Annotated in this window: 108 protein-coding genes (1 of these 108 running past the window's edge); 52 read left to right on the forward strand and 56 right to left on the reverse strand. The window is 63.1% G+C overall.

Features of this window, described 5'->3' with window-relative positions:
* Both HNQ71_RS24975 and HNQ71_RS24980 read right to left on the reverse strand, forming a co-directional pair.
* Positions 1 to 1,236, reverse strand: the 5' portion of a protein-coding gene (locus HNQ71_RS24975; protein WP_343068235.1) for an MATE family efflux transporter. It extends 78 nt beyond the left edge of the window; 1,236 of the gene's 1,314 nt are visible here — the first part of the coding sequence; its start codon is at positions 1,234 to 1,236; the stop codon falls past the left edge of the window.
* Entirely contained in the window at positions 1,233 to 2,402 is a 1,170-nt protein-coding gene (locus tag HNQ71_RS24980) for a glycosyltransferase family 4 protein (protein WP_184875384.1), read from the reverse strand. Before HNQ71_RS24980 ends, HNQ71_RS24975 begins: the two co-directional genes overlap by 4 nt.
* A gap of 315 nt (positions 2,403 to 2,717) precedes the next feature.
* On the opposite strand from HNQ71_RS24980, the gene HNQ71_RS24985 reads away from it, so the two are divergent.
* From HNQ71_RS24985 to HNQ71_RS24995, 3 genes are all read left to right on the forward strand, one after another.
* Positions 2,718 to 3,887: a DUF1972 domain-containing protein gene (locus HNQ71_RS24985; protein ID WP_184875386.1), complete on the forward strand. Its 1,170-nt coding sequence runs from the start codon at positions 2,718 to 2,720 to the stop codon at positions 3,885 to 3,887.
* Positions 3,884 to 5,140: a glycoside hydrolase family 5 protein gene (locus tag HNQ71_RS24990; RefSeq protein ID WP_184875388.1), complete on the forward strand. Its 1,257-nt coding sequence runs from the start codon at positions 3,884 to 3,886 to the stop codon at positions 5,138 to 5,140. Before HNQ71_RS24985 ends, HNQ71_RS24990 begins: the two co-directional genes overlap by 4 nt.
* A 195-nt stretch (positions 5,141 to 5,335) precedes the next feature.
* Positions 5,336 to 7,525 carry an adenylate/guanylate cyclase domain-containing protein gene (locus HNQ71_RS24995; RefSeq protein ID WP_184875389.1) on the forward strand — a complete coding sequence of 730 codons (2,190 nt, stop codon included), beginning with the start codon at positions 5,336 to 5,338 and terminating at the stop codon, positions 7,523 to 7,525.
* A 115-nt stretch (positions 7,526 to 7,640) separates the two neighbouring features.
* Here the strand turns inward: HNQ71_RS24995 and HNQ71_RS25000 are convergent, their stop codons facing one another.
* Positions 7,641 to 9,236, reverse strand: coding sequence for an ABC transporter substrate-binding protein (locus tag HNQ71_RS25000; RefSeq protein ID WP_184875391.1), 1,596 nt, complete (start codon positions 9,234 to 9,236; stop codon positions 7,641 to 7,643).
* Between the two features lie 485 nt (positions 9,237 to 9,721).
* On the reverse strand, positions 9,722 to 10,060 hold the full coding sequence (locus HNQ71_RS25005) for a hypothetical protein (protein ID WP_246462005.1): 339 nt from the start codon (positions 10,058 to 10,060) through the stop codon (positions 9,722 to 9,724).
* Between the two features lie 117 nt (positions 10,061 to 10,177).
* Between HNQ71_RS25005 and HNQ71_RS25010 the strand changes: the two genes are divergently transcribed.
* A complete protein-coding gene (locus HNQ71_RS25010; RefSeq protein ID WP_184875393.1) occupies positions 10,178 to 10,411 on the forward strand; it encodes a hypothetical protein in 234 nt (77 codons plus the stop codon).
* 167 nt (positions 10,412 to 10,578) lie between these two features.
* The gene (gloA2, locus tag HNQ71_RS25015; RefSeq protein WP_184875395.1) at positions 10,579 to 10,962 is read left to right on the forward strand and encodes an SMU1112c/YaeR family gloxylase I-like metalloprotein; all 384 of its coding nucleotides are present in this window, start codon (positions 10,579 to 10,581) and stop codon (positions 10,960 to 10,962) included.
* Positions 10,963 to 11,320: 358 nt separating this feature from the next.
* On the opposite strand, the gene HNQ71_RS25020 is transcribed toward gloA2, so the two are convergent.
* Together HNQ71_RS25020 and HNQ71_RS25025 are read right to left on the reverse strand one after the other, a co-directional pair.
* A complete protein-coding gene (locus HNQ71_RS25020) occupies positions 11,321 to 14,431 on the reverse strand; it encodes an efflux RND transporter permease subunit (RefSeq protein WP_184875397.1) in 3,111 nt (1,036 codons plus the stop codon).
* Positions 14,431 to 15,495 (reverse strand): efflux RND transporter periplasmic adaptor subunit, encoded by a 1,065-nt coding sequence (locus tag HNQ71_RS25025; protein WP_184875607.1) that lies wholly within the window; start codon positions 15,493 to 15,495, stop codon positions 14,431 to 14,433. The genes HNQ71_RS25020 and HNQ71_RS25025 overlap by 1 nt, the downstream gene beginning before the upstream one ends.
* Before the next feature lie 129 nt (positions 15,496 to 15,624).
* On the opposite strand from HNQ71_RS25025, the gene HNQ71_RS25030 reads away from it, so the two are divergent.
* From HNQ71_RS25030 to HNQ71_RS25040, 3 genes are all read left to right on the forward strand, one after another.
* Positions 15,625 to 16,203, forward strand: a complete 579-nt coding sequence (locus HNQ71_RS25030) for a TetR/AcrR family transcriptional regulator (RefSeq protein ID WP_184875399.1) — start codon at positions 15,625 to 15,627, stop codon at positions 16,201 to 16,203.
* 47 nt (positions 16,204 to 16,250) lie between these two features.
* Positions 16,251 to 17,552: a beta-ketoacyl-ACP synthase II gene (gene fabF, locus HNQ71_RS25035; protein WP_184875401.1), complete on the forward strand. Its 1,302-nt coding sequence runs from the start codon at positions 16,251 to 16,253 to the stop codon at positions 17,550 to 17,552.
* A gap of 68 nt (positions 17,553 to 17,620) precedes the next feature.
* Entirely contained in the window at positions 17,621 to 18,436 is an 816-nt protein-coding gene (locus HNQ71_RS25040) for an oxidoreductase (RefSeq protein ID WP_184875403.1), read from the forward strand.
* Positions 18,437 to 18,820: 384 nt separating this feature from the next.
* Here the strand turns inward: HNQ71_RS25040 and HNQ71_RS25045 are convergent, their stop codons facing one another.
* Positions 18,821 to 20,167 carry a VpsF family polysaccharide biosynthesis protein gene (locus HNQ71_RS25045; protein WP_184875405.1) on the reverse strand — a complete coding sequence of 449 codons (1,347 nt, stop codon included), beginning with the start codon at positions 20,165 to 20,167 and terminating at the stop codon, positions 18,821 to 18,823.
* A 1-nt stretch (position 20,168) separates the two neighbouring features.
* Positions 20,169 to 22,277, reverse strand: coding sequence for a GumC family protein (locus HNQ71_RS25050; protein ID WP_184875407.1), 2,109 nt, complete (start codon positions 22,275 to 22,277; stop codon positions 20,169 to 20,171).
* Positions 22,278 to 22,538: 261 nt separating this feature from the next.
* Here HNQ71_RS25050 and HNQ71_RS25055 point away from each other — a divergent pair, with 261 nt between their 5' ends.
* The 3 genes from HNQ71_RS25055 to HNQ71_RS25065 all read left to right on the forward strand — a co-directional run bounded on the left by HNQ71_RS25055 (position 22,539) and on the right by HNQ71_RS25065 (position 25,819).
* Positions 22,539 to 24,059, forward strand: coding sequence for a glucosamine inositolphosphorylceramide transferase family protein (locus HNQ71_RS25055; RefSeq protein WP_184875409.1), 1,521 nt, complete (start codon positions 22,539 to 22,541; stop codon positions 24,057 to 24,059).
* A 94-nt stretch (positions 24,060 to 24,153) separates the two neighbouring features.
* A complete protein-coding gene (locus HNQ71_RS25060) occupies positions 24,154 to 25,374 on the forward strand; it encodes an FAD-dependent oxidoreductase (RefSeq protein WP_184875411.1) in 1,221 nt (406 codons plus the stop codon).
* Between the two features lie 214 nt (positions 25,375 to 25,588).
* Entirely contained in the window at positions 25,589 to 25,819 is a 231-nt protein-coding gene (locus HNQ71_RS25065; protein WP_246462007.1) for a hypothetical protein, read from the forward strand.
* Between the two features lie 19 nt (positions 25,820 to 25,838).
* Here HNQ71_RS25065 and HNQ71_RS25070 read toward each other — a convergent pair whose 3' ends face one another.
* Positions 25,839 to 26,918: a LacI family DNA-binding transcriptional regulator gene (locus tag HNQ71_RS25070; protein WP_184875413.1), complete on the reverse strand. Its 1,080-nt coding sequence runs from the start codon at positions 26,916 to 26,918 to the stop codon at positions 25,839 to 25,841.
* 191 nt (positions 26,919 to 27,109) lie between these two features.
* Between HNQ71_RS25070 and HNQ71_RS25075 the strand changes: the two genes are divergently transcribed.
* Positions 27,110 to 28,141: a hydroxyacid dehydrogenase gene (locus HNQ71_RS25075; RefSeq protein WP_184875414.1), complete on the forward strand. Its 1,032-nt coding sequence runs from the start codon at positions 27,110 to 27,112 to the stop codon at positions 28,139 to 28,141.
* 307 nt (positions 28,142 to 28,448) lie between these two features.
* On the opposite strand, the gene HNQ71_RS25080 is transcribed toward HNQ71_RS25075, so the two are convergent.
* Positions 28,449 to 28,742, reverse strand: coding sequence for a hypothetical protein (locus HNQ71_RS25080; RefSeq protein ID WP_184875416.1), 294 nt, complete (start codon positions 28,740 to 28,742; stop codon positions 28,449 to 28,451).
* Positions 28,743 to 29,011: 269 nt separating this feature from the next.
* On the opposite strand from HNQ71_RS25080, the gene HNQ71_RS25085 reads away from it, so the two are divergent.
* The gene (locus HNQ71_RS25085) at positions 29,012 to 29,263 is read left to right on the forward strand and encodes a hypothetical protein (RefSeq protein WP_184875418.1); all 252 of its coding nucleotides are present in this window, start codon (positions 29,012 to 29,014) and stop codon (positions 29,261 to 29,263) included.
* Positions 29,264 to 29,374: 111 nt separating this feature from the next.
* Here HNQ71_RS25085 and HNQ71_RS25090 read toward each other — a convergent pair whose 3' ends face one another.
* Positions 29,375 to 29,557 carry a hypothetical protein gene (locus HNQ71_RS25090; RefSeq protein ID WP_184875420.1) on the reverse strand — a complete coding sequence of 61 codons (183 nt, stop codon included), beginning with the start codon at positions 29,555 to 29,557 and terminating at the stop codon, positions 29,375 to 29,377.
* A 485-nt stretch (positions 29,558 to 30,042) separates the two neighbouring features.
* Here HNQ71_RS25090 and HNQ71_RS25095 point away from each other — a divergent pair, with 485 nt between their 5' ends.
* A complete protein-coding gene (locus tag HNQ71_RS25095) occupies positions 30,043 to 30,768 on the forward strand; it encodes a Crp/Fnr family transcriptional regulator (protein WP_184875421.1) in 726 nt (241 codons plus the stop codon).
* Here the strand turns inward: HNQ71_RS25095 and HNQ71_RS25100 are convergent, their stop codons facing one another.
* Complete coding sequence (locus HNQ71_RS25100; protein WP_184875423.1) at positions 30,769 to 31,095, reverse strand: hypothetical protein; 327 nt, start codon at positions 31,093 to 31,095, stop codon at positions 30,769 to 30,771.
* A 219-nt stretch (positions 31,096 to 31,314) separates the two neighbouring features.
* Between HNQ71_RS25100 and HNQ71_RS25105 the strand changes: the two genes are divergently transcribed.
* Both HNQ71_RS25105 and HNQ71_RS25110 read left to right on the forward strand, forming a co-directional pair.
* Positions 31,315 to 32,055, forward strand: coding sequence for a helix-turn-helix transcriptional regulator (locus HNQ71_RS25105; protein WP_184875425.1), 741 nt, complete (start codon positions 31,315 to 31,317; stop codon positions 32,053 to 32,055).
* Positions 32,056 to 32,225: 170 nt separating this feature from the next.
* Positions 32,226 to 34,265, forward strand: coding sequence for an SGNH hydrolase domain-containing protein (locus HNQ71_RS25110; RefSeq protein WP_184875427.1), 2,040 nt, complete (start codon positions 32,226 to 32,228; stop codon positions 34,263 to 34,265).
* Between the two features lie 19 nt (positions 34,266 to 34,284).
* Here the strand turns inward: HNQ71_RS25110 and HNQ71_RS25115 are convergent, their stop codons facing one another.
* The gene (locus HNQ71_RS25115; RefSeq protein ID WP_184875429.1) at positions 34,285 to 35,034 is read right to left on the reverse strand and encodes an SDR family NAD(P)-dependent oxidoreductase; all 750 of its coding nucleotides are present in this window, start codon (positions 35,032 to 35,034) and stop codon (positions 34,285 to 34,287) included.
* A gap of 134 nt (positions 35,035 to 35,168) precedes the next feature.
* Between HNQ71_RS25115 and HNQ71_RS25120 the strand changes: the two genes are divergently transcribed.
* Positions 35,169 to 36,062 (forward strand): LysR family transcriptional regulator, encoded by an 894-nt coding sequence (locus HNQ71_RS25120; protein WP_184875431.1) that lies wholly within the window; start codon positions 35,169 to 35,171, stop codon positions 36,060 to 36,062.
* A 161-nt stretch (positions 36,063 to 36,223) separates the two neighbouring features.
* Positions 36,224 to 36,535, forward strand: a complete 312-nt coding sequence (locus HNQ71_RS25125) for a hypothetical protein (RefSeq protein ID WP_184875433.1) — start codon at positions 36,224 to 36,226, stop codon at positions 36,533 to 36,535.
* 54 nt (positions 36,536 to 36,589) lie between these two features.
* Here HNQ71_RS25125 and HNQ71_RS25130 read toward each other — a convergent pair whose 3' ends face one another.
* Positions 36,590 to 37,189, reverse strand: a complete 600-nt coding sequence (locus HNQ71_RS25130; protein ID WP_184875435.1) for a DUF6456 domain-containing protein — start codon at positions 37,187 to 37,189, stop codon at positions 36,590 to 36,592.
* 255 nt (positions 37,190 to 37,444) lie between these two features.
* On the opposite strand from HNQ71_RS25130, the gene HNQ71_RS25135 reads away from it, so the two are divergent.
* Positions 37,445 to 37,714 carry a DUF982 domain-containing protein gene (locus tag HNQ71_RS25135; RefSeq protein ID WP_246462017.1) on the forward strand — a complete coding sequence of 90 codons (270 nt, stop codon included), beginning with the start codon at positions 37,445 to 37,447 and terminating at the stop codon, positions 37,712 to 37,714.
* A 120-nt stretch (positions 37,715 to 37,834) separates the two neighbouring features.
* A complete protein-coding gene (locus tag HNQ71_RS25140) occupies positions 37,835 to 38,143 on the forward strand; it encodes a DUF982 domain-containing protein (protein WP_184875611.1) in 309 nt (102 codons plus the stop codon).
* 129 nt (positions 38,144 to 38,272) lie between these two features.
* Here the strand turns inward: HNQ71_RS25140 and HNQ71_RS25145 are convergent, their stop codons facing one another.
* A complete protein-coding gene (locus tag HNQ71_RS25145) occupies positions 38,273 to 38,959 on the reverse strand; it encodes a GcrA family cell cycle regulator (protein WP_184875438.1) in 687 nt (228 codons plus the stop codon).
* A gap of 586 nt (positions 38,960 to 39,545) precedes the next feature.
* Between HNQ71_RS25145 and HNQ71_RS25150 the strand changes: the two genes are divergently transcribed.
* The gene (locus tag HNQ71_RS25150) at positions 39,546 to 40,250 is read left to right on the forward strand and encodes an XRE family transcriptional regulator (protein ID WP_184875439.1); all 705 of its coding nucleotides are present in this window, start codon (positions 39,546 to 39,548) and stop codon (positions 40,248 to 40,250) included.
* A 28-nt stretch (positions 40,251 to 40,278) separates the two neighbouring features.
* On the opposite strand, the gene HNQ71_RS25155 is transcribed toward HNQ71_RS25150, so the two are convergent.
* The gene (locus HNQ71_RS25155; RefSeq protein ID WP_184875442.1) at positions 40,279 to 40,581 is read right to left on the reverse strand and encodes a hypothetical protein; all 303 of its coding nucleotides are present in this window, start codon (positions 40,579 to 40,581) and stop codon (positions 40,279 to 40,281) included.
* Between the two features lie 187 nt (positions 40,582 to 40,768).
* On the opposite strand from HNQ71_RS25155, the gene HNQ71_RS25160 reads away from it, so the two are divergent.
* The 8 genes from HNQ71_RS25160 to HNQ71_RS25195 all read left to right on the forward strand — a co-directional run bounded on the left by HNQ71_RS25160 (position 40,769) and on the right by HNQ71_RS25195 (position 46,253).
* A complete protein-coding gene (locus HNQ71_RS25160; RefSeq protein WP_184875444.1) occupies positions 40,769 to 41,137 on the forward strand; it encodes a hypothetical protein in 369 nt (122 codons plus the stop codon).
* Positions 41,138 to 41,209: 72 nt separating this feature from the next.
* Entirely contained in the window at positions 41,210 to 41,545 is a 336-nt protein-coding gene (locus HNQ71_RS25165; RefSeq protein ID WP_184875446.1) for an ArsR/SmtB family transcription factor, read from the forward strand.
* Entirely contained in the window at positions 41,542 to 42,036 is a 495-nt protein-coding gene (locus HNQ71_RS25170) for an SRPBCC family protein (protein WP_184875448.1), read from the forward strand. Before HNQ71_RS25165 ends, HNQ71_RS25170 begins: the two co-directional genes overlap by 4 nt.
* Entirely contained in the window at positions 42,026 to 42,850 is an 825-nt protein-coding gene (locus HNQ71_RS25175; RefSeq protein ID WP_184875450.1) for an alpha/beta fold hydrolase, read from the forward strand. Before HNQ71_RS25170 ends, HNQ71_RS25175 begins: the two co-directional genes overlap by 11 nt.
* A gap of 139 nt (positions 42,851 to 42,989) precedes the next feature.
* A complete protein-coding gene (locus HNQ71_RS25180; RefSeq protein ID WP_184875452.1) occupies positions 42,990 to 43,790 on the forward strand; it encodes a pseudouridine synthase in 801 nt (266 codons plus the stop codon).
* Between the two features lie 136 nt (positions 43,791 to 43,926).
* Positions 43,927 to 44,673, forward strand: a complete 747-nt coding sequence (locus tag HNQ71_RS25185) for an SDR family NAD(P)-dependent oxidoreductase (protein WP_184875454.1) — start codon at positions 43,927 to 43,929, stop codon at positions 44,671 to 44,673.
* A gap of 42 nt (positions 44,674 to 44,715) precedes the next feature.
* Entirely contained in the window at positions 44,716 to 45,762 is a 1,047-nt protein-coding gene (locus tag HNQ71_RS25190) for an RNA polymerase subunit sigma-70 (protein WP_184875456.1), read from the forward strand.
* A gap of 77 nt (positions 45,763 to 45,839) precedes the next feature.
* A complete protein-coding gene (locus HNQ71_RS25195) occupies positions 45,840 to 46,253 on the forward strand; it encodes a VOC family protein (RefSeq protein WP_184875457.1) in 414 nt (137 codons plus the stop codon).
* A gap of 1 nt (position 46,254) precedes the next feature.
* On the opposite strand, the gene HNQ71_RS25200 is transcribed toward HNQ71_RS25195, so the two are convergent.
* Positions 46,255 to 46,836: a histidine phosphatase family protein gene (locus tag HNQ71_RS25200; RefSeq protein WP_184875459.1), complete on the reverse strand. Its 582-nt coding sequence runs from the start codon at positions 46,834 to 46,836 to the stop codon at positions 46,255 to 46,257.
* 205 nt (positions 46,837 to 47,041) lie between these two features.
* Between HNQ71_RS25200 and HNQ71_RS25205 the strand changes: the two genes are divergently transcribed.
* Together HNQ71_RS25205 and HNQ71_RS25210 are read left to right on the forward strand one after the other, a co-directional pair.
* Entirely contained in the window at positions 47,042 to 47,491 is a 450-nt protein-coding gene (locus tag HNQ71_RS25205) for a universal stress protein (protein WP_184875461.1), read from the forward strand.
* 107 nt (positions 47,492 to 47,598) lie between these two features.
* Complete coding sequence (locus HNQ71_RS25210) at positions 47,599 to 47,889, forward strand: type II toxin-antitoxin system TacA family antitoxin (protein ID WP_184875463.1); 291 nt, start codon at positions 47,599 to 47,601, stop codon at positions 47,887 to 47,889.
* Between the two features lie 95 nt (positions 47,890 to 47,984).
* Here the strand turns inward: HNQ71_RS25210 and HNQ71_RS35025 are convergent, their stop codons facing one another.
* Positions 47,985 to 48,503: a hypothetical protein gene (locus tag HNQ71_RS35025; RefSeq protein ID WP_246462019.1), complete on the reverse strand. Its 519-nt coding sequence runs from the start codon at positions 48,501 to 48,503 to the stop codon at positions 47,985 to 47,987.
* A gap of 329 nt (positions 48,504 to 48,832) precedes the next feature.
* Here HNQ71_RS35025 and HNQ71_RS25220 point away from each other — a divergent pair, with 329 nt between their 5' ends.
* From HNQ71_RS25220 to HNQ71_RS25245, 6 genes are all read left to right on the forward strand, one after another.
* Positions 48,833 to 49,339, forward strand: a complete 507-nt coding sequence (locus HNQ71_RS25220) for an Lrp/AsnC family transcriptional regulator (RefSeq protein WP_184875465.1) — start codon at positions 48,833 to 48,835, stop codon at positions 49,337 to 49,339.
* Complete coding sequence (locus HNQ71_RS25225) at positions 49,336 to 50,496, forward strand: saccharopine dehydrogenase family protein (RefSeq protein ID WP_184875467.1); 1,161 nt, start codon at positions 49,336 to 49,338, stop codon at positions 50,494 to 50,496. Before HNQ71_RS25220 ends, HNQ71_RS25225 begins: the two co-directional genes overlap by 4 nt.
* A gap of 106 nt (positions 50,497 to 50,602) precedes the next feature.
* A complete protein-coding gene (locus tag HNQ71_RS25230; protein WP_111543261.1) occupies positions 50,603 to 51,391 on the forward strand; it encodes an ABC transporter substrate-binding protein in 789 nt (262 codons plus the stop codon).
* Positions 51,392 to 51,483: 92 nt separating this feature from the next.
* Complete coding sequence (locus HNQ71_RS25235; RefSeq protein WP_184875469.1) at positions 51,484 to 52,155, forward strand: amino acid ABC transporter permease; 672 nt, start codon at positions 51,484 to 51,486, stop codon at positions 52,153 to 52,155.
* Positions 52,152 to 52,826 (forward strand): amino acid ABC transporter permease, encoded by a 675-nt coding sequence (locus HNQ71_RS25240; protein ID WP_184875471.1) that lies wholly within the window; start codon positions 52,152 to 52,154, stop codon positions 52,824 to 52,826. The genes HNQ71_RS25235 and HNQ71_RS25240 overlap by 4 nt, the downstream gene beginning before the upstream one ends.
* Before the next feature lie 26 nt (positions 52,827 to 52,852).
* The gene (locus tag HNQ71_RS25245; RefSeq protein WP_425492266.1) at positions 52,853 to 53,596 is read left to right on the forward strand and encodes an amino acid ABC transporter ATP-binding protein; all 744 of its coding nucleotides are present in this window, start codon (positions 52,853 to 52,855) and stop codon (positions 53,594 to 53,596) included.
* A gap of 9 nt (positions 53,597 to 53,605) precedes the next feature.
* On the opposite strand, the gene arsK is transcribed toward HNQ71_RS25245, so the two are convergent.
* The 12 genes from arsK to HNQ71_RS25305 form a co-directional block, all read right to left on the reverse strand.
* Positions 53,606 to 54,847: an arsenite efflux MFS transporter ArsK gene (gene arsK / locus HNQ71_RS25250; protein WP_184875473.1), complete on the reverse strand. Its 1,242-nt coding sequence runs from the start codon at positions 54,845 to 54,847 to the stop codon at positions 53,606 to 53,608.
* Entirely contained in the window at positions 54,840 to 56,264 is a 1,425-nt protein-coding gene (locus HNQ71_RS25255) for an NAD(P)-binding domain-containing protein (protein ID WP_184875475.1), read from the reverse strand. The genes arsK and HNQ71_RS25255 overlap by 8 nt, the downstream gene beginning before the upstream one ends.
* 44 nt (positions 56,265 to 56,308) lie before the next feature.
* Complete coding sequence (locus HNQ71_RS25260; RefSeq protein WP_184875477.1) at positions 56,309 to 56,629, reverse strand: ArsR/SmtB family transcription factor; 321 nt, start codon at positions 56,627 to 56,629, stop codon at positions 56,309 to 56,311.
* A 63-nt stretch (positions 56,630 to 56,692) separates the two neighbouring features.
* Positions 56,693 to 57,115: an arsenate reductase (glutaredoxin) gene (gene arsC, locus HNQ71_RS25265; RefSeq protein ID WP_184875479.1), complete on the reverse strand. Its 423-nt coding sequence runs from the start codon at positions 57,113 to 57,115 to the stop codon at positions 56,693 to 56,695.
* Complete coding sequence (locus HNQ71_RS25270) at positions 57,112 to 57,858, reverse strand: aquaporin (RefSeq protein ID WP_184875481.1); 747 nt, start codon at positions 57,856 to 57,858, stop codon at positions 57,112 to 57,114. Before HNQ71_RS25270 ends, arsC begins: the two co-directional genes overlap by 4 nt.
* 10 nt (positions 57,859 to 57,868) lie before the next feature.
* Positions 57,869 to 58,201 (reverse strand): ArsR/SmtB family transcription factor, encoded by a 333-nt coding sequence (locus tag HNQ71_RS25275; protein WP_184875483.1) that lies wholly within the window; start codon positions 58,199 to 58,201, stop codon positions 57,869 to 57,871.
* A gap of 112 nt (positions 58,202 to 58,313) precedes the next feature.
* A complete protein-coding gene (locus tag HNQ71_RS25280; protein WP_184875485.1) occupies positions 58,314 to 59,012 on the reverse strand; it encodes an RES family NAD+ phosphorylase in 699 nt (232 codons plus the stop codon).
* On the reverse strand, positions 59,006 to 59,416 hold the full coding sequence (locus tag HNQ71_RS25285; RefSeq protein ID WP_184875487.1) for an MbcA/ParS/Xre antitoxin family protein: 411 nt from the start codon (positions 59,414 to 59,416) through the stop codon (positions 59,006 to 59,008). Before HNQ71_RS25285 ends, HNQ71_RS25280 begins: the two co-directional genes overlap by 7 nt.
* 169 nt (positions 59,417 to 59,585) lie before the next feature.
* Positions 59,586 to 61,019 carry an aldehyde dehydrogenase family protein gene (locus HNQ71_RS25290; RefSeq protein ID WP_184875489.1) on the reverse strand — a complete coding sequence of 478 codons (1,434 nt, stop codon included), beginning with the start codon at positions 61,017 to 61,019 and terminating at the stop codon, positions 59,586 to 59,588.
* A gap of 318 nt (positions 61,020 to 61,337) precedes the next feature.
* Positions 61,338 to 62,078 (reverse strand): SDR family oxidoreductase, encoded by a 741-nt coding sequence (locus HNQ71_RS25295; RefSeq protein WP_184875491.1) that lies wholly within the window; start codon positions 62,076 to 62,078, stop codon positions 61,338 to 61,340.
* A 17-nt stretch (positions 62,079 to 62,095) separates the two neighbouring features.
* A complete protein-coding gene (locus HNQ71_RS25300) occupies positions 62,096 to 63,085 on the reverse strand; it encodes an aldo/keto reductase (RefSeq protein WP_184875493.1) in 990 nt (329 codons plus the stop codon).
* A 16-nt stretch (positions 63,086 to 63,101) separates the two neighbouring features.
* Entirely contained in the window at positions 63,102 to 63,497 is a 396-nt protein-coding gene (locus tag HNQ71_RS25305) for a (R)-mandelonitrile lyase (RefSeq protein ID WP_184875495.1), read from the reverse strand.
* Positions 63,498 to 63,651: 154 nt separating this feature from the next.
* On the opposite strand from HNQ71_RS25305, the gene HNQ71_RS25310 reads away from it, so the two are divergent.
* Positions 63,652 to 64,545: a LysR family transcriptional regulator gene (locus HNQ71_RS25310; protein WP_184875497.1), complete on the forward strand. Its 894-nt coding sequence runs from the start codon at positions 63,652 to 63,654 to the stop codon at positions 64,543 to 64,545.
* 107 nt (positions 64,546 to 64,652) lie between these two features.
* Here HNQ71_RS25310 and HNQ71_RS25315 read toward each other — a convergent pair whose 3' ends face one another.
* The 8 genes from HNQ71_RS25315 to HNQ71_RS25350 form a co-directional block, all read right to left on the reverse strand.
* Positions 64,653 to 65,432 (reverse strand): ATP-dependent DNA ligase, encoded by a 780-nt coding sequence (locus HNQ71_RS25315; RefSeq protein ID WP_343068240.1) that lies wholly within the window; start codon positions 65,430 to 65,432, stop codon positions 64,653 to 64,655.
* Between the two features lie 94 nt (positions 65,433 to 65,526).
* Complete coding sequence (locus HNQ71_RS25320) at positions 65,527 to 65,865, reverse strand: slr1659 superfamily regulator (protein ID WP_184875499.1); 339 nt, start codon at positions 65,863 to 65,865, stop codon at positions 65,527 to 65,529.
* A gap of 16 nt (positions 65,866 to 65,881) precedes the next feature.
* Positions 65,882 to 66,442 carry a slr1658 superfamily regulator gene (locus HNQ71_RS25325; protein WP_184875501.1) on the reverse strand — a complete coding sequence of 187 codons (561 nt, stop codon included), beginning with the start codon at positions 66,440 to 66,442 and terminating at the stop codon, positions 65,882 to 65,884.
* A 1-nt stretch (position 66,443) separates the two neighbouring features.
* Positions 66,444 to 68,810: a SpoIIE family protein phosphatase gene (locus tag HNQ71_RS25330; RefSeq protein WP_184875503.1), complete on the reverse strand. Its 2,367-nt coding sequence runs from the start codon at positions 68,808 to 68,810 to the stop codon at positions 66,444 to 66,446.
* A complete protein-coding gene (locus HNQ71_RS25335; RefSeq protein ID WP_184875505.1) occupies positions 68,807 to 69,985 on the reverse strand; it encodes a class I SAM-dependent methyltransferase in 1,179 nt (392 codons plus the stop codon). Before HNQ71_RS25335 ends, HNQ71_RS25330 begins: the two co-directional genes overlap by 4 nt.
* The gene (locus HNQ71_RS25340; protein ID WP_246462021.1) at positions 69,982 to 70,455 is read right to left on the reverse strand and encodes a ubiquinone biosynthesis methyltransferase UbiE; all 474 of its coding nucleotides are present in this window, start codon (positions 70,453 to 70,455) and stop codon (positions 69,982 to 69,984) included. Before HNQ71_RS25340 ends, HNQ71_RS25335 begins: the two co-directional genes overlap by 4 nt.
* Before the next feature lie 210 nt (positions 70,456 to 70,665).
* The gene (locus tag HNQ71_RS25345; protein ID WP_184875616.1) at positions 70,666 to 72,357 is read right to left on the reverse strand and encodes an EAL domain-containing protein; all 1,692 of its coding nucleotides are present in this window, start codon (positions 72,355 to 72,357) and stop codon (positions 70,666 to 70,668) included.
* Between the two features lie 395 nt (positions 72,358 to 72,752).
* Positions 72,753 to 73,892 carry a helix-turn-helix domain-containing protein gene (locus tag HNQ71_RS25350; RefSeq protein ID WP_184875508.1) on the reverse strand — a complete coding sequence of 380 codons (1,140 nt, stop codon included), beginning with the start codon at positions 73,890 to 73,892 and terminating at the stop codon, positions 72,753 to 72,755.
* A 233-nt stretch (positions 73,893 to 74,125) separates the two neighbouring features.
* On the opposite strand from HNQ71_RS25350, the gene HNQ71_RS25355 reads away from it, so the two are divergent.
* The 4 genes from HNQ71_RS25355 (at position 74,126) to HNQ71_RS25370 (ending at position 76,499) form a co-directional block, all read left to right on the forward strand.
* Positions 74,126 to 74,428, forward strand: coding sequence for a hypothetical protein (locus tag HNQ71_RS25355; protein WP_095091148.1), 303 nt, complete (start codon positions 74,126 to 74,128; stop codon positions 74,426 to 74,428).
* A 115-nt stretch (positions 74,429 to 74,543) separates the two neighbouring features.
* On the forward strand, positions 74,544 to 74,774 hold the full coding sequence (locus HNQ71_RS25360) for a hypothetical protein (RefSeq protein ID WP_184875510.1): 231 nt from the start codon (positions 74,544 to 74,546) through the stop codon (positions 74,772 to 74,774).
* A 142-nt stretch (positions 74,775 to 74,916) separates the two neighbouring features.
* Entirely contained in the window at positions 74,917 to 75,303 is a 387-nt protein-coding gene (locus HNQ71_RS25365) for an ester cyclase (protein WP_184875512.1), read from the forward strand.
* 134 nt (positions 75,304 to 75,437) lie between these two features.
* Positions 75,438 to 76,499 carry a YeiH family protein gene (locus HNQ71_RS25370; RefSeq protein WP_184875514.1) on the forward strand — a complete coding sequence of 354 codons (1,062 nt, stop codon included), beginning with the start codon at positions 75,438 to 75,440 and terminating at the stop codon, positions 76,497 to 76,499.
* A 60-nt stretch (positions 76,500 to 76,559) separates the two neighbouring features.
* On the opposite strand, the gene HNQ71_RS25375 is transcribed toward HNQ71_RS25370, so the two are convergent.
* The 5 genes from HNQ71_RS25375 to groES form a co-directional block, all read right to left on the reverse strand.
* The gene (locus HNQ71_RS25375) at positions 76,560 to 77,057 is read right to left on the reverse strand and encodes a GAF domain-containing protein (protein WP_184875516.1); all 498 of its coding nucleotides are present in this window, start codon (positions 77,055 to 77,057) and stop codon (positions 76,560 to 76,562) included.
* A gap of 180 nt (positions 77,058 to 77,237) precedes the next feature.
* Positions 77,238 to 77,552 (reverse strand): GYD domain-containing protein, encoded by a 315-nt coding sequence (locus tag HNQ71_RS25380; RefSeq protein WP_184875518.1) that lies wholly within the window; start codon positions 77,550 to 77,552, stop codon positions 77,238 to 77,240.
* Between the two features lie 280 nt (positions 77,553 to 77,832).
* Entirely contained in the window at positions 77,833 to 77,991 is a 159-nt protein-coding gene (locus HNQ71_RS25385) for a hypothetical protein (RefSeq protein WP_184875520.1), read from the reverse strand.
* A gap of 142 nt (positions 77,992 to 78,133) precedes the next feature.
* Entirely contained in the window at positions 78,134 to 79,768 is a 1,635-nt protein-coding gene (gene groL, locus HNQ71_RS25390) for a chaperonin GroEL (protein WP_184875522.1), read from the reverse strand.
* Between the two features lie 98 nt (positions 79,769 to 79,866).
* On the reverse strand, positions 79,867 to 80,181 hold the full coding sequence (gene groES / locus HNQ71_RS25395; RefSeq protein WP_184875524.1) for a co-chaperone GroES: 315 nt from the start codon (positions 80,179 to 80,181) through the stop codon (positions 79,867 to 79,869).
* 263 nt (positions 80,182 to 80,444) lie between these two features.
* Here groES and HNQ71_RS25400 point away from each other — a divergent pair, with 263 nt between their 5' ends.
* Together HNQ71_RS25400 and HNQ71_RS25405 are read left to right on the forward strand one after the other, a co-directional pair.
* Positions 80,445 to 80,699 (forward strand): hypothetical protein, encoded by a 255-nt coding sequence (locus HNQ71_RS25400; protein ID WP_184875526.1) that lies wholly within the window; start codon positions 80,445 to 80,447, stop codon positions 80,697 to 80,699.
* Positions 80,696 to 80,962, forward strand: coding sequence for a DUF1488 family protein (locus HNQ71_RS25405; protein ID WP_027059776.1), 267 nt, complete (start codon positions 80,696 to 80,698; stop codon positions 80,960 to 80,962). The genes HNQ71_RS25400 and HNQ71_RS25405 overlap by 4 nt, the downstream gene beginning before the upstream one ends.
* Positions 80,963 to 81,029: 67 nt before the next feature.
* On the opposite strand, the gene HNQ71_RS25410 is transcribed toward HNQ71_RS25405, so the two are convergent.
* From HNQ71_RS25410 to HNQ71_RS25425, 4 genes are all read right to left on the reverse strand, one after another.
* Positions 81,030 to 81,251, reverse strand: coding sequence for a DUF6500 family protein (locus HNQ71_RS25410; protein ID WP_184875528.1), 222 nt, complete (start codon positions 81,249 to 81,251; stop codon positions 81,030 to 81,032).
* Between the two features lie 67 nt (positions 81,252 to 81,318).
* A complete protein-coding gene (locus tag HNQ71_RS25415; protein WP_184875530.1) occupies positions 81,319 to 81,510 on the reverse strand; it encodes a hypothetical protein in 192 nt (63 codons plus the stop codon).
* A gap of 5 nt (positions 81,511 to 81,515) precedes the next feature.
* A complete protein-coding gene (locus tag HNQ71_RS25420; protein WP_184875532.1) occupies positions 81,516 to 81,722 on the reverse strand; it encodes a hypothetical protein in 207 nt (68 codons plus the stop codon).
* 162 nt (positions 81,723 to 81,884) lie between these two features.
* A complete protein-coding gene (locus HNQ71_RS25425; RefSeq protein ID WP_184875534.1) occupies positions 81,885 to 82,961 on the reverse strand; it encodes a sensor domain-containing diguanylate cyclase in 1,077 nt (358 codons plus the stop codon).
* Positions 82,962 to 83,408: 447 nt separating this feature from the next.
* Here HNQ71_RS25425 and HNQ71_RS25430 point away from each other — a divergent pair, with 447 nt between their 5' ends.
* From HNQ71_RS25430 to HNQ71_RS25450, 5 genes are all read left to right on the forward strand, one after another.
* Positions 83,409 to 84,446 carry a LacI family DNA-binding transcriptional regulator gene (locus HNQ71_RS25430; RefSeq protein ID WP_184875536.1) on the forward strand — a complete coding sequence of 346 codons (1,038 nt, stop codon included), beginning with the start codon at positions 83,409 to 83,411 and terminating at the stop codon, positions 84,444 to 84,446.
* A 64-nt stretch (positions 84,447 to 84,510) separates the two neighbouring features.
* Positions 84,511 to 85,758 (forward strand): ABC transporter substrate-binding protein, encoded by a 1,248-nt coding sequence (locus HNQ71_RS25435; protein ID WP_184875538.1) that lies wholly within the window; start codon positions 84,511 to 84,513, stop codon positions 85,756 to 85,758.
* A gap of 193 nt (positions 85,759 to 85,951) precedes the next feature.
* Positions 85,952 to 86,881: a carbohydrate ABC transporter permease gene (locus HNQ71_RS25440; RefSeq protein WP_095091134.1), complete on the forward strand. Its 930-nt coding sequence runs from the start codon at positions 85,952 to 85,954 to the stop codon at positions 86,879 to 86,881.
* Positions 86,881 to 87,738, forward strand: coding sequence for a carbohydrate ABC transporter permease (locus HNQ71_RS25445; RefSeq protein WP_184875540.1), 858 nt, complete (start codon positions 86,881 to 86,883; stop codon positions 87,736 to 87,738). Before HNQ71_RS25440 ends, HNQ71_RS25445 begins: the two co-directional genes overlap by 1 nt.
* Before the next feature lie 22 nt (positions 87,739 to 87,760).
* Positions 87,761 to 89,731: a glycoside hydrolase family 127 protein gene (locus tag HNQ71_RS25450; protein WP_184875542.1), complete on the forward strand. Its 1,971-nt coding sequence runs from the start codon at positions 87,761 to 87,763 to the stop codon at positions 89,729 to 89,731.
* Between the two features lie 35 nt (positions 89,732 to 89,766).
* Here the strand turns inward: HNQ71_RS25450 and HNQ71_RS25455 are convergent, their stop codons facing one another.
* The 6 genes from HNQ71_RS25455 to HNQ71_RS25480 all read right to left on the reverse strand — a co-directional run bounded on the left by HNQ71_RS25455 (position 89,767) and on the right by HNQ71_RS25480 (position 93,160).
* The gene (locus HNQ71_RS25455) at positions 89,767 to 90,315 is read right to left on the reverse strand and encodes a dihydrofolate reductase family protein (RefSeq protein WP_184875618.1); all 549 of its coding nucleotides are present in this window, start codon (positions 90,313 to 90,315) and stop codon (positions 89,767 to 89,769) included.
* Between the two features lie 227 nt (positions 90,316 to 90,542).
* Positions 90,543 to 91,076, reverse strand: coding sequence for an SRPBCC family protein (locus tag HNQ71_RS25460; protein WP_184875544.1), 534 nt, complete (start codon positions 91,074 to 91,076; stop codon positions 90,543 to 90,545).
* Complete coding sequence (locus HNQ71_RS25465; RefSeq protein ID WP_184875546.1) at positions 91,073 to 91,441, reverse strand: ArsR/SmtB family transcription factor; 369 nt, start codon at positions 91,439 to 91,441, stop codon at positions 91,073 to 91,075. The genes HNQ71_RS25460 and HNQ71_RS25465 overlap by 4 nt, the downstream gene beginning before the upstream one ends.
* Before the next feature lie 86 nt (positions 91,442 to 91,527).
* Complete coding sequence (locus tag HNQ71_RS25470; protein WP_184875548.1) at positions 91,528 to 92,259, reverse strand: gamma-glutamylcyclotransferase; 732 nt, start codon at positions 92,257 to 92,259, stop codon at positions 91,528 to 91,530.
* 120 nt (positions 92,260 to 92,379) lie between these two features.
* Positions 92,380 to 92,901 (reverse strand): Hsp20/alpha crystallin family protein, encoded by a 522-nt coding sequence (locus tag HNQ71_RS25475; RefSeq protein ID WP_184875550.1) that lies wholly within the window; start codon positions 92,899 to 92,901, stop codon positions 92,380 to 92,382.
* Positions 92,888 to 93,160, reverse strand: a complete 273-nt coding sequence (locus HNQ71_RS25480) for a hypothetical protein (protein ID WP_184875552.1) — start codon at positions 93,158 to 93,160, stop codon at positions 92,888 to 92,890. The genes HNQ71_RS25475 and HNQ71_RS25480 overlap by 14 nt, the downstream gene beginning before the upstream one ends.
* An 84-nt stretch (positions 93,161 to 93,244) precedes the next feature.
* On the opposite strand from HNQ71_RS25480, the gene HNQ71_RS25485 reads away from it, so the two are divergent.
* Together HNQ71_RS25485 and HNQ71_RS25490 are read left to right on the forward strand one after the other, a co-directional pair.
* The gene (locus HNQ71_RS25485; RefSeq protein ID WP_246462042.1) at positions 93,245 to 93,430 is read left to right on the forward strand and encodes a hypothetical protein; all 186 of its coding nucleotides are present in this window, start codon (positions 93,245 to 93,247) and stop codon (positions 93,428 to 93,430) included.
* A gap of 54 nt (positions 93,431 to 93,484) precedes the next feature.
* On the forward strand, positions 93,485 to 94,177 hold the full coding sequence (locus HNQ71_RS25490) for a DUF2270 domain-containing protein (protein ID WP_184875554.1): 693 nt from the start codon (positions 93,485 to 93,487) through the stop codon (positions 94,175 to 94,177).
* Positions 94,178 to 94,385: 208 nt separating this feature from the next.
* Here the strand turns inward: HNQ71_RS25490 and HNQ71_RS25495 are convergent, their stop codons facing one another.
* From HNQ71_RS25495 to HNQ71_RS25505, 3 genes are all read right to left on the reverse strand, one after another.
* The gene (locus HNQ71_RS25495; protein ID WP_184875556.1) at positions 94,386 to 94,529 is read right to left on the reverse strand and encodes a hypothetical protein; all 144 of its coding nucleotides are present in this window, start codon (positions 94,527 to 94,529) and stop codon (positions 94,386 to 94,388) included.
* A 176-nt stretch (positions 94,530 to 94,705) separates the two neighbouring features.
* Positions 94,706 to 94,864, reverse strand: a complete 159-nt coding sequence (locus HNQ71_RS25500) for a hypothetical protein (RefSeq protein ID WP_184875558.1) — start codon at positions 94,862 to 94,864, stop codon at positions 94,706 to 94,708.
* A gap of 165 nt (positions 94,865 to 95,029) precedes the next feature.
* A complete protein-coding gene (locus tag HNQ71_RS25505; RefSeq protein WP_246462044.1) occupies positions 95,030 to 95,311 on the reverse strand; it encodes a hypothetical protein in 282 nt (93 codons plus the stop codon).
* 593 nt (positions 95,312 to 95,904) lie between these two features.
* Between HNQ71_RS25505 and HNQ71_RS25510 the strand changes: the two genes are divergently transcribed.
* Complete coding sequence (locus HNQ71_RS25510; protein WP_184875562.1) at positions 95,905 to 96,192, forward strand: hypothetical protein; 288 nt, start codon at positions 95,905 to 95,907, stop codon at positions 96,190 to 96,192.
* Positions 96,193 to 96,599 lie beyond the last annotated feature (407 nt).

Below are 96,599 nucleotides of genomic sequence, written 5' to 3' on the forward strand. Positions count from 1 at the left end.
GCGCTCAAGCGCAAGTATGTGGCGGTGTGCGAAATACCATGAGGCCACGAGCACGACGGTCTCGGAGACCGCGGCACCTGCAAGCGACCATGGCGGGGAAGCGATAGCGAGCAGGATTGCGATCAAGACCAGACCAACGACCGCGCCGGCCGTTGTGATGAACGCCACGACCCGGAATTCGCCGAGTATCTCGAGGACGATGCGCGGCATGATGTAGAGCATGATCGGCACGAAGTTCGCCACGGCGAGAAGCCCGATGACGCTGACCGAAGCTCCCGCTAGCGATTGGGATTTTATTGTCGGCAGGACAAACAGGATGCAGGCTCCGTAAACCAGGCTGCCGAGCCCCATGACAAGCGACCACAGCTTGGCATGCATCCACACGCGCCTGACTTCATTGTTCCCCATCATCTTCGCAAGCTCTGGCTGCAGCATGTTCACAAAGGCCAGGCTGACGATGCGCAGTGGGGCAAACAGGACGATAACCGCCGCGATGGGCGCATAGGCCGCCGGACCGGCAATACCCGCGACCAGCAGCGCCAGGCACTGACCCTGGATGTTGGTGGTCGTCGCGCTGAATCCTGACCAGCGCAGTTGGCGCCAGAGCCTGGCGTAGCGTCGCCGCACGGGGGCTCGGAAACTGACGCGAAGCGGACGCGGCGCCAGGCGGGCAAGCACGGCTATGCCGATCACATTGGCCGCTGCAAGGGCATAGAACACCATTTGCAGCACATTCGGCGCCGTGTAGATCGCCAGCGCAGCCATTGCGGCACCAGCAACTGTGAAGGCGAAATCGCTTATGCTGACGACCATCTGTTGGCGGCGCGCGAAGAATGCCGTGCGCATATGGCTGCGCAGCGACCACGCGCCGACGAAGCACCCGGCGGCGATACTGCCCGCGTCGCCCCACAGCAGCATCAGCAGCGCGGTCGCGGCGCCCATGATCGACGCGACGACCACCGCCGCCCCTCCAAACGTCACGTCGTGCGCGTCGACGCCGGCCCTGTTGGTGCTCTTGCCCATCCATATGCTGGCGGGGACGGCGGTCAGTGATCTGATGTAGGACAGGCCGACGCCGCCCATCACCATCGCGATGGCGAATATGCCGTAGCCTTCCGCCGACAGCACGTGCAGCAGCGCGATGTTCAGCGCGAAGTGAAAGCCGCTCTGTATGGCTTCGCCGCCGATCATCAGCACAAGGCGTCGCAGCAGATGGCCTGGAAACACGAACTTCACGGACTGGTCTCCGCTTCGCGGGCGGCATGCGCCCGGCCAGGCTTCGCCAGCGCCACTCTCAACTTGTCGGTGGCGATCGCCGCGATCGCCGCTGCCGCCACCGGCTCGCTGAAAATCTCCTCATATCGCGAACGCCCCGCGGCGACGAAACCGCGCCAGGCATCTGGCCGCAGGACGATCTCCCGCAGTTTGTCGGCCAGTGCGGCCGGGTCGCCGGGCGGAACATGCCAGCCGGTCACCCCATCGCTGACCACTTCCACCAGCCCGCCGATCGCCGACACCAGCGGCGGTCGGCCATAAGCCATCGCCTCGATGGCGACACGCCCCAGCGATTCCGGACGCCGCGACGGCACGGTGACGATGTCGGCCCAGCGGTAATGCGCCGAGGGGTCCGTCACGACAGGCAACACGCTGACCCGTTCGGCCAGGCCCATGCTTTCGACCAGTTCGGCCAGCGCGCGTTCCCGCTCGACGCTTTCGAAGGCGCCGCCGACCAGCCGCACCTCGATCCTCGACCGCAATTCCGGTGACATTGAAGCGATCGCCTCGAGCAGGATCTCCTGGCCCTTGATCCTGTTGACGCGGCCGAGCAGCAGCACCCGCAAAGGGCGCTTGCCGTCATAAGTCATTGGTTCGGCGGCAGCCGGCCCAGCGACACCATTATAGACGACATGCGTGCGAGAGACCTTGGGATCGCCGAACGCGGCGCGTGTCGCGCGCGAGTTGAAGATGAGATCCGCATGGCTCCAACGCATCAGGCCGACGAGTATCCTGCGCATGACGCCTTCGGGGATCTCGTGGATATGCAGGATGGCTTTGTCAGGGAGAAGGCGCGCGGCCAGCGCATAATCGGCGACGATCGAGGTGTTGACGTAGGTGAGATCGCAATCCCGGAGCCGCCGCCATGCCCGGAGCACGGCCATCGGCAATCGCGCCATCTCGACCGTCGCCAGCCGCAGGATGGCCTGGCGCCTCAGCACCCAGAGCGGCTCGAAGACGATGCGGCTGGCATGGCGTTCCAGGATCTGCACGATCGGCCCGCTGCGCGGCAGCACCACCTCGATGTCGGCGGACGGAAACGCGGCGCGCAGCGCAGCAACGCTCTCCGCGAAGCTGCGGTCGGAACCATAGAGTTCATAGCCCTGATGAACGCAGGCAATCCGCATCTTTGTATCCCGCCAGGTGCCGCAGCCATCGCACCAGGCGCTGGAATGCGGGAACCTTTTCGCAAGAACCATGCCTGATTGATCCGCCCGACTGGCGGACGCCCAATCCCTGGCAATGCCTCGTTTCGACACAGATACGCACAGAAGGGTTGACCGATAATGAAACAACCACGGGGTTCAATACAGTTTTTTTACAACCCGGCGCGATGATCATCCGCCCGAAGGCCGAATCGTCGGATGGCACGGAAGTTGCCCATCTGATTCTTAATGATGCAGCAATCGCTAATATATACAGATCTGAAAGTGCCGCCGGTCATGAAACCAGAGACGCCTGCCATTCTGATCCTGGGGACGCGCGGCATTCCCGCGGCCCATGGCGGCTTTGAAACCTTCGCCGAAAGACTGGCATTTTTTCTTGCCGGCCGAGGCTGGAAGGTCGGCGTCTATTGCCAGGAGGAGGTCGAGCGGATCGACCTGAGGGTGCGCAGCGAAACCTGGCGCGGCATCGAACTCATCCACGTCCAGGTTGCCTCGAAAGGGCCGCGTGCGACCTTGGAATTCGATTGGCAATGCGTGCGCGACGCCGCCAGGCGGCCGGGCGTCTGCCTGGTACTCGGCTACAACGGCGCGGTTTTCTTGACCTGGCTCAGGCTGAAGGGGCGCAAGATCTTCACCAATATGGACGGCATCGAGTGGCGGCGCCCCAAATGGGGGATGGCGGCGCGCAGCTGGTTCTGGCTCAACGAATGGATCGGCGCCTGGGCCTCGCATCGCCTGGTCGCCGATCATCCTGCCATCGCAGACCATCTGGCGACGCGCCGGCCGCGCAGCGCCATCGCCACCATCGCCTATGGCGCCGATCCGGTGACATCGGCACCGGAGGCGCCGGTCCGGGCGCTGGGCCTGGAGCCAGGGCGCTATCTGATCTCGATCGCGCGCATCGAACCCGACAACAACATCGTGCCGATCGTCGAAGCCTTTTGCAGCCGCAAACGCGACATGAAGCTGGTGGTGCTCGGAACGCTGTCCGACGAAATCCCCTATCATGTCGCCGTCCGCAAGGCGGCCAACGGATCGGTGGTTCTGCCAGGCGCAATCTACGACCAGGCGACGGTGAAGGCGTTGCGCTATCACGCACGCGCCTATCTGCATGGCCACACCGTCGGCGGCACCAACCCGTCGCTGGTCGAGGCGCTGGCGGCCGGCAACATGGTGATCGCGCACGACAATCCGTTCAATCGCTGGACCGCGGGTGCCGCCGCGATCTACTTCACCGACACCGACAGTTGCGCCGAGCGGATGCAGCAGGCGCAGGACGATGACGCCCTGGTCAGGAATTGCGGCATCGCGGCCAGGATGCGCGCCCGCGAAGCCTTCCGCTGGGAGGATGTCCTGGCTGCCTATGAGCGTGAAGCCTATCGGCTTCTCGGCGTCACCGCCGACGAGGCCGTCGCGGCCAATCGCGCATCGCCCGGCACTGCATGACAGGCTGGTCGCGCCGGCGGGTGCTGCGGACGGCGCTGTCGACCGCGGCACTTGGCTCTCTCCCGTTCGCGCCGTTCGCCCGCGCCGCGGAGCCTCCCTTTCGGCGCGGCGTCAACGCCTGGCCCTGGTTCTCGCTGACACGTGAATTCCCGGCGCCGCGCACCGACTACGGCTGGCCGCCCTTCCAGCCGCAGCGGCCGGTTCCGACCGCCGACGACCTGCGCCGCTTGCGCGACACCGGGCTCGATTTCATCCGCTTGCCGGTCGATCCCGGCCCATTCCTGGCGGCCGACGCCACCACGCGCGGCCTGTTGCTGGACATGCTGGACGCGGCGGTCACCGCCACCCTCGATGCGGGTCTCGGCATCATCGTCAACGTGCAAGCCAACGGCGCCACCCACTATTGGAATCCTGACCGCATGGTCGCCAGCGTCACCGCGCCCGCCTTCGATCTCTATTGCGGGCTGATCGGCGAGCTCGCCGGCAGGCTGGAGCGCTTCCAACCCGGCAAGGTGGCGCTCGAAGCCGCCAACGAGCCGCCGCAGGCCTGCGCTTCGGAGGCCTGGTCGCAGGTCCAGCTGGCACTTCTGGCCGCGGCAAGGGCATCGGCCGCAACCTTGCCGCTGGTCGTCACCGGAGGCTGCGGCTCGATGGTCGGCGGGCTGACCGCGCTCGATCCCGCGCCGCTGTCGCCGTTCGAGCCGATCCTGTTCACTTTCCACTTCTATGAGCCCTATCTGTTCAGCCATCAGGGCGCGCCGTGGATGCGCGAGCCCGTCTACCGCTCGCTCAACAACGTGCCATGGCCGGCGTCCGCCGGCTCGTTGGAAGCGACGCTGGCGTCGGTCAGGACTCGCATGGCGCAGGATACCGAAACCACGGATGAGGCGAAGAAAGCCGCTTATGCGGAGACCGAGCGCGTGCTGAAGGTCTATTTCGACGCCCAGCCCGACCGGCGCTTTGTCGACAAATATCTCCGCCAGGTTCGCGCCTGGGGCGACAGTCACGGCCTTGCGCCGGAGCGCATCATCATGGGCGAATTCGGCGCGCTGCGTACCGATGCCCGCTATGTGGCGGCGCCCAATCCCGATCGGGCACGCTACATCGCCGATGTGCGCAAGGGCGCCGAGGATCTCGGCTTTGGCTGGGCATTCTGGAATCTCTTCGACGGCATGGGGATAATGGACGACACCACGCGGGCCCTCGACCCGGACGTCATCGCGGCACTTGGCCTGACCATGCCGACGGACTAGGGTCAAAACCTATCACTCCGAACGAGTTCGACCCGAACCCGACTTACGTCTTCCCATGACTTGAACGGCGGCTTTGCACCCCATATCGGCCGTTCGATGCGCCTTTGCCACCGCCCATGAGCAGACTCGCTATCGAAACGTTTTCGCCCTAGGATTCGGCGATCGGAGCGTCGCAATCGCCGGGGGCAACCCACAATGGAACGCCGGCTCGCAGCAATCCTCGCCGCGGACGTGGTCGGGTACAGTCGCCTTATGGAGGCTAACGAGGCGGATACTTTGGCACGCCTCAAGAGCACCCGCGATAATCTTATCGATCCGAAAATTGCCGCTCATAGAGGGCGCATCGTAAAGCTCATGGGCGATGGCGCGCTGATAGAATTCTCCAGCGTGGTCGACGCGGTCGGCTGCGCCGTCGAAATCCAGCGGACGATGGCGGAGTGCAATGCCGAATTGCCGAAGGAAAAGCAGCTCGAATTCCGCATTGGCGTAAACCTTGGCGATGTGATTGTCGAAGGGCAGGACATCTATGGCGACGGCGTGAATGTCGCGGCGAGACTGGAAGGATTGGCCGAACCCGGGGGCGTCCTCATTTCAGGTTCGGCATTCGATCAGGTCGAGAGAAAGCTGGATTTTGAGTTCGAATTCTCGGGTGAACAAAAGCTCAAGAACATCGAAAACCCTGTTCGTCTGTATCGGGTAGGCCCGTGGGCACGCGCCGCGTCCGGAACGGTTCCAGCAAAACGCAAACGTCATATCGGATGGCGCCGGCTGACAGTCGCGGCGACGGCGCTGATCCTGATCGCCGGAGGTGTAGCGCTTTGGAAGGTGGTCGGGGACCGTTCAGGACCGCTGGTCCAGGTGGCCTCCAAGGAAAGAATGGCGCTCCCGCTACCTGACAAGCCATCGATCGCCGTATTGCCATTCGCCAACATGTCGAGCGAAGCGGGCCAGGAGCATTTTACCGACGGCATGACGGATGATTTGATTACTGATCTCTCCAAAATATCCGGACTATTTGTCATCTCGCGGAACTCGACCTTCGTCTACAAAGGCAAAGCTGTGAAGATCAGCCAGGTGGCTGAGGAATTGGGAGTCCGCTACGTCCTCGAGGGCAGTGTCCAGCGTGCCGGCGACCGCCTGCGGGTCAATGCCCAGCTCATTGATGCCTTGAGCGGCGGACACGTGTGGGCAAACAGGTTCGACGGTAACGTCGCCGATATTTTCGCGGCCCAGGACGTTTTTGTCGCAAAGATTGTCGGAGCGTTGAAGGTCAATCTCACCACTACCACAAAAACGGAAATTGCCCGCGCCAAGCCGGACAACATTGCAGCAAAGGAAGCTTTCGAAGAGGGTTGGAGCCTTTATCTCCGTTACAACGCAAAGGATACAGCTGCGGCCATCACTTCCTTGAAAAAGGCAACCGAACTTGATCCCGAATACGGGCGAGCTTATGCCGCCCTGGCGCTGGCCTACTTCCGCGTCGTTGAGTCACTCTGGGGTAAAGAACTCGGTAGGGATGAACCATATTTCTGGTGGGGAGCTTACGATTACGTAGAGCTGGCCAAGAAATATCCAACGTCGCTGTCTTATACGGTCGAGGCTTTGCGGGACGTGTATCAAGGCCTGGCTGAAGATGCACGCAGGAATGCCGGTCGAGCGATTGCATTGGATCCCAACGACCCCGAGGCGCACATCGCAACAGCTTGGGCGCTGACGATCTCAGGCGAACCTGCCGAGGCGCTGAATTTCGTCGCGACCGCCATGCGGCTCAACCCGAACTATCCAAGCCACTACGTTCTCGCTCGTGGATTGGCGCTTTTTGCAATGGGCGATCTGAAACAAGCGGCTGAGGTATTCGGAGAAGGCGTCAGGCGAAACCCAGACGCAACTGCGCTCTTTCTACCTCTCAGTTCCGTACTGGCGCAGCTTGGTCGCCGGGAGGATGCGAGACAAATGCTACTGAAGTTCCGGCCGGGTTTAGACCAGAAAGGGCTCGAAAACCTTCCCGACACCTTACCCCTCTCGTTCAAATGGGATTATGAACACACAAGCGTCCCGGAGCGCCTGAATGATGGTGTCCGCATCGCTGCGCTGCCGCTGGTCGTCACCGTTACGAGCCTGGAAACAGAGCTTGAGACCGGCGGTCCCATTTCTCAGCTATATGCAGTGAAGCGACTGGGCTGGTTTGGACCAGCGGCATTACAAGCCGTTCCGGCTCTGATTGAAGCGCTTAAGGTTGAATATCTCCGGCGGGAGGCCGTTAAGGCGCTGGGAAAGATCGGTCCTCCGGCACGAGCTGCCATACCTGCACTCGTGGCACTTCAGAATGAAGCTCTGGTAGGCATTTACGCAAAGGACGCGCTGTCCAAAATCAAAGGCAATTGATGGACCCTGGACGACGCGCGCCAGGACCTGCTGCGATGTCCGCTCCCGAAAGCTGATGGGGGGAAGGAGACATCAAATGCTCCCAGCCCGCCATCCCAATTTATGAGTACACGGCCTAGGCGAACCACCAGCGTTCGGCGATCTTCGTTCCGTCCATCGGCCAGTTCGCCGCCACCTCGCCATGGGCGAGAGCCTTGGTGTGGGCATCGACATAGGAATTGAAGACCAGGTTCACCAGTCCGCCGTCGTCATGCACCAATTGCTGCATTTCGGCATACATGCCGGCACGCTTGGCATCGTCTGTCTCCGAGCGGGCGGCGACGAGCAGCTCATTAAAGCGCGGATTTTTCCAGAGCGTTTCGTTCCACGCCGCTTCCGCCGCATAGGCGGTGGTGAACATCCAGTCGCACGTCGGCCGGCCGGCCCAGTAAGAGGCGAAGAACGGCTTCGTGAGCCAGACATTGTTCCAGTAGCCGTCATCGGGCTCCCTGATCACATTCAGGTTGAGCCCGGCCGCCCGGGCATGCTCCTGCCAGAGGAGAGCGGAGTCGGTCGCACCCGCGAAGGCGGCATCCGCGACCGACAGGTGGAACTGGGTGTTCTCGGCCCCCGCCTTCTTGAGGAAGCTCTTGACCATGTCGAGGTCGTAGACGTGCTTCGGCTGCGGAGCGATCGCGAACTTGACGGTCGGTGCGATCGGATTGTCGTTGCCGATGGCGCCGTGGCCGAGAAACACCTTCTGCACGATCTCGTCGCGGTTGAGCGAGTACTTCAACGCATTGCGCACATCGGGATTGTCGAAGGGCGCCTTCTGGACGTTCATGACAAAGACGTAGTGGCCGTAGCCCGTCGTCTCCGAGATCACGAGATCGGGGTTCTGCTTCAGAATGTCGAGCGTCTTCAGATCGCAGCGATCCATGTAATGGACCTCGCCGGTGTTAAGCGCGTTGGTGCGCGCCGTCACATCATTGATCGCCAGGCATTCGACACGGTCGAACCAGCCCCTGTCGGATTTGAAGTAGTTCGGGTTCTTGTTGAAGGTGGCGATGACGCCGGGCTCGAATTTCTCGAGCATATAGGGGCCGGTGCGGATGCCCGACTCCCAGTCGACGCCGCCCTCTTTCGCCGGCATTACCGCGATGTCCGACATGATGTAGGGGAAGTCGGCATTGCCGCCGTCGAGTTCGACCACCACGGTCTCGGCACCGTCGGCGACGACGTTCTTGACCGTAGCCAAGAGCGATTTCATCGCCGATTTCGTGCCCTCGACGGTGTGATGCCTGACCGAGGCAACGACATCGTCGGCGGTAACCGTCTTGCCATTGTGAAAGGTGGCACGTGTCCTCAGTTTGAACACCCACATCTTGGCGCCGTCTGACGGCTCAAAGCTATCGGCGAGGTCGGGGACCACGTTGCCCTTGGAATCGATCTCGGTCAGACTGTTCGACAAGGTTCCCTGTAGCGCGGTGCCGGTGAACGGGTTGACGTAGAGACTCGGGTCCATCGAATCGGCGGCGGAGCCATCGCTGATGCCGATCTTCAAGGTGCCCCCTCTCTTCGGCTCCGCGCGCGTAACCCTGACGAACATCGCATTGGCCGCCGTGGCGGTAAGGCCGGCGGCGAGCGCCAGCTGAACAAAGTCACGACGCGAAACCTTGCCTTTGGCGGCAAGCCTCGCGGCCGACTGCAGCTTCAATTCGAATTCCGTCATTCCCGGTTTCTCCTTCAGATCCAGATGGAAAACGGGCATGTCCAAGAGGAAACAAGGAGGCGCATCCCCTCACGAGATGGGTCAGTAACCTCCCCTGTTCGTTCTTGTTCTTGTTTGGTTACTCCCTCGCGGGCCACACGGTTTCGGCCCGCGGCAGATCATAGCGGGTCCGAGTGTGGCGAGCAAACCGGCCGACGCTCGCGACGCGCTCGGCCCTTTGGAGGTTTCACTGCCATTTGGGGCCGTCTGCGTCAGACAGCTTTCCGGCTTCGGACGCTAAAAAAGGCGGCCAATTCGACGCTGCAGTCGCGTGTCTGCTTTATGCAACGGCAACGAGCATGGTAGTGGCCGACTTAGGTTGAAATGGAACGACCGCTTTAGCCAGATCTGATCCCGTAGCCGACAGTCAGTTTCCGGCCCATCTCGACCATTGGCGGCAGCCGGTTGATTGAGCTTTTTGAAACGGCTTTCCGTCCGCAATTGCATCAAAAAGATGCGAAAGGACGAACCGCGCCGACCGGCCTGATCGCCGACCGCGCCGGCCGGTAATGGGCAAGGCACAGCACCGCTACCTTGGTGAGCAGCGTGGTCTTGGAGGAGATGCTTTCCGAGGTGTTGAGAAGAATGAGCCAGCCCACCACCGGCAGCCACACGCCAGGATGGCACCGGCGCGCCACCTCATGCATGAACAGCCCGAAGCTGGACATCATCAAAAGGGTGAAGAAGGCGCCCTGGTAGACCGTCATGCGCACGAATGGGTTCTCGATACCCCATTCGAGGCCGTTGATCCGGCGCAGGCTCGAGATCGACGCTCGGCCCGGCAATCACATCGCGTGCGCCAGGATCCTGCTATGCCGGTAGGGACGACTTCAGTTTCATCGGTATCGCCAGAGCCTTGAAACTGTGGTAGCCGCCGCTCGACCAACCAAAGGACGACACCAGTGAACGAACCAACCGTGGCCCAGGCGACCGAAAGTATCTATGGCTCGCTGCGGGCGGACAATGCCGACATCGACGCACATATCGCGACGCTCAAGGCGGCGCTGACACGAGAAGGGGTAAAACAGGCGGTGTTCGATCCGACCAAGTTGGCGCAGAACAACCGCTCGGGCCGCAAGTTGATGCAGGCTTATTTTCGGCAGCGCGGCGTGAGCGTGAGGTTTTCGGACCAGTAGAGCCGCGCGCGGGTCTCAAGCGCTCCGGCGGCACCATCATGCGGCCGATTGGGCGCAGATGAAAATCCGTATGGACGACGCGACCTCGCGAACGGCGACATCAACAAAGTGTCGCGTACCCGATGGTGACCTTGGCCTCAAATCCCAGCTTGGCTAGAGTTCGTGGCATGCTGAACGCCATTCACCACGTCGCGCTCATCTGCACCGACTACGTTCGGTCGCGACGGTTCTACGTCGAACTCCTCGGCCTCGATCTGATCCGGGAGGTCTATCGGGAGGAGCGGCAGTCATGGAAGGCCGATCTGCGGATCGGGTCCGTCCAGCTGGAATTGTTCTCCTTCCCCGCACCAGTGATGCGGCCGTCCCATCCAGAGGCGACAGGCTTGAGACATCTGGCATTTGCCGTGGCGAATCTTGACCCCGTAATTATGCGCCTGGAAGCCGCCGGCGTTCCCGTCGAGCCAATCCGGATCGACCCATATACAGACCAACGGTTTACCTTTTTCAGCGACCCGGATGGATTGCCGCTGGAACTCTACGAAGCTCCATAAGGAACGGTTCGCTTTCGTGACCACGTCATCGGAGGTGGGAACGGCAGTCGCCAGATATGATCCGCCAACTCGGGTGCGTCACCCGGCCCCTTCCCCACGGGCCAGGAGGCCGACAGCTTTGCGCCTGATCTAGGTCATTTAGGTTGGCTGTGCCACTGCCTTAGAGCGGACACTACCGGCGATAGCGCCGGAAGGTCGAGGGAACCCAATTCCAGTCATCACCGCCTCCGGACCTGACATTCGTGCTACCGCTAGCGGCAACCTGAGCCGACTGTCGCTAAGATCGCGTGCTGGCCCTGCGTATGTTCAGGCGATCCAGCGGGCCGGAACTTGAACCGTCTCCTCCAACACCTTGCCTCTACTCGGCAGCCACAGCTGGTCGCAGTTCCAGGTCCTCCGTCGAAATCTCCTGGATCTCATCCGCAGTCGGCTTGATCCGGAACCACGCGGCGTAGAGCGCAGGAAGGAAGAGCAGGATCAACATCGTGCCGGCCGCTGTTCCGCCGATCAGCGTATAGGCCATTGAACCCCAGAAGACGGAGTGCGTGAGGGGGATGAATGCGAGCACGGCGGCAAGCGCGGTCAAAATGACGGGCCGTGTGCGTTGCACCGTGGCCTCGATGACCGCGTGATAGTCGTCAATGCCGGCAGCACGGTTCTCCTTGATCTGTTCGGTCAGGATCAGCGTGTTGCGCATCAGGATTCCGGCCAGTCCTATCATGCCCAGAATGGCGTTGAACCCGAAGGGCTGGTGGAAGGTGAGCAGCATCGGCACGACGCCTACAAGGCCAAGAGGCGCCGTCAGCACAACCATGAACATCGTCGAGAAGGATCGCACCTGCAGCATGATGACGATCAACATGGCGGCTATCATAGCCGGGAAGACCTTGCCCAGCGCGGTGTTGGCCTTTTCAGCCTCTTCGATCGATCCGCCCATTTCGATGCGATAGCCGACCGGAAGGGACGCGATCAGCGGCTGAAGGGCCTTCATGATCTGCTTGGAGACCTCAGGAGGCTGGCTCGCCTCATTGATGTCCGCGCGGATCGTGACAACGGGCGTGCGGTCACGGCGCTTCAGAATTGGCTCCTCCTGACGGATTTCCGAATGCCCGATCTGGTCGAGCGGAATCGAGCGGCCGTCTCGGCTGACGAGTGAGAAATCCGCCAGACGTGCGGGATCCAGTCGCTCGCCGCCGGCGCTGCGCGCCACGATGGGTACGTTGCTAATGTCCTCGCGGACCTGCGTAACGGGGATGCCGGTGAGAAGGAATTGCAGTTGCTGAGCCACCTCCGCCGGCGAGAGGCCGATGAGGTTCAGTCGATCCTGATCCGGGACAAAGCGAAGCACGGGCGTGCGATTGCCCCAGTCGCGGTTGGCCTGGCGCACATCCGGGACGCCCCGCATGATATCGACGGCCTTTTCGGAAATGCTGTAGAGCTGCGTGGAATCGGGACCCATCACCCGGAATTCGACCGGGAACGGGGTGTAGGGGCCGAACACGAGCTGCGTAACGCGGACATAAGCCTCGGGCGCGAGCCCCTGCGCCACTGCCTCGCGGAGCCGGTGCTTCAACGCCTCACGCGCCTCGGCGTTCGGGGTCAGCACGACGATCTTGGCAAAGGAGGGATCGGGCAGCTCCGGAGCCATCGCGAAAAAGAAGCGCGGAGCGCCCTGACCGACGTAGCTCGTGACGATCTTGGCCTCGGGCTGTCTGTCCAGCCAATTTTCGAGCTTCTCGACCGCGGCGGTCGTCGTCTCGATGCTGCCACCTTCCGGCAGGCGAACCTCCACCAACACTTCAGGGCGGTCGGATGTCGGGAAGAATTGCTGTTTGATGCCGCCCATACCGACGACGGAAAGCGCGAAGGCGACGCCGACGATACCGCAGGTTACAAACTTATGGCGCACGGCAAAGGTGATGAGCCGCCGCAAACGTCGATAGTTAGGGGTGTCGTAGATAGCGTGATGACCGCCTTCGACCGGTTTGATCGCGGGCAGCATCTTGACGCCGAGATAGGGCGTAAAGACCACCGCGACGATCCAGGAGACGATGAGGGCGAACCCCACGACCCAAAAGATGTTGCCGGCGTATTCGCCGGCCGTCGAGCGCGCAAAACCCACCGGCACGAAGCCGGCGACCGTCACCAGCGTTCCCGATAGCATCGGCGCCGCAGTGTGGCTCCATGCATAGGCCGCCGCCTTGATGCGGTCCATGCCCTCTTCCATCTTCACCACCATAACCTCGATGGCGATGATGGCGTCGTCGACGAGAAGACCAAGCGCCAGGATGAGGGCGCCGAGCGTGATGCGATCGAAGAACCGGCCGGTTTCCAGCATGATGAGGAACACGACGGCGAGCGTCAGAGGGACGGCAGCCGCCACGACGATCCCGACGCGCCAGCCCATGCTGAGCAGGCTGATCAGCAGCACGACGCCGAGCGCCATCGCGAACTTCAACATGAATTCGTCGACTGCCGAGGTGATGTTGACGGCTTGGTCGCTTACCTTGTCGAGCGTCATGCCGAGCGGCAGTGTCTGTGTGATCGCGGCAGTCTTGTCCTCCAGTGCCTTGCCGAGCGCGCGACCATCCCAGCCCTCCTGCATAACCGCCGCGAGCATGATGGTAGGCTCGCCCTGACGCCGGATGAGGTATGTGGGAGGGTCTTCGTAGCCGCGGCTGACCTCGGCAATGTCGGAGAGCTTCAGCGTCCGCCCCCCAGCGACAATCGGGGTGTCGGCGATCGCCTGAACGCTGTCATAGGCGCCGTCGACCCGAATGAAGAGGCGCGGCCCCAGGGTGTCGATCGAACCTGCTTGCGTGACGGTGTTCTGCCGCTGCAAGGCAGCGACGATGTCCTGTGCCGACACGCCGAGGGTTGCCAGCTTGGCGTAGGAAAACTCGACGAATATCTGTTCGGGACGTTCACCAAGGATGTTGATCTTCTTGACGCCGGGCACGTGCAGGAGGTCCTGGCGGATCACCTCGGCCTGCCTTGCCAGTTCCCGCATCGGCATGCCCTCGGCCTTCAGCGCATAAAGGGCGAAGCTCACATCCGAATATTCATCGTTGACGAAGGGGCCGAAGACACCGGGTGGCAGGTTGCGGGCTTCATCCCCGAGCTTTTTGCGAGCCTGGTAGAACTCCTCCTGTACGACAGAGGACGGTGTGCTGTCCTTCAGCGTGACCGTCATATAGGCGTACCCTGGCCGTGTGGTCGTCTCCACCCGGTCATACCAGGTCAGTTCCTGAAGCCGCTTCTCCAACGGTTCGGCGACGAGGTCCTGCATCTCGCGCGCCGTCGCGCCTGGCCACGCCGTCGTAACCGTCATGGTCTTGATGGTGAAGTTGGGATCCTCCGCCCGACCGAGCATGAAGAAGGCGTAGGCGCCGGCAGCCACCAGCAGGACGATGAAGAACAAGGTGACGGCGCGTTCGCGAACGGCAATCGCGGAAAGATTGAAGCTCATCAGTTGCTCTCGCTTTCGGACTCGGTCCGGACGCGAGCGCCCTCCTGCAGGAGGTGGGCGCCGAGCGACACAATGGGAACGTTGGAGTTCAATCCGGAGATCACAGCGGTTTCGCTGGTAACACGAACAAGCTGGACGGGCTGAAAGTGTACGGTTGAGGTGGCGCTATCCAACACCCAAACGCCGGTCTTGCGGCCGTCATCGAGCACGGCTCCCAGTGGCACCTGAACCTCCGGCTGTTTCACCTGCCTTGCGAGCCGAACGGTAACCGTCGCGCCAAGCGGTGCAGCGGCGGCTTCGCCGTCGAGCACATAGCGCGCCTCATACGTGCGGGTCTGGGCATCGGCGGAGTCCGACAGCTGCCGCAGATGCGCTGTATAACGACGCTCGTCGCCACCATACACACTGGCCTCGGCTGCTGAGCCGATCGCCGGCCGGATCGTTTCGGGAAGCGCGACCACCGCTTCGCGCGGGCCGGCCTTGGCGGTCCGGATCACGGGCTGGCCGGAAGCGACGACCTGACCCGGCTCGCCAAGCGTTTCGACCACCGTTCCATCCGCGTCTGCCAACAGGACTGCATAGGCCGCTTCGTTTTCGGCGACCCGTGCGTCGGCTTCAGCGGCAGCAAGTTGCGCTTGGGCGGTGTCCAACGCAGCCTTCGCTTGCTCGTAGCGCTGCCTTGGCACCCACCCACTGGCGAGCAAGCTGGCGTACCGCCGTTCATCCGGCTGTGTCTGAACGACTGCCGCACGCGCAGCCGCAACGGCATTGCGTTTCGCCGAAAGCGCAAGGCGCAGATCGGTATCGTCAATCCGCATCAGTGGCTGACCGGCCTTGACCTCCTGACCGTCGTCCACGAGCCGTTCCACGATCTTGCCCGGAACCCGAAAGCCGAGATTGCTCTGCACCCTCGCCCCGATGATGCCGGTGAAGCCACGTTCTGATTCGGTGACCGGCGCTGCCGAAACAAGTCTGACGAATGGTGCTTCTTGCCTCGGGTCGGTCACCAAAGGGGCTTCCTGCGCGGGAGTTGCAAGCGTGGCGAATGCCGCTGCCCATGACATCGCCGTCAGGGTCAATCCCGCTACGATAACGGTTCTCTTTTTCACGCTCGTCGCCTCATCTCAAAATAGATTGCGTTCGACTTCTATATCGACTATAGATTACGAACGCAATCAAAAAGGAGATCGACGATGCGAGTGAGTCGCGTTCAAGCCGCGGAAAACCGCGAGACCGTGATCAATGTGGCAAGCCGCCTTTTTCGCGAGCGCGGCTTTGACGGCATCGGACTCAAGGATCTGATGAAGGGTGCAGGGCTGACGCAGGGTGCCTTTTACAAGCAATTCAAGTCAAAGGACGACCTGGCTGCGCAGGCGTCCAGGCGTGCGATGGAGAGCGCCACCCACCGTTGGTCGGTCGCGACTACGACAAACCCTGAGGATCCGCTCGGCGCGGTGACCGCGTTCTACCTCAGTATGGATCATCGCGGGGAAAAGATGGACGGCTGCCCGGTCGTTGCGCTCGGCTCGGATGCTGCCAGGCAGGGCGCTGAGGTGAAGGCGTCATTCGAAGCCGGCGTCAAGGAGCATCTCGAGATCCTCGGCCGTTTCATTGCCGAGACCAATGGCGAGGAGTCCGAAGGCAAGGCGATGGCCATTCTCTCGACAATGGTCGGCGCGGTCCTCCTCTCGCGCGTCGTCAACGATCCCGATCTCGCACAGGCCTTTCTGGATGCGGCGACCGATCAGGTTCGCGAAGCAGCCCGCGCTTGAACGTCGTGCGCAGTGCTGGCGCCGCACTCAACTTGATAGGAAAATAGATGCGTCGGATTGTTGTCACCGGCATGGGAGCGGTCACGCCCCTTGCCGCCAATGTCGAAGCGTCCTGGTCACGCCTCTTGGCCGGTCGTTCGGGCGTCCGTAGGCTTCCGGACGATGTGGTGGGAGACCTGCCGGCGAAGATCGGCGGCGTGGTGCCCTCCCTGGATGAAGATCCGGACGCCGGTTTCGATCCCGATGTCGTCCTGTCTGCGAAGGATCAGCGCAAGGTAGATCGGTTCATTCTCTTTGCGCTGGCGGCAGCGGAAGAGGCGCTTGCGCAGGCGAAATGGAAGCCTGCCTCGGAAACGGATCGCCTGCGCACAGCCACGATCATCGCTTCCGGGGTCGGCGGGTTCCCCGCCATAACCGAGGCGGTGCGCACGGTCGACCTGCGTGGCGCCCGCCGCCTGTCGCCCTTTACGGTGCCGTCCTTCCTGGTGAACCTCGCAGCGGGCCACATTTCGATCCGCCATGGCTTCAAAGGCCCGCTCGGCGCGCCAGTGACGGCGTGCGCGGCCGGCATCCAGGCGATCGGCGACGCCGCCCGTCTCATCCGCGCGGACGAGGCTGATATTGCCGTGTGCGGCGGCACGGAAGCGTGCATGAACATCGTCAGCCTCGGTGGGTTTGCCGCCGCACGCTCTCTTTCAACCGGCTTCAATTGGGCGCCGGCTCAAGCCTCGCGTCCTTTCGACACATCGCGGGACGGCTTCGTCATGGGCGAAGGAGCCGGCGTGCTGGTCATCGAGGCGTTGAGCCACGCGCTGGCGCGCGGCGCAACACCGCTGGCCGAGCTCGTCGGCTACGGCACGACAGCGGATGCTCACCACGTCACCTCTGGCCCCGAGGACGGCGGCGGTGCGCGCCGGGCCATGGAGATCGCAATCGCGCAAGCAGGGATTTCGGCGCGCGAGGTTCGTCATCTCAATGCGCATGCGACGTCCACGCCAGTCGGTGACCTGGGTGAAATCGAAGCGATCAAGAGCATGTTCGGGCGCGATTTCGCGATAGCTGTCAGCGCAACGAAATCCGCGACCGGACACCTGCTCGGCGCGGCCGGCGGGCTTGGTGCCATCTTCGCGATCCTGGCGCTCAGGGATCAGGTCGCACCGCCGACCCTCAATCTGAGCGCTCCCGATCCGGCCGCCGACGGCATCGACTTAGTCGCAAACGAGCTCCGGCCAATGGAGATGGAATACGCGATCTCCAATGGCTTCGGCTTTGGCGGCGTGAATGCCAGTGCCTTGTTCAAGCGCTGGAACCACCAGCCCGACGCGAGTGCCAGAGGCAGTCAGGACTGACGCCCTTTGCTCCGACCTTTTCATGCTTTCTCCCACTCCGATCCAACGCAAAGAAGGAAATGATTTCCATGAACAAGATCAATCCTGGCGTCGCCCTTGTCACAGGGGCGTCCTCCGGCATCGGGCGCGCAACCGCCAACACCCTACGGAACGCGGGCTTTCACGTATTCGGAACCAGCCGTCGCACGGCCTCCAAACAATCCGACGGCGTTACCATGCTGACCTGCGACGTGACCGACGACGCGTCCGTTGCGAAAATGGTCGATGACGTTTTGGCCAAAGCCGGACGCATCGACCTGCTTGTCAACAATGCTGGCATGGGTCTGTTTGGCGGCGCGGAGGAGTCCTCGACCGCCCAGGCCCAGGCGCTGTTCGACGTCAACGTCTTCGGTGTTTTGCGCGTGACTAACGCGGTGCTGCCGGCAATGCGACGCCAAGGGAAGGGCAGAATCGTTAATTTGAGTTCGGTACAGGGGTTTATCCCCGCCCCCTATTTCGCGCTTTACTCGTCGACCAAACATGCCATCGAGGGTTATTCCGAATCGCTCGATCACGAATTGCGCCCGTTCGGCATTCGCGTTTCGTTGGTGGAGCCCGCCTATACCCGCACGTCATTCGAGGACAATCTGGCCGCCCCCGATCAGTCGCTCGAAATCTATGACTCCGCGCGCGCCGGCATGACTGCGTCAGTGCGGAAGTCGATGGAAAAAGGCGATGCGCCTGAAGTGGTCGCGAAGACTGTTTTGGCCGCTGCGACCGATCCCGCTCCGAAGAAACGCTATGCGGCAGGGAAAATGGCGCGCCAGGTCAGTTTCCTGCGCCGTTTCGTCCCCGCGTCCGCATTCGACAAGAGCTTGCGGAAGCAGCTTGGGCTGCCGGCCTGACGTCGGCATCAGCAACAGCCAACATTCGCGAAAGGACATATCAATGAAGATAGGAATCATCGGCGCCGGAAACATTGGCACCACATTGGCGCGAAAGACCGAAGCTAATATTGGCGAACGATGGACCCCATCGTTTCCATGAGCTGGTTCCGCGCGCTTAAAGGTCTTCGAGGGTCAGAAAGGCCTGTTCACCCGGACGTCTTCCGGCATCTAAGGGGGCTCGGCAAAGTCCGACTGAGGTCACGTCGATGCATGGGGGCCGCCTAAAAGTCCGCTTCTCACATTCCAAGCCCCCAAGCCGTCTGTTCGCTTCCGGCCCATCTCGACCATTGGCGGCAGCCAGTTGATTGAGCTTTTTGAAACGGCTTTCCGTCCGCAATTGCATCAAAAAGATGTGGAGCGGTTCTGCGTTTCCGCGAAAGGACGAACTGCGCCGACCGGCCTGATCGCCGACCGCGCCGGCCGATAATGGGCAAGGCACAGCACCGCGACCTTGGTGAGCAGCGTGGTCTTGGAGGAGATGCTTTCCGAGGTGTTGAGAAGAATGAGCCAGCCCACCACCGGCAGCCAGACGCCAGGATGACAGCGGCGCGCCACCTCATGCATGAACAGCCCGAAGCTGGACATCATCAAAAGGGTGAAGAAGGCGCCCTGGTAGACCGTCATGCGGACGAATGGGTTCTCGATACCCCATTCGAGGCCGTTGATCCGGCGCAGGCTCTCGACGAGATCGACGCTCGGCCCGACGATCACATCGCGCAGCTCCAGATAGTTGAATATCTCGAACATCTCGACGCGGGCATTGGCACTGCCGCCATCCGACACGAAGCGGCCAAGCAGCGCATCGAAAAAGCCCTGCGAGGCCAATACGGCGATAGCAACCGGCAGCAGCGCGGCCAGCATCATCGCCAGGGCCGCGCCGAGCAGGTTGACGCGACCCGTGCGCAATTTGCGAAATCCGTGGAAAAGCAAATAGCTGCCGCCCAGCAGTATGGTCACCACCATCGCCGACCGGCCGCCGAACGCAACGAGCGCCGCGCACTGCAGGCCGATCATCGCCAGCCGCAGCGGAGCCGGCAGCGATCTTGAGCCGCTCAAAAGGGCAAGCACGTAGACCGACGTCACCGTGGCATTGACCAGCGGATGCCCCTGCAGCGCGCTCGAGCGCGGATCGGTGGCAAACACCTCGCCATCGAAGCGATAGGGAAACACCAGTGTCTTGGTGGCGAATTCGACAAGGGCGAGCAGCCCATTGGCCGTCATGACCGCATGAATGACGGTGGGCAGCCGGGCGAACGTCCATTCGTCATCCTCGCCGAGCATGAGCACCAGCAGCCCGGAAGCCACGAAAGTGTCGATCATGCCGGCCATGCCTGGACGTTGCCTGACGATGACGACGACCAGGAGCACGACCGCGATGACGCTCATCAGTGCCGTGGCGGGCCGCCTGTCGGCGACGTGGACGCAATAGCCGACCGGATTGCCGAACGTGCACGAACGCCAGGCAAACAGCAGAATGATGAGATAGGTGGAGGGATGTATCTTGGTCGCCGCGCTGCCTGACAGGCCGTCGTAATTGTAGCCAAGCAGCCAGAGCATGCCTCCCGAGACAGCGAACAGCACCAGCACGGCCGCGATCAGTCCAAACTGGGTCACCGCATCCACGGAGGTGCCGGCGCGGGGCGCGGCAGCGCCGAAATTCGAGGCTGTTCCGCTCCAGCCGGAAGCCATGTCAGGCCGCCTCGTCGACCAGCAATGCGCCTGTCGGCACCCGCCCCATAACGGAAATCGCCTGCATCGTCGCCGTCACATCGCGCATCGGCGTGGCGTTCAGCCTGGCGACGACCACTATCTCGTCGACCATGGCGACAAGCGGCGAGGCATTCAGATTCTCGGCCAGCGCGCCGCCATCGACGACAACGAGTTCGAAACTCCGGCTCGCCTGGGCCAGCATATGCTGCGCGAAGTAGACGCCGTGTGCTTCCTGGAAGATCGCCTTGGGTCGGCCCCTGCCCAGAAGGGCGACGTTGCTGCCCGGCGCGTACCGGCTGACGGCTTCAAACGCATACTCGCCGCGCAGCACATCGAGGATCCCGGGCTGCGGGTCCTTCTGGCCGTTGCTGGTGTTGGTATCGACGAACAGGACCCGGCTGCCCCTGGCTGCCGCCGCGTTGGCGAGCAGCCGTGCGATCCTGTTGCGCTGCTGGCCATCTTCTGGCGGCGACGTCACCAGGATCGACGGCACCAGCGGCCAATCCGGCGGACGTCGGCCCGAACTGAACATGCGCCGGAGCGCGAGGCCGATGACGGCGTCCGTCTTCTGGTTGGTCGCGACGGCCGGGCTGGTGCCGAAAGGCCACCAGCGCCGTCCCGGCTTCACTCCCGCCGGCAGGATGCCAAGCACGGGGGCATCGATCGTGAATTGCATCTGGGCGCTGGAAAGCACTGTCGGCGAGGAGTATTCCGCAATCAGCGCCAGGCCGGTGCCCAGCCCCAATCCGCCAAACACGGCGCCAAACAAAAGCAGCCCCAGTGGCGGCCAGCTCTTTTTCTGGGCCGGCATGGCATCCGAAATCACACGCGCGTTGGTGCTGTCGACGTTGATCTGCTCGCGTGTTTCCTGAGCCCGCTGCAGGTAGGTTGCATAGACGGAACGGACCGCCTCGAGATCGCGCTGCAATTCGCGCAGCCGCACGGATGCCTGGTCGGTGTCGAGCGATTTGTTCTTGAGGCTCGCGACCTTCGTTTCCAGCGCCTGCTGGTTGGCAAGCGCCCGCTCGTAATCGGTCTCAGTGGCCGTCTGGATCCGGCCGAGTTCGCGCGCGATCAGCTGCCGCGTGTCACGCAGTTGCTGCTGCGCGGCGATCATCGACGGATGGCGCGGCCCCAGTTCCGTGCCAAGCTGCGAGACCTGGTCGACCAGTGTTGCTTCCTGCGAGCGCAAGCTCGAAATCACCGACGAGCGCATCGCTTCCGAGGTTGCATCGGGCGTGCCGCTCTGCTTGCGCATCTGGTCGACCTGCGCCTTCAGCGTTGCGGTGCGGCTCTGCGCCGCCGAAAGCTGCGTGTTGAGCTCGGTCAGTTCCTGGTCGCTGACCAGATTGCCTGCCGCCATCACCATGTTGTTGGCGGACTTGTAGGCCTCGACGGCATTCTCGGCCTGCTGAACGCGCTTGCGCTGTTCGTCCAGCCGCGCGGTGATCGACTTCGACGCATCGGTGGCGGCTTGCGCGCGCGAACTCGCCTGGTCGGCCAGATAGGCTTGTGCGATGGCGTTGGCCAGAAGCGCGGCCTTGTCGGCGCTCTTGGCGGTGACGATCACGTCGATGACCAGGACCTTGTCCGCCCGCTTCACCGCCAGGCGCCGGCGCAGGGCGTCGAGCGTTGCAACCGTCCTGTCGGTCGCGGCCGAACCGGAACCGAGGACGCGCGACACCATGCCCTGCCCGTTGAATTCCGGATCCTCGGTCAGTTTGGTCGCCGCGATCGCCCGCAGCAGCACACCAGTCGACTGGACGACGCTGACCTGGCTTTCAACCTGGGTGATGCCGCCGTCGGGCGCCAGTCCGCTCGGATTGATATTGTTGGTGACCACTTGCAGGTCTTGCGGATCGATGATGATTTCCGCCACAGAGCTGTACAACGCCGGCGTGAGCAGGCCGTAGAGCAGGGTTGCGAGTGTCAGCAGCACGGCGGTGCCGATGATCCAGAGACGGCGGCGCACCAGAATGCGCTTCAGATCGCCAAGCTCGACGGTCGAGGGTGCGTATGATCCCGCGGGTTCCACCGATCCTGCTTCCGGAAAGTATTGCTGAGGCACCATGGGCAGAGATGATAGCATAGCTGCCTCCTACAATACTCCATTTGCCTGCAAGACCAAATCGCGGGCATGAACCTAGCTATTACTCCAATTGTTAAAACATTATTAATTATGTTTGGAACCCGCATGAATTTTGGCACGGAGTTTGCTTAGGTAAACGCACTGGGGTGTTGACACCGCGCAGCTGAACGAGAGACGGACGAAAATGGGGCAACACTTCAACCGGGCTGACACCAGTGTCCCATGTTCTGACGTCGGCCACGAAAATGCCAGGTGTTCAACATGCGGCTAAGCCTGCGCCTGGACGGCGATTGCGTCCGTGGCTTCCATGTCCTGCTCGCTCAACGCCTGTCCGTGCTCGCGGATGTCGAGCTGTTCGTCGATGCCCGCCCGGCTGGCGGCGGTATCCCGCGCAGCGCCGAGGCCTTGTTCCAACTTGAAACGGCAATCCATGGCCTGCCCCGCGATGGGCTGGCAAAGCGCGTGCCGCGTTCGGCGCTGGCCCGCTATGGCCCGCCGCCCGCTTCGGTCGATCTGGTCGTCGACCTCTGCGGCGACGTTCAGCCGGAAGGCACACGGATCTGGCGTGTCACCTATGGCGGCGCCAGCGGCGAAGCGGCCCTGCTAGCCCTGATCCTCGCCGGCCAGACGCCACTCGCCCGCGTCGAGGAAAACGGGGCTGCGATTGCCGCCGGGCGCCTGGGAACCGAATATGGCGGCATCGCGCTGGCGTCCTTCCAGGACATGCTGGCGCGTACGGCAAGCCTTATCGTCGCGGCGATGTCGGGCGCAGCGACGGCCGTGCCGGTTCTGCCTGAGCCGGCGCAGGCTGGTGCCCCGCCGCCGATGCCCTCGGCTACCAAGCTTGGCGTCAGGGCGGCAAAGGCGCTGGCGCGGCGGATCGTCCAGAAGATCTACCATCTTTGCTACAACGCGCCGCACTGGAAGGTCGGCTGGCGCCAAACCAAGGGCCGGGATCTGTACGACCTTCGCGCCCATCCCGCATCGGGCTGGCAGGTGCTGCCGGACGATGGCAGCCGCTTCTACGCCGATCCGTTCCCGATCCTGTATCAGGGTCAGCTGACCCTGTTCGTCGAGGACTATATCCACCGGCTCGGCAAGGCGATCATCTCGGCTGTGCCGTTCGGTCCGGCCGGCCCGCTTGGCCGCCCTGAACCGGTGCTGGAACTGCCCTACCACCTCTCCTACCCCTTCGTCTTCGAACGCGACGGCGAGGTCTGGATGGTTCCCGAAAGCTGTGCCAACGGCACGGTCGATCTTTACCGGGCGACTGCCTTTCCCGGCGGGTGGGTCAAGGAGGCGACGCTGCTGGCCGACGTCGTCGCCAGCGACGCCACCCTGGTCGAGCACGGCGGCAGCTGGTGGATGTTTGCCACCGTGCGCGACGGTGAAGCCACCGTCCGGGACGGTGCAGGCGCCTTCTCCGACACGCTGCATCTGTGGTCGGCGCCGGATTTTCGCGGCCCCTGGACGCCGCACCAGAACAATCCCGTGCTGATCGACATCGCCTCGGCGCGGCCGGCCGGCCGCATGGTGAAACGAGGCGATCAGTTGCTGCGCCCGGTGCAGGACTGTCGCAGGAGCTATGGCGCGGCGCTCGGCATCGCACGCATCTCTCACCTTGATTTGATCGGCATGGAGCAGGTTGTTGAGACGATCTTAAATCCAGGTGCGCTATGGAATGGGCGCAAGCTCCACACGCTCAACGAGGCGGGTGGTTTCGAGTTCATCGACGGCTCGGCGATTGCACCGCGCTGGAAGCAACGAGGCGGGCGGTATTAACCTAAACATTGGTTACTACCAGTCGCGCGTGCAGGTTGCTTGAGGTTGATTTGGGACCGGACGTATTTTCCACCACAGATTGCAGAGCGGAAAGATGACCAGCAGAAAGGGCGGCGAAATGAGTATCGCAGAGGCTGGCCCAGCCGAAGTCGACGTGGCGATTGTCGGCGCCGGGCTGGCCGGAACCACCTTGGCGACGGTGCTTGGAAAAGCCGGGCGCAAGGTGGCGTTGATCGATCCGCACCGCGTCCATCACGACGAGTTCAGGGCTGAGAAGATCGGCACGAAGCAGATGCAGCTGTTCAAGAGGCTGGGCCTCGAAGCGACGCTTCTCCCTCTCGTCACGCCGATGGACGAGGTGCATATCTTTCGCCTCGGACAATTGTTCGCGCGTGAAACGCATCGCGAGTTTGGATTTTCCTATGGCGCGCTGATCAACGGCCTGCGTGACGCGCTGCCGCCGCAAGTTCCGTTGACGGTGGGCAAAGTCGCCGAGATCACCACCGGACCGGACGAGCAGCGGCTTGTGCTCACCGACGGCTCCGTCATCGACGCTCGGCTTCTGGTGGTGGCCACCGGCTACAGCGAAGCGGTTCGGCGCGCCATCGGGGTGAACCGCGTTGAAGAATCCAAGGCATTTTCGCTATCGATCGGCTTCGACCTTGCCATCGCGCCGCGTGACTGCGCCTATGAGTCTGTCACCAGCTACGGCAAACGGGCCGGGGACCGTGTCGCCTACATCACCGTCTTTCCCATCGGCAACAAGATGCGGGCGAATATGTTCGTCTACCGGCAGGTGGCCGAGCCGTGGACAAGGGCGTTTCGCGAGGACCCGCAAAAGATGCTTTGCGAGCTGATGCCCGAGATATCAGCGCAATGCGGTAACTTCGAGATCGCAGGCCCCGTCGAGGTTAGGCAGATCAATCTGACCACGACGCAAGGCCATCGCCGCGACGGAGTGGTTTTCGTCGGCGACGCCTTTTTGACGACGTGTCCAACGCCGGGCGTCGGCATCGAGCGGGTGATGACAGACGTCGATCGGCTCCATTCGGTGCACATTCCGCGCTGGCTGGAAACACCGGGAATGGCGGCTGACAAGATCAGCGCCTTTTATGACGATCCGGTCAAGATCGCCGCCGATGAGAATGGCATGAGGTCCAGCATCTATTCCAAGGCGATCACCACCGGAACAGAGCTGGAATGGCGCATCCGCCGCCTGCGCAACAACACCGCGCGCCAGCTGATGATCGTCGGCCGCAAGATGCGGAATTTGGGCCAGCGGCGGGCAAATGCTGTCGCCGGCGAAGCGTCATAGAACAAACCGTCGCCCGGATCACCCAGCGTCAGCCCCGCCTTGCGTGCTTCGGCGCGCAGGAACGGCAATCCGACGACAATCACATCATCCGGATCGTCCGGCCACCGGCCGCCATACCGCCAACCCACCGGTAATGTCCACATCGACATGGCTCATGCTTCGCGCGCGTGCGCAGGGAGCGGGAACGATATCGCCCGCCAGGTGTTAGAAATTCATGATGAACACCATGGAACCCCACGGTCACGGGATGGTGGCCGATATTTTGACCTTGGAAGTCGCCAATGCCAGGCAGCGCATCGACCGGACCGAGCTCGCGATTCAACGCACGGAAGAAATGCTGGCCGAGAACATTGCGCTGCGCAGCAGGATACAAACCGCGCAACGGCGTCTGGTCGAGGCCGCGGAGCGCTTGGTGAAGATTTCCAGCGCAACGGCGCTGCTGTAGCCGATAGCGGCGATCGCCTTCACTGTCGGTGTCCTCCCCCGGAATGCGGGCCATTGCCTGGCGAGCCAACGGATTCACGCATCAAAACCTGGCAAGGCTCGAGCCGTGCTCTCGGCGGCCCCTCCCCGCCTTCAATCCTGGCAAACAGCGCGTCCATGGCGTGGCCGGCGATCTGGCGCACCGGCTGCACCACGGCGGCAATGGCCGGCCATGTCACCTGCATCCACTCGGCATCGTCGAAGCCGACCAGCGAAATGTCGTTGGGGCAGTGCCAGCCACGCCGGCGGAACTCGGACAGCGCCACCAGCGTGCCCTTGAGGAACAGCGAATAGACTGCGGTCGGACGTTTGCCCCCGCTCCCACCTTCGCCTTGATCGAAATAGTCGCGCAATTGCGACCTGAGCGGTTCGACATCGCTTTCGGCAAGCACGACGTCGATGCGCACATCCGACGCCAGCGCCAACGCGGTGCCGCGAAAGCCGTCGAGGCGGGCGTGCATCGTGGCTGCCTGTTCGCCAAGGCCGACAACCAGGATATGGCGGTGGCCCTTGCCGATCAGTTCGCGCGCCACCTCGGCACTGGCCGCCTCACTGTCGGCCGACACGGTGTCGAAGGCGTCGTCCGACAGCACGCGGTCGATCAGCACGCCGGTCATGCCGTTGGCCTTCATGAACCCGGCCGCCGGGCCGTGCTCGTTGCGCACCGGCGCCAGCACCACGCCGGCCACCCGCCAGTCATGCATGCGTTCGAGGATTTCTTTTTCGCGCACCTCTGATTCACGGCTCGATGCGGCCACCAGCGTATAGCCGCGCTGCTCGGCCAGGCCTTCGAGCTGGGTGATCATCTGGCCGAAGAACTCGCTCTCGAACTCCGGCATGATGGCACCGATGATGCGGCGCTTGGCCCGCCGCATGTCGGAGGCCAGCGGATCAACGCGGTAGCCCAAAAGCCCGACGGCGTCGAAGACGCGTTGCGCATTCTCGGGCTTCACCGTGGTGACGCCGGCCATGACCTTGGAGACGGTGGCGGCCGACACGCCGGCGTAGCTTGCCACGTCGTGGATCGACGGACGCCGCCGCTGGCCCTGCCTATGCGCCATTGGCCCTCCTCACGAGGCGCGGACGTCAGCATTTTCGTCCGCCACCAAACGAGTAAATCGATTTTTCGTGATTGTAAATCGTTTAATCGGAGGTATTTTGTCTCCGTGCATGTCGCCCAAAGTGTGCAACGGGATAACGAAATGTGCAAACCAAAAATGTGCGATGAGGTTCGCGCCCGAAGGAAATTGCCATGTCAGACAGCACCTTGCCGCTGGTCGTCAGCGCGCCGGAACCGCGCACCCTCGACCTCATCTTCACGCCTTCGCAGTTGGCACGCTTCCGGAAAACATACCGTATCGTCGAGACGACGCCCGACGGCGTCGCAAAATTGCCGGCCGATGTGCTGGCCGAAGCCCGCTACATCGTCGGCCAGCCGCCGATCACGCCTGAAACGCTGGACAAGATGAAGGCGCTGCGCTGCGTCTTCAACGTCGAGACCAACCTGATCAACAACATGCCCTATGAGACGCTGTTTGCGCGCGGCATCCATGTCGTCACCACCGGCCTGGTCTTCGCCGAGCCGGTGGCCGAGCTTGGCCTTGCCATGGCGCTCAACCTTGCCCGCGATATCGTCGACGCCGACCTCGCCTTTCGCCAGGGCAAGGAGCTGTGGGGCGGCGATGGCAACCGGACAGCCCGATTGCTATCAGGCGCCGATGTCGGCATCATCGGCTTCGGCGATCTCGGCCGCGCGCTGAACCGGCTGCTGTCAGGCTTCCGCACCCGCACAAAAGTCTTCGATCCCTGGCTGCCGCCGTCGATCCTGATCGACAACGGCGTCGAGCCTGCCTCGCTCGACGAGGTGCTGTCGCAGAGCGACTTCGTCTTCGTCGTTGCTTCGGTGACCAGCGAGAATCAAGGTTTTCTTGGCGCCGATGCCTTTGCCGGCATGCGCAGGGGTGCGGCCTTCATCCTGCTCAGCCGCGCCGGCGTCGTCGATTTTCCCGCCCTGATGGCGGCGGTGAAAAGCGGCCACATCGTCGCCGCCAGCGACGTCTTCCCGGAAGAGCCGCTGGCGCAAGACCATCCGGTGCGTGCCTTGCCCGGCTTCCTGCGCTCGGCCCACCGCGCCGGCGCGCTCGACATCGCCTTCAAGCGCATGGGCGACATGGTGCTGGAGGACATGGACCTGATCGACCGCGGCCTGCCGCCGCTGCGCTCCAAACGCGCCGAGCGAGAAACAGTGTCGAGGATGCGTTCGAAACCGGTGGACAAGAACTGACGGTGGCTGGCGAAGTCGATCTGCCTTCATCTTCACAACAGACTGGCTGGTGGGCTGGGCAACGACAAATCGGCAATCACGGAACCATCCGCTGCCGAGACAGTTGGTTCGGGTGGCGGCGAAACATCGCGCTTCCCTCAAGCTGATATTAGCGGAGAACTCCGCTAATTCGTCGCCACGCCCCCCAGAGAAATATCAGCAATGGCGCCGCTTCTGGCTGGAAGGCTTGTGACGGCGTTCACGTTCACGATGCCTGTCGGGTAAATACTGTCGCTTTCGCGCAACGAGGGTCCAGGAGCCTCGGCCCTTAGGCAGCACGACCGAATTCGTTCTGGACGATCTCGAGAAGCAGGCCGTCATTGTCCCGGCCGACGGGCTCCCTCGTCCGCCAATCGCACCCCGATCGATCGAACTCGATGGGCGCGGAATAGAATTCCGCGAAACCGAGAACCAATCGTTCTGCGTCGGCCAGCGACAGATCGCTGTGGCGACCGGCCACCTGTGCCGCCAAGACCGGTATGTTGACGATGCCAAACTCGTAGATTGTCTTGACCAGCGTGTGGTTCAGGTCGTCACGCAGCTCGATCGAGTGGTTGTTCATGGCAAACTCCTGTCCCTTGGACTGGGTTTTCCCTCACTTTCACCATGCGCCATCGACTTCGCCAAAGCAAGCCAATTGTTTAAATTTAATTAACAAAATCAAATAGTTAGTAGGTTTAGACAGTGATGCAAACCAGGCACTGTGAGTACGTGGTGCAACAGAAGCGTTCGACTATCTCGGAACCAAATAGGCCATTGGCAAATTGAGAGACACATAAGTCACTTACTCATTCGGCACACCGGCTCGGATCGCCGGTAAGGGAGCCCACGATGACTGACAATCTTGAGCGCCCCGAACGGCTTCAGGTCATGTTGAACGAGGAAGAGTTCGCGGCACTCGACACTTGGCGCTTCGACAAGCGCATGCCGAGCCGTGCGGCTGCGGTGCGTGAACTGCTTCGACGCGGCCTGGCTGCGGAGGGCTTCCTGCATGCCAGCAGTGGAACGCGTTCCGGCGATTTCGGCCTTCTGAAAGGCGAACAAGACAAGCCGGATCGCAAGGCGAAGGCTTCAGGCGAATGAAAACTGCGGCGCCGGCAGCCTGGCGCCTGATGGCTTGATAAGGTTGGCAGGCCTTTCGAAGGCAAGCCGGTGGCGCGAAACATCGCGGCCAGCTCGCGAAAGCAGCAATGGCTACTTCCGCACGATCCACTTGAGAATGTCGGGATCGATCTCGTCGAGTTCGGTCAACTCACGCGCCAGCAGCGTCGCGTTCATTCGCCATTCCCGTTTGGCGATAAGCCTTTCAACGGCCGATTTCCTGAAGACGCGGCGAACACTCTCGCCGTCGAAAGCCCCTGAATGGTTTTCTGTCATTTCAGTCTCCGCTGGGACGGCGGGAGCACCTGAGTGGCTACCAAACGTCCGCGTGCCTTGGAAACCGGACGACGCGAGGAATGTACGCTTTCGTACATAAATGGCGAGTCAATTTGCCGGCGGGCGAACCATTCCCGAATGCGGCTCGTTAGGCTTTCGCACCGCCGGCGGGGCCAAGCCCGACACTCGGGGGCAACCGAGCTTTGTTGTTAGCCGGCGGATTTTCCGACGAGTGCCGGAGTCTGGCGTCATCACTTGATATGTCGGTTTTGTACCAAGACACGTTTGGTACGTTTCCGACACTAACGTTCAGGTCGATCTTTTCGTATGCGAACGGTGTTGGGGGCCGCCGTGCATCGAAATTCATACCGCATTCCTAGGTCTTTTCGTCGGGAGTCCCTATATACGGGCCATCGTCGGCACGTTTTTACGGGGCGCGGACGGCTGGGAGATCGGATGGCTCTTGCCCTGCATTGGGCCGCGCCATGACCGATCTTGATAAAAACCGCCAATACCGAAATCAACTGCTGCGGCGCATGCCGGCGGATGACCTGGCGCTGCTCGTGCCCCATATGCAGCGCTGCGACCTGCTTTTGCGCCAGATACTGGTGAGCCCCAATATTCCGATCGAGGCCGTCTACTTCATCGAACGGGGCATCGGCTCGGTGGTCGCCAGCACGACCAGCGGCCACGAGGCCGAAGTGGGCTTCATCGGCTTCGAAGGCATGACGGGATCTTCCCTCGTGATGGGCGACGACCGTGCGGTGCATGCCTGCTATGTGCAGCTTGAAGGCGAGGCCATACGCATCGAAGCCGGCCCTTTCAATGCAGCCCTCGCGGCAAGTGCGACCTTGCGGATGTTCCTGCTGCGCTTCGTCAACGCGCTGCAGACCCAGGCCAGCTGCACCGCTTTGGTCAACGCAAGGCTGAAGCTCGAGGAGCGGCTGGCGCGGTGGCTGCTCATGTGCGACGATCGGGTGCCTGGCGAAACCCTCTCCATCACGCACGAATTCCTGGCCATCATGCTTGGCGTTCGGCGCCCAGGCGTCACCGTTGCCCTCCAGTTGCTGGAAGGCCGCGCGCTGATCCGCTCGCGCCGCGGCGAGATCGTCATTCGCGACCGCGCCGGATTGGAAGAACTCGCCAATGGCAGTTACGGCGAAGCCGAGGCCGAATATGTCAGGCTGATCGGCGAGATCGATGCCGACTGATCAAGAGCGCCGCGCCGCCGGCTTGCCCGATGACGTCGCTTTGCCGGGCCGTGTCGCCCCGACTTCATAGTCATCCGCCGCGCTGTTCCGGCTCATTGGCCCCTCTCGGCCGATCGGCCCATCTCTGCCAATTGGCAAGCCAGCATGCTCCAAGCTTGCGAGCTTGCATTTCGTCTGTTCGGCCGCCGCCCCGATAAGGCAATCGATGGTAAACATGGCGCCGACGTGATCGCTGGCGGCGACCGCCTGGCGTATCTTGCTCAATTGCGCTTGCGTATAATCCAGAAGCTCGACCAGGCCGGTATGATCCAAACCGCCCTCCATCATAGGATGTCGAGTGGCCGATCCAGGTCGCTCTTGGCTTTTGAAATACGCCCATTTGCCTGGCTTGCATAGGCGAATTGTCGAAAACGTACAGTTTCCAGCTCGCAGCCGGCCGCGCTATTGTCCAAAGGTCCCTCTTCGCGAGGCCATTGCGGCATGCGAAGTTGAGGAACATAAGCTATCGCTTGGATAAGCGCTCCGTACGTCGCGGGGGGCGATGTCGTGCCAATTCGCGAGAATCTCGCTGCCAACCTCAGGCGGCTGGTCCAACGCCACGCTTCCGTGAGCGCGGCGTGCCGTGAGCTTGGCATCAACCGCACCCAGTTCGAGCGCTATCTGCAAGGCCAGGCCATTCCGAACAAAGCCACCGCCAGGCTGATCTGCGGCTTCTTCAAGATCGACGAGAACGATCTGTATCGCGAGCCCGCTGCCGCGGCAGCCAGCGACAGCCACGCATCGCTGCGCCAGAGACTGTATGAGACCATGGTGCATCCCCCCTCGCCGGCCATCGCCGGCGGCACCTATTTCACCTATTTTTCGGTCCCCGGCCGCCCCGACCTTCTGATGCGCTCGATCACCTTCGTGCAGCGTGAGACCGAGCTGGTCACCTTCAGGCGCGTGACACGGTGGGCTCCAGGCGACAGCCAGGGCGGAGCACGAGCTCCCGGCAACCACTACGGCGTGGTGATCTCGCGCCTGAACTGGATCTATTTCAGCGGCATCAACAGCCGCCCGACCGGCGAGCCGTCGATCATAGCCGTGCAATGGGCCCCCATCTCGGAGCCGGTGATGGTCGGCAGGGCCATCGTCCTGACGGAATCAGGGCCAGCCTTCCTGTCGGCCATCATGCGGCGGGACGTTACCAGGATCAGCCTGAAACAGGCGATAAGAATGGCCCACATCGTCAGGCTCGATGACCCCGGCGTCGATCATCTGGTGGCAAGCCTCGCGCGCGAGGCCTGACGCAAAAGATCCGAAACAACTTACGGCGCGGCGCCGCCGGTGGAAGGGAGCCTCCCTTTTCCTGCCATGTTGCACTGCGATAGATTTGTTGCATTGCGATATCAACCTGCCCGGCCGACCCTGCCAATGGGGCTGGGCCAATGGGGCTGGGCTTGCACGAAGGAACCGTCGTGGCAGCATCGTTCCGGCCGGACATACAGGGATTGCGCGCGCTCGCCGTCGGCGGTGTCGTCGCCTATCATTTCGGCCTCTCCGGCCTGCCCGGCGGCTTTGCCGGCGTCGACATCTTCTTCGTCATCTCCGGCTGGCTGATCACCACCCATCTCATGCAGGAGATCGGCGACACCGGCAGGCTCGACCTCTGGCGCTTCTATGCCAGGCGCGCGCGGCGCCTTTTGCCGGCGGCACTGTTCGTCATCCTGGCGACCCTTGCGGCCGGCTATTTCATCCTGTCGCCTCAGGAGCAGGCGTTCTATTCGCGCGGCGCCATGTTCGCCTCTGCCTACGCCATCAATCTGTGGCTGCTGCGCTGGTCGTTCGACTATTTCGCCACTGATGCTACCAGCAATCCCTTCATCCACTTCTGGTCGCTGTCGGTGGAGGAGCAGTTCTACCTGGCCTGGCCGGCGCTGCTTCTGCTGGCGGCCTGGCTGCGTCCCGGCCGGCGAACGGCGGTGGTCGTGATCGGCATCGCCGGCCTCGCCTCTTTCGTCGCCTGCGCCTGGCTGACCAGCGCGGCACCAGCCTGGGCCTTCTATTTTTCGCCGCTGCGTGCCTGGGAGTTCGCCGCCGGCGGCCTGGCGACGCTGGTCCCGGTGACTTTCCTGCTGCATCGTCCATGGCTGCGCGCTGCCCTTGGCTGGCTCGGCCTGGCGCTGATCGCGACGGCCTATCTGTGGCTGAGCGAGGACCTGCCCTTTCCCGGCTACCTGGCGCTGCTGCCGGTTGCCGGCACAGTGCTGGTGCTGTTGGGCGGGGCCTGCGAGGAGCAGGCCGGCATGCTGGCCACCTGGCGGACCAACGGTCAAGCCTACAGCCCGGTCGCCGCTCTGTCGCTGCCGCCCCTGCAATGGATCGGCGCGCTCTCCTATTCGCTCTATCTCTGGCACTGGCCGGTGATCGTCTATGCCCAGATGCTGGTGCCGGATCTCAGCGCGCCGCAGCGCCTCGGATGCGGCGCGCTGGCCTTGGCGTTGTCGGTGTTCACATATCACCTGATCGAGAACCCCGGACGACGCGCCGGCTGGCTGACGGCGGGCGCCAAGGCTCCCTGTTTCAGCGCCATTCCGGACGGAAAACCGCGTCTCACTTTTCCTGCAATTGTGCTGGCTCCCGCGCTGGCGCTGACCGGTGCCGGCGTGGCGGTGGCTTATGCCAATGCGCATCTGGCCCAGCGCAACATCGACCCAGAGCAACGCGGCATCGAGCAGGCCGCCGAACGACCCTCCATCGCGCGCGCCGTCGACAAGAATTGCCTGCTCGACTTCCACACCGTGACGCCCAAACCCTGCGTGTTCGGCGCCACCGATGCCGCCCACACCATCGTGCTGTTCGGCGATTCGCACGCCGACCACTGGTCGACGCCGCTGATCGAAGCCGCCAGGCGCAACGACACCAAGGTGGTCACCTATCTCAAATCATCATGCCGCGCCTCGCGGCTCTCCACCTTCAACACCGTGCTGAAGCGCGACTACACCGAATGCGACGCCTGGCGCGAGCAGGCGATATCGGACATCATCGCCCGCAAGCCTCGCCTGGTGGTGATCTCGGAATTCTCCATCGGCAATCTGACGCGCGACATGCCCGCCGCCAGCCGCACCGCCGAGACCGCGCGCTGGCAGGCCGGCCTGCGCTCGACCTTGCAGGCGTTCAGCCGGGCCGGCGTCGAGGCCGCGGTGATCCGCGACACGCCGATCAACGCCAGCTTCGCCGATTCCTGTGTGGCGCGCACCCTGTGGTGGCGCGAGGCGCCGTCGCCGCACTGCGACACGCCAAGGACCGAGGCCGCCAATGACAATGCCGCCGCCGCCGAACGCGCTGTCGTGACCAGCGTCCCCGACACGCTCTATGTCGACCTCACCGACCATTTCTGCGGCCACACCGCCTGCCACGTCTTCATCGGCGGCAAGCTGGCCTTCCGCGACCGCCACCACCTCGCCACCGCCTTTGCCGAGACGCTGGAGCGGCCGCTGGAAAAGGCGTTGTTTTGAAAACCAGCGCCAGCACCTCCTACCGCCACCCACCCGACGCCGTAATCCGCTCTCCAGTCACCCAACCCGCCTCGTCGGACGCCAGAAACACCGCTACCCGTGCAATGTCATCCGGCTGGCCGAAGCGGCCAAGCGGGGTGACCGCCACCAGCGCCTGTTCGTGTTCGCTGCCGACAATGCCGACGCGCTGCAGCCCTTCGGTGTCGACACCGCCCGGCGCGATCGCGTTGACGCGGATGTGGCGGGCGCCGAGTTCGCGCGACATCGACAGCGTGATCGAATCCACCGCCGCCTTGGTGGCGGCATAGACCAGCGAGTTGGGCTGTGGGTTGGAACTGGCGACCGAACTGATGTTGATGACGCTGCCGCCGGCCGGCCCGAAATGCTTCGCCGCCTCCTGGATGGCGAGCACGACGCCCAGCACATTGGTGTCGAATTCGCGGTGGAACTCGGCCTCTGTCACCGCCTCCAGCGGCTCGAACTGGAACACGCCGGCATTGTTGACCAGGATGTCGACGCCGCCGAACGAAGACTTTGCCGCTTCAAACAGGCCGCGCACATCCGCCGCTTGCGCGACATCGCCCTTGACCGCGACTGCCCGGCCGCCGGCATCCGCGATGGCGGCCACGACGCGCTCGGCGCCTTCCTGCGATGAGGCATAGTTGACCACGACAGCCGCGCCCGCCGCAGCCAGCCCCTTGGCGATAGCTGCTCCAATGCCCTTGGATGCGCCGGTGACGATGGCGACCTTGCCGTTCAGACTGCTCATCCATTCTCTCCTTGTGATCTTGACGATGAGCGGTATTTAAGCGCGCCGAAAAAGCGTATTAGATTGTCAGATCGCCATTCTTTCTTGCCTGGAATTCGGCAATCCATCCCTTCCCGACATGCGATGATGCCGCCATGACCACCATCCTCGAAAAGACCGCCGGCCTTGTCGCTTTCGTGCGCACGGTGGATGCCGGCTCGTTCCAGGCCGCCAGCCGGCTGATCGGCTCCAGCCCGTCGGCCGTGTCGAAGAGCGTGGCCAAGCTGGAGCAGCGGCTCGGCGCAAAACTCATCCAGCGCTCGACGCGCCGGCTGGGGCTGACCAGCGAAGGCATCGCTTATTACGAGCGCGTGGCGCCGCTGCTGCGCGCGCTCGACGATGCGCAGGACATCGTGCAAAGCACCGGCACGGCACGCGGCCTGCTGCGCGTCACCGCCCCGGTCGAACTCGGCCGCGGCCTCATCGCTTCATGGGGGCAGCTGTTCCTGGCCGAGCAACCGGAAGTGAAGCTGGAACTCAGCGTCACGGACCGCCACGCCGACCTGATCCGCGAGAACTACGATGTGGCGGTGCGCATGGGTGCGCTGGCCGATGTCGGGCTCACGGCGCGGCGCATCGCCAGCCTGCCGATCGTGCTGGTGGCCGCTCCCGCCTATCTCCAGCGCCGAGGCTTTCCAGCCTCGATCGACGATCTGCGACGCCACGATTTCGTCCGCTATGTCTCGGCTGGCCGCCCGCGGCCCATCACTTTTGCGGGCGGCACGCAAATCGTGCCCGACGGCCGCTTCGACACCGACGACAGCGGCGCCATCCGTAACGCAGCACTTGCCGGTGCTGGCGTCGCTCACCTCATGCAAGTCGCCGTACAGGACGACCTCGACACCGCCCGCCTGGTGCGCGTCCTGCCGGAGGTGCCGATGCCAACCATGCCAGTCCACATCGTGCACGCCTTCGGCCGGCAACTGCCGGTGCGGGCAAGGCTGTTCGTGGAGTTTTTGGCACGGCAGATGGCGAGATTGGGAAGGTAATTCGCTTCTCGCTCGTTTACGGCGTGCAATAGCATATGGATTCCGGAACTGTCTGCCCGGCCCGGCCCCGATGTCCCGACTGTTCGTCACATCTAGCGAATCTGTGGAACGGGGCCGCGTCTCGGGGATTATATTAGGTTAACCTTGAAAAGGAGGTAGCCATGAAGAAGCTCCTGCTTGTTTCGGTTATCGCCATTGCTTCGGCGGCGGCGATGATCGCCCCCGCGGGTGCCCGCGCCCGTATCACTCTCGGCATCGGCGGCTATGCCGACGACTATTACGGTGACGGCTATTACAATGGTTACGGTGACTACGGCGATCGCTACGTCTATCACCCCTATTACCAGTACGACGACTACGACAACGGTTACAGGCCGCGTTATTACCACCGGCACCACCGTTGCCACATCGAACTGGTCAAGCACTGGCGCCATCACCACAGGATCATCGAGGAAGTCCGCGTCTGCGGATGACCTGATCATATGAAAATTGATCCGGCCGGCATTGCCGGTCGGATCGCCGCGCCCTCACGCCCGCCTCCGCAACATCATCCCATAGTGCACCGCCAGCAGGTCCAGTCCGACCTTCAACAGCTTCGTCACTACATCCCGCCCCTCGCCGGTCTGCTCCGCCAGGCTCTTGATCGAGCCGCCGGCGCAGCAGACTTTCTGCACCACGGTGGCCACCTCCCAATGGCAGAGCGCCCTCGTGGCGGCGGCATGCGCCCGCCCGGCGTCGAGCACGCTGTCGGCGATGCCGCCGCCGTGCCGGCCGCCGTCGACGCGCTCGCTCCAGCGCATCGGTTTCACGCTGGCCTGCTGGCTGCAGCGGAAATCCTCGCGGTAGCGCAGGCCGGCCTCGCGCTGCTGGCGCGACAGCGAGGTGATGCCCAGCAGCGGATCCACATTGCGCACCCGCACGATGCCGCCGGTAGAAGTGTAGCCGTCATTAGACACCTCGTAGACGCGGTTTGCCTCAGAAGTGCCGACGGCCAGCCGCTTGCGGCCGAATTTGTCGTCCTTCAGCGCGAAATCATGGCCGATCTCGTGGCGGATGCGCACCTGCTCCGCCTCGCCCTTCGGCAGTTTTGGCGCCTGCGGTCTTGCGGCTCTGGTTCTCTTGCTCACGCGGTGGCTCCTGGTTGGAATTGGGTTGTTGGACTGGGTCGTACAGAACCTGGGTTCTGACGCGCCGCCCCTCACCGCGAGCAGCTCTCGGATAGCGCGGCGTTTCGAGCAGCTCGATGCGGAGCTGCTCTGGAGGGCAGAACTGGGCGTTGCTGGAGCCGCGGCCATGTCTGCATCCGCGCTAATGGAACCAGCGCGGTTTCGCGACGTTATGCGCCGTCGAGGAACACGGGAGACATACCGATGACAGCTTTCATGCCGGTCACGCTGCGCTTTTGCGACAACAAAACCATGCTGGTCGGTTCGGTGGCCGAGGCTGCCAACGCGCTTAAGCAGCAATGGCCCGACAAGACAGCACCTGGCTATGTCGAGGCGGCCCGGCTCGTTGCTCTGGCCGTGGACGGCACCTGTTGCCAGCGCATCGCCTTCGATGCCCTCACCAGGGAGGCCAGGCAACAGAACATCTTGGTGGCCAGGCCGAAAAGCCGGGCCCATGACTGGCTGGACGCCGTGGCCAGCCCGTGAGGGTTGTGCGGTTCGGCCGGGCCGGGCCGAAACTGTGATGCAACCGCCAGCCAGCGTGGCGCGTTGATTAGAGCGGGGTTTACAGCCTCGCGCAGAGTGAAGGTGAACGCCGTGGGTACGATGAAGACGGGAGTGCCGCTCAAGGTGCGGATGGACGGGCAGATCGAAGAGATCGACAGCGTCAGCGAGGCCGCCGACTTCCTGCAGCGCTGGCCGCTCGAACGCCGCGGTCACGTCTACCGCAGCGCGCTCAACGCATGCAGTGCTGCCATTGCCGCGCAGATTTCCGAATCCGACGCCATGAAAGTATTCACCGGTTTTGCCAGGGTGGCAGACATCCTGGTCGCTGAGAGCGGGCCGTCGATGATGCTCGAGACTAGGACGGTGCAAAGCCGCATGCCCAAGCAAGGCCGGCAGGTGCCGAAATAGGGCGACGAGGTTTCTTTCTCCCCGTCCACGGGGAGAAATGCCCGGCAGGGCAATGAGCGGCGGCGCCAGCGCTTCGGTCGGATGCTGGAAGTTCATTTCTGTTTTCAATCCCGCCACGTCATCGCCCCCTCATCCGCCTGCCGGCACCTTCTCCTTGTAAACGGGAGAAGCGATGCTCACCCCATCTCCGCCGCAAAAAACGCGGCGGCGGAAACGCGTCTGGTGATAGGTGCAATAGCTTTTCAGCGCCTTTGTCCGCATGCCGCAGCACAGCATGTCGGTGCCCGGCCGGCCGCCCGGCGTATCGTTTTCACTATCTTCTTCCAGCGTCAGGTCCAGCGGCGCGCGGCAGCGGTCGAACAGGCAGTCTATGAAGCGCATCGCCACGCCATGTGGCTGGCGGCCGAGGGCCGCACGAGGCGGCACCGGCATCTCCAGGCGATAGGCCTCGCCGTCGGCCACCAGCACACTCTCTTCGCGCACCAGCAGTCGTCGCGGCTCGCGCTTCGGCCGGAGCGGCATGCCGGCGACGCCGGTGGCACGCGCGACGTCGATCGTGTCGGACGCCTTGGCGATGGCCGTGCCCGTTCCGTTCGCCCGCTTGCTCGCCTTGCGTTTGCCGGCTGGCAGCCGCTTGCCACTGGCAAAGCCGATCGCGTCCAGCATGGCGTTGCGGTGCACGATGCCGATGATGGCGTTGCGTGACACCAGACTGCCACGCAGCACAGTGAAAGCCGCCGCTATCTTCGAGGCGGAAAGCCCGTCCTTCAGCCAGCGGGCGATCTCTTGCAATTCCGCGTCGGTATAGCTTGCCATCTCAAGGTTCCTTCCAAATTCTGCCTTCGGCCGTGCGCCGTCGGGCAGGCGCCGGGTTCGGCCGGATGCCTAGGCCGCAGTCAGGGTTGTCTTGTTCGGGGGCCGGCTGGCGCCAGCTTTAGCCTCAGCCGGAGCGGGCTCGCCGCTCGGCCGGTTCAGCGAGCCGCGAAAGCCGCGTCTCGGCCGTTTTTCTGTCGGAGGCGGAAACCGCCCTGCCCGTCAGTGCGTCGCGCAGGATCACAGTGCCGTCCTGCGTGCGGATGCATGACCGGCCTGCTGGATCGGCAGAACCCGGGCCAGCGCCATCTCGATCGAATTGGGGGCCGGAGTCGCAGGGAGCGGCGGCTCCGGCCCGTTCCGGTCGCCTGTGACGGGCGGACCGGATCCGAGGCCAATGCAATCAGGCAAGGCGCCTCGGGCTTCGCGCCGGCCGGGGAGGACGGCCGGGACGGAAGGGAATGGCTGGCGGTGGTGACCGCCACGGCGCCATCGAATCTGGACAGGTTTTGCATGTCCGTATATAAGCATAACTCAAAAATCTATGCAAGCCATTCTTTCATAGACGAGAGCCACTTTCATCACTCACATGGGCGCCATGGCAAAAACGCAACTGTCGATCAAGGTCGGGGCGGCGATCCGCCAGGCGCGCAAGCAGCGCGGCCTGGTCATGCGCCACATTGCCGAGCATAACGACACCGATGTCGCCGCGGTCGGCAATTGGGAAACCGGCCGCAACCTGCCCAAGACCGAGAACCTGTTGAAGACCGCCGCTTTCCTGCGCGTCGATCCGGTGGCGCTGGGCAAGGGCGAGGTCGTCTTCCTCGATGACGCCGGCCCGGTCGCCGACGTGGAGATCGTCACCGATGCCGGCCCACCGCCCGCCGGACCGATGGATATCCCGGTGCTGGGCGCGGCCGTTGGCGGCGATGACGGCGACTTCACCTTGAACGGCGAGCCGGCCGGCTATGTCCAGCGTCCGCCCGGCATCCGCAAACTCCCCAAGGTGTTCGCGCTGCACGTGCTGTCCGATTCTATGGTGCCGCGCTACGAACCGGGCGACATGATCTATTGCGGCGGCCGCGAGGCGGTGCCCGGCGACCATGTCGTCATCGAGACCTTTCCTGAAGAAAACGAGCGCAACGGCAAGGCCTTCATCAAGAAACTGGTCAAGCGCACGACTGCGGAACTGGTGGTCGAGCAGTACAATCCGCCGAAGACGCTGATCTTCAACCGCTACGCCATAAAACAGGTCTGGCGCGTCATCCCGCTCAAGGAACTGTTGGGGTATTAGAGCGGCGGCGCCCGCAGCGCCCGTCTCCTCACGCCCGCCTCGCTCCCTCCAGAGGCGCCTCGCGGTCGTTCAGCATCCGGGCTTCGCTGCGTACGCGCTGGCGCTCGTCGATGAACGCCGCCTGGATCGAAATGGCCACGCCCGGCAGCCCATCGGCGCGGCAGGCCGAGCAGACGATGCGGCCTGAAAGGGCGGCCAGCGGCGTATTCCCCGTTACCCCGAACCGCTTCAGCTGATCGGGCCGCCACCACCTGTTGCGGCCGCAATCGGCGCACTCGACCGATATCGAGGCGACATGCGCGATCACTGCTTCCTTGCCTGGCAATGCCATCGCCCCTGCCTCGTCTTTTGTTCCTGATTTGTTCGCATAATCCTGTGTTTTAGGCCGCGAGTCGAGTCGCCCATCTCAAAGATTGCCAAAAGTTTTTCTTCTGCAATTATTTGAGTTATGCTTATATAAACTCACAAAATGTGAGTCGGGGCGCGAACCGCCCGCCGCATCGTATCCGGGAGTGACGATGGACGCCCTTGCCGCCGATTTCGCCCGCGCCTGCGGTTACACAGGCGACAGCCCTGCTCTGCTTGAAGCTTTCGACGCGATCCGCCGCAATGGCATCGACCGCGCCCGCCATGATCATGTCAGGCGCAAGGCCGTCATCGACGCGCTGAAACACTCGGAGGCGCTGTTCCTGGCGGCGATCGGTCCGGCGCTGTCGGCGCAAGAAGCCGTCGAGGACGCCGCCCGCTTCATCGCCTTCTGGCGCAACATGCCGCGCTGGCGCCAGGAGCGGCGCCTGCCCGACCTCATCAGAGCCAGACAGCAGCGCCTCGTGGCACGCTACTTCCGCCGTTACAGCCACCGGATATGGTTACTGGAAGCGGCGTGAGGCGGTCACGGTTGACGTGACGCGCCGATCGTTTTATAGAACCAAATAGTTCCAGAACTAAATGGTTCCATAATGGCAATTCAAATCTCCCTCGACGACACATTCGCCGCGCTGGCCGATCCGACGCGCCGCGCCATCCTTGCCCGGTTGCTCGACGGCGAAGCCTCGGTCGCCGAACTGGCGCAACCTTTCGCGCTGACCGTGCGGGCAATCTCCAAGCATGTCGGCGTGCTGGAGCAGGCGGGCCTGGTCACCCGCAGCCGGTCGGCGCAGAAGCATCTGAGCCGCATCGAGCTCAAGCCGCTGCGCGACATCGACCGCTGGCTCGACGGCTACCGCAAGCTTGGGGAAGGCCGCTTCGACCGCATGGAAGACTTGCTGCGGCGCGGCGCGGACAAACCGGAATGAGCACGCCCATGGCTTCGACAGCCGATCGCAGCTTTGCCATCGAACGGATTTTCGACGCTCCGGTCGAGCGTGTCTTCCGGCTGTGGACAGATCCTGCACTGGTAGCTCAATGGTGGGGCATCAAGGACTGCACCATCCCGCATTGTGTGCTCGACGTGCGTGTCGGCGGCCGCTGGCGCATCGACATGCGCACCTCGAGCGGCGCGCTCTACCGCAACCAGGGCAGCTATCTCGAAATCGTGGCGAATAGCCGACTGGTTTATTCCGACGAGCCGGATCCCGAATTGCGCGAATGGGCCGGCAAGCCGCCGGGGCAAAGCCGCCATACGGTGACCTTCACGCCGGATGCGCAGCGAACCCACGTCCATTTCGAGGTGACGCTGGCCAGCGCCGCCGACCGCGAGCGCCTGCTGGCACTCGGCATGCGCGGCGGCTGGACGCAGAGCTTCGACCGGCTCGAGCAGCTGATAGGAGGCAACCATGCTGGCTGAAAACGCCGAGCCGACCACGCAGGCCGTCCTGTCGCGGGATGGAACGCCGATCGCCTGCGAGCGCCGTGGAAAGGGCCATCCGCTCATCCTCGTCGACGGCGCGCTTTGCTCCCGCACCATGGGTCCGAGCCTTCAACTCGCCAAGGCGCTTGAAGGCAGCTTCACCGTGTTCCGCTACGACCGCCGTGGTCGTGGCGACAGTGGCGACACCGCGCCCTACGCCGTCGAGCGCGAAGTCGACGACATCGAGGCCGTGCTCCGGGCCACCGGCGGCGAGGCCTTCGTCTGGGGCATGTCGTCGGGCGCCATGCTGGCGCTGATGGCGGCAAGCCGCCTGCCCGGCATCGGCAAGCTGGCGCTCTACGAGGCGCCGCTGATCGTCGACGACAGCCGCAAGACCACGCAAGGCGACTGGGCAGCGATCCGGGCCGCGGTCGCCGAAGACCGGCGTGGTGACGCCGTGACCGCCTTCCTCAAATCGGTCGGCATGCCTGGCCTACTGATTGTCTTCATGCGGCTGACGCCAATTTGGTCGAAGCTCAAGGCGGTGGCGCACACACTGCCCTATGACGGCGCCATCGTTGCCGGCGATCAACTCGGCAAGACGCTCGACCCTGCCCGCTGGACCTCGGCGCGCATGCCGATACTGGTGACCGATGGCGGCAAGAGCCCGCGCTGGATGCAGCATGGCAACAAGGCGCTGGCCGAGGCGCTGCCCAATGCCCGCTACCGGACGCTGGCCGGCCAGAACCACATGCTGAAACCCGCCGCGCACGCACCCGTGCTGACGGCGTTTTTCAACGGGCGGGAGTAGCCTCGTCCGGTAAGAACAACTTCGTGGAAGGAGAGAGCTTGCCATCGCTGCCATGTGACCGAGCCCTCGCCGCATCCGGCTTGCGAAACCGTCGTGGCCCGTGGCATCTGTCTGACTCAACGGACCGATCCCCAGCAGCATGGCAGCACGACCACCCGCCGGAAAACCGCCCAGCAGCAGGCCACCCGCCGGCAACGCTCGCACGGGCAAGCCGCATACTGGCAAGCCGTTGGGCGTCAGCCTCAACCGGGCATTGTCGAAGCTCGGCCTGTGCTCACGCACGCAGGCCGAGGTCCTGATCGCCGAGGGCCGTGTACGCGTCGGCGGCAAGGTGGTGCGCAATGCGACCCTTCGTGTCGACCTCAACCGCGACCGCATCGTCGTCGACGACCGGCCGGTGGTTGCCGAGCGCAAGGTCTATCTCATCCTCAACAAGCCGCGCGGGCTGGTCACCACGCGCAACGACCCGCAACAGCGCGACACCGTCTATGCCTGCCTCGACGGGCTCGACCTGCCCTTCGTCTCGCCGGTCGGCCGCCTCGACAAGGCCAGCGAAGGCTTGCTGTTGATGACCAACGACACCCAGTTTGCGAACCGGCTGATGGACCCGGCCTCGCATCTGCCCAAGACCTACCACGTGCAGATTGGTACGGTGCCCGACGCCGCGATGCTGGAAAGATTGCGCGCCGGCGTCACCGTCGACGGCGAGACCCTGACCACGATCGCGATCGAGCTTCTGCGCAGCGGCGGCCGCACCGCCTGGCTGGAGATCGTGCTCGACGAGGGCCGCAACCGCCACATCCGCCGCCTGCTTGCCGCGCACGGCATCGAAGTGCTGCGGCTGATCCGCATCGCCATCGGCCGCCTGCAACTCGGCGACCTCGCCAAGGGCAAGGCGCGGCACCTGACGCCGGAGGAATTGGCGCTGCTGGCGGGGTAAGTGGCGGGTGCAAGACCCCTTCAACCGCGACACCTCAAAAAAATTCTTGCTCCCCACCGATGATTTCCCCTCACCCGCGCTGTCCTGATCTACGGGCGCTGGAATGGTACGGCGGCCGGAAGAAGCGAGGTGATCCATGGCATCGTTACAAGGTCAGAATGTCGTCGTCGTCGGAGGCAGCCGGGGCGTCGGCCGCGCGATCGTCGAAACCACACTCAGCGAGGGTGCGACGGTGCTCGCCGTAGCCCGGGGTGCAGCCGATCTGAAACAGCTGTCCTGGGAGAAACCCAGGGTGAAGACGTTGGCGGTCGACGCCACGCAGGAGACCGCGCCCGACGCGGTGTTCGCCGCGCTGGAGCCGGATGTTCTGGTGATCTGCGCCGGCGCCCTGGCCCCGTCGGCGCCCGTGCAGGACCAAAGTTGGGATGACTTCTCCGCGAACTGGGACATGGATGTCAAGGCGTCGTTCCTGTTTTGCAAGGCCGCACTCCAGGGCCGGCTGAAGCCGGGCAGCCGGGTGGTGCTGATCTCCAGTGGCGCGGCACTCAGCGGCGGCCCGCCGAACTCCGGCGGCTATTCCGGCGCTAAGCGCATGCAGATGTTTCTTGCCGCCCATTGCCAGAAGGAAGCGGACCGGCTCGGCCTTGGCCTGCGCTTCATGGCGCTGGTGCCGATGCGGATCATGCCGGACACCGGCGTCGGCCAGCGCGGCATCGACGGCATCTCGGCCTATCTCGGCATCAGCCCTGCGGATTTCCTCGCCAGCATGAGCGACATGCAGACGCCGGGCGATATCGGGCACGCCGTGGTCACGCTCGCCGGCGGCAAGCTGCAAGGCGTCTCCTTCACCATCAGCGGCAGCGGACTTGCGGCGGCGGCATGAGGCGCGCAGGATGCCAGTCGAATTCGACACGATGGGCTCGACATGACAGACGCTCCTGGCCCGCTTGAGCCAATGGGCGAACAAGGCCAGCCGGCCCTCGACCGGCTGGCCTTCGAGCGCCTGACATTGGCCCACCGCCGCGAACTCAAGCTGCACTGCTACCGGATGATGGGCACGCTGCACGAAGCCGACGACCTCGTTCAGGACACGTTCCTGAAAGCTTGGCGGAGCCGGTCGCAATTCGATGGCCGCGGCTCGCTCCGCGGCTGGCTCTACACGATCGCCACCAACAGCTGCCTCAATGCCATCAAGGCGAGGTCATCGGCGCATCGCATTGTCGAGCAGCCCGGACGGCCGCCGAGCGAGGCGCGGGCCGCTGCCGGGCCCGCCGCCGAACTCGCCTGGCTGGGGCCCTACCCGGACACCGAACTGCCGGACCTCGTCGATGGCGAGCCGGGCCCGGAAGCGCGCTACGAGACCCGCGAAGCGGTGCGGCTTGCCTTCGTCGCCGCGATCCAGACTTTGCCGCCCAGGCAACGCGCCGCCCTTTTGCTGTGCGACGTGCTGGGCTGGTCGGCGCTCGAGAGCGCGCAATTGCTGGGCGGTTCGACCACTTCGATCAACAGCGCCCTGCAGCGGGCCCGCGCAACGCTTGGGGCACGCTATCCGCAGGGGCGTCCGCTGCAGCGGTCACGGCCCACCAGCGAAGAGGCCCGGCTGCTGGAGCGTTACATGCAGGCCTGGCAGGCGGCCAACCTCGACGGCTTCATCGAACTGCTGCGCGAGGACGCCGCCTACCACATGCCGCCATGGCGGGACTGGTATCAGGGCCGCCAGGCGATCCATGGTTTCTTCAAGACAGTCTGGGGCAATTTCGCCGGCTACCACGCGGTCGCCACCCGCGCCAACGGCCAGCCCGCGGTCGCGATCTATGCGCGGCGCCATCAGGATTCCGAATGGCGAGCCCAGTCGCTGCACGTCATCGAGCCGGGCGACGGCGGGATCGCCTCGCTGACGGTCTATGTCGGCCCGCTCGGCCCCGACCTCTTTGCGCCCTTCGGCCTGCCGCCGGTCTGGCAGCCCTCCTGACGGGAAGCTGTCAGGATGGCTGGTCTATATCAGCGCGTGGGGTCGGCAGCGGCTCCGGCAAATCAGGGAGCAATGCGATGAATTTCGTCTCCGTCCGCATCATCACGTCGGACGTCCAACGCCTCGTGCGCTTCTACGGCGAGATCACCGGCATGCCCGTGACGATCTACACCGAAGACTTCGCCGAACTGGCGACGCCGGCCTGCACCCTGGCGATCGGCAGCACGCGCACCTTGCAGCTGTTCGGCGGCGACGTCGCCCGCCCCGCCGATAACCACACCGCCATCATCGAATTCCGCGTCGGCGACGTCGATGCGGAATTCGCCAGGCTGTCCGACACCATTAAGGACGCAACCGTGCAGAGGCCGACCACCATGCCCTGGGGCAACCGTTCTTTGCTGTTCCGTGATCCGGACGGCAATCTGGTGAACTTCTTCACGCCCGTGACCGCCGAGGCGATCAAGAAGTTCGACAAGGAGGTTGTCGCCTGACCTATTTCTGGTTCCACTTGCGGATGACCGGCTCGGTCAGTTCGTGCTCGTAGCCGAGCACGCTGATGCTTGCGGTGTCCAGCACGAATATCGCGCCGACTTCCGGCGGCAGGCCGATCCAGCGCGCCGCCAGCACGCGCAGGAAATGCGCGCTGGAAAACACTAGGATGTCGGCATTGGCCTTGCGCAGAGCGGCGATGATCGTGTCGGCACGGGCGCCGACATCGGCCGCCGTCTCGCCCTTCGGGCAGCCATCGCGAAACACGTTCCAGCCCGGCCGCTCGGCCAGGATCTGTTTTGTCGTCAGCCCCTCATAGGCGCCGTAGTCCCACTCCTGCAGATCGTCTTTCTTGACGCTCTCGGCGCCGAAGCCGGCCAGCACGCTGGTGTTGTAGGCGCGCTGCGACGGGCTCGACCATACGGCCGAGAACGACAGGCCTTTCAGGCGGTCGGCGACGCCCCGCGCGGCAGCCTCGCCGGCCGGCGTCAGCGGCATATCGGTGCGGCCGGTGTGCTGCCCCGAAAGGCTCCACGCTGTCTCGCCATGGCGGACCAGATGGATATGCGGGAACGCGTTGCTCATGGGATGCCCCTCAAAGTCGCCGGCACCTTAGAGGAGGACGCGGCAAAGGGGAATCCGGCTGACGCGAAAGGTGAGGTCGCCTGGCCCTGTTCCGCATCAAGCTGGCCCCTGTGATGAACCTGGTGGCGCAACTATATCAAGGTCAGCCCCTACAGGCTCTCGCCACCACAAGGGCACCGGCCCTTGCACAACAGGTCACATCATCATGTACACACATTTGCTGATCGCCACGGACGGATCGGAACTGGCCGACAAGGGCGTTGCCCACGGCCTGGCGCTGGCCAGCCGCCTCGGCGCCACTGTTACCTTTGTCCACGTCACCGAACCATTCCCGATCTTCGCCTGGGGCGGCGCCATGGCCGGCTATGCCGCCGGCGATGAATTCGTCGCCTATCAGGAAGGCGGTCGCCGATACGCCAAGGACGTGCTCGACAAATGCAGGGTCTCTGCGGACCTCGCCAATGTGCGCGCCGAGGTGGTGCATATCGAGGACAAGAAGCCCGCCGAGGCGATCCTGGAACTGTCGCAGGCCAAGGGCTGCGACCTCATCGTAATGGCCTCGCACGGCCGCCGGGGACTTGGCAGGCTGCTGTTGGGAAGCCAGACGACGGAAGTGCTGTCCTTAACCGAAATCCCGGTCCTGGTGGTTCGGTAAGCCGTATATCGCTGGGCTCTGTTGAGCCGTTGCGCCACCTCGCTTGCCCGCAATGACATTGTCATTGCGATCAGCTGTGTCTGGACGATGAGGGGAGTTGTCTATCCATGCCAACGTCACATCAACCGTTGCCGAAGAGCGTTCCGCTTAATATCCGTGTCAACCCGGAAGTGCGCAACTTAATCGACCGGGCAGCAGAGCTGCTCGGCAAGAATCGGACGGACTTCATGCTTGAAGCGTGGCAACGGGTCGCCGAGGAAGCGTTGCTTGACCGTCCCGTGTTTACCGTCGAGCAAGATATCCACGCTGCGTTTCTGGCGCGTTTCGATGCGCCGCCGCAACCGAACGAGCGATTGCGCCGTACCATGACGACAACTGGCCCATGGGACGCTGTGTGACGGCTATCGGCTCCGGTTTGACTAGGCAAGACCGGTCGTCCCGCAATGCTCCTCAGCCGCAGTCCCTCCATCTGTGGTGGTGGGTCGGTTTGAGTCTATGAGTTAAGGTCTGTGATAGGCGTCGCATAGATGACGATTGCGTATCCATCTTGAAGGGCTGCCTCCGCGGCATTTCGCAAAACGTCATCGCCTATTGAAGAAACTTCAACTGCCAACGTCTTCGCGTCCCGCACCTCGACATGCTGCCAGCCACAGGTGACAAGATGTGTCGGCGTTGAGCATAGCGCCGACTCCAGACTATCGGTGTTGGCAAAAACCAAAAGCGCGCGGCGCTCCCCATCGATATATTGTTGATGCCCGTCTGCGCACGCTACCAATTTCAGCACATAAAGGCTCATTTTGTCAGTCTGCCACTTTCCTGTACGGCCGGCGGGAGCTGTAGCTGATCCAACAGATAAGTCTACAGCAACAACTCCCCACGCGAGATAGACCCCCAGGGCTAGCAGCCCGGCGAAGAACACCATGCGGAAGGTCTCGACGCTCATCCGCTGGCGCAGCGCCTGGCCGACGACCATACCGGCCAGCGTCTGCGCCAGGGCCGGCTCGTCGCGCAAGGCGCGGGTATCGCCATCGTGCCGGAAAGTGCGGCGCGCCGCTCGGCACGCACGCTGCGCAGCCTGCGGCTGACCGACGACTGGGCGACGCGCCAGCTCAATCTGTGCGCCCGCCCTTCGACGAGCTGACCCCGCAAGCGAAATTGCTGGCTGCCGCGCTGGTCTGAACCCGGCAGCCCAATGGCGAGCAACCGCGACCGCGCAAGACGGTGCACTATGCCGCATAGCGCCAAAACAACACCTTGCTTTTCAAAAATTCGTGACATAGCTTGTTTTCATATAGGCAAATAGTTTGCCAATCTTTTTTCTTTTTATGAAAGACAGAGCTTTTGCGGGAACATCTCGATCTGACCGATCGGCGGCTGGTCAAACAGCTGTCGCAGGACGCACAGCCGGGCATCAACCGCCTCGCAGAGATGTTGGCGATTTCGGTGCCGACGGTACGCACGCGGCTGCGCAACCTGCTCGACCGCAACCTGCTCAAGATCGTCGGGCTCTTGAACCTGACCGAGCGCCCCGAGCTGATCTCGGCCATTGTCGGTATCAATGCGCAAGGACGCGGTCGGGCCCGCGAACTGGCGCAGCGCATTTCCGAACTGCCCTTCGTCAACTCGGCTTCGGTGGTCACCGGGCGCTTCGACATCATCGTCGACGTGACGGTGGCCGGTGACGTCGCCGATCTCTACCGCGTCACCAGCGAACTGATCCCGGGGGCCGGCGAGCCGGGCGAAGTCGTGCGCAGCGAGACCTTCGTCGTCATGGCGTCCTGCAACAAATGGGTCAGCCTGCCGGAAGGCTGCTGGTCGGACGACAGCGTCCGTAAGGAGCCGGCATGAAGATCGCGGTTCTCGGCGGCCTCGGCCTGCAAGGCCGGGCGGCCATCGCCGATCTCGTTGCCAGCGGTGTCGAGGAGGTGGTCTGCGTCGACACGGCACCGGACGGTGCGGCTCGCCTTGACGGCCTGACCGACCTTGCCCGCGTGCGCTTCGTGGTACCGCAGGGCGCGATCGGCCCGGCGCTGGCCGGCGTGCTGGCGGATGTCGACGCTGTCATCGACCTGTTGCCGCAGCCGCTGATGCGCGAGGCGGTCCAGGCCACGATCGCAACGCGCACGCCGCTGGTCACCACCAATTACGGCAAGGCCATCGCCGACCTGGCGCCGGCCGCCGAGCAGGCCGGCGTCTCGATCATGACCGAATGCGGGCTCGACCCCGGCATCGACCTGGTGCTCTACGCGCGCGCCGCAAGGCAGTTCGATACCATCGCCGCGATCGATTCCTATTGCGGCGGCATCCCCGAGCCGAAGGCGATGGCGAAGCCGCTGTGCTACAAGGTGAGCTGGAACTTCGACATGGTTCTGGTCAGCCAGAACCGTGACAGCGTGATGATCGAGGACGGCGAGCGCGTCGCGGTGCCGGCCGGCAGGCAGCACGACAACCCGTTCATCCACGAGATCGAGGTCGCGGGCCTCGGCGCATTGGAAGCCTTCCCCAATGGCGATGCGCTGCACTATGTCGAGATGCTGGACGCGGCAAAAGGGCTGCGCCGGTCCGGGCGCTACACGCTGCGCTGGCCGGGATGGTCGGCGTTCTGGGCGCCGCTGAAGGAACTCGGCTTCCTCTCCGAAGACAAGGTGCCCGGCACCGGCTCCAGCCCGCGCGAATTCCTCGGCCGGCTGCTCGGGCCGCAATTGCAGTATGGCCCCGGCGAAAGGGATCTTTGCGTGATGCGCAATGTCTTTTCCGGCCTCGAGGGCGGCCGCCGCAAGACGGTGACCTCGGACTTGATCATCGAGCGCGACCTGGCCTCCGGCCTGTTCGGCATGAGCCTCGGCGTCGGCTATCCCGCCAGCATCGTGGCGCAGATGTTGGCGCGGGGCGAGATCACCAAGCCAGGCCTGCTCAACCCGCTGCTCGATGTGCCCGATGGCCCCTTCTTCGACGAGCTGGCCAGGCGCGGCATCAAGGTCACCGAGACGGTGGCCTGGGACTGAGGATTTTCGATCGGTGGCTGCCGCCGGCAACGGCGCTGCCGCTCAAAAAAGCACCCCGAAGGGTGAAATCAACAACGTGGAACAATAAAACAAGGAGGAATGCCAAATGAAGATTGCCAGACTTTTCATCGCTGGACTTGCGCTCGCCGGGCTCACCACGGCGGCCAGTGCCGGAACACTCGACGACATCACCAAGCGCGGCGAGTTGCGCGTCGCCGTGCAGACACAGGGCCCCCCCTTCTCGCTGGTCGGCGCCAATGGCGAACGCACCGGCAGTTCGGTTGAATTGGCCGAACTGATGGCCAAGGAAATGGGCGTCAAGATCACCTTCCTCGACTTCGACTGGGACGGCCTGATCCCGGCGCTGCTGTCGGGCAAGGCCGACCTCCTGGTCGCTGACATGACGCCGACGCTGGCGCGCGGCATGAAGGTCGCCTTCACCAAACCTTACATGTATACGGGCAGCACCGTGTTCACCAAGGCCGACAGCAAGTTCAAGACCACCGAGGACTGCAAGGCCAAGGGCACCAAGATCGCCGTGCTGCTCGGCGCCACCGGCGAGAAGGAGGCCAAGGCCGTCTTCACCGATGCCGACATCAAGAGCTACAAGGGCGGCGGTCCGCTGCTGCTCGACGCCGTAAACAACGGCCAGGCCGATTGCGGCGTCAACGACGTCTCGGCGGTGACAGGCCAGTCGACCGCCTATCCGGCCGGCACCTTCACCATCATGCCGGAGCTTTTGTCGAAGGAACCGCTTGCCTTCGCCACCCGCTATGACGAGCCGGACCTGCTGGTCTGGATGAACCTGTTCCTCGACCAGGTCAGCATCGACGGTCGCCTGCAGAAGAACCTCGACTACTGGGTCAATTCCGACGCCTGGAAGAAGGACCACTAACCAGCCTTGGAATCCAGGCGGTTTTGCGCGCGTCTTGAGCGCCGCGAAGCCGCCTGGCCTTTCGTTTCGTCCGCTTTGGGAACCGCCCAGCGATGCTCGAAAATTTCAGTTTCCGCAGCATCGTCGAATATCTGCCGCTGTTCGGGCAGGGCCTGGTCACGACCGTGTGGCTGTCGGCGCTGTCCTTTGTCGGCGCGCTTGCCGTTGGCATCGTGCTGTGCGCCATGAACCTGCAGCGCGGCTGGCTGTTTCGTGCCCCGGCCAAGGCCTATATCGACGCCGTGCGCGCCACGCCTTTGCTGGCGCAGCTCTATTTCCTCTATTTCGGCCTGCCCCGGCTCGGCTTCGTCCTGCCCGAGTTGGTCGTCGGCATCCTCGCGCTGTCGCTCAACAGCGGCGCCTATGTCGCTGAAATCATTCGTGCCGGCATCCTGTCGATCCCGCGCGGCCAGGTCGAAGCCAGCGTCGCCTCGGGCATGACCTATGTCCAGCGCATGCGCCTGGTCATCCTGCCGCAAGCCTTCAAGGTGACGATCCCGCCGCTGCTTGGACAGGCGATCGTGCTGGTCAAGGATTCGGCACTTCTGTCGCTGATCTCGGTTGCCGAACTTACCCGTGCCGGCCAGCTGCTCGCCTCTGATCGCTTCATGCCGGCGGAAGGTTTCCTCACAATCGCCGCCTTCTACCTGCTGCTCTATTACTGCCTGAAGGGGCTGGCTGCTCTCTCCGGTCGCTGGCTCGGCACGGCGGGGGCGCGGACATGATCTGGCAACAGCTGCAAAGCCTCGCCGGCAGCTATCCCTTGGCGCTGCGCGGCCTCGGCATGACGGTGGTGCTGTCGCTGATCAGCCTAGTGCTCGGCACGCTGCTCGGCTTCGGTCTCGGCATCCTGCGCACCGGCGGCAACCGGCTGGTCGGCAGCCTCATCGGCGCCTGGGTCGACCTGATCCGCGGCACGCCTTTCCTGGTGCAGATCTTCCTGATCTTCTTCATCCTGCCGGAGCTCGGCATCGAGCTTGACGCCTTCACCGCTGGCATCATCGCGCTGACAAACCTTGCCGCCTGCTTCATCTGCGAGATCGTCGCCGCCGGCATTCGTTCGGTGCCGACCGGCCAGGTCGAGGCAGCACTGGCGTCCGGCCTGTCGCGCTGGCAACGCATGCGCCAGGTGGTGCTGCCGCAGGCGATGCGCATCGTGCTGCCGCCGCTGGTCGGACAATATGTGCTGCTGATCAAGGACTCTTCGGTCGTCTCGGCGATCGGGCTTACCGACCTCACCCGCGTCGGCTGGCTGGTGGTGCAGCGTGTGCCCAACGGCTTGCTGGTCTTCTTCCTCGTCGGCGTCGGCTACTTCATCGTCTGCTATCCCCTGATCATGCTCGCCCGCCGGCTCGAGCGCCGCATGGGCGCGGCGCATGGCGAGGTGCAGCTGTGACAGCGAACCCCAAAGGTCCGGCAAATATGACCAAAACCGGTATGATCGACTTTCGCGGCGTCAACAAATGGTTCGGCGAGCTCAACGTGCTGAAGGACATCACGCTCAGCGTCGAGCCGCGCGAGGTGGTCGTCGTCTGCGGCCCGAGCGGCTCGGGCAAGAGCACGCTGATCCGCTGCGTCAACGGCCTGGAGGCGATCAAGGACGGCGATCTCGTTGTCGACGGCCAGCGCCTCGGCAACCCCGCCACCAACATGACGCAGCTGCGCACCGAGATCGGCTTCGTCTTCCAGTCGTTCAACCTCTATCCGCACAAGACGGCGCTCGAAAACGTCACGCTCGCCCCCATCCATGTCCGCAAGATCCCGCGCACCGAGGCTGAAAAGGCCGGGCGCGAATTGCTGGCCAAGGTCGGCCTCGCCGACAAGGTCAACGCCTATCCGGCGCAGCTCTCCGGCGGCCAGCAGCAGCGCGTGGCGATCGCGCGTTGCCTCGGCATGCGGCCCAAGATCATGCTGTTCGACGAGCCGACCTCGGCACTAGACCCCGAGATGATTTCGGAAGTGCTCGACGTCATGGTGGCGGTCGCCGAGGAAGGCATGACCATGATGGTGGTGACGCATGAGATGGGCTTTGCCCGCAAGGTCGCCCAGCGCGTGGTGTTCATGGATGCCGGCGCCATCGTCGAAAGCGGCACGCCGGACGAATTCTTCTCGCACCCCAAGACCGACCGCAGCCGCGCTTTCCTGAGCAAGATCCTGCGACACTAAGTATCCGGGCTAGCTCGCCTCTTCCGGGCTGCCGCCAATCGCAAACTTAACCCGGCGTTCGCCCAGTCTCAGCAGCGCAATGGCGGAGAAGGCGATGACTCCGGTCGCAGCGACGACCACCAGCACCCACAGCGAATTGGCGACGGATGTCCGCGCCATCATGAAGGCGAGCGCGAACGGCGCGAAGGCCGAGGTGAACTGGCGGGCAGCGCTCGCCCATCCCAGCCGCGCGCCATAGCCTTCGCGGCCGAAGAGTTCGAGTGGCAAGGTACCCCCGACGATGCTGGTGAGGCCGGAACCGAGGCCGAACAGCAGCACGAACAGGAAGGCGCCCGGCAGCCATGGCCTGGTCAACAGCAGCGTGCCCAGCCCGGCCGTCAGCAGCGACGCGGCGATGACGGCGAGATGCGTTTGCTGAAGGCGCCCGCCGAACAGCATGTTGATCAACCGGCTGGCGACCTGCGCCGGCCCGAACAGGGTCGAAACGAAGAGACCGGCCGTGCCGAGCCCAAGTGCCGCCGTCAGCGGCACCATGTGGATGAGGATCGCCGACAGCACGAAGCCCTCGGTGGCGAACCCCGCCAGCATCAGCAGGAACGCGGGTCGCCCGCGTCTCGGATCGAGTGCCGCGCCCGCTTCATGGGTCGGCACGCGCTCTTGCGGCGTGGCCGTCGCGTGACGGCGCGACAGGCGCATCAGCCAGGCGTGGATCGGCAGGCAGAGCCCGAGATTGAGCGCCGCGAACAGCAGATAGACCTCGCGCCATGTCAAATCCGCATGCAGCGCCGAGGTCAGCGGCCAGAACAAGGTCGAGGCGAACCCCGCGATGAGCGTCAGGTGGGTGATGCTGCGTTGCGGCCGGGGAACCCCGATCTGCACGATCGCCACGAAGGCGGCGCTGTAGAGGACGAAACTGGAGGCCAGCTCCATCGCCAGCAAGGCCATAACAAAGGTCACGCGGCCGGGCGAGACGGCGCACAGGGCCAGCGCGACGGCTGTCGCGACCGAACCGATGGTCATGATGCGCCCGGCGCCGAAGCGGTCGGCCCAGCACCCGGCCGTGGGCGCGAACAGGCTGCCGGCAAACAGCGAGGCGGACAGCGCGCCGAACACCCACCCTTCCGTGAGACCGAACTCCCTGGCCATCGCCGGCGCCAGGATCGAGAAGCTGTAATAGAGCGTGCCGTAGCCGATGATCTGCGTCAGCCCGAGCGCCCATATCGCCTTGCGCAGGACAGACCGGTCAGGCATCGACGCCCACGGCTTCCGTCGCCTTGGCGCCAACCGATGGGCCCGTCGCGCAGCCGCAGCCGGACGCGCCCTTTGCCTTGGCGCCCGCGTCCTCGACGCAGCAGGCGTCGACATTGGCGGGTGCGGGCCCGCCGCAACAACCAGCACTGTCGGATCCCGTCACGACATCGGCGCTGCAGACGCCGGTTTCCGGCAGCACCAGCCGCACTTCGCGGGCCGCGACATGGTCACCGGCAATGTCGGCGACCACCGAGCGGACCTGCTCGTAGCCGGTCGCCATCAGGAAGGTCGGGGCGCGGCCGTAGGATTTCGAGCCGACGATGGTGAAGCCAGGCTCGGGATGGGCAAGTTCCCGGATGCCATGCGCGGGAACCGTGCCGCACGAGTGGAAATTCGGATCGATCAGCGGCGCCAGCGCCGGCGGCGCTTCGACGGCCGGATCGAGCGCGATACGGATTTCGCCGAGGAACGACAGGTCGGGCCGGAAGCCGGTGGTGACGACGATCCGGTCGACGGAAAGGCTGAATGGCTTGCCGGCCAGGCTGGCGTCGACGGCAAGCCCCTCGCCTTGCATTTCGATGTGGTTGACGGCGAAGGCCGCCAGCATGTTCAGCCTTCCATCCGCCATCGCCTGCTTGGCGGCGAGGCCAAGCGCGCCACGTTCGGGCAACTGGTCGTTCAGCCCGCCGCCAAGCAGCCGGTCGACGCTGGCGTGACGCAGCGCCCAAAAAATCTCGGTGCCGGGCGCTGCGTCCTGCAGCTCCATGAGCGCCAGGGCGACGTTGATCGCCGAGTGCCCGCCGCCAATGACGAGGACACGCTTGCCCGCATAGCTCTCCCTGGCCTTGCCGACCACGTCGGGAATGCCATAGGCAATGTGTCCGCAAGCCGCGTCTTCGCCGGCAACCGGCAACCCGTCGACGCCGATGGGGTTGGGCCGCGACCATGTTCCGGATGCGTCGATTGCGGCGCGCGCGAGAACGCGGTGCTCGCCGCCCGCATCGCGATAGCGGATGACGAAGGGAGCATCCTTGCGACCGTCATTGGCAACCTTGTCATGTCCCTGGCGGGTGATCGCCGTGACCTCGGCGCCGAGCTTCAAATTGGCGGCAATGCTGGCAAGTGCGGCAAGCGGCCCCAGATAATCGCGCACGATCTCGCCGCCGGTCGGCAGGCCTCGCATGTCTGGCGCCGTCCAGCCGGAGCGGTCGAGCAGCGCCCGCGCCGCCGCGTCGATATTGTATTGCCATGGCGAGAACACCCGTACGTGGCCCCATTCGAGCAGTGCGGCGCCAACGCTTTCGCCGCGTTCGAGGATCAGCGGACGGATGCCGCGTTCGACGAGATGCGCGGCGGCGGCGAGGCCGACCGGACCTGCGCCGATCACCACGACGGGAAGGTTTGCCATCATGTTCATATGTTCGATCCTTCCGGTATCTTCGAATTACAAAGCGAAAAAAATCAGGCCAGCGCTTTCCCGACGGCGGGCGCGCAGGCGGCATCCGCGCAGCACTCGTCGGCGAGATAGCCGATCAGCGCATTCATGCCGGGATAGTTGGCGCGGCAGATCAGCGTCGTCGCTTGCCGTTCCTGCGTAACAAGGCCGGTGTCGACCAGCCGCTTGAGGTGATGCGACAGCGTCGAGGACGGAATATCGAGCTTGCCCTGGACGCTGCCGACGGCAAGCCCGCCGTCACCGGCGCGCACGAGGATCCGGTAAAGCTGAAGCCGCGTCGGATTGCCGAGCGCTTCGAGCTGGGCAGCTGCTTTTTCGAGTTTCATCGAAATAGGCTACGTTGCATCCGTCGAACCGTCAACCAAATTTCGAAAAATATGGAAATAGCGTCAGCCGACCCGCTTGCCCGAGGCGTCGAAGACCACCTCGCCGTCCTCCTTGGTGAACGCGCCGATGTCCGGGGTGGGCAGGATGTCGAGCACCTTTTCCGACGGCCGCGCCAGCACCACGCCGAGCGGGCTCACCACGATCGGCCGGTTGATCAGGATCGGATGCGCCAGCATGAAATCGAGGATATCGTCGTCGGACCATTTCGGATCGGCGAGGCCGAGTTCGGCGTAGGGCGTGCCCTTCTCGCGCAGCAGCTCGCGCGGCGTCATGCCCATAGCAGCGATCAACTCGACCAGCTTTTGGCGTGACGGCGGCGTCTTCAGATACTCGATCACTTCCGGTTCCTCGCCCGACTGGCGGATAATGGCCAGCGTGTTGCGCGAGGTGCCGCAATCGGGATTGTGATAGATGGTGATGGTCATTTCGCGGCCTGCATCTGTCTGGTTGGCTTCGGTTCGGCAAGCAGCCAGCCGGCCAGGGCCATGGCCAGCAGCGCGCCCAGCAATTCGGCTGATATGAAACCCGGCAGGTCGACCGGGCGGATGCCGGAAAACGTGTCCGACAAGGCACGGGCGATCGCGACGGCCGGATTGGCGAATGAGGTCGAGGCCGTGAACCAGTAGGCGGCCGTTATGTAGAGCCCGACCAGCCAGGGGATCGCGACGGAGCGGAAGCGCAGGCCTGCTAGGATGGTGAAGACGAGCCCGAAGGCTGCGACTGCCTCGGCGAGCCATTGCCCGGCTCCGGTCCGTACCGTCACGGAGGCCTGCAGGATCGGCAGTTCGAACATGGCGTGGGCCAGAAACGTCCCGACGATGCCGCCGACGATTTGGGCGACGACATAGGCGAGCGCCGCCCTCGCCTCGATTTCGCGGCGGAGCGCGAACACCAGCGTGACCGCCGGATTGAAATGCGCTCCTGAAACCGGCCCGAGTATCGTGATCAGCACGACAAGGATCGCTCCCGTCGGCAGCGTGTTGCCGAGCAGTGAAATGGCAACGTCATGCGTCAACCGGGATGCCATGATGCCGGAGCCGACCACGGTCGCGACCAGCAGCCCCGTCCCCAGCGCTTCGGCAACGCAGCGGCGTGTCAGGTCGGGCGCGACGGCGTTCAGCAGGCCATCGGCAGGGTGCAGGCGATCTCGTCCAGCCACTTCGCTCATCGGCATGCTCCTAGCAGTCACAGGTCACGGCATTGATGATGGGACGGCAGAGTTCCGGCGCGCCGTTGCAGCAATCTTCCATCAGAAAGGCCAGGAGGTCCCGAAACCCGGTCATGTCGGCGACGTAGCGCACGATCCGGCCATCGCGTTCGGGGCGGATCAGCCCGGCATGGGCAAGCACCTTCAGATGCGCCGACATGGTGTTCTGGACCGTATCCAGCCTTGTGGCGATCTCGCCCGCCGGAATGCCTTCCGGACCGGCGCGGACGAGCAGCCGGAACACATCCAGCCGCGTCTCCTGGCCAAGGGCCGCCAGCGCGTTCAACGTGTCTTTTTTATCCATATATCCGAATCCTTGGATTCATGGATATCGACTTACCCGCGACCTGTAAAGTCTGATCTCGGACGGCTGCAGGCAGGTCTTCACCGCAGACGCAATCCGCCCTCGCCAGCTGTCAGGTGACGGCCAGCACCTTGCCCGTATCGTGCTCGCGCACGAAATCCACGCGGGCGCCGTCCCAGTGATAGCTGTAATGCCGGCCCTGGACCGGAATGGTGATGGCGTCGGGCCAGAAGATGCCGATGCAGCCGCCGCCCGGCATGCGCACGCTGTTCCACACCAGCCCGTCGCTGCCGGTCGCCCGCAGCGCCCGCCCCTCCGCTTGCGAGGCGGTGTAGTCGTCCGGATCGAGCACGCCGGGCACCGCGTTCACGTCGTCGAGGTCGCGGTCGACGCTGCCGATCAGCACGCGGAAATCCGCCGTCCAGCCCGGATCCTCGTTGGTGGCGCGCATGAATTTCTGGTGGTGGTGAATGGTCTCGGCGAGCGCCACCTCTTCGCTGTCGCCGGCATAGTAGATCCCGTAGCTGCCATCCGAGAACCGACCGGGACGCAGGGTCGAACAATGCACGAAGGGCGCCATCACGAAGCTGGCGCCAGGGCCGGAGACCCGCCTTGTGGCCGCCACCTTGCCAAGGTCGCCGATCTCGAGCCTGATGCGCGGGTTGGTCTTCGCCTCGACCGCGGCCAGCGCCTCCCAGTCACGCGGGTCGGCAATGTCCTCGAAGAGGTCGATTGGCGGATGGATGGAGCGGATGATGCGGAAGGTCTGATGCCAGTGGACGCGGCGCCGGACCGCGAGCCCACTCACCATGCACCACGCTCCGCATCGAGCCATTCGCGCATCGCGGCAAGGTCGGAGATTTCGCCGCGCAGCATCAGGTCGAGCGCCGACTGGCCGCCGAAAGCGGCATTGGGCTTGCGGATCCAGGCATAGCCGCGCGCAGGCTCCGTAAAGAGATAGCGCAGGCCTTTGTGGATGCCCATCAGGTGCGCCATGCGGGTGCGCAGGTCGCGGTCGATCCTGCCGACGCCGCCTTCCTTCCAGCGCGCCCAGGTGCGCGCCGACATGCCGCCGAGCAGGATGCAGGTCTCCAGGTCGGTGAGGCCCCACGCCTTGAACAGGTTGACGGTGGTGCGCGCCAGCGCGCCCGCCTCTTCATCCGAAATGGCGCTTCCAACCGTGGCCGGCGTGTTGACTATGGGCTGAAGCTGCATTTTTGCGTCCTCGCTATTGGCAGATATATAGCACGCATTTGCCAATTGGCAAGAAACAGATCCAACGCGAGGATCGGACGCCTACCGTCAATCCCCATCCAACCAGCCGGACCGCGCCCTCAATTGCAGGACCGGCCGGCATTGCCGCCGGCCCGGAACTGCGTCGTGCCTATTCCGCCGCCTCGTAGCCGGCGATGCCCTTGATCTCGAGGAAATCCTCGAGCCCGTATTCGGCATACTCGCGGCCGTTGCCCGACTGCTTGTAGCCGCCGAACGGCAGGCCGGCGTCCCAGGTCGGATAGTTGATGTAGACATTGCCGGTGCGCATGCGTGCCGCCACTTCGCGCGCCTTCTGCATGTCCTTGGCCTGGATGTAGGAGGCAAGGCCGTAGACCGTATCGTTGGCGGTTTCGATCACCTCCTCGACGCTGTCATAGGGCATGATCGCCAGCACCGGTCCGAAGACCTCCTCGCGCGCGATCCGCATGTCGTGGGTGACGTCGGCGAACACGGTCGGCCGGACATAATAGCCGCGGTTGAGTTCGGCCGGACGGCCGGGGCCACCGGCGACCAGCGTGGCACCTTCTTCGATGCCGCTCTGGATCAGCTCCTGGATCTTGTCGAACTGGACCTGGCTGACGACCGGGCCAAGCTTGGTGCCGGCCGCGTCGGCCGGGCCGACGGTGAACTTTTCAGCCGCGGCCTTGGCATAGCCGGCGGCCTCGTCGTGGCGGTCGCGCGGCACGAACATGCGCGTCGGCGCGTTGCAGGACTGGCCGCTGTTGCCGAAGCAGCCGGCGACGCCCTTGGTGACGGCCTTCGCAAGATCGACATCCCCAAACAGGATGTTGGCTGACTTGCCGCCGAGTTCCTGATGCACGCGCTTGACTGTATCGGCGGCGGCCTTGGCCACCAGGATGCCGGCGCGGGTCGAACCGGTGAACGACATCATGTCGATGTCGGGGTGGCTGGACAGCGCCTGGCCGACGCCCGGTCCGTCGCCATTGACGAGGTTGAAGACGCCCTTCGGCACCCCGGCCTCGTCCAGGATTTCGGCGAAGATGATGCCGTCGAGCGGCGCGATTTCGGACGGCTTCAGGACCATGGTGCAGCCGGCGGCAAGGGCGGGACCGACCTTGCAGGTGATCTGGTTGAGCGGCCAGTTCCACGGCGTGATCAGGCCGACGACGCCGATCGGCTCCTTGACCACCAGCGAGTTGCCCTTGACATGGCGGAACTCGAAGCTCTTCAGCACGTCGGCCATCTTCTGCAGATGCGCGAGGCCGACGCCGACCTGGCTGTCGAGCGCGAACTGGCGCGGCGCGCCCATTTCGCGCGACACGGCGAGCGCCAGATCGGCGCTGCGTTTCTTGTAGACCTCGATGATGCGGTTCAACAGTTCGAGCCGCTCGCCGACCTCGGTGAAGCCAAATGTGTTGAAGGCGCGCTTGGCGGCGGCCACCGCCTTGTCGACATCGGCCTTGGAACCGAGCGAGATCTGCGCGAAGGCATCCTCGTTCGATGGGTCGATGACGTCGAATGTATTGGGCACAACAGGATCGACCCACGCGCCATCGATATAGAACTGCAGATTGTGTGACATGGTTTTCTCCTTGGGGTGCGCCGCATGGCTTTGCCGGCCGTCATATGTGGCTGGAGATAACGATGCACAAACGCCGCTGTCAAACGCAAGAGCCAAGTGATTGAGCCAGCGTGTGCAATTTGCCTTCGTCGTCCTGGGGCGAAGTCGTTCACCTATGGGAAGCCGTGAAAACCTGCCGTCGAGTTCCTTCGCGCCCCCCCTCTGTCCTGCCGGACATCTCTCCCACAAGGAGGGAGATTGGCAGTTCGGACGCCGTCTCTTTTCCCTGCAACGTCGAAGATTGACGAAAGCCGCAGTCGTCCGCGCTCTTCGCCCCGGTCAATATTCCTGGGCAGTCGGTCGGAACAGGATCTCGTTGATGTCGACCTCGTCCGGCTGGCTCATGGCGAACACCACGGTCCTGGCGAAGGAATCGGCAGGGATGGCCACCCGGTCGTAGAGCGCGCGCACACCTTCGGCGACATCGGGCTCGGTGACGCTGTCGGGCAATTCGGTCGCCACCGCGCCGGGCGAGATGATGGTGGTTCGGATGTTGTAGGGTTTTACCTCCTGGCGCAGGCCCTCCGAGATGATACGCACGGCGTGCTTGGTGGCGGCATAGACGGCGCCGCCCGGCCCCACCTTGTGGCCGGCGACCGACGAGACGTTGATGATATGGCCGCTCTTCTGCGTCTTCATGTGCGGCAGCACTGCGGCAATGCCGTAGAGCACGCCCTTGATGTTGACGTCGATCATCCGGTCCCAGTCCTCGACCTTGCCGCGCTCCAGCGGCGAGTGCGGCATCAGGCCGGCATTGTTGATGATGACGTCGACGCGGCCATGGACCTTGACCGCATGATCGACCAGACGCCGGACCTGGGCGACATCGGTCACGTCGGTCGCCAGGATGGCGTCCAGGCCCAGCGACAGCTCTTCGGCGAGGGCCTGCAGCCGGTCGACGCGCCGCGCGCCCAGCACCAGCTTCGCGCCCTCTTTCGCCAGAAGCCGTGCGGCCGCCTCCCCCAGCCCGCTGCTGGCGCCGGTGATGACGACGACCTTGTCCTTGATGTTCTCGCTCATGGGATTTTCCTTCCGCTTCAGCGATCGATCCTCGCCGCTTGTTGCGGCGAGTAACGCTCTCCCTGCACGGCAATCGCCGAGACCGCGCTCTCGATACCGCGAAGATCGTCCACCGTCAGCGCAACGGCAGCCGATCCGATGTTCTCCTCTAGGCGATTGAGCTTCGTGGTGCCGGGGATCGGAACAATCCACGGCTTGCGAGCCAGCAACCAGGCGAGCGCGACCTGTGCGGGGGTCACCTTCTTCCCGGCTGCGATCGCGACGATTGCATCGACCAGCGCCTGATTCGCCTTCCGGGCCTCTTCTGCAAAACGCGGAACGGTGTTGCGGAAGTCGCTGTTGTCGAACGTCGTGCTGGCGTCGATGGCGCCGGTGAGGAAGCCCTTGCCAAGCGGGCTGAAGGGCACGAAGCCGATCCCCAGTTCTTCGAGGACCGGCAGGATCGCCTCCTCGGGTTCACGCCACCACAGCGAGTATTCGCTTTGCAGTGCGGCGACTGGCTGCACCGCATGCGCGCGACGGATGGCGCGCACGCCCGCTTCTGAGAGGCCGAAATGCTTCACCTTGCCTTGGCTGATCAATTCCTTCACCGCGCCCGCCACCTCTTCGATAGGCACGACCGGATCGACGCGGTGCTGGTAGAGGAGGTCGATGTGGTCGGTCCTCAGCCGCTTCAGCGAGGCCTCGACGACCTCGCGAATATGCTCCGGCCGGCTGTCCATGCCGTCGTGTCCGGCTGTACCGGCGATGTCGATGCCGAACTTGGTGGCAATCACCACCTTGTCGCGGATCGGCTGCAGCGCCTCACCGACGACCTCCTCGTTCTTGAACGGACCATAGACCTCCGCAGTGTCGAAGAACGTAACGCCGCGCTCGAACGCGGAGCGGATCAGGCGGACAGCATCCGACGTCTCCATCGGTGCCCCGTAGGATTGACTCATCCCCATGCAGCCCAGCCCGATGGCCGAGACTTCGAGACCGCTTTTTCCAAGTGTGCGCTTTTGCATTGTTGTTCTCCTTTGTTCAGGCCTGGTATTGCGCGTCGGTGACCTTCTCCATCCAGTCGACGGCCTTGCCGTCGAGCGCTTCCTGGACGGCGATGTGGGTCATGGCAGTGGTCGGGGCCGCGCCATGCCAATGCTTCTCGCCCGGCTCAAAGCGAACCACGTCGCCCGGCCGGATCTCCTCGACCGGGCCGCCCTCGCGCTGCACGCGGCCACAGCCGGTGGTGACGATCAGCAGCTGGCCGAGCGGATGGGTGTGCCAGGCGGTACGCGCGCCGGGCTCGAAGGTAACGGCGTTGCCGGCCGCGCGCGCCGGCGCGATGGCTTGAAACAGCGGATCGATGCGGACAGTACCAGTGAACCAGTCGCCGGGGCCTTTGCCGGAAGGCTGCGAGCCGCTTCGCTTGATATCCAAGGTTTTATCCCTTCTCGACGCGGGGCCAGACACGACCGCCGGCCTCAGAGCCGCCGCCTTTGGGCCGCCCGATTACGATGATGCTTATTTAGGGCCTGCGATTGGTCGCGATTAGCTGCTATATCCGGCATGTACTTATGAGAAAGGCTCATGAATGCCGCGCGACAATCTGAATGAGCTGACCGCCTTCCTCGCCGTCGCACGCGAACAGAGCTTCACCCGCGCAGCGGCCAAGCTCGGCGTCTCGCAATCGGCGCTCAGCCATACATTGCGGGCGCTGGAGGAGCGGCTGGGCGTGCGGCTTCTGACCCGCACCACCCGCAGCGTCTCGCCGACCGAGGCCGGCGAGCGCCTGGCTCGAAGCATTGGACCGAGGCTCGACGAGATCGAGTTGGAACTCGCCGCCTTGAGCGCATTGCGCGAAAAACCCGCCGGCACCATCCGCATCACCGCCGGCGAGCACGCCGCTGATGCAGTCCTGTGGCCGGCGATCGCCAGGCTGCTGCCCGACTATCCCGACATCAGGATCGAGATCATCGTCGATTACGGCCTGACCGACATCGTCGCCGAGCGCTACGACGCCGGCGTGCGGCTTGGCGAACAGGTGGCGCGCGACATGATCGCGGTGCGCATCGGCCCCGACATGCGCATGGCGGTGGTCGGCGCTCCGGCCTACTTCGCCGCCCGGCCAAAGCCGCGCGCGCCGCAGGACCTAACCACCCACAATTGCATTAATCTGCGGCTACCGACCTATGGCGGGCTCTATGCCTGGGAATTCGAGAAGGCGGGACGCGAATTGAAGGTGCGGGTCGAGGGCCAGTTGGTGTTCAATACGGCGGCGCTGCGGTTGAATGCCGTGCTTGCCGGCTTGGGTCTCGCCTACCTGCCCGAGGACCAGGTGCACGCGCACCTTGGCGACGGCCGGCTCGTGCGGGTGCTCGCCGACTGGTGCCCGCCCTTCCCCGGCTACCACCTCTATTACCCCAGCCGGCGGCAGGCGACGCCCGCCTTCTCGCTGCTGGTCGACGTCTTGCGCTACCGCGGCTAGCTGGAGTTGGCGAAGCAGGGGGTGGAAGACGAGCGGCTGAGCAACGACCGCGGCATGTTCCAACCATGTCGCCCAAAGTGCGCCGCGGTTTTGGGTGAAGCGCCCAATCAGGAACCGGCTTCCTCGAAATATTTGGCCTTCAGCCATGTGTTCGACGGTCCGCTCCTGTAGCGGCTGTCGGTGCGCTTCGAGATAATGATCTCGACCTTGTCGATGGCGCGGAAGATCGCCAGCGCATTGCCCTCGAAATGCTCGCTGTACTGGATCTTGCCGAGGCCGTGCTCAACCAGTTGCCACAGCGCCTGCTTGCGCCGCAGCAGGGGCAAGGAGGTTAGATTGCGCCCGTCGAGATGGAGGATGTCGAACGCGACGAACACCAGCCGGCTCGGTTCGTTCCAGATCGCGGCTTCCAGCGCAGGGCAATCGGGAGCGCCCTGCTCGCCCGGCACAATGACTTCGCCGTCGATAATAGCCGACCGGCATGGCAGCTCGACAGCCAGCGCGATAGGCCAGTATTTCGTGGTCCAGTCACGACCGTTCTTGCTGTAGAGACGCACGCCGCCTTTATCGATGATGATCTGCGTTCGGTACCCGTCAAGCTTGACCTCGTGAACCCATCCCTCACCTTCGGGCGGCCGCTCGACCCGAGTCGGGATCTGCGGCGGAATGAATTCCAGCCGGCCGCCGCTGACCTTGGCACGCTTACTCAATGACGCCACCTTTGACCGAGCAGCGGCGACTGATCGGCACAGGCAGCCCGACATCCCCCCAACATGGACGCCTGCCGCCTGTGCCGAGCCCCCGCCGAGCATTGCGAGCATCTGCGCACGGGGCCGGATTGTCGTTAGCTTCGCATCCAAATATTTATCCTGGCGTACATATCGCACTCGGTGCGGCGCTCTCACCCCATCACCGACCGACCTATCCTGTCCAGGATTGCTCCGGCCACGCGTTTCCCTGTCAAATATCGGGTGACCCTGGTTAGTCCATCAAAAGCACCAGGGCGGGATGCAGCTTCTTCAGATTCGGCAATGATTTCGATTGCCAGGGTATGTCGGGCGTTCCACGCACGACGAGCCGAACATCGGGGTGCTTGCGCACCTCGATGGTAAATTTCGCCAGCAGGTTGATGCCGGAAGAGTTGAGAAAGTGAAGGTCCTTCAGGTTGAGCGTAATGGAAGGGGGATTTGCGGCAAGAACACTGGTCGCCAAGGCCGTGACAGGCGCACCGGCTTCGGAACTTGCAAGCCGCATGGCGCCGTCGAAGAAAATTTCACTTCCCTCGATCCACACGCGGTAGTCGTCTGTCTTGATTTCCATGGCCTTGCTTCGTCACCTAGTTGTGAGTTTGCGAGATCGGAATGGAGGCATACGTCTCCAGGCAAATCCGATCGCTTTCGTCGGCGGGGCTGAATATCCAGGCCAGTCGTGCGCCATAGTCGCTCATCAGCGTCAGCAATCCGAGTCCGGAGCCTGTCACGTCGGGGTTCGCGGCATTCGCTTCGATCCGCTGTATCAGCAGGTCCCTGGGATCCCCAACCGTGATGTCCGCCAGGAGACTTTGGAACTCGGACGCGTTTTCACCCTCGAGGTCATTCGACACCTTGAGCTTGAAGCACTCCGAATCCATCGACGCCTCGATCACGATTTCACCGGGCGCGCGAAACTTGACAGCATTTTCGATGAGCTCGTTGGCAAGGTATCCGATGCTGTGCCGCACTTCCCTGTAGTCATTGCGCGACGACTGAAAGCGCAATGCGAAAAGATCGGCGATGAAATCCGACGTCGTGGCGCAATGACGCCAACTCAAGTCGAGAGGTCCGTCGAACAGCCGCACCCGGCTGACGCTTTCCATCATACCGATTGCAAGGTCAGGGGTACCGTACAGCGTGGTCATCCTATGTGTGCCTTATGATCACGAGGGTGATGTCGTCGTGGATCTTCTGGATTCCGATATGGGCCATCAGATCCTCGATGATCCCGGTTTTGATTTCCTCGGCGCTCCCGCCATGACGTTTTCGGGCGCTCTGGGAGAGGCGCTCGAACCCGAAAAGTTTTCTGTCATGGTCTTCCGCCTCGGTCACACCGTCGGTGTGCAGCACGATCACATCGCCACTCCCAAACAGGATATCCCGCGTGGCAATGAACTTCGAGATGTCTTTCTCCAGACCAACCGGCAGACCCAGATCAAGCGTATCGATGCGTTCGACTTCGCCACCCGCACGGACAACGAGAACATCCTCATGCTGGCCCGATAGCGTTACCCGCTCATCCTCGAAATCAAGAAAGGCCAGCGAGAGATGCTTGTCGGTGTTCGTCCGCTCGATGTTCTTATAGATCGCTCTGTTCAGCCGATCCAGAAACTGGTGTGGATCCGCTTCGTTGGTCTCCTGCAGCGCGCGTGCAACGGATTGGACCATCAGCATCAGCACGCCGCTCTCGAGACCATGACCGGTCACGTCGCCGATGCCGATCTTGACCCGTGATCCGTTCTGCAGGACGTCGTAGTAGTCACCCCCGACCTCGTCGGCCGGTCGCATGTAGGCCGCGATCTCCAGCCCTGGAATCGCTCGGAGTTCGAATGGTTTCGGCAGGACCATCATCTGGATATGCCTGGCGACTGCGAGCTCGGCACCGAGCCGGACGTTCTCGTCCCGCAACTTTTCGTTGAGTGCGGATATTTCCTGATTTGCGTCCCCGAGCTCCCTGGTTCGTTCGTCGACGAGTTGCTCGAGGTTTTCCGTGTGGAAGCTGATCTGCTCGGCCATCCGGTTGAAAGCGATCCCCGCCGCTCCAACCTCGTCGCGCGTCGGAATGCTCACGCGGACTGAATAATCCTTGGACTGGAGCCGCTGGGCGGCGCTGGCAAGCGCCCTGAGGCCCGCGGTGATGCGCTTCGAAATGCCGAGCACGGCCGCGAAAACAATCAGAAGCGAAACGATGATCGCACCGACCTGAAACAGCAGGATGCGATTGGTTGCCCGCGAAATACTCTCTTGCGCGGCGAACAGGGACGCATAGATCTCCCGTTCGGGAACGACGATCCCGACCGACATCGTTTCAGACTTGATCGGTCCCGAACTCCACAGATTGGTCGGCTTCAACCTCTTGAGGACGACAATGTAGGGTACGCGCTCGCCCTTGTTGTCGAGCATGATATGTTGAATGACGCCGTCATTGTTCTGGTCGAGAGGCAGCGACGCGATTGCCGGCTGCACACTTCCCCGCAGGGACCTCTCCAGGCCAGTGACGCCTTGCGTGCCCGCATCGCTCGATGAAGTCAGGCCGATGATCGCCTGGCCAGACGGATTGATCGCCACCACGTTGCCAGTCGACATCGTAAGGAAGCCGAACCCGGTTTCAGCGATCTTCACACGCTCGACGACCTGCGCGAGCTGGTCGAGAGTGATGTCTGCCCCCGCCGTACCGGCGATGCCTGTGCGATCGCGCGTCCACAGCGGGTGGAAAAAGCTGACGATCAGCTTTCCCGTGATTGCATCGGTGTAAGGCGCTGTCTGGGTAATGTCGTCGGGGACGGGACGAGAGGCCGGATTGCCGGCCCATTGCTGCCATGAACCATAGATACCCGGAAAGAAGAACTCCCAGAACTCCGCCTTGTTATGGCCCGGATAGAGCTTGTCGAAGGTCTGTGCCTGGTCCGTATACGGAACCGTCCTGAAGATCGGCCGTTCTTTTGGGCCAATATAGTACATCTGCAATTTGGACGACCCGCTGGCCATGAGAGTCGGCGCGACGAGATCGATCACGGTACTGTCGTCTATTTCCTTCTGAACGCCCGGCAGCGGGGTGTGGTCGGCACCCAGCAGGTAGCCCCAAACGCTCACCACCGAAGGCGCGCCCGGCAGATTCTGCGCCCAATCGCCCCGCGCGTTATAGACGACTTTCACGGAGCCGGGCGCCTCTTGCGAAAGCGTCGCTCCGACCTGTTGCTGCCTGCCTGGATCGTCGATCTGGGCTTGCAGCACGCCGGCCAGCGCCTTGACGTCGCCATGAACTCGGTCGAGCAGCAGGTCGACGCTCAACGCGGTCGATTGGGCGTAGGAACGAATGTATTCCTGGTTTGCGGTCGTCAGCCCCTCACCGACTTCCGATGTGGCATCGCGCGACAGCTTCTGGACGTTCCAAAGTGCCAGACCACCGCTCAGCAGCAGGTCGAACAGCACGGCGCCGCCAACGACCAACACGAATTTCGCTCGAAAGGAGCGCAGGCCGAAGCGCGGTGTGGGCTCATCATGGGCGTTCATTGCGGCCGTCGCCCCGATGCGACCCAAATCGGCCAACCCGCATAACCCTTGGGGTGGAGCGCAGCGAAAATATGATCCTGGAAGCCCTGCCGGAACCGTGCGACGAACTCCGGCCCGTCGCCGCGTCTGGTCGCCATCTCGCCCGCATAGACATCCGCCCAGGCTACGATGACATCGGCGAAGTCCTGCGGATCACCGTCCAGGTTAGTGACCATGAAGGTCTCGACACGTATATCTTCGAACCCGGCCTCGATCAGGTATCGCCGGCTCTTGGGCCCGAGTTCGACGTCCATCTCGAAATGCCCGAACAGCTTCGCCACCTCGTTGTAGGTCCAACGAATGCTCTCGGCGCGCGGCTCGCCGAGGCAATGCGAATTCTTCTCGTTGGTGATATAGACCCGCCCGCCCGGCTTGCATATGCGGTAGAGCTCCTTGAGGATGAGTTCAGGTCGATTGAAGATTTGAAGGGAATGCCGGCAGGTGACCAAGTCAAACTGCGCTTCGTCAAGCAGCATCTCCGAAGCGTCGCCATAGGTATATTCCACGCCCCGGATATCGAACTCCCGCATCACGCGACGAGCGTAGCTGAGGCTTGACATGGAGTGGTCGAGGGCGACGATCCGCGATGGCCGGAACTCCTTCTGCACGAGCAAGGCGAAATCACCGATCCCGCAACAGATGTCGGCCATGACGATTCCGGGCCTCATGCCGTGTCTCGGCAAGATTGCGCGCTCGTGGCGCCAGGTCATCTTTGTCTGTGTGCGCAGGATTGGAACGAACCCGCCTTCCTCAAGGAAGCCCTGCCCCGGATAGAACTTACTGTCATACTCCTCGACCGTGATATTCGGCTCGATCCCGCTCAGGCGACCGAATTTTCGCGAGGTCCATCCGACGACGCTTGATGTGATGACGACGAATTTGAGATCCGGTCGAGCGCGACAGGCGTCAAGGAGTATCCTCGAAAAGGCGTGAAACGCAGCGTTGTTCATCTGCGTCAGGCGTCTGACATTGACATAGAGAACGCCGCGCACACGACTGATCGCATCGCGAAGCAACGCTATGGCCGGCCCAAGCTCATCGATCGCCTGAGGCCGGACCACGCCCGATATGGAGAACTCCTGATTGTTCGCGTCGTATTGCGCCTTGAAGCGTGGGGGAAGGTCGTAAGGGCTCAATTTTGCAGGCCTTCGAGCGGAAGATCCACGACAAGCCTGATTGCATCACCATCGGCTTCCTCGACCCTGAGTGTGGCGTTGTAGTCGACAGCCAGTTCCAGGAGCACGACCTCCCGGCTTGCCGCAATATCCCCAGACACCGAGTTGAGGTATCTCTCCCTGGCCTCGAATCCCGCGACTTGCGACATGGCTTCTTCGTAGAATTGGCGCTCCCCTGGCACGCATGGGAATGTCAGCTCGATCCTGTCCGTGGCGCCATGGCGAGACACCCTGCATGCCAATTCGCCATCGGCATGGCGCGTCCGAAAGGCAATTTCCAGCAGTTCGTTGAAGGCAGAGGAAAAGAGATTTGAATGCCGGACCGAGTCCGATCTATTTTGACTGATCATCCGGGCCATGTATGTCGAGACATAATCGCAGTGTCGCCAAGCGGAGACAAAGGCTTTGATTTCCATGTCGATCTGGATCATGGGCTCAAAAGTCGGCTCGCCAGCCAGGTCATGTTGAACAGGTCCCATCGGCATCCTCACTTACAGTATTTGAGCCCTGGTGGGGCGATGGCTTCCGAGGCGGAAATTTGACCGCCTCGTAATCAGTCAGTCCCGCACTGACCAGAAGAATTGCGTGGCATCTGCGTCGATCGTTTCCACAACTGCCCACTTACCAAAGGGTGCAAGGCGCTAGAGCGCCCGATTTGATTTCTCCATCTCTCGTACCACCTTCGGCGGGGACCGCCTGATGAAATCGCCGGTCGCCTCGGCTCCGAGCGGGCGCCCCAGGAGATTACCTTGCAGGCAATCACAATTTTCCTTGATCAGCCACCGTGCCTGTGCCGACGTCTCGACCCCCTCGGCGGTGACACTTATACCCAGGCCGTGCGCCAGATTTATGATCGATCGCACGATCGTTTGGCTTTTGAGATCGGTCTCCAAGTCTGCAATGAAGTACTGATCTATCTTCAAGGTGTCGAAGGGGAAGTTCTTAAGGTAGCTCAACGAAGAATAGTACGTTCCAAAGTCGTCGAGCGAAATTCGTATTCCCAAGACGTTCAGAGTATTCAACGTGTCGATATTGTCGATCGTCCTCTCAAGAAGGACTGTCTCGGTTATCTCTAGTTCAAGTCTGTCGGCCCGGATTCCAACTGCGTCGATGATCTGGGCGACCGTGTCCGTCAGCGTACCGCTAAGGAATTGAGCCGGCGAGAGGTTCACTGCGACTGTCAGCGAAGAAGGCCACTTCAATGCCTGGCGACAGGCTTGCTCGAGCACCCATCGTCCAATCTCATCCATCAGACCGTCGGCTTCGGCGATCGGTATGAACACGCTGGGTGGAATGATTCCGACGTCTGGATGGCGCCACCGCAGCAGCGCTTCGAAACCGATCGTCGACGAGGGAGGCCGAATAAGCGGCTGATACTCCAGATAAAGCTCGCCTCGCTCCAGCGCGGTTCGAAGGCTGCGCCTCAGATTTTCGCGTTGCTCGAGCAAGAGCAACATCGAACGGTTGAATGTCCGAGCGCAGCCGCGTCCATCTGTCTTGGCAGCGTAAAGAGCAATGTCGGCGGCTTTCATCAGCTGCTCGCCATCGGTCCCGTGCTCCGGGCCGAAAGCAATTCCGATACTCGAGCCGACGAAGACCGGAATGCCGTTGATGACGAACGGTTCCTTGAACGCGTCGACCAGCGATCCGGCGAGGCGCTCAGCCTCTGCTGGCTGCTCCTTTCCCAATTGGATGACAGCGAACTCATCGCCGGCATACCGGTACGCGGATTCGCCGTCCTGCAGCGCGTCGCGGATACGACCTGCCGCGAGCTGAAGAAGTGTGTCGCCTGCCGCATGGCCGAGCGTGTCGTTGACCGCTTTGAAATCGTCAAGGTCGATCTGCAGCAGGGCGGCTTTCGGCTTTGGTCCGCCGAGGGCCACCATTGCTTGCTGCAGCCGCTCGCCGAATCGCCGCCGGTTCTGCAGTCCGGTCAGCACGTCGTGCGTTGCCTGATGGAGCAGAATTACATGCTCTTGCTCCTCCGCTACGCTCCGCCCGCCGCGGTCCCTTGATTCGATGATTCCGGCACCATTTGCAGTGCTGAAGACAAAAACGGACCGGGGCGCACTGGCCGATGATCGCGGCAGGTCGATGCTTGCCGGAGAGCCACCCTGGAACACACGAAGAAATTCGTCGCGATACTTCGCATCGAGAAAGCTCGGGTAGATCTCCCAGATGGCGGCGCCCAGCGCCACCGCGGCTCCGTACACGCCTTTGAGCCTGGTTGCGTAGTGCGTCAGGCGGAAGTCGCGGTCATAGAACGACAAAAGTTCGGTCGTGTTCGCCAAAAGGTCGAAGAGAACCCCTTCGCCGGCACGTGGAACATCGATCGAGGAAGGCCCCTCACTCTCCGTGCCGACGCCTGATGCCTCTGGGCGCAAGAGCCACCTCCATGGGCGGCGCAGATTCGCGCCAACCAGTTTAAAAATAGCATAAATGCCATGCTTGGCAAACTTTCAACTCGCAGTCTTAACAAGCGCCGCGTTCGGCATAGTTGCAATAACTTCTCCGCTGTGATTGGCGGCAAATTGTCGATAACGTTCAACAGTCACAGTTCGTTAACACATCGTGAATTGACGGGAATCAGCTATGCGATTTGACGGCGCGGTGGACGCGACACGAAGATATTGTGGTCGACGATATCGTGGTCCCTGAGGCAGCGTAGCCTACCCGCTCCCCGCAAGCCTCTTTTAGCCCGCCCCATCCGCATCGCCGATCCCCATATTCAGTTTCCGAGCGCCTTGAGCCAACCTTCGAAGGAAGGGGCCTTCTCGTGTCCAGCAAGCGAAACAGAGTGGGCGGGGCGCGGCAACACCATAGTGCTGCGGCCTTCGCGGGGACTGTAGCCGAATTCCTTGCTGAATGCCCGGCTGAAATTAGCCGCTGAACTAAACCCGAAGGCTTCAGCAATTTCGACAATGCGCCGCCTGTCCGCCGCATCGCTAAGCGCAACATGGGCTGCCAGAAGACGGCGACTTTGTATGTAATGGAGAACACCACCGCTCGGTTCGAACAACTGATAGAGACGAGAGCGCGAGACGCCGAGCGCGCGGCACATTGAATCCGGTGTCAGATGAGCCGCATCCAGATTGTTCTGGACGTATCGACGCGCTCGCTCCATCAGCGCGACACTCGCCAACTGTTCGGCGGCCGCGGCATGTTCCGCCGAGGGCGCGAGGCAGGCAATGATCATGCTGCGTGTTGCGTGTACGATGCGGGGCAGGTCGTCAACCGTCAGACTGCGCAGGCTTGCTTCTATGCTGTTGACGTAGTCGACCAGAAGGTTGGCAAAGTTGCCCGACAGAATTGAATTGTTCCTTGCGTCGAGGTTTGCCGCGGCGTCGGAGAACAAATCACGCGGCAGATAGAGAACGAGACTTTCGGAGTCTGTTGTCCTTCCGCGAAACGGATAGCCAAGCGACCTGATCTCCAATTTGCCCGGCTGGCCTTCTGCAATGCGGCGATCGACCTCCGTCCACGACTGGCCGGTATGTGGCAAGGCGATATACCAGTGATCGATCGCGCTGGACCGAAGCTTCGCGGCTGAACGCATGTAGCTATGTGCCGGCGCGTGCTGTTGAACGATCAGCATGCCGCCGAGATTCCAAGCCGTGTGGTCGGCGGGAAAGCCATCGTCCAGCGATCTGTCATCTGGCAACCTGACCTCGACAAGCGGTGCCATATGCGCTTGCCAAGCGGTGAATTGATCCCGCGGCGCCAGTTCGAGCGTTGAAAAGGACAGCGGTTCGAGCGCTGGCGCGAGTGAGGGAGCAGCCCCATTGCGGGGTTGAGCCTCGCGCGGCCAACGACGTCGATCGCGCTCCGGCGTCTGCCCGGGGGCCCCGTCTTGCCTTTTAGTGTCCATCGTATGGTGCCATATCCGATTCCGGTATGCCCATGCCCCTCTCAATCATGTGGTGTACCGCAGGCATCTAGCAAGACTGGCGGGAACTCGAGTCCACAGAAACGACGATCACGCTAGATTACAGTAAGAAATGCATGCCGAGATAAGTTTCTGGATGCGAAGCTAACGACACTCTTCAACCTGGTGCGTATAGATTCGGGCACCATGAAATCGTAGTTGAGGAGGCCATCGAAATGAACACAAAGCTCGACAGCGAAGCTCGTCGCAAGATCATTCTTGATGGTTACGGTAACAACGAACCGTTGAAGGATATTGCGGCAAAAATAGGGTGTTCATTGGCCAGTTTGAAAGTCACCGCCAGCAAAATCGGTTGCACTCGAACTCCGAAAGAGGCGGCCGACTTTCGACGTGGCTTTCATATCCCGGAGGACAAACGGCAGGATTACCATCAACTCATGACTGTTGGACAGTATAAAGCTCGCGAGTGCGCGCTGATTTTGGGACTATTAACACAGCAATCATCCAGCGGCGAGTAAAATGATTCCAATACACTATCGACGATAGTGTCACTCGAACAGTCCATCGCCTCGGCGGTTCATCAGCAAAAGACCCTCCGCAAGCACGGCGGCGGGCTCTGAAAGGTTCGCGCAGATGCTGCGCCGGCGCTCCAATCGCACCTGCCTGAGCCATCATGATCTGGCGATTTGCGAACGTGTGTTCAACCAGGTATGCGCGGATGAGGATCTCGATCCTTTAGATCCGAAAGCGGAAATCTTGGCGATGATGGTTGTTGCCTTTTTTCGAAAAGCGCACACCAGCGAGCGCGAACTGCTGGAGGCGGTCAGGTCTCGTCGCCAAAAGGTCGCAAGAAACAGGCACTAGTGCATGTCGTCAAAAGCATGCTGCGGTGTTGGTGCACGACAGAAACCTAAGGCGCATGATTCCGTTCAGTCGCAACGTGCTTTAGCCAAGGCACCGGACTTGATAGAAGTCGGCATGGCATAAATCCATCGGAGCAATCGCCGTGACCGACACCAAGCTTGCCGACACCTATCGCGGCTATGTCGCTTGCCTCAACAATCAGGACTGGGGCACCTTGCACCGGTTCGTCCATGACGAGGTGCACTACAATGGCGACCGGATCGGGCTGTCCGGCTATCGCAAGATGCTGGAGCGGGATTTTTCCGAGATCCCTGACCTCTATTTCGACATCCAGATGCTGATCTCCGACACGCCTTTCATAGCGAGCCGGCTTCAATTCAACTGCACGCCCAAGGGAGTTTTCCTTGGCCTGCCCGTCAACGGCAGGAAGGTCTGCTTCAGCGAGAACGTCTTTTATGAATTTCTCGACGGCAGGATCAGGCACGTCTGGTCGGTCATAGACAAGGCGGCCATCGAAGCGCAGCTATAGCGGATGAGGGCTGCGGCGACTTCCGCGATGAGAAGTAATCGTTCGCTAAAATCGATCATTCTAACGAAAATAATTCGTTGGAAAGATCGGTTAAGGAATGGCATTCCTCCGGCATACCCGCCTGGAGCATTGCATTGTCTTCCCTTAGCCACATCGCGAACGATATTCCGAAAAGCCTGATTTCCGCCGAACTCGCCCAAGGGCGAAGGTCCCTCAATTCGGTGTGGAACGGCGTTGTGCCCGGCATCGTGCTGGTCGCGATGATCACAGGCGTCGCCTTCTCGGCCCGCAATCTGTCGGGCTTCGCTCTGTTCAGCCCGATGATCCTCGCCGTCGTCGCCGGCATGATCTATTCCAACGTGCTCGGCACTCCCGCCCACGCCAAGGTCGGCATCGCGTTTTCGCAGCGCCGGCTGCTGCGCTTTGCCATCGTGCTGCTCGGCTTCCAGCTGACGCTTGGCCAGGTGGTGTCGATCGGCGCCGGCGGCGTCGGCATCGTGGCGCTGACGCTTGGCTCCACCTTCCTCTTTACCATCACGCTCGGCCGGCTGATCGGCGTCGACGCCAAGCTGGCGCAACTGATCGCCGCGGGCACCTCGATCTGCGGCGCGTCGGCCATCGTCGCCTCCAACATCGTCACCGATGCGCGCGACGAGGACGTCACCTACGCCGTCGCCTCGATCACGCTGTTCGGCACCGTCGCCATGCTCGGTTTCCCGCTGCTGGCGCCCGTCCTCGGCCTCGACCAGCACGCTTTCGGCCTGTGGGCCGGCGCCTCGATCCATGAGGTCGCGCAAGTCATCGGCGCCGGCTTCCAGAACGGCACCCAGTCCGGCGAGATCGCCACCGTCGCCAAGCTGACCCGCGTCGCCATGCTGGCGCCGATGGTCATCGCGCTCGGCCTGATGGCGCGCCGCAAGAGCAGCAGTCAGTCGGCGGCTCGGCCGCCCATGCCATGGTTTGTCGCCGCCTTCGTCGCCGTCGTGGCGCTGAACAGCCTGGTCACCGTACCGCCCGAGGTGAAGTCGGCGATGGCGCTCGCCACCACCATCATGCTGACCATGGGACTGGCCGCCATGGGCCTGCAGGCCGACATTTCGCAGCTGCGATCGCGCGGCCTGCGCCCGCTGGCGCTGGCCTTCTCGGCCTTCCTGTTCATCGGCTGCTTTAGCCTGATGCTGGTGAAGCTCGTCTAGACCAGGCCAGGGCATGTTGAGATTCAGGTCAGGCCGGCCCCACCTGAATATCAATATGCCCTAGTCCTCGAACGAGCTCGCGCTGGTATAGATCGCCGCCAGCGTCTCGATGCCGGCCTGGTCGGCCTTGTCGAAGCGGCCGGGCAACGGGCTGTCGAGATCGAGCACGCCGAAGACGCCGTCATCGTCCTCGAGCAGCACGACCAGTTCCGAACGCGAGTCGGCATCGCAGGCGATGTGGCTCGGAAAATCATGCACGTCCTCGATCAGCATCGAGGTGCCCAGTTCGACCGCCTTTCCGCAGACGCCCTTGCCGACCGCGATGCGCACGCAGGCTGGCTTGCCCTGGAACGGTCCGAGCACCATCTCCTCGTCGGATTGCAGGAAGTAGAAGCCGGCCCAGTTGAGGTCGGGCACCATCTGGAAAATCAGCGCCGCCGTATTGGCGGCGTTGGCAATCGAATCGCGTTCGCCCTCGAGCAGCGCCTTCAGTTGCGTGGCGAGGTCGCGGTAGAACGCGGCCTTGTCCGAGGTGTCGATGGCCTTGGCCGCAAACATCACTAGTCTCCGTATCGAGGATCGCGGTTTCGTTTCCGCAAGCTCTGCACCAAACGAACACCGGACGATACTAGCGTGAATTCCAGTCGCCGCGAAAGTCGGATGAGGATGCCCGGTCCGATACGCGGCAGCACGGGACGTCCATCGAACCGTGCTGCCTTGATCAAGAAGGCAAGTCCATCAGCCGGCGGGTTTGTACGCGCTAGCAGCCTTGTTGGCAGCCGCGAGCACTGCCTTCATGTCGAGTTCTTCCAGTACAACCATCTCGGTCAGCGAGCCGCTCGCTCGCACCGCAAGGGATATGCCCATCCCTGCGACCTGGTCCGGCACCTCTCCATTGACGACGACGTCATAAATGCCGCGCGTGAACATCACGCTGGTCATCTTGCCGCCAACGCTTTCGAAAAGCGCCTTGACCGCAGCTTGCCTGTCTGACCCCTGCATCAATCCTTTAGCGGCGTGAGGCGCATAGCTTGCCAATATGGTCACTTTCATGACTATTCCTCCCAATGTCATTGTCTCGTGACTGCTCAACAATTCGAGCCGGCACGGAGTGATTTTTCGGTAGCAATTGCAGGCGCCCTTGGACGCCTTGACGGCCAAGGGCCCACTGCCGGCCAAATATGCGCTGAAGCTAATATAATGACAATACCGGTCACGCCGACACCGCCGACAGGAACCGGCTGGACCACGCTCGGCCGGCGCGATGGGCTCGCGCCGCTGACGCGCTATGTGATGTTGGCGTTGCGGGCAAGCAGCGACGGCGCCGCAGCGCTCACATCGGGCGTTTGGGCTCGCTCTTTGAAGGCGCTGCCGTATCGGAATCGGATTTCTTGTGCTTGTCGGCGGCAATCCGTCGGATGCGGTCGAAGCGGCTTTCCTCGGTGGCTTCGGTCGTAACGACCGTCTCTGGCTTCTGCACGAACGTGATCATGGATCCGTCTCCTGGGCTAGAGGCCTGCGCGCCGGGGGAGACTGCCCCCGGCGATAATATCCGGCTCCTAGAACCGGCGTAGATTCAGGTCAGGCCGAGTCGAAAACGGTGGTTTCCGAGCAGGCCGGCATCACCTGAATCCTTAGTAGCCGCCCATGCCACCGCCGCCACCACCACCCGCGGGAGCGGCATCCTTGGCTGGGATATCGGTGATCATCGCTTCAGCCGTGATCAGAAGGGCCGCGATCGAGCCGGCGTCCTGCAATGCGGTGCGCACCACTTTCGCCGGATCGACGATGCCTGCCTTGATCATGTCGACATAGACCTCGTTCTGGGCGTCGAAGCCCTGATTGTGGTCCTTGCTGTCGGTGAGCTTGCCGACGACGATCGAGCCTTCGACGCCGGAATTCTCGGCGATCTGCCGGATTGGCGCTTCGAGAGCCCGCAGCACGATCGAGATGCCTGCCGTGACATCGTCATTGGCGCCGGTCAGGCCGGCAAGCGCCGACCTTGCGCGCAGCAGAGCCACGCCGCCGCCGGGTACGATGCCTTCTTCAACGGCCGCGCGCGTCGCATTCAACGCGTCGTCGATGCGGTCCTTCTTTTCCTTGACTTCCGACTCGGTGACACCGCCGACGCGGATGACGGCAACGCCGCCGGAGAGCTTGGCCAGCCGCTCCTGCAGCTTTTCCTTGTCGTAGTCCGAGGTGGTCTCCTCGATCTGGCCCTTGATCTGGGCAACGCGCGCCTGGATGGTGGCCTTGGTGCCGGCGCCGTCGATGATCGTGGTGGTGTCCTTCTCGATCAGCACGCGCTTGGCGCGGCCGAGCATCTCGATGGTGACGTTTTCGAGCTTGATGCCGAGATCCTCGGAGATCATCTGGCCTGATGTGAGCACCGCGATGTCTTCCAGCATCGCCTTGCGGCGATCACCGAAGCCCGGCGCCTTGACGGCTGCGACCTTAAGGCCGCCGCGCAGCTTGTTGACGACCAGCGTGGCGAGCGCCTCGCCTTCGACATCCTCGGAGATGATCAGCAGCGGCCGGCCGCTCTGTACCACCGCTTCGAGGATCGGCAGCATCGCCTGCAGATTGCCGAGCTTCTTCTCGTGGATGAGCACGTAGGGCTCTTCCAGCTCGACGCGCATCTTGTCGGCGTTGGTGACGAAATAGGGTGAGAGATAGCCGCGATCGAACTGCATGCCCTCGACGACATCGAGCTCGGTGTCGGCGGTCTTGGCTTCCTCGACGGTGATGACGCCGTCATTGCCGACCTTGTCCATCGCCTTGGCGATCATCTCGCCGACGCTGGCATCGCCATTGGCGGCGATGGTGCCGACCTGCGCGATCTCGGCCGACGATTTGACCTTCTTGGCGCGCGCCTTGATTTCTCCAACGACGGCGGTGACCGCCTGGTCGATGCCGCGCTTCAGGTCCATCGGGTTCATGCCGGCGGCGACCAGCTTGGCGCCTTCGCGCAGGATCGAGGCGGCCAGCACCGTGGCGGTGGTGGTGCCGTCACCGGCGAGGTCGTTGGTCTTCGAGGCCACTTCGCGCACCATCTGCGCGCCCATGTTCTCGAACTTGTCGGCAAGCTCGATTTCCTTGGCGACGGTGACGCCATCCTTGGTGATGCGCGGCGCGCCATAGGCCTTGTCGATGATGACGTTGCGGCCCTTGGGGCCGAGCGTGACCTTCACCGCATTGGTGAGGATCTCGACGCCGCGCAGCATGCGGTCACGCGCATCGGTGGAGAATTTGATTTCCTTGGCAGACATGATTTTTATCCAGTTCGGTTGAGGAAGGCAGAGCCCTGCCCTCCATGATCAAAGCTCGGAGCATTCTTTGCGCATCCCTTGGACACGCATCGCTCCAATCAGGCGGCCTTCTTGGCTTCGACGGCCTTTTCGATAACGCCCATGATGTCGGCTTCCTTCATGATCAACAGGTCCTCGCCGTCGATCTTGACCTCGGTGCCCGACCATTTGCCGAACAGGATGGAGTCGCCTGCCTTGACGTCGAGTGGAACAAGCGCGCCGTTTTCGTCGCGTGCACCGGGACCGACGGCGATGACTTCGCCTTCCTGCGGCTTTTCCTTGGCATTGTCGGGGATGATGATGCCGCCCTTGGATTTGGTGTCGCCTTCGGCGCGCCGGATGACGACGCGATCGTGGAGTGGCCGAAACTTCATGAGAACTTCCTTCTGGGGCCGGCACAGGCGGCCGCGCCCTTCATATAAGCGCTTTGGCACTCGATAGATAGGAGTGCCAAAAATTATTCGCGGCCAGAATTAAATATTCAAAAGTATTATTTTGGTTTGCCGTTTCGTGATATCGCCGATTGGTCAAATAATTGATTGGTCAAATAATTCAAAAAATTGAATTTTGCCGATTGAGTGCCTATTTATCGGACAAGTTCGTTTTCAAGATTTCAGGGACAAGGGAGATTTCTTCGATGGCCGAAGGCAATCAGACGATCATGGAAAAAGCTGAAGCCCGCTTTGTCGACAAGCAGAAGAAAACGGCGGAGCGCAACAAGGCGACCGCCGAATACATCTCCGAGGCGCGTGCTAGGGAGATCAAGACGGCAAGGCTGAGGGAGCTGCGGCTGGCCAAGGAAGAGGCGGACCGCGTCGCCGAAGCGCTGAACCCGACGCCGAAAAAGAAGCGGGTGGTCAAGAAGGCCGCCGCTACGGAGGTCAAGACATGAGCCTGACGTTCCCCAACCGCAGCCGCAGCTATGACGAAGCCGGCAAGCGCATCCGTTTCGTCGGCCATGACGGCATGTTCCAGATATCCTTCTCCGTCGCCGCCGATGCGATGACCAGGATGCAACCGGCGACCGCGGCCAATGAAGCCGGCTACCTCGCCACATTCGACACGCAGAGCAGCGCCATCCGCGACGTGGCGTCGAAGGCGTATGACCGCACCCGCAAGAGCATGTACGTGCTGACGGCCGCCGATTTCGGCTGATCTGCCTAATCCTTGCCGCTAAAAACCGGCCCCGGCTTTGAGACAAGGACGTGCATGGAAACGAAGATCAAAGGTCGATCTTCTCGACCATGGTGCGTATCTTTTCAGCCTTTTCAAAATGGTCGAGGCGGTGGGTTCTGATCCACCATTCGGCGGCTTCCATCAAAAGGTCGGGATCGTCGTTCCTGTTGGCGAAGAACGCGTAGAACGATACGCCGACGCCAGGCCCTTTCTCCGAAATCTTGCGGTCACAGACCTCTAGTATCTTCTGCTTCAGGCTGGCTCTCACGGGAATCCTCGGTTTGCGGTTTGGGCGTGTTTTTGCCGGCGGCAAAGTGCATCGGCGACTGCACAGGTCAGGACCTGCGCTCGGCCCTCTCCCGGCGCTTGACGTCACGGACGTTCATCTGCGCGACCATGTCCTCGGCCTCGCGCGGGCCCATCCCGACCATCACCTTCTGCCGGATCACGGCAGGCTGGCCGGTGAAGACATCAATGATGGTCCAGCTCTGGGGCAGCTCCATGCGCAGCGTGTAGCGATTGGCCATGTCGGTCAGCCCTGTATCATGAAAAACACCGCGGCCAGGATCAGCACTGTCCAGGCGATGACCGACAGTTTCAGCACCATGCCGCCATGCGCGGCCAGAAACTCCCGCAGCCGCAACGCGACACCTGCCGACGAAGCCGGCGCCACGACGGTGGCGACAGGCGCCTTGACGCCAAGTTTTCCAAACACAGGCAGCAGCGACGGTTCACGCACGAAAATGACCTCGAATGTCGGGGAAGAGCCGGAGCAAGGATGCTCGCTTGCCTTGCATAGCACTGTTTTCTCGATCGCCCTGCATGCCAAATGCGGATAGGGGGCGGCGATGGTGAAAGATGCGCGGGTCGCGTCGGCTTGGCCATACAAACGCTGCGGCCCTCAAGCCGCGGCGCTGCGGCCTTTCGCGGCGGCGTCGGGCTTGAAGAAACGGAACGTGTTGCGCCCTGCCGCCTTGGCGGCATAGAGCGCGGTGTCGGCCTGCATGAACAGGTCGCACGGTGCGCCAGCCTTAGCAAAGGCAATGCCGACCGAGGCGCCGAGCTTGAGCGATTGGCCGCAGGCGACGACCGGCTTGCCCATCGCCTCGATGATGCCGCGCGCCAGGCCGGAGACCGCGCCGCGGTCGAGATGCGGGCCGAGCAGGACCGCGAATTCGTCGCCGCCGACGCGCGCCACCAGATCCGCCTCGCCGCAGCTGCCGGCGAGGCGCTCAGCCGCCGCCTTCAAGCATTCGTCGCCGACGACATGGCCGAACGTGTCGTTGACGGCCTTGAAGCCGTCGAGGTCGACTAGGAGCAATGCGCCGAGCGGGCGGCCCTCGTCCGTATGCGCAAGCCGCGCCTGGAACCGGCCGCGATTGGCCAGCCCCGTCATGACGTCATATTCGGCCAGATAGCGCATCCGGTCCGACAGGATCTTCTCATCGGTGATATCCTGCTTCATGCCGAAGATGCGCACCGGAACGCCGTCCTCGCACTCGACCGTCGCAGTGATGCGGATCCAGCGGCTGCGGCCGGCAAAGGTGGTGATCTCGGCATCGAGAGTGAAGCCGTTGCGCTCGGCAATCGCCCGGCCGCGCAAGCTGTCCAGCGCCTTTCGCGACTCCGCCGGATAGCACTTGATGATCTCCGAGCGATCGAGCACTGAGCCGCGCGGCAGGTCGAACAGGTCATAGACCACGTCGGTCCAGGTAAGCCGCTCGTCGGGCAGGCTGCATTCCCAGACGCCGAGGCGTGCTGCTGCCGAGGCGCGGTCGAAGATCTTGCGGCTGTGGGCCAGCGAACGCTCTTGCCTGCCGATCACTTCGGCCTGCGCCGCGAGTTCCGCCTTGAGCCGGGCAATGGCCGCGGCTTCGCGGCGGCGCTCGTCGGAGCGGCTGTCGCGCCTTGCCCCCTTGCCGGGCTGCGAGACATCGGTCCGCGCCGGGCCTTTCGGGGTGTAGGGCGTATCGGGCATGGCGGAGCTCTGCTGTCCTGGCGGGCGACCACCATGGGGCGCAAGCGATTAACACTTCGCTGACAATCGGTAGATTCCTCGCCCCCACGGGAGTGGGGGAGAGGTGGCTCGGCGAAGCCGAGACGGAGAGGGGGAATGGCGCAGACCCGTCCTGAAATGTATTTCCTGGGATAGGTCGCGCCTTACGAAAGCCCCCTCTCCGGCCGCTTCGCGGCCACCTCTCCCCCGCTTTGCGGGGGCGAGGAACCCAAGCCTTGCTACCTCAGACCTTTCTCTTCCACCGACGGAGCTCCTCACCACTTTCCCCCTTGAACGACTATCCAATCTGGCTTAGCCTTGAGTTGAGAAAAGGTTTTTCCAAACATCTCCGATCGGGCTTGGCCGTGTGCCGGGCTTGACTTCGGCCAGCAAGGGAAAACCTTTTCCCAACAAAGGATTTTTGGCGCGATGGCATCGGAGCCTGTCCCGGTATTTTCCAAGCCAGTCACCTTGCGTGACGTGGCGGCGCAGGCCGGCGTCAGTGTCGCCACCGCCTCCAAGGCTCTCAACGATCAGGGGCGCATGACCGCAGAGACGCGCGAGCGCATTCGCGAGACGGCCCGGCGTCTCGGCTTCCGGCCCAACAGCCTGGCGCAGAGCCTGCTCAGGCGGCGCAGCTTCACTGTCGGCCTGCTCACCAACGACACCTATGGCCGCTTCTCGCTGCCGTTGATGTCGGGCATTTCGGACGCGCTGGTCGACAATGGCGTCTCGGTGTTCCTGTGCAATGTCGAGGAGGATCCGCGCCTCGGCCAGATGCATGTCGACGCCATGCTCGACAAGCGCGTCGACGGCATCATCGCCACCGGCAAGCGCATCGACCGCCATCTGCCGGTCGACCTCAGCAATCTGCGCGTTCCGGTGATCTATGCCTTCACCCAGCCCGATCCCGACGCCATCGCCTTCGTCTCGGACGATGCCGGCGGCGCGCGGCTGGCGGTCGAGCATCTGTGCCGGCTGGGCCGCCGGCGCATCGCCCATGTCACCGGGCCAGCGAGCTTTGCTGTGGTGCATGCGCGGGCGCAGGCCTATCGCGACGTGCTGGCCGAAAACGGCTTGCCGGTCACCGAGCCGCTGCTCGGCTCCTGGTCGGAAGCCTGGGGTCACGAGGCGGTGGCGCAGCTGTTCGACAGCAGGAATGAAAGGCCGGACGCCGTCTTTTGCGGCAACGACCAGATCGCACGCGGCGTCATCGATGCCTTGCGCGAGCGCGGCCTCAACGTTCCCAACGATGTCGGCGTCATCGGTTTCGATAATTGGGAGATCGTGGCCGAGGCGACGCGCCCGCCACTGACCTCCGTCGACATGAACCTGGTCGCCCTCGGGCGCGAGGCAGGGCTGACCCTGCTGTCGCTGGTCGGCGGCCAGCCCGCCGCGCCGGGCATTCGAAAACTGCCGTGCCGGCTGGTGGTGCGGCAGTCATGCGGCCATCCGCTGGATGGCTGAAAACCACGCGCCGCGCGATCGGCGCCAAGCCGCGGACCGCGGCGAACCCTGGAGGAGGACGAAGATGAGGAACCTGATTGCCAAACTGGCCCTGGCCGCTGCCGTTCTGGGTGGCGGCATCAGTGCCGCAGCCGCCGAGACGGCCAACATCTGGGTGCGCGCCGACGGCTCGAATTTCATGCCGAGGATCGTCGATGCCTACAACAAGGCGCACACCAACCAGATCAAGCTGGACATCATCCCCAATGCCGAGATCATCCCGAAATATGGTGCCGCGGCCGCCGGCGGCACCGCACCCGACGCGCTGTCGCTCGACCTGATCTACACGCCGTCCTTCGCCGCCGCCGGCCAGCTTGAGGACATCACCGACTGGGCGAAGTCGCTGCCCTATTTCTCCAGCCTGTCGCCGGCGCATGTGAAGACCGGCACCTACAAAGACCACATCTACGGCCTGCCGTTCTCGGCCGACGCCTCGGTGCTGATCTGGAACAAGAAGCTGTTCAAGCAGGCCGGCCTCGACCCCGAAAAGGGCCCGACCAACTGGGCCGAGATCGCCGCCGATGCCGAGAAGGTCAACGCCCTCGGCGGCAACGTCAAAGGCTTCTACTTCTCCGGCAATTGCGGCGGCTGCAACATCTTCACCTTCACGCCGCTGATCTGGGCGTCGGGCGGTGACATCCTCAGCGAGGATGGCTCGAAGGCGACGCTCGACAGCCCGCAACTGCGCGGCGCCATCGATCTCTACCGCTCGATGGTCAAGAAGGACCTGGTGCCGGCAGGCGCGCAGACCGACACCGGCGCCAACTTCTTTGCTGCCTTCGCCGCCGGCAATATCGGCATCTCGCCATCCGGCGCCTTCGCCATCGGCGCGCTCAACACCCAGTATCCCGATGTCGACTATGGCGTCACCTTCCTGCCGGGCAAGGACAGCGGCTGGTCGTCTTTTGCTGGCGGCGACAATTTCGTCGTCACCAAGGGCACCACGAAACTCGCCGTGGTGAAGGAGTTCCTCGATTTCGCCTATTCGCTCGAGGGCCAGACCATCCTGGCCAAGTACGGCAGCCTGCCGGTGCGCGGCGACATCGCCAAGGAAGCGCTGAAGGATCTCGATCCGCGTTACCAGATTGCCGCCGAGGCCATGGCCAAGGGCCGCACCCCCTATTCAGTGGTGTTCAACGATTTGATCAACTCCGCCAACGGTCCGTGGACGCAGATGATCAACGAGGTCTTCTTCGGCGACGATGTCGACGGCGCCATCGCGAATGCCCAGGAGACCATGCAGTCGATCATCGACCAGGCGCCGCAGAAGTAGCGGACGCCTGCCGGCCGCCCGCCTGTCTCCCTGGGCGGGTGGCCGGCGCGCTCCTCACCCTCCCCCTTGTGGGGAGGGTCGCTGCGAAGCAGCGGGGTGGGGGTCAGCGCCAGCCCCCCCACCCGGACCTGCGGTCCGACCTCCCCACAAGGGGGAGGTAGGGCGGCGCGCCGCATGCAACGGAAGAACAGCCATGACCTCCATCACAGCAGCAACCCCTGCCCCACCACGCGCCCGAAAGCTCACCGGCGCCGGCCGCCGGCAGTGGATCGGCCTGCTCTATGTCGCGCCGGCCGTCGCGCTGGTCGTCGTCTTCTTCCTGATCCCGCTCGGCATGACGGCGTGGATGTCGCTGCACAACTGGCCCTTGATGGGCGAGCGCAGCTATATCGGCCTCGGCAACTATGTCGCCATCCTGCACGACACCAGGTTCTGGAACGCGCTGCGCTTCACCGGCTGGTACACACTGGTCGTCACCATCGCGATCTTCGCGGTGGCGTTTCCGCTGGCGCTGTTCGTCGAACGGCCGCGGCCGCTGACCAATCTCTACCGGACCATGTTCTTCATGCCGGCGGTTGTCGGCTTTGCTTCGGCCAGCCTGCTCTGGTCATGGCTGCTGAACGTCGATTCCGGCCTGTTCAGCCCGGCCGCCTACGACCTCGGCCTGATCGACAGAAAGTTCAACCTGCTGGCCACTTTCCAGCCTGCCTTCTGGTCGATCATCGCCATGGTCGTCTGGAAGGTCGCCGGCTTCACCATGATCATCCTGATGGCCGGCCTGCAATCGATCCCGCAGGACCTGCAGGAGGCGGCGGTCATCGACGGCGCCGGGCCGTTCGCCCGGTTCAGGGCCATCACGCTGCCGCTGATGCGCCGCACGCTGGCGCTGGCGCTGATCCTGTCGGTCGCCGGCTCGATCCTCGCCTTCGACCAGTTCTACATCATCCTGCGCGGCGGCCCGCGCAACCAGACGCTGACGGCAGTCTACTGGATCTTCAACCAGTCCTTCGTGTCGTTCAAGCTCGGCTATGGCGCCGCACTCTCCATGGTGCTGCTGGTGATCCTGGTGGCACTCAGCCTCGTCCAGCTGTGGCTGCTGCGCAAGCCGGAGGGTCTCGACTGATGGCGCAGGCCACCTCCCGCAACCGCAGGCTCGCCGCCCGCATCGCCGAGCATTCGACCGGCATCATCGCCTCGGTGCTGTTTGCGGCGCCGATCGTGTGGGCGGTGCTGTCGGCCTTCAAGCCGGCGCAGGAAGCGCGCCTGCCGCCGCTGCCGCCCTGGCCGACGTCTGGCATCTCGCTGGAGAATTATGCCACCCTCAACAGCTTCGGCGACGGGCTCTGGGTCTCGGCGCAGAACAGCATCTACGTTTCGGCGATGACCGTCGTGCTGTCGGTCGCCGTCAGCGTGCTGGCCGGCTACGGCTTTTCCCGGTTCCGGTTCCCGTTCAAGGATCTATTCTTCATCCTCATCCTGTCGACGATCATGATCCCGTTCCAGTCGATCCTGACGCCGATCTTCCTGGTGCTGACCAAGCTTGGCCTGCACAACACGCTGACGGGCCTGGTCGGCGTCTATGTGACGCTGCAACTGCCGTTCTCGATCTTCATGATGCGTAACGCCTTTGACGCGGTGCCGCGCGAGATCGAGGAAGCCGCCCGCATGGACGGCGCCGGCAACATCACCATGCTTATAAAGGTGATGCTGCCGCTGGTCTGGCCGGGTGTCGTCACCATCGCGCTGTTTGCCTTTCTCGGCGCCTGGAACGAATTCCTCGCCGCGCTGGTGCTGATGACCGACCAGTCCAAATTCACGCTGCCGGTGATGATGACGGCACTACAGTCAGGCCGCTTCGGCGCCATCGACTGGGGTGCGGTGCAGGCGGGCGTCACCGTGATGATGGTGCCGTGCCTCATCCTGTTCCTGGTTCTGCAGCGCTTCTATATCCGCGGCCTGATGGCCGGGGCTGTCAAGTAATTCGACCGAACGGAGTAAGTTCATGACCGCATCGCCATCCACCCAAACCGCCCGGGCGGACAAGACGGACAAGCCCAAACTCGCCTTCCGCCCGCTGCTGGTGCCGCAGGTCGACGTGCGCGGCTTCTGGGGCGACCGCGCCGACGCCGTCGCCAGTGCCACCGCCGGCATCCTCTACGACCGCTGTGTCGAGGCCCGCATGCTGGAGCAGATCGACCCGGACCGGCCCTCGCCGGGCGTCGTCATCCCCTTCCATGTCAGCGACGGCTTCACCGCCAGCACGGTGACGACGCAGATGTTTTGGGATTCCGACTGGGGCAAGACCATCGAGACTGCGGCCTATTCACTCTACCGCCGCAAGAACCCCGAACTGGAGAAGAAGATCGATGCCGTCATCGACATGTATGAGAAGCTGCAGCAGCCGGACGGCTACCTCTCGAGCTGGTATCAGCGCATCCAGCCCGGCCTGCGCTGGACCAATTTGCGCGACTGCCACGAGCTCTATTGCGCCGGCCACCTGATCGAAGGCGCGGTCGCCTACTACCAGGCCACCGGAAAACGCAAACTGCTCGATGTGATGTGTCGCTTCGCCGACCATATCGCCACGATGCTCGGACCGCGACCCGGCCAGAAGCATGGCTATTGCGGCCACGAGGAGATTGAGCTGGCGCTGGTCAAGCTCGCGCGGGTGACCGGCGAGCAGAAATACATGGAGCTGGCGAAACACTTCATCGACCAGCGCGGCCAGCAACCGCACTACTTCGACGAAGAGGCGCGTGCCCGCGGTGCCGATCCGAAGGATTTCCATTTCAAGACCTATGAGTACAACCAGTCGCACATTCCGGTGCGCGAGCAGGACAAGGTCGTCGGCCATGCGGTCCGGGCCATGTACCTCTATTCGGGCATGGCCGACATCGCCACCGAATATGGTGACGATACGCTGCGGACGGCACTCGACCGGCTGTGGGACGATCTCAACACCAAGAGCCTCTACATCACCGGCGGGCTCGGCCCTTCGGCGGACAATGAGGGCTTCACCAGCGATTACGACCTGCCCAACGAGAGCGCCTATGCCGAGACCTGTGCTGCCGTCGGGCTGGTGTTCTGGGCCAGCCGGATGCTCGGCATGGGGCCGAACGCCCGCTACGCCGACATGATGGAGCGCGCCCTCTACAATGGCTCGATCTCGGGCCTGTCGCTCGACGGCTCGCTGTTCTTCTACGAGAACCCGCTCGAAAGCCGGGGGGCCCACAACCGCTGGAAATGGCACCGCTGCCCCTGCTGCCCACCCAATATCGGGCGCATGGTCGCCTCGATCGGCAGTTATTTCTACAGCCTGGCCGACGATGCTTTGGCCGTGCATCTCTATGGCGACTCGACCGCCCGCTTCGACATATCGGGCATCCCGGTGAGTCTGACGCAGGCGAGCCGCTATCCCTGGGACGGCGCCGTCGAGATCACGCTCGAGCCGCAGGCGCCGGTGGAATTCACCCTCCATCTGCGCATCCCGGCCTGGAGCACCGGCGCCGCGTTGACTGTGAACGGCGAGCCCGTCGGCCTGGCGGATGTCACCAGCGACGGCTACGCCGCGATCCGGCGGACATGGAAAATGGGCGATCGCGTCCTGCTCGATCTCGAAATGCCGATCGAGCGGCTCTATGCCAACCCCCAGGTGCGGCAGGATGCCGGCCGTGTCGCGCTGTCGCGCGGTCCGCTGATCTACTGCGTCGAGGCGACCGACAATGAAAGCCAGCTGCATCGCCTGACACTGCCGAGGACGGCGAGCGTCGAGGCGCAGCAGCGGCCGGAGCTTCTCGGCGGCGTGGTGACGCTTTCAGCCACCGCACAAGCCGATGCCGGCGACGGCTGGCAAAACGGGCTCTACCGGCCCGCGCCGCCGGCCACCACCAAGACGCGCCTGACCGCCATTCCCTATTTCGCCTGGGACAATCGCGAGCCCGGCGAAATGCTGGTGTGGCTCAGGGACGGGTGAGACAGCCTGTGGAGTTTCCAACAGGCTCTGAGCGCTCAGCCGATCTTGTAGACCAGGCTCAGCCGCCCGCCCGGCAATTGCTCGACCTTGGTCAGTTCCAGGTCGCGCCGCTGAGCCGTCGTCGAAAACAGCACCTTGCCCTCGCCGGCAATCAGCGGATAGAGGACGAGGCGCAGTTCATCGACCAGCCCGGCCTCGGTAAGACTGTCGACAATGGTCGACCCGCCCATCAAATAAATGTCCTTGCCGGGCTGGCGCTTCAGTGCCGCGACATCGTCGTTGGTCCTGAGAAAACGCGTCATCGGCCAGTTGGCTGAATTCAGCGTGTTCGACAGCACATAATGCGGCGTCTTGGCAGCAAAGCGTGCCCAGGGCAGTTCCTCTCGCGCGGCGGGCTTGCCGGTCATAGGCAGCGGCTCGTCGGGCGCGTTCTGGATCGCGGTCCAGTACTGCTCGTAGCCCGGATACATGCGGCCGCCGAGCACGCAGGCATCGACCTGTTCCATCAGCCCATAGTCCTCCGACCAGGCATGCACCCAGTCCGCGATGCCGGTCGGCCCCTCTGCCTTGCCGTCGACGGAAATCTTTCATGGCGGCGATCAATTTACGCATGGCATTCTCCTTGGCGCACAAAGGCGCGGTTGTGCGGCCCGCGGGCCGGCGGTTCAAGATTTCGGGAAATGTTCGGAAATGCCGCTGCAGGGCAGCGGTCGTCATGCGGGCGATCGCCCGCTTGTCAGTCAACGGTCATGCAAGTCTCAAAGTGTCCGGCGCTATGGTCTCCTTTCCACGGGTTTCGCGTCTCTCCTGCTCAGGCCGGCAGGCGCCGGTCGTAGTCCAGCCTCAACCTCGTCCAGCCGTCCCAGAACGGCTCCGGCTGCTCGCCGCGCAGCCTCGCGGCGAGAATGTCGAGATGCATGTGCCAGCCGGGGGCGATGTTGAGCATCAGCGAGCGGTCACCGAGGCGACGATGGACGATGGTGAGCAGCACATCCTTGCCCTGCGGAGCCAGGTCGAAGGTGACGCCGCCGGTGCTGCCCCAGGTGATGACGAGTCGGTGTGGCGGATCGATCTCGATGATCTCACCCGGCATGGAGTGTACGGTTGGAAATCCTGGCGGGCGCTCACCGGCCGGATCGGTCAGCTCGTCATTGCGCCAGGTGAGTTCGAAGGGCGAGCCTGCCTCGCTTCCCATCGGGCCGGCCGCCAGCCACTGGCGGCGCAGGTCTGAGTCGGTGATGTAGCCCCAGATACGCTCGGCGGGGCCGGGCAGGAGCCGTTCGATCGTCAAGGTTGCCGGTTCGGTCAGCACACCATAGCCATTCTCGGCATGTCGGTCGGTCATGTCTGGTCTCCCTTCTTCTGCGTCGACGATTTGCGCGCGTCGTCTTCGCGCAGCAATCGTTCCAATATGTCGAGCCGCCCCGTCCAGAAGCGCGAGTAGGCTCCAAGCCACTCATGCACGCTGGCCAGCGGGCCAGCCTCGAGGTGGCAGATATGCGTGCGGCCGAGCACTTCGCGACGGATCAACCCGGCATTTTCCAGCACCTTGATGTGCTTGGAAGCAGCCGCCAGCGACATCGCGAACGGTTCGGCCAGTTGGCTCACCGTGCGCCCGCCGCCGGCGAGTTCGCGCAGCATCTGCCGGCGCGTCGCGTCGCCAAGGGCGTGAAAGACCTGATCCATCTCGTATGTGAGTAATTCAACCATGTGGTTGAATATGCGCCTGCGGCTTTTGATTGTCAACCGTTTGGTTGAATATTATTTGCGGCGCTGAAATGACTGGGGTTTGCGCTTCAGCCTGCGTCGGTGCGACCGATCTCTTCGGCCACCAGTTCCTGCAACTGCCACAGATTGCGGTCGCGAATGCCGCAGGCGTCGAGGTGGCGGATGGTCTCGAACAGATATTCCGCACCCGAACCCCAGTGGCCGACGGCCCTGGCCAGCGTCGCCGCGATCGCCTGTTTGTCGAGTTTGCCGGCATAGCGCGGATTGGCGGGGTCGACGACGAAGCCGAGCGCGCGGTTCATGCCGCCTTCTGTCCTGACCTGCAGCCAGCGCGGCACGTTGACAGCCGGCAGGACGGTCATCTCGCGGCGCAGCAGCGCTTCCAGGTTGGCCGCCACCGGCTCGGCGATCTCGAACACCATGCCCTGGCACTGGCCGCCGCGGTCGAGCGCCATCATCAGGCCTGGCTGCTCGACCGTGCCCCGGAAGCGCTTGACCGTAAAACAGAACGAACGATGCCAGCCGGTCGCCACCGCCCGCTCGCCACCCGTCACCTCGCCGGCCGGCTTCCACAGCAGCGAGCCATAGGCGAATAGTCTAACGGGTCCAGGCGGCGCGCCGGCCAGCACCTCATCGCGGATGCGCGCATAGTCGGCATCAGTCATATAGACCATGCCCGGCGTCGGCCCGGCATCCTCGACCGCGCGCATGGTGCGGGCAACGAGCGCCTCGGTCAGTGCCATCGGCGTCTTGCGCGGCTCCGGCCTGCATGGCGATGCAGAGGAAATGGCCTTGTTCATCCTTGCGCTCCCTGCCTCGCCGCAATGTTGCCGAAGGTTGGGGGATTCTCAAGGGCGACCGGCGCGAAATCCGCCGCTCGATGCCGGGCGTGCGCGAGACGCCCGCCCGGCCGGTCTGTTCTAGTGCTTGGTGCTCTTGCCGCCAATTGGGATGCGCTTTGCCTTGCTCTGCGCCTTCTCTGACTTCGGTAAGGTGACGGACAGCACACCGTTGCGGAAATCGGCCGCGACCTTATCTTCTACGACTTCGAAACCGAGCGGGATGCGACGTTCGAAGCGACCGTAGAACCGCTCGGAGAACTGACGTTCCCTGTCCTCGGCTTCGGCGTGTTTTTCGCCGCGCAACGTCAGGACACCATCATCGAGCAACACCTCGATGTCCTTCTCTTCCATGCCCGGTATCTCGGCCGTCACGCGGATCTCCTTGTCCGTTTCGGAGATCTCCACGCTGGGCCAGCCCGTGCCGGCCGAAGAGAACCTGCCCAGGGACGGAAGTCGCGAGTCGAAGCCGCGGAACATGTCGTCGACCAGGCGGCTCATCTCGCGATGCAGGCCCATGAACGGGTCCCGGTCGCCTTCGCGAAAGAGGGGCGGAGCCTGGTTTGTGTCGCGGCTCCATGGAATGAGATCACGAATGGTCATTGCACTTGCTCCTTTCTTGATCCTGTTTCTGGCTCGTTTTATTGCTCTGGCTGCCATGCTCCGGGGACAATGCGCTGTCTGACGCCGGCATCGCTGACGGCCCCATTTGTGCTTTCTGTTTTCGCTTCTGCTCCTGGTCCGATCCGCTCCACCTTAGAGAACGCCCTCGCCCGGTCGCGGTCTCGCGCAGCGTCAACGCCTCCGGCACATGATGCCCGAGTTCGATGGTTGCAAGGCCATCGACCAGTGCGGCGCCCATCAACCGGCGCCGCGTCTGAACCGGCCCTATCCGGCGCCGGCACGGTCGATCTGGGGTTGGCGGCTGCGACGTCAAGACCTGGTAATGCAATGTGATCGTTGGCAGGCGCGCCCAACGCCTCGTGTCGGCGTCTTCTTCATTGGCGACGCCATCGGCTCGATGGCGGCCGGCATCGCCTGGACCTGGGGCGGATGGCAGGCGGTATGCACGGCCGGCGCTGCCTTCGGCCTCGTTGCCCTTCTGGTCGACTGGATCGGCGGATCCGAGTGAGCGCCTGGGAACAATGTTGCCGGCAAAGTGTTCTAGTCCTTGCCGGAGGATGTCATGAACGATGCGTCGGCAAAACCCGCGGGCCTCGTCCTTTCATCGACGGAGCGCGCGAATACGCTGTCGCATTTTCACAGAGCCGAGATCGCCCGCATGGCGGGATGGCGCGACCGGCTCGACCGGACGACGAACTGGGCGATCACGGTGGTGGCGGCGCTGCTTTCGGTATCGCTGTCAACGGCCAGCGCGCATCACGGCGTGCTGCTATTCGCCATGCTGCTGATCATGCTTTTGCTGTGGATCGAGGCGCGTCGCTATCGGTTCTTCGACTTCTACCGGGCTCGCGTGCGACAGTTCGAGCGCCACTATTTCGCGCAGATCTTTTCCCCGCAGCCCGACTTTGCCTCTGATTGGCTGCTCATCGTCGGCGAAGGCCTGCGCGCGCCGAAGTTCCTGCTGTCGCAGCGCGCTGCGCTGGCGCGCCGCCTGCGGCGAAACTACATCTACCTGTTCCTGATCCTGCTGTTGGCCTGGGTGGTCAAGATATCGACCCCCAGCCTTCAGACCGTGGGCCTCAAGACCGGGTTTGTCGGTTCGCTTCGTGAGGCCGTCGAAAACGCCGCCCTTGGCCCCATTCCCGGTGTGGTGATCGTGGTCGTCGTGACGGCATTCTATGCCTGGCTGCTCGCTATCGTCTTTTTCGCGGCCGGCGACGACGGCGAACTTTCCTTCGGCGACGTCCACGTCTGACGTCTGGCGACAGGCGGCTGCAACACATGGCGGCCCGAGCGTTGTTGTGGTCAGTCCGCTGACGCGTTCGAGGGAATCCATGACCTGTCGATTTGCAATGACGTGACGCGGCCGGTCGTGCTTTTGGCCAGCCGCACCCGAGGCCCGGGCAGAGATGGCGGGCGAGATCGGGGCCCAGTTTGGGCCTAGCCGCGCAGCGGCAAGCCCGCTACATGCCGAAGAACTGCCTGCCGATCATGTAGCCCAGCGCCGCCGCGACCAGCGGAAACAGCGTCGGCGCGACCTTGCCAAGAAGGGAAACCTGCTGGGCCTTCGCCGGCGTGTGGCGTGCATTGCCGAGATTCTTGGTCATTGCTTGCCTCAGGTTTGAATGATTCATTAGCAAGCGCTGATTAACAGCATGGCCGCATTAACGGCTTGCAAAGAAATTAGATCAAATAGCCGACCATTCCTGCCGCCGATCTTGCCGGCAGCGGGCACATCGGTGCCGCCGGGACGGCCTCCGCTTGCCCGGCAATGACGACAGCCTCACCCACATCGTCTCCGGCCTGATGCAGATGGCAAATCGGCGAGGTGCACAAGCTCGACGAGGCCAGCAGCAGCCGACCTGATCCAGGCGAAGCCCACGGCGCCCGAATTCCGCCGCTCCGCATATCGGCCGTCGAAGCCGATGTTGAAATCAGCCATCCACGTTCTCCCCCTTAAGACCGTGAACGCCGCCTTGGCGAGGTCGAGATCATCGCGCCTAGTCACCGCGCCCGCAATGAGGTCAAAAGTCGATCATCGCGGATCACCGCATTGCCCCTCGAAGCTGACCTTGCCAGAGCTTGACCAAGGCCGCTCTGGCCTTGATCAATGCGCCACGCCGTCGGATGCGTGCAGGAGTCTCCAGGTCAAGCCGATGCGGCCGTCGAACTGGGATGCAAAATGTTCGGCGGCGATGCCTTCCAGGCCGTCATCGACAAGAGCTTCGATGCTACGTCGCAGCAGCGCGAGTTGCATCTCGCGGGCGTGTGCCAGGTCTGCCTCTCTCATGATTTCCGTGACGTGGTAGGCGACAACGGGCTGGCCGAGGCAAGACGTGAGCGCGCTCGCTTCCGATGTCACTGCCGTAACTGCATCTTCGATGTTCATTCTGGCGCTCCTCATCAAACATGATGCTGGCGCCTCCCTATGAGACGACGGTGTTCCGTCGTTCCTTTTCAATTTCGACTGTCGCGAAAGGCAGGTGTGCGCGAAAAGGAGAATTACCCCTCTTGTTCCAGTCTCCTTGAGTAGCCTCGCTACCCAAATCAGTATGCTGCAAAATTGAATTAAAGGCGACCGGATAGTTAATCGATGGTTAATGGCGGCGCTCGCATCTCAGGCGTTCGCGCACGAAACATCGGGCAGGTCCGCCTGCGCCTCTTTTCGGATATCGAGACCAGCGTCGCCGTGCGCTCAGAAACGGACCTCGCGATTTAGAATTGGCAGTTGGATGGAACCAGCAAGTGCGCCGAGTCGCGACGCGCTCGGCCGAAGAGTCCAGCACCTGGTCTGTGATCGGTCGGGTCCCAAGCCAATTTCCGCCTGCCGCGCTCCACGCTGTTGCAAGACGTTCAAATTTGAGCTTCCGCGCTCATGCTTTGTCGAGAGTCTCTCTGATAGTCATTCAAACCTTCTGCGCTGTAAGTTTTAGCCGTTCTGAATCGCCGTTGGCGACGATGACGACGAAATAGGAGAACGCAATGGCTCGCAATCACGTTGAACGTCTTGAAGAGTTCAGGGAAATCCTGGTCGCGACTCGACGCGAAGGAGTCCGTAATGTGCACCATACTCGCGACGCAATGCAGGCAAGTGGCTTTCAGATCGGGGACAGTGACGGCTCCAGCTACGGAGCCGATCTGATGGCGCTCCAAGCGGAAATTGAGGCAGTCGATCGCGCCATCGAAGACGAGAAGCGGTTGGCCTTGGCCCTCGAGAGCGCCGCTCAAACCCACCGACCGACCAAACCGAGAATCGTGAAGGGAACATAGGTTCAGGTACGGCCCTTTTCGCCCGTCGCGTCGATCGCCTGCGGTATGGGGTCGGGCTCGTCGCCGCCGTGGTGAGCGCCCTGAAGGTCATCCGTTTGCCATCAAACGTCGGGAAGGGACGGCCGAAGCTGCCCTCTGCCAATGTCGCTGACTGCTCAGCCTCCATCTTCGTCGTCGATTTCGCGGTCTCCATCGTTGTCGATGCTTCGCTAATCTCATGGACGGCGTTCTTCAGATGTCAGCTTCTGGTGCAAAGCGGTCGGCACTACCCTGGATGAAAAGGTCGGCTTTCTAGCCCCATCATCCCGAAAGCAGATGAGGTGGATGGCTCCCGCTCCCGGCATCTCGGTGCCAAAGTGGGTTTGCTGTCAGGCAACCCGAGCAAAGGAGCCATCCGCCATGCAGAT

Origin of the sequence: Mesorhizobium sangaii, assembly GCF_014207355.1 — a bacterium.
Taxonomy (GTDB): domain Bacteria; phylum Pseudomonadota; class Alphaproteobacteria; order Rhizobiales; family Rhizobiaceae; genus Mesorhizobium; species Mesorhizobium sangaii.

What these genes read in the sequence shown, in the direction of transcription:
- HNQ71_RS24980 (WP_184875384.1), bottom strand. Translation starts at nt 2,402, where the DNA reads ATGCGGATTGCCTGCGTTCATCAGGGCTATGAACTCTATGGTTCCGAC.
- HNQ71_RS24985 (WP_184875386.1), top strand. Translation starts at nt 2,718, where the DNA reads ATGAAACCAGAGACGCCTGCCATTCTGATCCTGGGGACGCGCGGCATT.
- HNQ71_RS24990 (WP_184875388.1), top strand. Translation starts at nt 3,884, where the DNA reads ATGACAGGCTGGTCGCGCCGGCGGGTGCTGCGGACGGCGCTGTCGACC.
- HNQ71_RS24995 (WP_184875389.1), top strand. Translation starts at nt 5,336, where the DNA reads ATGGAACGCCGGCTCGCAGCAATCCTCGCCGCGGACGTGGTCGGGTAC.
- HNQ71_RS25000 (WP_184875391.1), bottom strand. Translation starts at nt 9,236, where the DNA reads ATGACGGAATTCGAATTGAAGCTGCAGTCGGCCGCGAGGCTTGCCGCC.
- gloA2 (WP_184875395.1), top strand. Translation starts at nt 10,579, where the DNA reads ATGCTGAACGCCATTCACCACGTCGCGCTCATCTGCACCGACTACGTT.
- HNQ71_RS25020 (WP_184875397.1), bottom strand. Translation starts at nt 14,431, where the DNA reads ATGAGCTTCAATCTTTCCGCGATTGCCGTTCGCGAACGCGCCGTCACC.
- HNQ71_RS25025 (WP_184875607.1), bottom strand. Translation starts at nt 15,495, where the DNA reads ATGTCATGGGCAGCGGCATTCGCCACGCTTGCAACTCCCGCGCAGGAA.
- HNQ71_RS25030 (WP_184875399.1), top strand. Translation starts at nt 15,625, where the DNA reads ATGCGAGTGAGTCGCGTTCAAGCCGCGGAAAACCGCGAGACCGTGATC.
- fabF (WP_184875401.1), top strand. Translation starts at nt 16,251, where the DNA reads ATGCGTCGGATTGTTGTCACCGGCATGGGAGCGGTCACGCCCCTTGCC.
- HNQ71_RS25040 (WP_184875403.1), top strand. Translation starts at nt 17,621, where the DNA reads ATGAACAAGATCAATCCTGGCGTCGCCCTTGTCACAGGGGCGTCCTCC.
- HNQ71_RS25045 (WP_184875405.1), bottom strand. Translation starts at nt 20,167, where the DNA reads ATGGCTTCCGGCTGGAGCGGAACAGCCTCGAATTTCGGCGCTGCCGCG.
- HNQ71_RS25050 (WP_184875407.1), bottom strand. Translation starts at nt 22,277, where the DNA reads ATGCTATCATCTCTGCCCATGGTGCCTCAGCAATACTTTCCGGAAGCA.
- HNQ71_RS25055 (WP_184875409.1), top strand. Translation starts at nt 22,539, where the DNA reads ATGCGGCTAAGCCTGCGCCTGGACGGCGATTGCGTCCGTGGCTTCCAT.
- HNQ71_RS25060 (WP_184875411.1), top strand. Translation starts at nt 24,154, where the DNA reads ATGACCAGCAGAAAGGGCGGCGAAATGAGTATCGCAGAGGCTGGCCCA.
- HNQ71_RS25065 (WP_246462007.1), top strand. Translation starts at nt 25,589, where the DNA reads ATGATGAACACCATGGAACCCCACGGTCACGGGATGGTGGCCGATATT.
- HNQ71_RS25070 (WP_184875413.1), bottom strand. Translation starts at nt 26,918, where the DNA reads ATGGCGCATAGGCAGGGCCAGCGGCGGCGTCCGTCGATCCACGACGTG.
- HNQ71_RS25075 (WP_184875414.1), top strand. Translation starts at nt 27,110, where the DNA reads ATGTCAGACAGCACCTTGCCGCTGGTCGTCAGCGCGCCGGAACCGCGC.
- HNQ71_RS25080 (WP_184875416.1), bottom strand. Translation starts at nt 28,742, where the DNA reads ATGAACAACCACTCGATCGAGCTGCGTGACGACCTGAACCACACGCTG.
- HNQ71_RS25085 (WP_184875418.1), top strand. Translation starts at nt 29,012, where the DNA reads ATGACTGACAATCTTGAGCGCCCCGAACGGCTTCAGGTCATGTTGAAC.
- HNQ71_RS25090 (WP_184875420.1), bottom strand. Translation starts at nt 29,557, where the DNA reads ATGACAGAAAACCATTCAGGGGCTTTCGACGGCGAGAGTGTTCGCCGC.
- HNQ71_RS25095 (WP_184875421.1), top strand. Translation starts at nt 30,043, where the DNA reads ATGACCGATCTTGATAAAAACCGCCAATACCGAAATCAACTGCTGCGG.
- HNQ71_RS25100 (WP_184875423.1), bottom strand. Translation starts at nt 31,095, where the DNA reads ATGATGGAGGGCGGTTTGGATCATACCGGCCTGGTCGAGCTTCTGGAT.
- HNQ71_RS25115 (WP_184875429.1), bottom strand. Translation starts at nt 35,034, where the DNA reads ATGAGCAGTCTGAACGGCAAGGTCGCCATCGTCACCGGCGCATCCAAG.
- HNQ71_RS25120 (WP_184875431.1), top strand. Translation starts at nt 35,169, where the DNA reads ATGACCACCATCCTCGAAAAGACCGCCGGCCTTGTCGCTTTCGTGCGC.
- HNQ71_RS25125 (WP_184875433.1), top strand. Translation starts at nt 36,224, where the DNA reads ATGAAGAAGCTCCTGCTTGTTTCGGTTATCGCCATTGCTTCGGCGGCG.
- HNQ71_RS25135 (WP_246462017.1), top strand. Translation starts at nt 37,445, where the DNA reads ATGCCGGTCACGCTGCGCTTTTGCGACAACAAAACCATGCTGGTCGGT.
- HNQ71_RS25140 (WP_184875611.1), top strand. Translation starts at nt 37,835, where the DNA reads ATGAAGACGGGAGTGCCGCTCAAGGTGCGGATGGACGGGCAGATCGAA.
- HNQ71_RS25145 (WP_184875438.1), bottom strand. Translation starts at nt 38,959, where the DNA reads ATGGCAAGCTATACCGACGCGGAATTGCAAGAGATCGCCCGCTGGCTG.
- HNQ71_RS25150 (WP_184875439.1), top strand. Translation starts at nt 39,546, where the DNA reads ATGGGCGCCATGGCAAAAACGCAACTGTCGATCAAGGTCGGGGCGGCG.
- HNQ71_RS25155 (WP_184875442.1), bottom strand. Translation starts at nt 40,581, where the DNA reads ATGGCATTGCCAGGCAAGGAAGCAGTGATCGCGCATGTCGCCTCGATA.
- HNQ71_RS25160 (WP_184875444.1), top strand. Translation starts at nt 40,769, where the DNA reads ATGGACGCCCTTGCCGCCGATTTCGCCCGCGCCTGCGGTTACACAGGC.
- HNQ71_RS25165 (WP_184875446.1), top strand. Translation starts at nt 41,210, where the DNA reads ATGGCAATTCAAATCTCCCTCGACGACACATTCGCCGCGCTGGCCGAT.
- HNQ71_RS25170 (WP_184875448.1), top strand. Translation starts at nt 41,542, where the DNA reads ATGAGCACGCCCATGGCTTCGACAGCCGATCGCAGCTTTGCCATCGAA.
- HNQ71_RS25175 (WP_184875450.1), top strand. Translation starts at nt 42,026, where the DNA reads ATGCTGGCTGAAAACGCCGAGCCGACCACGCAGGCCGTCCTGTCGCGG.
- HNQ71_RS25180 (WP_184875452.1), top strand. Translation starts at nt 42,990, where the DNA reads ATGGCAGCACGACCACCCGCCGGAAAACCGCCCAGCAGCAGGCCACCC.
- HNQ71_RS25185 (WP_184875454.1), top strand. Translation starts at nt 43,927, where the DNA reads ATGGCATCGTTACAAGGTCAGAATGTCGTCGTCGTCGGAGGCAGCCGG.
- HNQ71_RS25190 (WP_184875456.1), top strand. Translation starts at nt 44,716, where the DNA reads ATGACAGACGCTCCTGGCCCGCTTGAGCCAATGGGCGAACAAGGCCAG.
- HNQ71_RS25195 (WP_184875457.1), top strand. Translation starts at nt 45,840, where the DNA reads ATGAATTTCGTCTCCGTCCGCATCATCACGTCGGACGTCCAACGCCTC.
- HNQ71_RS25200 (WP_184875459.1), bottom strand. Translation starts at nt 46,836, where the DNA reads ATGAGCAACGCGTTCCCGCATATCCATCTGGTCCGCCATGGCGAGACA.
- HNQ71_RS25205 (WP_184875461.1), top strand. Translation starts at nt 47,042, where the DNA reads ATGTACACACATTTGCTGATCGCCACGGACGGATCGGAACTGGCCGAC.
- HNQ71_RS25210 (WP_184875463.1), top strand. Translation starts at nt 47,599, where the DNA reads ATGCCAACGTCACATCAACCGTTGCCGAAGAGCGTTCCGCTTAATATC.
- HNQ71_RS25225 (WP_184875467.1), top strand. Translation starts at nt 49,336, where the DNA reads ATGAAGATCGCGGTTCTCGGCGGCCTCGGCCTGCAAGGCCGGGCGGCC.
- HNQ71_RS25230 (WP_111543261.1), top strand. Translation starts at nt 50,603, where the DNA reads ATGAAGATTGCCAGACTTTTCATCGCTGGACTTGCGCTCGCCGGGCTC.
- HNQ71_RS25235 (WP_184875469.1), top strand. Translation starts at nt 51,484, where the DNA reads ATGCTCGAAAATTTCAGTTTCCGCAGCATCGTCGAATATCTGCCGCTG.
- HNQ71_RS25240 (WP_184875471.1), top strand. Translation starts at nt 52,152, where the DNA reads ATGATCTGGCAACAGCTGCAAAGCCTCGCCGGCAGCTATCCCTTGGCG.
- HNQ71_RS25245 (WP_425492266.1), top strand. Translation starts at nt 52,853, where the DNA reads ATGACCAAAACCGGTATGATCGACTTTCGCGGCGTCAACAAATGGTTC.
- arsK (WP_184875473.1), bottom strand. Translation starts at nt 54,847, where the DNA reads ATGCCTGACCGGTCTGTCCTGCGCAAGGCGATATGGGCGCTCGGGCTG.
- HNQ71_RS25255 (WP_184875475.1), bottom strand. Translation starts at nt 56,264, where the DNA reads ATGAACATGATGGCAAACCTTCCCGTCGTGGTGATCGGCGCAGGTCCG.
- HNQ71_RS25260 (WP_184875477.1), bottom strand. Translation starts at nt 56,629, where the DNA reads ATGAAACTCGAAAAAGCAGCTGCCCAGCTCGAAGCGCTCGGCAATCCG.
- arsC (WP_184875479.1), bottom strand. Translation starts at nt 57,115, where the DNA reads ATGACCATCACCATCTATCACAATCCCGATTGCGGCACCTCGCGCAAC.
- HNQ71_RS25270 (WP_184875481.1), bottom strand. Translation starts at nt 57,858, where the DNA reads ATGAGCGAAGTGGCTGGACGAGATCGCCTGCACCCTGCCGATGGCCTG.
- HNQ71_RS25275 (WP_184875483.1), bottom strand. Translation starts at nt 58,201, where the DNA reads ATGGATAAAAAAGACACGTTGAACGCGCTGGCGGCCCTTGGCCAGGAG.
- HNQ71_RS25280 (WP_184875485.1), bottom strand. Translation starts at nt 59,012, where the DNA reads ATGGTGAGTGGGCTCGCGGTCCGGCGCCGCGTCCACTGGCATCAGACC.
- HNQ71_RS25285 (WP_184875487.1), bottom strand. Translation starts at nt 59,416, where the DNA reads ATGCAGCTTCAGCCCATAGTCAACACGCCGGCCACGGTTGGAAGCGCC.
- HNQ71_RS25290 (WP_184875489.1), bottom strand. Translation starts at nt 61,019, where the DNA reads ATGTCACACAATCTGCAGTTCTATATCGATGGCGCGTGGGTCGATCCT.
- HNQ71_RS25295 (WP_184875491.1), bottom strand. Translation starts at nt 62,078, where the DNA reads ATGAGCGAGAACATCAAGGACAAGGTCGTCGTCATCACCGGCGCCAGC.
- HNQ71_RS25300 (WP_184875493.1), bottom strand. Translation starts at nt 63,085, where the DNA reads ATGCAAAAGCGCACACTTGGAAAAAGCGGTCTCGAAGTCTCGGCCATC.
- HNQ71_RS25310 (WP_184875497.1), top strand. Translation starts at nt 63,652, where the DNA reads ATGCCGCGCGACAATCTGAATGAGCTGACCGCCTTCCTCGCCGTCGCA.
- HNQ71_RS25320 (WP_184875499.1), bottom strand. Translation starts at nt 65,865, where the DNA reads ATGGAAATCAAGACAGACGACTACCGCGTGTGGATCGAGGGAAGTGAA.
- HNQ71_RS25325 (WP_184875501.1), bottom strand. Translation starts at nt 66,442, where the DNA reads ATGACCACGCTGTACGGTACCCCTGACCTTGCAATCGGTATGATGGAA.
- HNQ71_RS25330 (WP_184875503.1), bottom strand. Translation starts at nt 68,810, where the DNA reads ATGAACGCCCATGATGAGCCCACACCGCGCTTCGGCCTGCGCTCCTTT.
- HNQ71_RS25340 (WP_246462021.1), bottom strand. Translation starts at nt 70,455, where the DNA reads ATGATCCAGATCGACATGGAAATCAAAGCCTTTGTCTCCGCTTGGCGA.
- HNQ71_RS25350 (WP_184875508.1), bottom strand. Translation starts at nt 73,892, where the DNA reads ATGGACACTAAAAGGCAAGACGGGGCCCCCGGGCAGACGCCGGAGCGC.
- HNQ71_RS25355 (WP_095091148.1), top strand. Translation starts at nt 74,126, where the DNA reads ATGAACACAAAGCTCGACAGCGAAGCTCGTCGCAAGATCATTCTTGAT.
- HNQ71_RS25360 (WP_184875510.1), top strand. Translation starts at nt 74,544, where the DNA reads ATGCTGCGCCGGCGCTCCAATCGCACCTGCCTGAGCCATCATGATCTG.
- HNQ71_RS25375 (WP_184875516.1), bottom strand. Translation starts at nt 77,057, where the DNA reads ATGTTTGCGGCCAAGGCCATCGACACCTCGGACAAGGCCGCGTTCTAC.
- HNQ71_RS25380 (WP_184875518.1), bottom strand. Translation starts at nt 77,552, where the DNA reads ATGAAAGTGACCATATTGGCAAGCTATGCGCCTCACGCCGCTAAAGGA.
- HNQ71_RS25385 (WP_184875520.1), bottom strand. Translation starts at nt 77,991, where the DNA reads ATGATCACGTTCGTGCAGAAGCCAGAGACGGTCGTTACGACCGAAGCC.
- groL (WP_184875522.1), bottom strand. Translation starts at nt 79,768, where the DNA reads ATGTCTGCCAAGGAAATCAAATTCTCCACCGATGCGCGTGACCGCATG.
- groES (WP_184875524.1), bottom strand. Translation starts at nt 80,181, where the DNA reads ATGAAGTTTCGGCCACTCCACGATCGCGTCGTCATCCGGCGCGCCGAA.
- HNQ71_RS25400 (WP_184875526.1), top strand. Translation starts at nt 80,445, where the DNA reads ATGGCCGAAGGCAATCAGACGATCATGGAAAAAGCTGAAGCCCGCTTT.
- HNQ71_RS25405 (WP_027059776.1), top strand. Translation starts at nt 80,696, where the DNA reads ATGAGCCTGACGTTCCCCAACCGCAGCCGCAGCTATGACGAAGCCGGC.
- HNQ71_RS25415 (WP_184875530.1), bottom strand. Translation starts at nt 81,510, where the DNA reads ATGGCCAATCGCTACACGCTGCGCATGGAGCTGCCCCAGAGCTGGACC.
- HNQ71_RS25425 (WP_184875534.1), bottom strand. Translation starts at nt 82,961, where the DNA reads ATGCCCGATACGCCCTACACCCCGAAAGGCCCGGCGCGGACCGATGTC.
- HNQ71_RS25430 (WP_184875536.1), top strand. Translation starts at nt 83,409, where the DNA reads ATGGCATCGGAGCCTGTCCCGGTATTTTCCAAGCCAGTCACCTTGCGT.
- HNQ71_RS25435 (WP_184875538.1), top strand. Translation starts at nt 84,511, where the DNA reads ATGAGGAACCTGATTGCCAAACTGGCCCTGGCCGCTGCCGTTCTGGGT.
- HNQ71_RS25440 (WP_095091134.1), top strand. Translation starts at nt 85,952, where the DNA reads ATGACCTCCATCACAGCAGCAACCCCTGCCCCACCACGCGCCCGAAAG.
- HNQ71_RS25445 (WP_184875540.1), top strand. Translation starts at nt 86,881, where the DNA reads ATGGCGCAGGCCACCTCCCGCAACCGCAGGCTCGCCGCCCGCATCGCC.
- HNQ71_RS25450 (WP_184875542.1), top strand. Translation starts at nt 87,761, where the DNA reads ATGACCGCATCGCCATCCACCCAAACCGCCCGGGCGGACAAGACGGAC.
- HNQ71_RS25460 (WP_184875544.1), bottom strand. Translation starts at nt 91,076, where the DNA reads ATGACCGACCGACATGCCGAGAATGGCTATGGTGTGCTGACCGAACCG.
- HNQ71_RS25465 (WP_184875546.1), bottom strand. Translation starts at nt 91,441, where the DNA reads ATGGTTGAATTACTCACATACGAGATGGATCAGGTCTTTCACGCCCTT.
- HNQ71_RS25470 (WP_184875548.1), bottom strand. Translation starts at nt 92,259, where the DNA reads ATGAACAAGGCCATTTCCTCTGCATCGCCATGCAGGCCGGAGCCGCGC.
- HNQ71_RS25475 (WP_184875550.1), bottom strand. Translation starts at nt 92,901, where the DNA reads ATGACCATTCGTGATCTCATTCCATGGAGCCGCGACACAAACCAGGCT.
- HNQ71_RS25480 (WP_184875552.1), bottom strand. Translation starts at nt 93,160, where the DNA reads ATGGGCGCCGCACTGGTCGATGGCCTTGCAACCATCGAACTCGGGCAT.
- HNQ71_RS25485 (WP_246462042.1), top strand. Translation starts at nt 93,245, where the DNA reads ATGCAATGTGATCGTTGGCAGGCGCGCCCAACGCCTCGTGTCGGCGTC.
- HNQ71_RS25490 (WP_184875554.1), top strand. Translation starts at nt 93,485, where the DNA reads ATGAACGATGCGTCGGCAAAACCCGCGGGCCTCGTCCTTTCATCGACG.
- HNQ71_RS25495 (WP_184875556.1), bottom strand. Translation starts at nt 94,529, where the DNA reads ATGACCAAGAATCTCGGCAATGCACGCCACACGCCGGCGAAGGCCCAG.
- HNQ71_RS25500 (WP_184875558.1), bottom strand. Translation starts at nt 94,864, where the DNA reads ATGGCTGATTTCAACATCGGCTTCGACGGCCGATATGCGGAGCGGCGG.
- HNQ71_RS25505 (WP_246462044.1), bottom strand. Translation starts at nt 95,311, where the DNA reads ATGAACATCGAAGATGCAGTTACGGCAGTGACATCGGAAGCGAGCGCG.
- HNQ71_RS25510 (WP_184875562.1), top strand. Translation starts at nt 95,905, where the DNA reads ATGGCTCGCAATCACGTTGAACGTCTTGAAGAGTTCAGGGAAATCCTG.